General features: G+C 48.0%; 112 protein-coding genes, 1 tRNA gene, 1 pseudogene and 1 other annotated feature (2 of these 115 cut by a window edge). Of the genes and pseudogenes, 34 read left to right on the plus strand and 80 right to left on the minus strand.

Annotated elements, in window-relative coordinates:
* Both ACOZB4_RS26930 and ACOZB4_RS26935 read left to right on the plus strand, forming a co-directional pair.
* Window positions 1–64: the 3' end of a class I SAM-dependent methyltransferase gene (locus ACOZB4_RS26930; RefSeq protein ID WP_379411199.1), read on the plus strand. The gene continues 701 nt to the left of window position 1, outside the view; 64 of the gene's 765 nt are visible here — the last part of the coding sequence; its start codon lies beyond the left edge, outside the window; it ends in the stop codon at window positions 62–64.
* 58 nt (window positions 65–122) lie between these two features.
* Window positions 123–346 (plus strand) — a binding site (T-box leader).
* Between the two features lie 58 nt (window positions 347–404).
* Window positions 405–2,267 carry an arginine--tRNA ligase gene (locus ACOZB4_RS26935; RefSeq protein WP_379411201.1) on the plus strand — a complete coding sequence of 621 codons (1,863 nt, stop codon included), beginning with the start codon at window positions 405–407 and terminating at the stop codon, window positions 2,265–2,267.
* A gap of 86 nt (window positions 2,268–2,353) precedes the next feature.
* On the opposite strand, the gene ACOZB4_RS26940 is transcribed toward ACOZB4_RS26935, so the two are convergent.
* Window positions 2,354–2,794, minus strand: a complete 441-nt coding sequence (locus ACOZB4_RS26940) for a hypothetical protein (protein WP_379411203.1) — start codon at window positions 2,792–2,794, stop codon at window positions 2,354–2,356.
* A gap of 311 nt (window positions 2,795–3,105) precedes the next feature.
* A tRNA-Arg gene (locus tag ACOZB4_RS26945) sits at window positions 3,106–3,179 on the minus strand.
* 159 nt (window positions 3,180–3,338) lie between these two features.
* Here ACOZB4_RS26945 and ACOZB4_RS26950 point away from each other — a divergent pair.
* Window positions 3,339–3,635 (plus strand): DUF4870 domain-containing protein, encoded by a 297-nt coding sequence (locus ACOZB4_RS26950; protein WP_076323100.1) that lies wholly within the window; start codon window positions 3,339–3,341, stop codon window positions 3,633–3,635.
* Window positions 3,636–3,662: 27 nt separating this feature from the next.
* Here the strand turns inward: ACOZB4_RS26950 and ACOZB4_RS26955 are convergent, their stop codons facing one another.
* Genes ACOZB4_RS26955 through ACOZB4_RS26965 form a run of 3 tightly spaced genes read right to left on the minus strand, consistent with a single transcriptional unit; the run spans window position 3,663 to window position 4,594 of the window.
* Window positions 3,663–3,857, minus strand: a complete 195-nt coding sequence (locus ACOZB4_RS26955; protein ID WP_379411206.1) for a hypothetical protein — start codon at window positions 3,855–3,857, stop codon at window positions 3,663–3,665.
* 4 nt (window positions 3,858–3,861) lie between these two features.
* On the minus strand, window positions 3,862–4,227 hold the full coding sequence (locus tag ACOZB4_RS26960; protein ID WP_076323099.1) for a hypothetical protein: 366 nt from the start codon (window positions 4,225–4,227) through the stop codon (window positions 3,862–3,864).
* A gap of 52 nt (window positions 4,228–4,279) precedes the next feature.
* Entirely contained in the window at window positions 4,280–4,594 is a 315-nt protein-coding gene (locus ACOZB4_RS26965) for a hypothetical protein (protein ID WP_379411209.1), read from the minus strand.
* A 163-nt stretch (window positions 4,595–4,757) separates the two neighbouring features.
* Here ACOZB4_RS26965 and asnB point away from each other — a divergent pair, with 163 nt between their 5' ends.
* Entirely contained in the window at window positions 4,758–6,602 is a 1,845-nt protein-coding gene (asnB, locus tag ACOZB4_RS26970) for an asparagine synthase (glutamine-hydrolyzing) (RefSeq protein ID WP_379411213.1), read from the plus strand.
* Between the two features lie 79 nt (window positions 6,603–6,681).
* Here asnB and ACOZB4_RS26975 read toward each other — a convergent pair whose 3' ends face one another.
* From ACOZB4_RS26975 to ACOZB4_RS26985, 3 genes are all read right to left on the minus strand, one after another.
* Window positions 6,682–7,311: an XTP/dITP diphosphatase gene (locus tag ACOZB4_RS26975; protein ID WP_379411219.1), complete on the minus strand. Its 630-nt coding sequence runs from the start codon at window positions 7,309–7,311 to the stop codon at window positions 6,682–6,684.
* A gap of 4 nt (window positions 7,312–7,315) precedes the next feature.
* The gene (gene rph, locus ACOZB4_RS26980) at window positions 7,316–8,074 is read right to left on the minus strand and encodes a ribonuclease PH (RefSeq protein ID WP_076323095.1); all 759 of its coding nucleotides are present in this window, start codon (window positions 8,072–8,074) and stop codon (window positions 7,316–7,318) included.
* Between the two features lie 112 nt (window positions 8,075–8,186).
* Window positions 8,187–9,245 (minus strand): GerMN domain-containing protein, encoded by a 1,059-nt coding sequence (locus ACOZB4_RS26985; RefSeq protein ID WP_339271536.1) that lies wholly within the window; start codon window positions 9,243–9,245, stop codon window positions 8,187–8,189.
* Window positions 9,246–9,411: 166 nt separating this feature from the next.
* Between ACOZB4_RS26985 and ACOZB4_RS26990 the strand changes: the two genes are divergently transcribed.
* Window positions 9,412–9,975: a phosphatidylglycerophosphatase A family protein gene (locus ACOZB4_RS26990; protein WP_076323093.1), complete on the plus strand. Its 564-nt coding sequence runs from the start codon at window positions 9,412–9,414 to the stop codon at window positions 9,973–9,975.
* A gap of 391 nt (window positions 9,976–10,366) precedes the next feature.
* Here the strand turns inward: ACOZB4_RS26990 and ACOZB4_RS26995 are convergent, their stop codons facing one another.
* From ACOZB4_RS26995 to ACOZB4_RS27025, 7 genes are all read right to left on the minus strand, one after another.
* Window positions 10,367–12,811 (minus strand): glycogen/starch/alpha-glucan phosphorylase, encoded by a 2,445-nt coding sequence (locus ACOZB4_RS26995; RefSeq protein WP_379411229.1) that lies wholly within the window; start codon window positions 12,809–12,811, stop codon window positions 10,367–10,369.
* Window positions 12,812–12,849: 38 nt separating this feature from the next.
* Window positions 12,850–13,953 carry a glucose-1-phosphate adenylyltransferase subunit GlgD gene (gene glgD / locus ACOZB4_RS27000; protein ID WP_379411232.1) on the minus strand — a complete coding sequence of 368 codons (1,104 nt, stop codon included), beginning with the start codon at window positions 13,951–13,953 and terminating at the stop codon, window positions 12,850–12,852.
* A 14-nt stretch (window positions 13,954–13,967) separates the two neighbouring features.
* Complete coding sequence (locus tag ACOZB4_RS27005; RefSeq protein ID WP_379411235.1) at window positions 13,968–15,152, minus strand: glucose-1-phosphate adenylyltransferase; 1,185 nt, start codon at window positions 15,150–15,152, stop codon at window positions 13,968–13,970.
* 445 nt (window positions 15,153–15,597) lie between these two features.
* On the minus strand, window positions 15,598–16,620 hold the full coding sequence (locus tag ACOZB4_RS27010) for an MBL fold metallo-hydrolase (protein ID WP_379411238.1): 1,023 nt from the start codon (window positions 16,618–16,620) through the stop codon (window positions 15,598–15,600).
* 611 nt (window positions 16,621–17,231) lie between these two features.
* On the minus strand, window positions 17,232–18,956 hold the full coding sequence (locus ACOZB4_RS27015) for a proline--tRNA ligase (protein ID WP_379411241.1): 1,725 nt from the start codon (window positions 18,954–18,956) through the stop codon (window positions 17,232–17,234).
* Window positions 18,957–19,325: 369 nt separating this feature from the next.
* Window positions 19,326–19,631: an ArsR/SmtB family transcription factor gene (locus ACOZB4_RS27020; RefSeq protein WP_379411245.1), complete on the minus strand. Its 306-nt coding sequence runs from the start codon at window positions 19,629–19,631 to the stop codon at window positions 19,326–19,328.
* On the minus strand, window positions 19,612–20,679 hold the full coding sequence (locus ACOZB4_RS27025) for a flavin-containing monooxygenase (protein WP_379411556.1): 1,068 nt from the start codon (window positions 20,677–20,679) through the stop codon (window positions 19,612–19,614). Before ACOZB4_RS27025 ends, ACOZB4_RS27020 begins: the two co-directional genes overlap by 20 nt.
* Before the next feature lie 235 nt (window positions 20,680–20,914).
* Here ACOZB4_RS27025 and ACOZB4_RS27030 point away from each other — a divergent pair, with 235 nt between their 5' ends.
* The 3 genes from ACOZB4_RS27030 to ACOZB4_RS27040 are packed head-to-tail and all read left to right on the plus strand — an operon-like array spanning window position 20,915 to window position 23,245.
* Entirely contained in the window at window positions 20,915–21,166 is a 252-nt protein-coding gene (locus tag ACOZB4_RS27030; protein WP_379411248.1) for a FeoA family protein, read from the plus strand.
* Window positions 21,163–21,909: a FeoB small GTPase domain-containing protein gene (locus ACOZB4_RS27035; RefSeq protein WP_379411251.1), complete on the plus strand. Its 747-nt coding sequence runs from the start codon at window positions 21,163–21,165 to the stop codon at window positions 21,907–21,909. The genes ACOZB4_RS27030 and ACOZB4_RS27035 overlap by 4 nt, the downstream gene beginning before the upstream one ends.
* Entirely contained in the window at window positions 21,860–23,245 is a 1,386-nt protein-coding gene (locus tag ACOZB4_RS27040) for a nucleoside recognition domain-containing protein (protein ID WP_076323080.1), read from the plus strand. The genes ACOZB4_RS27035 and ACOZB4_RS27040 overlap by 50 nt, the downstream gene beginning before the upstream one ends.
* Before the next feature lie 209 nt (window positions 23,246–23,454).
* Here the strand turns inward: ACOZB4_RS27040 and ACOZB4_RS27045 are convergent, their stop codons facing one another.
* From ACOZB4_RS27045 to ACOZB4_RS27075, 7 genes are all read right to left on the minus strand, one after another.
* Window positions 23,455–24,339: a carbohydrate ABC transporter permease gene (locus ACOZB4_RS27045; RefSeq protein ID WP_076323079.1), complete on the minus strand. Its 885-nt coding sequence runs from the start codon at window positions 24,337–24,339 to the stop codon at window positions 23,455–23,457.
* A 13-nt stretch (window positions 24,340–24,352) separates the two neighbouring features.
* Complete coding sequence (locus ACOZB4_RS27050; protein ID WP_076323078.1) at window positions 24,353–25,234, minus strand: carbohydrate ABC transporter permease; 882 nt, start codon at window positions 25,232–25,234, stop codon at window positions 24,353–24,355.
* Window positions 25,235–25,333: 99 nt separating this feature from the next.
* On the minus strand, window positions 25,334–26,653 hold the full coding sequence (locus tag ACOZB4_RS27055; protein ID WP_379411259.1) for an extracellular solute-binding protein: 1,320 nt from the start codon (window positions 26,651–26,653) through the stop codon (window positions 25,334–25,336).
* Between the two features lie 115 nt (window positions 26,654–26,768).
* Window positions 26,769–27,554, minus strand: a complete 786-nt coding sequence (locus tag ACOZB4_RS27060; RefSeq protein ID WP_379411262.1) for a response regulator transcription factor — start codon at window positions 27,552–27,554, stop codon at window positions 26,769–26,771.
* A complete protein-coding gene (locus ACOZB4_RS27065) occupies window positions 27,529–29,322 on the minus strand; it encodes a cache domain-containing sensor histidine kinase (protein ID WP_379411266.1) in 1,794 nt (597 codons plus the stop codon). The genes ACOZB4_RS27060 and ACOZB4_RS27065 overlap by 26 nt, the downstream gene beginning before the upstream one ends.
* Window positions 29,323–29,358: 36 nt before the next feature.
* Window positions 29,359–29,631, minus strand: coding sequence for a hypothetical protein (locus tag ACOZB4_RS27070; protein ID WP_379411269.1), 273 nt, complete (start codon window positions 29,629–29,631; stop codon window positions 29,359–29,361).
* 275 nt (window positions 29,632–29,906) lie between these two features.
* Complete coding sequence (locus ACOZB4_RS27075) at window positions 29,907–30,131, minus strand: helix-turn-helix domain-containing protein (RefSeq protein ID WP_006208732.1); 225 nt, start codon at window positions 30,129–30,131, stop codon at window positions 29,907–29,909.
* A 290-nt stretch (window positions 30,132–30,421) separates the two neighbouring features.
* On the opposite strand from ACOZB4_RS27075, the gene ACOZB4_RS27080 reads away from it, so the two are divergent.
* The 3 genes from ACOZB4_RS27080 to nagA are packed head-to-tail and all read left to right on the plus strand — an operon-like array spanning window position 30,422 to window position 33,213.
* Window positions 30,422–31,297: a MurR/RpiR family transcriptional regulator gene (locus tag ACOZB4_RS27080; RefSeq protein ID WP_076323073.1), complete on the plus strand. Its 876-nt coding sequence runs from the start codon at window positions 30,422–30,424 to the stop codon at window positions 31,295–31,297.
* 3 nt (window positions 31,298–31,300) lie between these two features.
* Window positions 31,301–32,029 (plus strand): glucosamine-6-phosphate deaminase, encoded by a 729-nt coding sequence (gene nagB / locus ACOZB4_RS27085; RefSeq protein WP_379411273.1) that lies wholly within the window; start codon window positions 31,301–31,303, stop codon window positions 32,027–32,029.
* Window positions 32,026–33,213 carry an N-acetylglucosamine-6-phosphate deacetylase gene (nagA, locus tag ACOZB4_RS27090; protein ID WP_379411277.1) on the plus strand — a complete coding sequence of 396 codons (1,188 nt, stop codon included), beginning with the start codon at window positions 32,026–32,028 and terminating at the stop codon, window positions 33,211–33,213. The genes nagB and nagA overlap by 4 nt, the downstream gene beginning before the upstream one ends.
* A 96-nt stretch (window positions 33,214–33,309) precedes the next feature.
* Here the strand turns inward: nagA and ACOZB4_RS27095 are convergent, their stop codons facing one another.
* The 15 genes from ACOZB4_RS27095 to ACOZB4_RS27165 all read right to left on the minus strand — a co-directional run bounded on the left by ACOZB4_RS27095 (window position 33,310) and on the right by ACOZB4_RS27165 (window position 48,330).
* Window positions 33,310–34,461 carry a YhcN/YlaJ family sporulation lipoprotein gene (locus tag ACOZB4_RS27095; protein WP_379411279.1) on the minus strand — a complete coding sequence of 384 codons (1,152 nt, stop codon included), beginning with the start codon at window positions 34,459–34,461 and terminating at the stop codon, window positions 33,310–33,312.
* Between the two features lie 211 nt (window positions 34,462–34,672).
* Window positions 34,673–35,656, minus strand: coding sequence for a dTDP-glucose 4,6-dehydratase (gene rfbB / locus ACOZB4_RS27100; protein WP_379411282.1), 984 nt, complete (start codon window positions 35,654–35,656; stop codon window positions 34,673–34,675).
* 6 nt (window positions 35,657–35,662) lie between these two features.
* On the minus strand, window positions 35,663–36,220 hold the full coding sequence (gene rfbC / locus ACOZB4_RS27105) for a dTDP-4-dehydrorhamnose 3,5-epimerase (RefSeq protein WP_379411285.1): 558 nt from the start codon (window positions 36,218–36,220) through the stop codon (window positions 35,663–35,665).
* 170 nt (window positions 36,221–36,390) lie between these two features.
* The gene (locus ACOZB4_RS27110) at window positions 36,391–37,566 is read right to left on the minus strand and encodes an ATP-grasp domain-containing protein (protein WP_379411288.1); all 1,176 of its coding nucleotides are present in this window, start codon (window positions 37,564–37,566) and stop codon (window positions 36,391–36,393) included.
* Window positions 37,563–38,696, minus strand: coding sequence for a DegT/DnrJ/EryC1/StrS family aminotransferase (locus ACOZB4_RS27115; RefSeq protein WP_379411291.1), 1,134 nt, complete (start codon window positions 38,694–38,696; stop codon window positions 37,563–37,565). Before ACOZB4_RS27115 ends, ACOZB4_RS27110 begins: the two co-directional genes overlap by 4 nt.
* A gap of 26 nt (window positions 38,697–38,722) precedes the next feature.
* Window positions 38,723–39,751 (minus strand): glycosyltransferase family protein, encoded by a 1,029-nt coding sequence (locus ACOZB4_RS27120; RefSeq protein ID WP_379411294.1) that lies wholly within the window; start codon window positions 39,749–39,751, stop codon window positions 38,723–38,725.
* 22 nt (window positions 39,752–39,773) lie between these two features.
* The gene (locus tag ACOZB4_RS27125) at window positions 39,774–40,976 is read right to left on the minus strand and encodes a glycosyltransferase (protein WP_379411297.1); all 1,203 of its coding nucleotides are present in this window, start codon (window positions 40,974–40,976) and stop codon (window positions 39,774–39,776) included.
* Window position 40,977: 1 nt separating this feature from the next.
* Complete coding sequence (locus tag ACOZB4_RS27130) at window positions 40,978–41,247, minus strand: hypothetical protein (protein ID WP_379411300.1); 270 nt, start codon at window positions 41,245–41,247, stop codon at window positions 40,978–40,980.
* Between the two features lie 22 nt (window positions 41,248–41,269).
* Window positions 41,270–42,601 (minus strand): glycosyltransferase family 2 protein, encoded by a 1,332-nt coding sequence (locus tag ACOZB4_RS27135; RefSeq protein ID WP_379411304.1) that lies wholly within the window; start codon window positions 42,599–42,601, stop codon window positions 41,270–41,272.
* On the minus strand, window positions 42,598–43,617 hold the full coding sequence (locus tag ACOZB4_RS27140; protein ID WP_379411306.1) for a GT-D fold domain-containing glycosyltransferase: 1,020 nt from the start codon (window positions 43,615–43,617) through the stop codon (window positions 42,598–42,600). Before ACOZB4_RS27140 ends, ACOZB4_RS27135 begins: the two co-directional genes overlap by 4 nt.
* 93 nt (window positions 43,618–43,710) lie before the next feature.
* Window positions 43,711–44,838, minus strand: coding sequence for a glycosyltransferase family protein (locus tag ACOZB4_RS27145; protein WP_422759702.1), 1,128 nt, complete (start codon window positions 44,836–44,838; stop codon window positions 43,711–43,713).
* A gap of 43 nt (window positions 44,839–44,881) precedes the next feature.
* Entirely contained in the window at window positions 44,882–45,586 is a 705-nt protein-coding gene (locus ACOZB4_RS27150; protein ID WP_379411313.1) for a sugar phosphate nucleotidyltransferase, read from the minus strand.
* A 28-nt stretch (window positions 45,587–45,614) separates the two neighbouring features.
* Window positions 45,615–46,343 carry a glycosyltransferase family 2 protein gene (locus tag ACOZB4_RS27155; RefSeq protein ID WP_379411316.1) on the minus strand — a complete coding sequence of 243 codons (729 nt, stop codon included), beginning with the start codon at window positions 46,341–46,343 and terminating at the stop codon, window positions 45,615–45,617.
* 12 nt (window positions 46,344–46,355) lie between these two features.
* Window positions 46,356–47,393: a glycosyltransferase family 2 protein gene (locus tag ACOZB4_RS27160; protein WP_379411319.1), complete on the minus strand. Its 1,038-nt coding sequence runs from the start codon at window positions 47,391–47,393 to the stop codon at window positions 46,356–46,358.
* 130 nt (window positions 47,394–47,523) lie between these two features.
* Window positions 47,524–48,330 (minus strand): glycosyltransferase family 2 protein, encoded by an 807-nt coding sequence (locus tag ACOZB4_RS27165; RefSeq protein ID WP_379411321.1) that lies wholly within the window; start codon window positions 48,328–48,330, stop codon window positions 47,524–47,526.
* 756 nt (window positions 48,331–49,086) lie between these two features.
* Here ACOZB4_RS27165 and ACOZB4_RS27170 point away from each other — a divergent pair.
* The gene (locus tag ACOZB4_RS27170; protein ID WP_379411323.1) at window positions 49,087–50,139 is read left to right on the plus strand and encodes a hypothetical protein; all 1,053 of its coding nucleotides are present in this window, start codon (window positions 49,087–49,089) and stop codon (window positions 50,137–50,139) included.
* Between the two features lie 508 nt (window positions 50,140–50,647).
* Here the strand turns inward: ACOZB4_RS27170 and ACOZB4_RS27175 are convergent.
* Together ACOZB4_RS27175 and ACOZB4_RS27180 are read right to left on the minus strand one after the other, a co-directional pair.
* Window positions 50,648–52,150 (minus strand): glycosyltransferase, encoded by a 1,503-nt coding sequence (locus ACOZB4_RS27175; RefSeq protein ID WP_379411326.1) that lies wholly within the window; start codon window positions 52,148–52,150, stop codon window positions 50,648–50,650.
* Window positions 52,143–53,519 carry a nucleotide sugar dehydrogenase gene (locus tag ACOZB4_RS27180; RefSeq protein ID WP_379411329.1) on the minus strand — a complete coding sequence of 459 codons (1,377 nt, stop codon included), beginning with the start codon at window positions 53,517–53,519 and terminating at the stop codon, window positions 52,143–52,145. The genes ACOZB4_RS27175 and ACOZB4_RS27180 overlap by 8 nt, the downstream gene beginning before the upstream one ends.
* 270 nt (window positions 53,520–53,789) lie before the next feature.
* Between ACOZB4_RS27180 and ACOZB4_RS27185 the strand changes: the two genes are divergently transcribed.
* Window positions 53,790–54,071, plus strand: a complete 282-nt coding sequence (locus ACOZB4_RS27185) for a hypothetical protein (RefSeq protein WP_379411332.1) — start codon at window positions 53,790–53,792, stop codon at window positions 54,069–54,071.
* A gap of 163 nt (window positions 54,072–54,234) precedes the next feature.
* Here ACOZB4_RS27185 and ACOZB4_RS27190 read toward each other — a convergent pair whose 3' ends face one another.
* The 7 genes from ACOZB4_RS27190 to ACOZB4_RS27220 all read right to left on the minus strand — a co-directional run bounded on the left by ACOZB4_RS27190 (window position 54,235) and on the right by ACOZB4_RS27220 (window position 61,267).
* The gene (locus ACOZB4_RS27190; protein ID WP_379411335.1) at window positions 54,235–54,906 is read right to left on the minus strand and encodes an HAD family hydrolase; all 672 of its coding nucleotides are present in this window, start codon (window positions 54,904–54,906) and stop codon (window positions 54,235–54,237) included.
* Window positions 54,903–55,889 carry an ATP-grasp domain-containing protein gene (locus ACOZB4_RS27195; RefSeq protein WP_379411337.1) on the minus strand — a complete coding sequence of 329 codons (987 nt, stop codon included), beginning with the start codon at window positions 55,887–55,889 and terminating at the stop codon, window positions 54,903–54,905. Before ACOZB4_RS27195 ends, ACOZB4_RS27190 begins: the two co-directional genes overlap by 4 nt.
* Before the next feature lie 23 nt (window positions 55,890–55,912).
* A complete protein-coding gene (locus ACOZB4_RS27200; RefSeq protein ID WP_379411340.1) occupies window positions 55,913–56,887 on the minus strand; it encodes a glycosyltransferase in 975 nt (324 codons plus the stop codon).
* Window positions 56,884–57,870 (minus strand): glycosyltransferase, encoded by a 987-nt coding sequence (locus tag ACOZB4_RS27205; protein WP_379411342.1) that lies wholly within the window; start codon window positions 57,868–57,870, stop codon window positions 56,884–56,886. Before ACOZB4_RS27205 ends, ACOZB4_RS27200 begins: the two co-directional genes overlap by 4 nt.
* Window positions 57,871–57,968: 98 nt before the next feature.
* On the minus strand, window positions 57,969–59,126 hold the full coding sequence (locus tag ACOZB4_RS27210; protein WP_379411348.1) for a UDP-N-acetylglucosamine 4,6-dehydratase family protein: 1,158 nt from the start codon (window positions 59,124–59,126) through the stop codon (window positions 57,969–57,971).
* A 217-nt stretch (window positions 59,127–59,343) separates the two neighbouring features.
* On the minus strand, window positions 59,344–60,504 hold the full coding sequence (locus ACOZB4_RS27215; protein WP_379411559.1) for a DegT/DnrJ/EryC1/StrS family aminotransferase: 1,161 nt from the start codon (window positions 60,502–60,504) through the stop codon (window positions 59,344–59,346).
* Between the two features lie 64 nt (window positions 60,505–60,568).
* The gene (locus tag ACOZB4_RS27220; RefSeq protein WP_379411351.1) at window positions 60,569–61,267 is read right to left on the minus strand and encodes a glycosyltransferase; all 699 of its coding nucleotides are present in this window, start codon (window positions 61,265–61,267) and stop codon (window positions 60,569–60,571) included.
* 238 nt (window positions 61,268–61,505) lie between these two features.
* Between ACOZB4_RS27220 and ACOZB4_RS27225 the strand changes: the two genes are divergently transcribed.
* Entirely contained in the window at window positions 61,506–62,798 is a 1,293-nt protein-coding gene (locus tag ACOZB4_RS27225; RefSeq protein WP_379411354.1) for a UDP-glucose dehydrogenase family protein, read from the plus strand.
* A 364-nt stretch (window positions 62,799–63,162) separates the two neighbouring features.
* On the opposite strand, the gene ACOZB4_RS27230 is transcribed toward ACOZB4_RS27225, so the two are convergent.
* From ACOZB4_RS27230 to ACOZB4_RS27285, 12 genes are all read right to left on the minus strand, one after another.
* Entirely contained in the window at window positions 63,163–63,747 is a 585-nt protein-coding gene (locus ACOZB4_RS27230; RefSeq protein ID WP_076323052.1) for a GNAT family N-acetyltransferase, read from the minus strand.
* Window positions 63,744–63,977 (minus strand): acyl carrier protein, encoded by a 234-nt coding sequence (locus ACOZB4_RS27235; protein ID WP_379411359.1) that lies wholly within the window; start codon window positions 63,975–63,977, stop codon window positions 63,744–63,746. The genes ACOZB4_RS27230 and ACOZB4_RS27235 overlap by 4 nt, the downstream gene beginning before the upstream one ends.
* The gene (locus ACOZB4_RS27240) at window positions 63,974–65,686 is read right to left on the minus strand and encodes an HAD-IIIC family phosphatase (RefSeq protein ID WP_379411362.1); all 1,713 of its coding nucleotides are present in this window, start codon (window positions 65,684–65,686) and stop codon (window positions 63,974–63,976) included. Before ACOZB4_RS27240 ends, ACOZB4_RS27235 begins: the two co-directional genes overlap by 4 nt.
* Window positions 65,687–65,780: 94 nt before the next feature.
* Window positions 65,781–66,962 (minus strand): phosphotransferase, encoded by a 1,182-nt coding sequence (locus ACOZB4_RS27245; RefSeq protein WP_379411365.1) that lies wholly within the window; start codon window positions 66,960–66,962, stop codon window positions 65,781–65,783.
* A 248-nt stretch (window positions 66,963–67,210) separates the two neighbouring features.
* Complete coding sequence (locus ACOZB4_RS27250) at window positions 67,211–68,296, minus strand: phosphotransferase (protein WP_379411368.1); 1,086 nt, start codon at window positions 68,294–68,296, stop codon at window positions 67,211–67,213.
* 194 nt (window positions 68,297–68,490) lie between these two features.
* Window positions 68,491–68,784, minus strand: coding sequence for a hypothetical protein (locus tag ACOZB4_RS27255; protein WP_379411370.1), 294 nt, complete (start codon window positions 68,782–68,784; stop codon window positions 68,491–68,493).
* A 20-nt stretch (window positions 68,785–68,804) separates the two neighbouring features.
* On the minus strand, window positions 68,805–69,107 hold the full coding sequence (locus ACOZB4_RS27260; protein WP_326095284.1) for a hypothetical protein: 303 nt from the start codon (window positions 69,105–69,107) through the stop codon (window positions 68,805–68,807).
* Complete coding sequence (locus ACOZB4_RS27265) at window positions 69,104–69,418, minus strand: hypothetical protein (protein WP_379411373.1); 315 nt, start codon at window positions 69,416–69,418, stop codon at window positions 69,104–69,106. Before ACOZB4_RS27265 ends, ACOZB4_RS27260 begins: the two co-directional genes overlap by 4 nt.
* Before the next feature lie 35 nt (window positions 69,419–69,453).
* Window positions 69,454–69,795, minus strand: coding sequence for a nucleoside-diphosphate sugar epimerase (locus ACOZB4_RS27270; protein ID WP_083659676.1), 342 nt, complete (start codon window positions 69,793–69,795; stop codon window positions 69,454–69,456).
* Between the two features lie 84 nt (window positions 69,796–69,879).
* A complete protein-coding gene (locus ACOZB4_RS27275) occupies window positions 69,880–70,626 on the minus strand; it encodes a glycosyltransferase family 2 protein (protein WP_422759703.1) in 747 nt (248 codons plus the stop codon).
* A gap of 312 nt (window positions 70,627–70,938) precedes the next feature.
* Window positions 70,939–71,520, minus strand: a complete 582-nt coding sequence (locus ACOZB4_RS27280; RefSeq protein WP_422759704.1) for a WIAG-tail domain — start codon at window positions 71,518–71,520, stop codon at window positions 70,939–70,941.
* A 72-nt stretch (window positions 71,521–71,592) separates the two neighbouring features.
* Window positions 71,593–72,738: a glycosyltransferase family 4 protein gene (locus tag ACOZB4_RS27285; protein ID WP_076323042.1), complete on the minus strand. Its 1,146-nt coding sequence runs from the start codon at window positions 72,736–72,738 to the stop codon at window positions 71,593–71,595.
* A 290-nt stretch (window positions 72,739–73,028) separates the two neighbouring features.
* On the opposite strand from ACOZB4_RS27285, the gene ACOZB4_RS27290 reads away from it, so the two are divergent.
* Window positions 73,029–74,132, plus strand: a complete 1,104-nt coding sequence (locus tag ACOZB4_RS27290; RefSeq protein WP_379411412.1) for a YheC/YheD family protein — start codon at window positions 73,029–73,031, stop codon at window positions 74,130–74,132.
* Window positions 74,133–74,187: 55 nt separating this feature from the next.
* On the opposite strand, the gene ACOZB4_RS27295 is transcribed toward ACOZB4_RS27290, so the two are convergent.
* The 6 genes from ACOZB4_RS27295 to ACOZB4_RS27320 form a co-directional block, all read right to left on the minus strand.
* Complete coding sequence (locus tag ACOZB4_RS27295; RefSeq protein WP_422759705.1) at window positions 74,188–76,971, minus strand: DUF5704 domain-containing protein; 2,784 nt, start codon at window positions 76,969–76,971, stop codon at window positions 74,188–74,190.
* Between the two features lie 895 nt (window positions 76,972–77,866).
* Window positions 77,867–79,066 (minus strand): S-layer homology domain-containing protein, encoded by a 1,200-nt coding sequence (locus tag ACOZB4_RS27300; protein ID WP_379411418.1) that lies wholly within the window; start codon window positions 79,064–79,066, stop codon window positions 77,867–77,869.
* A gap of 325 nt (window positions 79,067–79,391) precedes the next feature.
* Window positions 79,392–79,790: a helix-turn-helix transcriptional regulator gene (locus tag ACOZB4_RS27305; protein WP_076323038.1), complete on the minus strand. Its 399-nt coding sequence runs from the start codon at window positions 79,788–79,790 to the stop codon at window positions 79,392–79,394.
* Window positions 79,791–79,904: 114 nt separating this feature from the next.
* Window positions 79,905–80,636: a hypothetical protein gene (locus ACOZB4_RS27310; protein WP_379411422.1), complete on the minus strand. Its 732-nt coding sequence runs from the start codon at window positions 80,634–80,636 to the stop codon at window positions 79,905–79,907.
* Window positions 80,637–80,821: 185 nt separating this feature from the next.
* Complete coding sequence (locus ACOZB4_RS27315; RefSeq protein ID WP_379411425.1) at window positions 80,822–81,556, minus strand: hypothetical protein; 735 nt, start codon at window positions 81,554–81,556, stop codon at window positions 80,822–80,824.
* A 197-nt stretch (window positions 81,557–81,753) separates the two neighbouring features.
* Window positions 81,754–81,912, minus strand: coding sequence for a hypothetical protein (locus tag ACOZB4_RS27320; protein ID WP_339271315.1), 159 nt, complete (start codon window positions 81,910–81,912; stop codon window positions 81,754–81,756).
* A 221-nt stretch (window positions 81,913–82,133) separates the two neighbouring features.
* On the opposite strand from ACOZB4_RS27320, the gene ACOZB4_RS27325 reads away from it, so the two are divergent.
* The 6 genes from ACOZB4_RS27325 (at window position 82,134) to queF (ending at window position 86,140) form a co-directional block, all read left to right on the plus strand.
* Window positions 82,134–82,586, plus strand: coding sequence for a hypothetical protein (locus ACOZB4_RS27325; protein ID WP_379411428.1), 453 nt, complete (start codon window positions 82,134–82,136; stop codon window positions 82,584–82,586).
* Window positions 82,587–82,641: 55 nt separating this feature from the next.
* The gene (locus ACOZB4_RS27330) at window positions 82,642–83,346 is read left to right on the plus strand and encodes an AIM24 family protein (RefSeq protein ID WP_379411432.1); all 705 of its coding nucleotides are present in this window, start codon (window positions 82,642–82,644) and stop codon (window positions 83,344–83,346) included.
* Window positions 83,347–83,623: 277 nt separating this feature from the next.
* The gene (gene queC, locus ACOZB4_RS27335; protein WP_339271309.1) at window positions 83,624–84,301 is read left to right on the plus strand and encodes a 7-cyano-7-deazaguanine synthase QueC; all 678 of its coding nucleotides are present in this window, start codon (window positions 83,624–83,626) and stop codon (window positions 84,299–84,301) included.
* Window positions 84,298–84,789, plus strand: a complete 492-nt coding sequence (gene queD / locus ACOZB4_RS27340) for a 6-carboxytetrahydropterin synthase QueD (protein ID WP_379411436.1) — start codon at window positions 84,298–84,300, stop codon at window positions 84,787–84,789. The genes queC and queD overlap by 4 nt, the downstream gene beginning before the upstream one ends.
* A gap of 73 nt (window positions 84,790–84,862) precedes the next feature.
* Window positions 84,863–85,573: a 7-carboxy-7-deazaguanine synthase QueE gene (gene queE, locus ACOZB4_RS27345; protein WP_256720566.1), complete on the plus strand. Its 711-nt coding sequence runs from the start codon at window positions 84,863–84,865 to the stop codon at window positions 85,571–85,573.
* 69 nt (window positions 85,574–85,642) lie between these two features.
* A complete protein-coding gene (queF, locus tag ACOZB4_RS27350; RefSeq protein ID WP_009591586.1) occupies window positions 85,643–86,140 on the plus strand; it encodes a preQ(1) synthase in 498 nt (165 codons plus the stop codon).
* A 114-nt stretch (window positions 86,141–86,254) separates the two neighbouring features.
* Here the strand turns inward: queF and ACOZB4_RS27355 are convergent, their stop codons facing one another.
* The 3 genes from ACOZB4_RS27355 to ACOZB4_RS27365 form a co-directional block, all read right to left on the minus strand.
* Window positions 86,255–87,163: an EcsC family protein gene (locus ACOZB4_RS27355; protein ID WP_379411439.1), complete on the minus strand. Its 909-nt coding sequence runs from the start codon at window positions 87,161–87,163 to the stop codon at window positions 86,255–86,257.
* 201 nt (window positions 87,164–87,364) lie between these two features.
* The gene (locus ACOZB4_RS27360) at window positions 87,365–87,838 is read right to left on the minus strand and encodes a Dps family protein (protein ID WP_379411442.1); all 474 of its coding nucleotides are present in this window, start codon (window positions 87,836–87,838) and stop codon (window positions 87,365–87,367) included.
* A 206-nt stretch (window positions 87,839–88,044) separates the two neighbouring features.
* Window positions 88,045–89,493, minus strand: a complete 1,449-nt coding sequence (locus tag ACOZB4_RS27365; RefSeq protein ID WP_379411444.1) for a potassium/proton antiporter — start codon at window positions 89,491–89,493, stop codon at window positions 88,045–88,047.
* A 191-nt stretch (window positions 89,494–89,684) separates the two neighbouring features.
* On the opposite strand from ACOZB4_RS27365, the gene ACOZB4_RS27370 reads away from it, so the two are divergent.
* Complete coding sequence (locus tag ACOZB4_RS27370; RefSeq protein WP_379411447.1) at window positions 89,685–90,794, plus strand: GNAT family N-acetyltransferase; 1,110 nt, start codon at window positions 89,685–89,687, stop codon at window positions 90,792–90,794.
* A 140-nt stretch (window positions 90,795–90,934) separates the two neighbouring features.
* Here the strand turns inward: ACOZB4_RS27370 and ACOZB4_RS27375 are convergent, their stop codons facing one another.
* A complete protein-coding gene (locus tag ACOZB4_RS27375) occupies window positions 90,935–91,246 on the minus strand; it encodes a hypothetical protein (protein ID WP_379411449.1) in 312 nt (103 codons plus the stop codon).
* A gap of 76 nt (window positions 91,247–91,322) precedes the next feature.
* Window positions 91,323–91,985, minus strand: coding sequence for a general stress protein (locus ACOZB4_RS27380; RefSeq protein WP_379411452.1), 663 nt, complete (start codon window positions 91,983–91,985; stop codon window positions 91,323–91,325).
* Window positions 91,986–92,221: 236 nt separating this feature from the next.
* On the opposite strand from ACOZB4_RS27380, the gene ACOZB4_RS27385 reads away from it, so the two are divergent.
* Both ACOZB4_RS27385 and ACOZB4_RS27390 read left to right on the plus strand, forming a co-directional pair.
* On the plus strand, window positions 92,222–93,175 hold the full coding sequence (locus ACOZB4_RS27385; protein ID WP_379411454.1) for a hypothetical protein: 954 nt from the start codon (window positions 92,222–92,224) through the stop codon (window positions 93,173–93,175).
* Between the two features lie 72 nt (window positions 93,176–93,247).
* A complete protein-coding gene (locus ACOZB4_RS27390; protein ID WP_098742453.1) occupies window positions 93,248–93,487 on the plus strand; it encodes an NHLP leader peptide family RiPP precursor in 240 nt (79 codons plus the stop codon).
* Between the two features lie 92 nt (window positions 93,488–93,579).
* Here ACOZB4_RS27390 and ACOZB4_RS27395 read toward each other — a convergent pair whose 3' ends face one another.
* The 4 genes and pseudogenes from ACOZB4_RS27395 to ACOZB4_RS27410 form a co-directional block, all read right to left on the minus strand.
* Window positions 93,580–95,469, minus strand: coding sequence for an ATP-binding protein (locus ACOZB4_RS27395; RefSeq protein WP_379411459.1), 1,890 nt, complete (start codon window positions 95,467–95,469; stop codon window positions 93,580–93,582).
* A gap of 149 nt (window positions 95,470–95,618) precedes the next feature.
* The gene (locus ACOZB4_RS27400; protein ID WP_379411462.1) at window positions 95,619–97,535 is read right to left on the minus strand and encodes an ATP-binding protein; all 1,917 of its coding nucleotides are present in this window, start codon (window positions 97,533–97,535) and stop codon (window positions 95,619–95,621) included.
* Between the two features lie 198 nt (window positions 97,536–97,733).
* Window positions 97,734–97,955, minus strand: a complete 222-nt coding sequence (locus tag ACOZB4_RS27405; protein ID WP_379411465.1) for an STAS domain-containing protein — start codon at window positions 97,953–97,955, stop codon at window positions 97,734–97,736.
* Window positions 97,956–97,971: 16 nt separating this feature from the next.
* Window positions 97,972–98,180 (minus strand): annotated as a pseudogene (locus tag ACOZB4_RS27410) (SulP family inorganic anion transporter); the annotation flags it as partial.
* Window positions 98,181–98,533: 353 nt separating this feature from the next.
* On the opposite strand from ACOZB4_RS27410, the gene ACOZB4_RS27415 reads away from it, so the two are divergent.
* The 3 genes from ACOZB4_RS27415 to ACOZB4_RS27425 all read left to right on the plus strand — a co-directional run bounded on the left by ACOZB4_RS27415 (window position 98,534) and on the right by ACOZB4_RS27425 (window position 101,019).
* Window positions 98,534–99,238: a hypothetical protein gene (locus ACOZB4_RS27415; RefSeq protein ID WP_379411468.1), complete on the plus strand. Its 705-nt coding sequence runs from the start codon at window positions 98,534–98,536 to the stop codon at window positions 99,236–99,238.
* 391 nt (window positions 99,239–99,629) lie between these two features.
* Complete coding sequence (locus tag ACOZB4_RS27420) at window positions 99,630–100,022, plus strand: hypothetical protein (protein ID WP_339292643.1); 393 nt, start codon at window positions 99,630–99,632, stop codon at window positions 100,020–100,022.
* 274 nt (window positions 100,023–100,296) lie between these two features.
* Complete coding sequence (locus ACOZB4_RS27425) at window positions 100,297–101,019, plus strand: peptidylprolyl isomerase (protein ID WP_379411563.1); 723 nt, start codon at window positions 100,297–100,299, stop codon at window positions 101,017–101,019.
* A gap of 166 nt (window positions 101,020–101,185) precedes the next feature.
* Here ACOZB4_RS27425 and ACOZB4_RS27430 read toward each other — a convergent pair whose 3' ends face one another.
* Window positions 101,186–103,318 (minus strand): class I SAM-dependent methyltransferase, encoded by a 2,133-nt coding sequence (locus ACOZB4_RS27430; RefSeq protein ID WP_379411471.1) that lies wholly within the window; start codon window positions 103,316–103,318, stop codon window positions 101,186–101,188.
* Window positions 103,319–103,489: 171 nt separating this feature from the next.
* Between ACOZB4_RS27430 and ACOZB4_RS27435 the strand changes: the two genes are divergently transcribed.
* The 3 genes from ACOZB4_RS27435 (at window position 103,490) to ACOZB4_RS27445 (ending at window position 106,594) form a co-directional block, all read left to right on the plus strand.
* Window positions 103,490–104,209, plus strand: coding sequence for a 3-ketoacyl-ACP reductase (locus ACOZB4_RS27435; protein WP_098742445.1), 720 nt, complete (start codon window positions 103,490–103,492; stop codon window positions 104,207–104,209).
* A 246-nt stretch (window positions 104,210–104,455) separates the two neighbouring features.
* Window positions 104,456–105,379 (plus strand): AEC family transporter, encoded by a 924-nt coding sequence (locus ACOZB4_RS27440; protein WP_076323014.1) that lies wholly within the window; start codon window positions 104,456–104,458, stop codon window positions 105,377–105,379.
* A 33-nt stretch (window positions 105,380–105,412) separates the two neighbouring features.
* A complete protein-coding gene (locus tag ACOZB4_RS27445; RefSeq protein WP_339271280.1) occupies window positions 105,413–106,594 on the plus strand; it encodes a PatB family C-S lyase in 1,182 nt (393 codons plus the stop codon).
* A 105-nt stretch (window positions 106,595–106,699) separates the two neighbouring features.
* On the opposite strand, the gene ACOZB4_RS27450 is transcribed toward ACOZB4_RS27445, so the two are convergent.
* From ACOZB4_RS27450 to ACOZB4_RS27465, 4 genes are all read right to left on the minus strand, one after another.
* Window positions 106,700–106,882, minus strand: a complete 183-nt coding sequence (locus ACOZB4_RS27450; RefSeq protein WP_379411477.1) for a hypothetical protein — start codon at window positions 106,880–106,882, stop codon at window positions 106,700–106,702.
* Window positions 106,879–107,826 (minus strand): ROK family protein, encoded by a 948-nt coding sequence (locus ACOZB4_RS27455; RefSeq protein ID WP_379411479.1) that lies wholly within the window; start codon window positions 107,824–107,826, stop codon window positions 106,879–106,881. Before ACOZB4_RS27455 ends, ACOZB4_RS27450 begins: the two co-directional genes overlap by 4 nt.
* Window positions 107,827–107,931: 105 nt before the next feature.
* Entirely contained in the window at window positions 107,932–108,801 is an 870-nt protein-coding gene (locus ACOZB4_RS27460; RefSeq protein ID WP_379411482.1) for a MurR/RpiR family transcriptional regulator, read from the minus strand.
* Between the two features lie 291 nt (window positions 108,802–109,092).
* Complete coding sequence (locus tag ACOZB4_RS27465) at window positions 109,093–109,620, minus strand: hypothetical protein (RefSeq protein WP_379411485.1); 528 nt, start codon at window positions 109,618–109,620, stop codon at window positions 109,093–109,095.
* A gap of 176 nt (window positions 109,621–109,796) precedes the next feature.
* On the opposite strand from ACOZB4_RS27465, the gene ACOZB4_RS27470 reads away from it, so the two are divergent.
* The 4 genes from ACOZB4_RS27470 (at window position 109,797) to ACOZB4_RS27485 (ending at window position 112,701) form a co-directional block, all read left to right on the plus strand.
* Window positions 109,797–110,384 carry a M15 family metallopeptidase gene (locus tag ACOZB4_RS27470; protein WP_379411488.1) on the plus strand — a complete coding sequence of 196 codons (588 nt, stop codon included), beginning with the start codon at window positions 109,797–109,799 and terminating at the stop codon, window positions 110,382–110,384.
* Between the two features lie 337 nt (window positions 110,385–110,721).
* Window positions 110,722–111,108 (plus strand): GntR family transcriptional regulator, encoded by a 387-nt coding sequence (locus ACOZB4_RS27475; RefSeq protein WP_339292639.1) that lies wholly within the window; start codon window positions 110,722–110,724, stop codon window positions 111,106–111,108.
* The gene (locus tag ACOZB4_RS27480; protein WP_379411492.1) at window positions 111,098–111,976 is read left to right on the plus strand and encodes an ATP-binding cassette domain-containing protein; all 879 of its coding nucleotides are present in this window, start codon (window positions 111,098–111,100) and stop codon (window positions 111,974–111,976) included. The genes ACOZB4_RS27475 and ACOZB4_RS27480 overlap by 11 nt, the downstream gene beginning before the upstream one ends.
* Entirely contained in the window at window positions 111,973–112,701 is a 729-nt protein-coding gene (locus ACOZB4_RS27485; RefSeq protein ID WP_379411494.1) for a Tat pathway signal protein, read from the plus strand. Before ACOZB4_RS27480 ends, ACOZB4_RS27485 begins: the two co-directional genes overlap by 4 nt.
* A gap of 84 nt (window positions 112,702–112,785) precedes the next feature.
* Here the strand turns inward: ACOZB4_RS27485 and mmsB are convergent, their stop codons facing one another.
* Both mmsB and mmsA read right to left on the minus strand, forming a co-directional pair.
* Window positions 112,786–113,952, minus strand: coding sequence for a multiple monosaccharide ABC transporter permease (gene mmsB, locus ACOZB4_RS27490; protein WP_379411497.1), 1,167 nt, complete (start codon window positions 113,950–113,952; stop codon window positions 112,786–112,788).
* Between the two features lie 2 nt (window positions 113,953–113,954).
* On the minus strand, window positions 113,955–115,343 hold the 3' portion of the coding sequence (mmsA, locus tag ACOZB4_RS27495; protein WP_379411499.1) for a multiple monosaccharide ABC transporter ATP-binding protein. Its footprint extends 144 nt past the window's final position; the window shows 1,389 of its 1,533 coding nt (coding positions 145–1,533); its start codon lies beyond the right edge, outside the window; it ends in the stop codon at window positions 113,955–113,957.

The raw sequence follows: 115,343 nt of genomic DNA on the forward strand, positions 1-115,343 counted from the left end.
CTGGCATGAGGATGCGTTTTATGGAGATTACAGGCGCCTGCGTGTCTTTGCAGAGAAGGTTTAGTCATTTTAGGGTTGATTTTCTAAATAGAATGGTTAATAATATGAAAAACTTGAACATGTGATTTTCGTTGATTGGGAGAGTAACTGCACTTGACTTTAGTCCAAGCGAGCCGGGAGGGTGGAAACCGGTACAAAGTCGGCCGTGAAGCGGACCCAGGAGATGGTCTTCCGAAGTGAAATACTGTAGGAAGCCCCGGCTTACACCGTTATCGTAAAAAAGGTGGTTAAACCCTTCGGTTTAACAACAAGAGTGGTACCGCGAGCACAAGTCCTCGTCTCTTTAGGAGATGAGGGCTTTTTTGATTTTTCTGACGTGTTTTTTTCAAAAAGGGGGATTTAATTTGTTAAGTCATTTGATTACTTCAAGCCTTCAACAAGCTGTAAACCAGGTGTGTGAAGCCCTGGGCTCCAAACTGCCGGATTCCACTCCAATCCGGATTGAGCAGCCTGCCAGCATGGAGCATGGGGATTATGCCACCAATATTGCGATGCAGCTTGCGAAGCTGCTTCGTAAGGCTCCGATGCACATTGCCGAGCTGATTCAAGCCGAGCTTGAGCAGGACGCGTCGTACAAACAGCTGGTCTATTCCACGGAGATTGTAGCCCCAGGCTTTATGAATCTGCGTATCGATTGGGAATATTGGGCCGGGCACCACTTTGAACTGCCTCCGGCAGCTAACGAGAAGATTGTCATTGAGCACACTTCCATTAATCCGAACAAATCCGCCCATATCGGCCATCTAAGAAACTCCTGTATCGGAGATACGCTGGTCAGGTTGATGAGGAAGCTTGGTTACGAGGTAGAGGTTCATAATTATATCGACGACCTTGGCAATCAACTGGCAGATACGGTGGTTGGGATGCTCCACACGCCGCTATCGAAGGAACATGCCCGGTTCGGCGATTACTGCTGGGACGTGTACTCAAGTACCAATAAAGCCTATGAAAGGGAGCCTGGGCTGGTTCAGCATCGGACTGAGGTTCTGCACGCACTGGAAGAGGGCAACCAGAATTTATCCTGGATCGGACTGCTCGTTGCCGAGAGAATCGTCAAAGAGCATCTTGAAGAAATGAAGCAGTTCGGCATTGACTATGATCTGCTTGTGTGGGAGAGCAGCATTGTCAGAGAGGGATTTTGGTCGTCCGCTTTCGAGCTGTTGAAGAATACGCCGCTCTTCCATCAGGAAACCGAGGGTAAACTTGCAGGCTGCTGGGTGCTCAAGCAAACAGGAACGGAAGCCGTGGACGATCCGGAGTCAGACCACAGTATGGATAAAGTGCTCGTCCGCTCCAATGGCATTCTGACTTACACGGCCAAAGACATCGCCTACCACTTGTGGAAGTACGGTGTGCTCTCCAATGATTTTGTATACAAAAAATTCACGGATGAGGTGTGGACGACGAGTACCCATGGCGAGCAGCTCTCTTTCGGCAAAGCAGACATGGTCATCAACGTCATCGATTACAGACAGCAGTACCCGCAGGCGATGGTGAAGCAGGCACTGGAAAGCTTGGGATTCCATAAAGAGGCCGACAAGCTCCGTCATGTCAGCTACGGCGTTGTTTCGTTAAGCCCTTCTGCGGCTGCGGACCTCGGAATCGATACTACCGACGGGAAAGCGTCCTATGCGATGTCCGGACGTCAGGGAATCGGAATTAAAATCACCGAGCTTATCCACCAAGTAGCCAAGGTCATCGAAGATACCCGTTCCGATAAAAACGGTTTGTCCAGTCATACGATCGCAGCCGCCTCCATCCGTTACTACCTGCTTCGCTTTGCACTGCAAACCGAGGTGGTGTTCGATCTGAAGCAGGCCACTGAAATATCAGGAAATACGGGGGTATACCTGCTCTATTCCTACGCGCGTGCACTCAGCGTGCTCAATAAAGCTCAAGAAGCCGGTGTTGCGCCGTCTGTGCCTGCTCGGTTCCCTGCTATGGAAAAAGCGGAGCATGCTCTGCTTCGCCATATCAGTACCTGGCATGATACCCTATACGTCGCCGGGCGGGATCTATCCCCAAGCGCCATCTGCAACTTTACTTATGAGCTGTGCTCTTTGTTCAACAATTTTTATTCGGCATGCCCTATTCTAAAATCGGCGGATGAAGTGCTCCAATTCCGTGTATGGCTCACTTCCTTATTCAAGAACACCCTTGGCGAAGCGCTGGAGGTGCTGGGACTGCCCACGCCAAGCCGGATGTAAATCTCCCTCTGAAGAAATTAACGAATCATGCTGTATTTAAAAAAAGCCACCGTCTTGTTGAACAAGTACGGTGGCTATCTTAGATATTATTGCAATCCTCTGACGGTCAGTCTGACCTGGATACCATCTGCAGCTGGCTCTTCCTGCAGGGTCCAGTTGACAGCCAGCGCTTCCTTCAAGCGTGCGACCTGCTCCTCCTGGAACTTCAGCCCTTCAATAATGCCTTCACCTACACTAAAATCGGATTCCGAGCTGATGCAAAAGGCTTCCTCCAGCCAGATTTTCAACCCGTTGCGGGTGTTAAACGTAATTTTGTATCCCTCGCTAACGGCCTTCTCCAAATCTTCCCCATGCTCTCCGGCATAAGAGAACAGTTCCTCGTAGTGAAAATGACCATTGTTCGCGACTTGGAATCTTTCTACCTCGCCAGAGCGCACAGCCTCCAGCAGTTGGGAGGAAGTCAGCCCCGATTTTCTGGCATGCTCCAATAAAATGGCGGTATTTTGTGATATTTTAGTAAGCTGCATGCTCGATGCCTCCTCGATATGGTTCGTAAAATACTTTTTCTTCTATTATAAGGCGAAACCGCTAGGATGTCAGACACTTCTCAAAACATACGCTATATTCGCTCCCGATGTATTCACCAATTGGTTCAATCTGGGCATACCCCAGCTTCTTATAAACTGAACGGCTTCCTTCTGCGGCTCGCCTGTTTCCAAGCGCGAATCAGGCCGACTGCGAAATGCCCTCCCGAAGCTTAGCCTCCGACGAACCCCTACCAAGGGTTCTCATCCTCATGGACGCAAAAACACCGCCCTTTAGAGGCGGTGCCTTTTTACGTCCCAGAAGGGATTCGAACCCCTGACCGACGGCTTAGAAGGCCGTTGCTCTATCCAGCTGAGCTACTGGGACATATATGTATGAAAATCTTTTAAACAGTAACGAAGTATATTATATCGCATCTTTTGTATTTTTCAAAGAACTTTTTTTCGGAATGGTTCAGAACCGAATCAGGAGCGGGCTTACTGGGTAATATGTATATCATGAAAATGACTTCAGGAGCGTGATATCATGAGACAGCTTTTATCCTCTTTATCGTATTTCAGCATCTTCTTTGCCCCCTTCCTCCTTCCTCTCCTCGTATGGATTTTCTCCCCGGACGCCTATGTTGCCAAGCACGCCCGTCGCGCCCTGTTCTCGCACGTATTTCCCGTCATAGCAGCGATACCGCTGATTTACATGGCCGTTACCTCAGGGTCCTTCGGTTCCATCATTGGATACCTTATCCTCTTCGGCATCCTCTACTTCGGGGCTTTTGTTTATAACGTGATCATGGGCATTCAAGTGCTGAGGGAGCATGCTTATTGAGCATCTTATCCTAAAAGGACCATGCGGTTAACCGTATGGTCTTTCTTGTGTTATTTTGTTGTAATCAGTCCATTTTCTCATTGCCGTCTTCACTTCATAGCCCAGCGTGGATGCCACAAAAACGGCAGCGGCACCATTGTGGTGCCTTTCACCATCCGCGGTGCCGAATCCATACAAAAAGAGATCTGCCCATAGTGCCGGACAGATCTCTTCATTCTTCAAGGCTCTAGAAATATTGGGGTCCTTCACTGAGCCTATGATTCAACTGCTCATATAGCTGGCCTGTAGAAAGCAGCTGCTGCTTGAAGGCATCCCGGTCTTCCTCCGCGGTGGATTGAACGTCGTTCTCGAACGCTTCGTCCGTGGCATCAACAAATGCATCATGCATGCTGTTGTCGAACCAATCCACATCCGTGCTGGCGTTGCTGCGGACGATTTTCACCAGCTCATAGCCTCCCAGCGGGGAAGATGGCGTCAGATAAGCCAGCAATGCACTTTCTCCTTCCACTGCTGGATAGACCTCAACCTCAGCGCAAGGGGCACCGTTTACTTCCGTAATGCGGCGGATTTTTGCATCTCTGATTGCATACATCATACATTCTCCTTCATCAAGATGTGCAGGGACTGCACAATCCTTATTATTGTCATGTCAAATCCGAGAGCAATCGCAGCTCTTCCATTTGCTGGCGTGTGGCCGGTGTACCCAATTGATAAATGGTTCGATACACCTTGTCCAGGGAGGATTGAAACAGGGCATTGGTGCTTTGTTGCGGCGTATCCGCCCAAGGAAACATGTATCCCATCGCTTCTTCGTCCTTCTCCTGCATCATGTCCAGCTCAATCCGAACTTGATCCGCCTCTTCCTGCGTTGCTTCAATCTCCCATTCATAAGGGCTCGCTCCCTGTTCAGTCAACACAGAGCGGCTCTGTACGGAAACGTAATAGGTCGACTTATTCATGGACGCATCTCTCCTTCTCTTTGAATATTCGTCCTCTTTCTTAGTTTTCGTAAAAGGACAGACATTTTATGCCTTCCTTCGGCATATATCTGTATCACTTTGGCGACGTAGGATTAAAAAGATGGGACAGCGTATGACAAAGATAAAGAGAGGATGAACCGTCATGTGCGGAATAACCGGTTTTATACAATGGAGCGGCGATTTGACGCAGGATTCGCAGCTGCTGGTAAAAATGACAGAAAGTTTGGCTCACCGCGGACCTGACGGATCCGGCACTTGGATTTCCAACCCGTGCGCATTCGGTCACCGAAGACTCAGCGTGATCGACCCCGAAAATGGCGCTCAGCCGATGATCATTCATCAGGAAGAGGAAGTCTATGCCATTATATATAACGGGGAATTATATAACGCTGCGGAGCTTAAAGACGAATTGGTACAACGTGGTCATCGTTTCAATACCAAATGCGACACGGAAGTTTTGTTAGTATCCTATATCGAATGGGGCCCCGATTGTTTGGAACGCCTCAATGGAATATTTGCATTCGCCATTTGGGACAGCGTACGGGAACAGGTATTTCTGGCACGGGACCGAGTTGGAGTAAAACCCCTGTTCTACAGTTACATTGACGGAACGCTCGTATTCGGATCGGAACCAAAAGCATTGCTTCAACATCCGAAAGTGGAGCCTGTGGTCGGGGCAGAGGGGCTTGCTGAAGTATTTATTATCGGTCCGGCCCGAACCCCGGGACACGGTGTCTACAAGGATATTGCAGAGCTTCGTCCTGGTATGGCCATGATCTTTAACCGGGAAGGATTGCGCAAATATACTTACTGGAAACTGGAAAGCAAGCCCCATGAAGATGATGTCAATCAGACGGCAAGCTTCTTGCGCGATCTGCTGCGCGACACCGTTGAACGTCAGCTGGTATCCGATGTACCGGTCTGCTCGCTGTTATCCGGCGGGCTCGATTCCAGCGCGCTTTCCTCGCTGGCTGTCGATTACTACAAGCGGACGGGCCAAGGACAAGTGCACACCTACTCCGTCGATTATGTGGACAACAACAAACATTTTAAATCCCATTCCTTCCAGCCGGGTGCGGATGCGCCATGGATTAAACGGATGCACGAGGAGCTCAGCACAAACCACCATTGGATCGAATTCGACACCCCCGAACTGGTCGAAGCGCTAGATGTCACTACGCAGAAGCGGGACCTCCCGGGAATGGCTGACGTTGACGCCTCCTTGCTCCTCTTCTGCCGTGAGATTAAAAAAGACGCAACCGTCGCCATATCCGGTGAAGCCGCTGATGAAATATTCGGCGGTTACCCTTGGTTTCACCGGGAAGAAATGCTGAATTCCGGTACTTTCCCATGGTCTGTTGCCCCAGATATGAGAGCGGGGCTGTTGTCTGCCGAGATCCGGGACTGGATCAAGCCGCTGGATTACCTTGGAGACCGCTATACCGATGCCGTAGCCGAAGTGCCGAAGCTGGCCGGGGAGACCGGGCAGCAGGCCAAAATGCGGGTCATGTCCTATCTCAATATCACCCGTTTCATGCCAACGCTCCTCGATCGTAAAGACCGGATGAGTATGGGCGTTGGACTGGAGGTCCGCGTACCTTACACAGATCATCGACTGATCGACTATGTGTGGAACATTCCTTGGAGCATCAAAACGACAGGCGATCGTGAAAAAGGCATTCTGCGCAAAGCCCTTGAAGGTGTGCTTCCGGAAGATGTCCTGTACCGCAAAAAAAGCCCATATCCCAAAACTCACAATCCGAACTATCTGGCAGCCGTCAAAGCGCAGGTGCTGTCCATTCTGGACGATCCTTCTTCGCCGCTGCTTCCGCTCGTCGATACGGCACGAATCCGGGAGCTGGCTTCTTCGCCGGATGCGTCCTCCAATCTCCCTTGGTTCGGTCAATTGATGTCCGGTCCGCAGCTGTTCGCCTACCTGGCCCAGGTGCATTACTGGCTCAAAGAGTATAACGTATCCATACGTTAAGTCCTTATTGTTCTAAAAAATCAAAGAAACCATACCAGCAGCAGGCCGGTATGGTTTCTTTTTATAGCACCTTATTCGGTTATCGCGCCTGCAGGTCCGCTACAAGCTTGCGCAGTGCTTTTCCCCGATGGCTGATCTCCTGTTTCTCTTCCAGGGAAAGCTCGGCCATCGTCTTCTCATGGCTTGGCAGGTAGAACAGCGGGTCATATCCAAATCCGCCCTTTCCGGACGGATCCGACGTGATCCAGCCTTCAACGCTCCCCTCAGCCTCGAGCTTTTCTCCCGAGACCGGATCATACAGCACCAGCACACAGACAAATCGGGCCGGACTTAGCAAGGGCTGCTCCGTATCCTCACCGAGCCTTAATCGTTCCAATTCCCCGAGCAGCTTCTCGTTATTGTCCTCGTCCGCGCCGTGTTCGCCGGCATACCTCGCGGAATAAACGCCTGGCGCGCCGTTCAGCGCATCCACGCATAATCCGGAATCATCAGCCAGGACAGGCAATCCCAGTGCGTCGCCAACCGCCTTGGCTTTTTTAAATGCATTGGCTGCGAACGTTGCTCCATCCTCAACGACATCCGGCAGATCAGGGTAATCGTACATGCTCTTGACCTCCGTACCGAAAGCAGCAAAAGCATGCGCAAATTCCTTGACTTTCCCCTGATTGCGGGTAGCTACAATTAGCGTGTCTCCAAGTGTTAATGTCATGGGACTATACTCCAGTACCCGCATTCACGGAACCGATTTTAGCTGCGATGGGGCCAAGTGCCTCCTGCTGACGCTCGATGAGCTCGCGGATTCCCTGTTCCCCAAGCTCCAGGATCTGATCCAGCTCCTCACGAGAAAACGGGCTCTCTTCGCCAGTCCCCTGAACCTCAACGAATTTGCCGCTTCCGGTCATGACCAGATTCATATCTACCTTCGCTTTGGAATCCTCTTCATAGTTCAGATCCAGCAGCGCCTGTCCGCCAGCAATGCCCACGCTAATGGAGGCCAGGTAGTCCGTTATCGGAAATACCGCTAGTTTATGTTGTTCTGCAATTTTATTTACCGCTATGGCTAAAGCTACAAATGCTCCTGTAATGGAGGTGGTCCGCGTTCCGCCATCCGCCTGGATTACATCGCAGTCCAGCGTAATTGTCCGCTCGCCAAGAGCATGCAGATTCACAACAGACCTAAGCGCTCTGCCGATCAGCCGCTGAATTTCCATCGTCCGGCCACTGAGTTTACCGCGATTGGCTTCCCGTTGGTTCCGGGATTGTGTTGCGCGCGGCAGCATTGAGTATTCAGCCGTCACCCAGCCCTTTCCTTGTCCTTTCAGAAACGGGGGAACCTTCTCATCCACGGTCGCCGTAATCAGCACCTTGGTGTCTCCCATCTCGATGTACACGGAGCCTTCCGCATATTTATTCACATGGGTCGATAAATTCATCGGTCGAAGCTCATCGCTCTTACGTCCGTTAGATCTCATGTTTTCTGCCTCCTACTTCTTATCGCAATCCTGATTAGCATTCCCTATTCTACCAAAGTGCAGGCACAAAAGCACCTTTTCCGGCGCATATTTCAAAGATAACGGTGAAGCGTCAAATCGAAATTTCGTTAATGAACTCCGGACGGCCGACAGGCTCGCTATAATTGCGGCTATCCGTTCCAACCACCTCAGAGAGATCATTCATCCGAATTTTCACCTTCGCATCATCCGAATTCTCGGCTACGGTTAGCACGACGGCCTGCAGCAATTCGGTTGGAACCTGCTCTCCCTGCTCAAACATGCTGTCCTGAAGCGATACGGTAACAGCGCCGTCCTCACCTTTTTCCACCGATGCAACGGTGGTATCGTCCGGGATGACCTCGACAAGCCCATCACCATAATGCGGTCCCCGGATCAGTTCATTCAAGGCAGCCTTAACCGCATCCTGTCCGGTTGGAACAAGTCTTGTAACAGGTACATAATACTGAATGCCGTCAGGCGTCACGGAAGAGAAATAAACGGTAACCGGCGAAGAGGAAGTATACAATGCGTCATCCGCCTTTTGAAGGTTGATACCCATCGCACGTGAAAGCGGACGGTCCAGCGGCGTGTGGTTGACTGGCATTTCCGTCAGTTTGACTCCGTCCACCCATACCTGCATCGACTCGATGCCTTCGTGTCCCGTCAGCGTCCACGTCAACGCCTCCAAGATTCTTCGTTCATCTGCCGCTTGATACTCCGTAAACGATTTATTGAATTCAACAACGGCCAATTTACTCTCCGGATCAACCGTCACATTATGGATCTGCGTACCGGCAGGCAATACCGCCTGGAAGCCCTGTGGAACATAGCCAGCATAGCGGCCTCCGTTCACAAGCACTTCAAGAGATTCTTTCACTGCGCTTGCACCTTCTACCTTCGGAATACCCAAGGTTACAGGTGCCAGCATTCCCCGCGCATCCGAAAGATAAACCGTTGTCTGCGTGCCAATGTCTCCTTGTGCCGCTGTGGATCCGGTCGTGTTCAGCATCTGCTTCTCCACTTGCGCAGGCGGCGGGTCAATCGCCTCCGATTGCTTCCCGGAAAACACGCCGCAGCCGGACAACACGATCGGAACAGCAAGCAGCCCGGCGGCGGAAAGCCTGCGAAGATTACGATTACTACGTTTCATGTATTGTTCCTCCCTAACATTTTTTTGTACAGGTTGTACTCCTATGTATACGAGCCCTTTCCAAAAAAATAACTCGCAGTTTTGTCCTTTCTGGACAAAGGAGGGTGGAAAAAGTACAATCGTCGTAAGCATCTTCATCAACCACGAAAATGAGGTGAGTTCCATCATGGCAGAAAACGATTCAAACATTCCATACAGTCTGAACAGCAAGAAGGTAGCGGAAGCGACACGGAGCCTGCTGCATAAGCGTGGAATCAAGTTGGAGGAAATCGCTGAACTAGTGATGATCCTTCAGAAAAAATACTACCCGAATTTGACTATGGAAGAATGCATGGAGAATGTGGATGCCGTACTTAGCAAACGCGAAGTCCAAAACGCGGTGTTAACCGGAATTCAATTAGATATTTTGGCGGAGGAAGGCAATCTCATATCCCCGCTTCAAGAAATGCTGGCCAATGACGAAGGGTTATACGGCGTGGATGAAATCCTGGCATTTTCCATCGTTAACGTATATGGAAGCATCGGCTTCACGAACTACGGGTATATTGACAAGCTCAAGCCCGGCATTCTCGAGCAATTGAATGATAAATCAAGCGGCCGTGTACATACCTTCCTCGACGATATCGTCGGCGCGGTTGCCGCGGCCGCCAGCAGCCGGATCGCCCATCGCAAGCAAGCGGAGCGGGAGATCGAGCTGTTCGGAACGACCGAAGAGCTTCCAAAAGAATAAACCACTCTCCCAAAAAAGGAGATTCTCACAGAATGCGAATCTCCTTTTTCCCTGCCTATCAGAAGGAAGGAACTCACCGAACCTATCCTATTCCAATCGTGAACTGGGTGATTTCAAAGAATGATAGACGATTGCAGTAGAAAGCATTTTAGCATTTCGGGCCGGAACGATGAGTTTCTTCTATAATAAGCAGGCCTCCGCTAACCAAGAAGAAGGCTCTTCTCACCTATGAAAAAACGGGCTGTCCAATCACGTAAATCGGTAAATCTATCTAGTCATTTTCCAAGCATTCATCATATGCTATGATGAAGAACATTCCAATAGAGCACCTATGGAAACCCCGCCAAACCTATGGCGGGGTTCTTTTTTTAGATTTTGTAATAGAGATAGATTATCTATTCACACCGACTTTAACAGGAGAAACATTCCAGATGTCGGATGCATAACGGTGAATCGTGTTATCACTGGAGAAATGTCCCGAGTGTGCGATATTTACAATTGACTTCTCGGTCCAGGATCCACTATTCAAATAAGCATCATCGATATTCGACTGGGTTGCCACATAACTGGCAAAGTCCGCTAATACAAAAAACTCATCGTTATGATCCAGCAGGGACTGAAGAATCTGACCAAACTCCAACTCATGACAGCAAAACGGTCCTGAGGATATCAACTGATTCAGCACGCGGGCGATTCTCGGATCCTGCTCATACCGTTCCCTGGATACATAAGCTCCCGTCCTGTAATACTCGAGCACTTCCTCCAGCTTCAAACCGAACAGGAACATATTCTCATTGCCGAGCAGCTCAAACATCTCCACGTTAGCCCCATCCAGCGTGCCGATGGTCAACGCACCGTTCATCATGAACTTCATGTTTCCCGTGCCGGATGCCTCCTTGCCAGCCGTGGAAATCTGCTCGCTCACATCGGCTGCGGGAATAATCTTCTCCGCCAGAGACACCGAATAATTTTCCAGAAACAGCACCTGGAGTTTGTCATTGACCTGCGGATCCTTATTGACGACTTCGGCAACGACATTAATGAGTTTGATGATGCTTTTGGCCAGATAGTAACCCGGCGCTGCCTTCGCTCCAAAAATGACGGTACGGGGAACGCGCTCCGCGCTTGGCTGATCCTTAATCTCATTATACACGTGCATCACTCGTAAAATATTCAACAATTGCCGCTTATAACCGTGCAGCCGCTTCACATGGACATCGAATATGGAATCGGGATTGATCACGATCCCTTGCTTATTCGCGATATATTCGGCAAGCCGTTCTTTATTACTCCGTTTGATCCGCTGAATCCCCTGCTGAAAGGCGGTGTCGGTCTTAAGTGACTTGAGCTGGATCAATTGATGAGGATCCGTGATCCATGAAGTGCCGATACCGTCGCAGACCAATTGACTCAGGCCGGGGTTGCTGTGCATCAGCCAGCGCCGGTGGGTAATCCCGTTGGTTTTATTACTGAATCGCTCCGGATACAGCTCATAATGAGGCTTCATCACCTGGGTCTTCAGCAGTTCCGTGTGCAGCGCAGCTACGCCGTTCACATGATAGCTACCCACAATCGCCAGATTGGCCATGCGGATCTGGTCGCTTTCGATGATGGCGAGCTGCGATATGCGCTCATGGTCCCCTGGATAGCGTTCCAGCAGCATGCCGCAGAAGCGTTTATTGATCTCTTCAATCATCATGTAAATGCGCGGCAGCAGCTCACGAACCATGCCGGCAGGCCATTTTTCCAACGCTTCGCTAAGCAAGGTGTGGTTCGTGTAGGATACGGTCCGGCTCGCGATGTCCCAGGCCTCATCCCAACCGAAGCCCTTGTCATCGATCAGAATCCGCATCAGCTCCGGAATCACCAGCGTCGGGTGGGTATCATTGATATGAATGGCAACATGCTCGGGAAGTTCATGATAGGTCCGTCCCAGCTTGTCGAACGTTCTAAGAATGCTTTGAACGCCTGCGGAACAGAGGAAGTACTGCTGTTTCAGCCGAAGGAGCTTGCCTTCGTATGCCGAATCATCCGGGTACAAAAACTCCGATATCGATTCGACCGAACGGTTATATTCCAAAAATTTATAATAGCTGTTATGATGATGGGCCGAACGGATTCTGGATATATCCGAAGCGGACTCGGCGCTCCACAGCCGCAGCGTATTTACCTGCCCCTCGCCATAACCGATCACCGGAACGTCGTACGGTACAGCCTGAACACGCTCATAATCCACCGTGTGAAATACGGTTCGCCCCTCCTGCACATCCACTTCCACGCGGCCCCAGAATTGGACTTCCACCGCCTTGTCAGCCCGCCGCTCTTCCCAGACGTTGCCCCGCTGGAGCCAATTGTCCGGCAGCTCGACTTGATGGCCGTCAATAATCTTCTGCTCAAACAATCCGTACTTATATCGGATGCCGCATCCATGGCCTGCATAGCTTAGCGACGCCAACGAATCGAGAAAACATGCCGCAAGGCGTCCGAGCCCCCCATTGCCGAGGCCTGCGTCCGGTTCCTGCTCCTCAATCTCTTCCAAATTCCATCCCAGGTCCAAAAGGCCGCTGCGGACCATATCCAGCACGCCCAGGTTCAGCAGATTGTTTCCCAGCAGCCGCCCGATCAAAAATTCGAGCGAGAAATAATACACCTGCTTCTGCCCGGTATCCCGGTATATCCGATTGGCAGCCGCCCATTCCCGTCCGACATACTCCCGGATCATGCCGCCGAGTATTTTGTATACATCCTCAGCCGTCGCTTCCTCAAGTCCCTTCCCCAACCGACTCACCAACTGCTCCGTAAAGACCTGCTTGAATGTTTCCTTGTTGTTAAACAAAAGAAAGTTCCTCCTGACGGATTCGTATTATTTTGCGATTAAATCGAGATGTCCTTGGCAATGACAAAAGGTTTGCGAAAATCGCCTTGAAGCTTATGATCCCGCGAGATCATCACATCTTTATCGAGTATGACGTTCTCCAGCCTCACGTTCTCGCCAATGACGCATTTTTGCATGATGATGGAGTTATGGATGCTTGCGCCTCGCTTTACCTGCACCCCGCGGAACAGGATGCTGTTCTTCACTTCCCCGTCGATCTGGCAACCGTTGGCGACCAGCGCGTTGCTCACATCGGCAGAATTCAAATATTTGGCGGGAACCTCATACTTGATCTTGGTGTGGACCGCCTGCTTGCGGAACAAGCTGTTGTATGCCTTCGGATTCAACAGATTCATGCTGGTTCGGTAATAGCTTTCGAGCGAGTTGATCACCGCGTGATACCCAAGGTATTCATATCCCGCAATGTTCAGCTTGTGTCGGTTATGCATAATCGCGTCCCGGAAGAAGTGATTGCCCCCATGTGCGATGCAATGATCGGCCATCTCAAGAAACCGCGATTTCTCCATCACGAACATCTCCATGTATACCGCATCTTGCTTGTGATCGTAATGAATATCCGTGACCATGCCGTCCTCATCGACATCGAGCCGGGTGCAGGAACGATGCTCTTCCCTCGGCGTATTTACCCTTGTATAAACAAGCGTCACGTCGGCGCCCTGCTCCAAATGGTATTCGTACACCTCGTTCAAATCGACCGTACTGATATGCTGGCTGCCGGAGTGCACGATATGCTTCGCAGCTCCCCGCTCAAAAAAATCGAGATTGTTATAAATATGCCGCAGCTCGCCGGCGGACACATCCGCTTCATCATTCCAATCCGGCGGAAGTATGAATAGGCCGCCCCGTTTGCGATGCATATCCCACGGCCTGCCTTCACCCAGATGATCCATCAGGGATCGGTATTTCCTGCGAACGAACAGCGCAATATCCTCAATGCCCGCATGCATCATATTGGACATTACAAAGTCGATCAGGCGATACCTTCCCGCGAATGGCACAGCAGCCCCGCACCGGTAATACGTCAATTCACTCAGCACATCCCGTTCATGCTCCAAATTAATGATACCCATGAGTTCTCTCATCTGCGAATCCCGTCCTAACCTTGATTATTATGGGACGAAGACGACGATTGAAGCAGCTTCAGGACGTCTTCATCTTGATCGCTTACAAGCACGATCCGGGATGGATCTTCCTCAGGCGGGCCGATGACGGCATAATCTTGAATAACCATGTCCTCGGTCACAATCGCCCGGTGTATTCGTACATGGCTGCCAATGCGCACCTTGGGCATGATGACGGAATCGGTAATGACGCTGCCTTCCCCCACCTCCACCCCATAAAAGAGGACCGAATGTTCGACCTCGCCGCATACGGTGCAGCCCTCGTTAATCATGCTGTTCCGGACGACGCCGGTTGGAGAAATATACTCTGCGGGCTGATTCGGGTTCCGGGTATAAATGCGCCACAGCGGATCGTTCAAGTCCAGCTTGGGCTGCTCGCAGAGCAGATCCATGTTAGCTTCCCATAGGCTCTCGATGGTGCCGACGTCCTTCCAGTACCCTTCAAACGGATAAGCGTACAGCGTTTTTCCGTCCTCCAGCATGCTCGGCAGAATGTCTTTGCCAAAATCATGGCTTGTATCCGGAAGCTCCGCATTCTGCAGTAAATAGGATCGCAGCAGCTTCCAGCGAAACAGATAAACGCCCATGGATGCCGTCGTACTCCTCGGGTGCGCAGGCTTCTCCTCGAACTCGAAAATCCGGTAGTTCTCATCCGTATTCACCATGCCGAACCGCTTCGCTTCATCCAGGCTCACCTCAATGACGGAGATGGTGCAATCGGCATCCTTCTCCTTGTGATAAGTCAGCATCCGGTCGTAATCCATCTTATAGATGTGATCTCCCGACAAAATCAAAACGTGGTCGGGATCGTACTGGTCAATAAACTTGAGGTTCCGATAAATCGCATCCGCCGTCCCGCGGTACCAGGTCGTCCCGTCCTCGCGTTCATGAGGCGGGAGCACGAATACGCCCCCATTCAACCGGTCCATATCCCAATCGCTTCCTACGCCAATGTAAGAATGCAGAACCAGTGGTTCATACTGGGTTAACACCCCGACCGTGTCGATTCCCGAATGGGAGCAGTTGCTCAGCGGAAAATCAATAATCCGGTATGTACCCCCAAAATAAACAGCCGGCTTGGCCAGCGTCTTCGTCAGACCTTTCAGCCGTTTGCCTTGACCTCCTGCGAGCAGCATGGCGACCACATCTTTTTTCTTCATGACAGATTCTCCTTTAAGGGGCTTTATAAGATACGAATCCTATAACATGAAAATTGCGGATTGAACCTTGGGAAAGCTTCGATACGAATATGGTGGAGTGGATCATGGTGATGAGTGATTTAGAAAAAAAGCTTGAGGGAATGCCCTGCTTAAACAGCAAGGTATATCAACTATATGCGGGGTGGAGAGAAACTCTGACTCTAATCAGGGGAACGTCCCCGTCTCAGGTATGAAGGCGCCTTCTCTTCTCTAGAGAAAAAGTGCCGTGGTTGCCGCTTACCAAGCATCCGGATTGCGGCGGTTATGCGGGTAACGATCTGGTCAATATCAGACAACGGATGCTCCACATTGTAACCTTCTAAATCTATTAAACAAAAAAACGCCCTTTCTACGCATGATGGAAGTCAACGTACAAGCAGACGGTTTTATTCATGTCTTGATTATATCAGGAATGCGGCTGTTTCCGTACAGAAAAATAGCACATTCGATCCTCGTTTTCGATCATCTTGGCTTCCCCGCGGCGGGCCAGCTCGGCGAGATGGGCCAGCGCTTCGCACATGGCGAAGCGCAGCTGGTGGATGCCGAGTTTATCGCCGAAGAGGGCGGTGCAGACCTCGAAGGCCGTTAGCCGTCCGGCAGCGCTCAGCATGCCGGCGATGGTAACCAGGCGCTCCTCGTGATGGAGGAGGAGCGCATCGATCCGTTCACGGAAATGCGTGAACGGGTGGCGGTGTCCGGGGTACGCCGTCCGGACATGCAGTTCGTGCAGGCGGCGGAGCCCTGCAAGGAAAAGCGCCAGCGGCTCGGCGTCGCTGCCGGGCAGCAGGCTCACGTTGGGCGAAATTTGCGGCAGCACGGCATCGCCGCATAACAGAACGCCGCTCTCCGCATGGAAGAACGACAGATGCCCCGGAGCATGGCCGGCCGTTTGCACCGGTACCCATATCCGGTTGCCCATCCGAAACGGCAGGTCCTCGCCGATAAACGATATGTCCGGCTGCGGCGTGACTTGGGGGAAGAAGCCGTTCAGATGCTCCGGCAGCAGGGAAAGCTTGGTTTCCGGCATGCCATGCTGCCGGAAGAACGCCGGGAGCTCGTGGTCCATCGTGGAATCTGTTCCCCACATGAGCATCGCTTCCCGATGCGCCCGCTCTGACATCCACACCTTGGCGCCCGACCGCTCCTGAAACCACCCGGCAAGCCCATAGTGGTCCGGGTGATGATGGGTCAGCACGATCGAGTTGATGTCGCTAAATCCGAACCCGAGCTGCTCCATCGCCGCAAGCCATTCCCGCTCCGAAGCAGCCGTACGCGGCCCCGGATCGATGACGGTCATACCGTCATCTCCGCGCAGCACATAGCTGTTCACCCATCTTAAGGGATTGGACAATGTAATCTTCACCTGACTGAGCTGATGTTCTTCTATATAATGAATGTCCGGGCTTGATCCCTTCTCTTCCTGATTCATTGTAGATGCAACCTCCATCCGCATTATGACTTCAAATTCGACTCTTTCATCATAAGCTTGTATTCAGGATAAGTATAGCAGGCTGGGATGGTTTGTTTCCTGACCGAAGTGTCGGTTTCACGGGAAGATAAGGCATCACAGTAGTGCAATGTTAGTGCAAGGATTTAAAGATTGAAGTGAGCAGCTAGTATGTTCCAATAAAGGACGCTTCACGTACGTATCGTTCCTCCAATCGCTGTTGCTTTTCCGGAATCGATTCGTCCGCTCCGCTGCTTCGTGCTCGTTCATAATCAAGCTAACCATTAAATAAGCAATCTTCATAAACAAAAAAGCATCCCCCAAAAGTCATACAGCCTTGGGGATGCCTTCTCCATTGACGAAATGGTAGGTCAAAGTCCTCTTGGGGACTTACAAGCTAGCTGCGTACGCTTCATTTTCAATCCTGTATGTCTTTCTTAGGAACTTGCAAGACGTTTGCGCTCTCTTTTCGATCCATAAAGTCCCTCTCGGTGAATTGCACGTTCTGCAACTTCATGATCCTCCAATTTCATTCCTTCTACTCATCTCCAGCTTAATGAATACCCAACTCATATTGAGAGGTTCCGTAGTATTCACTTCAGTTGGCGGGCTACCTCCTCGCGTGAGCGCTGGATGGCTTCCTCGACAGGCAGGTGGATCTTGATTCCGTCCTCGCCCATCCATTCGACCTCTCCGTTAGCTGCACCGCGGCCAACGATCAGACGCAGCGGAGCGCCGGCAAGGTCGGCATCCTTGAACTTGACGCCGGCCCGTTCGTCCCGGTCATCCAACAGCGGCTCCAGACCAGCCTTGTTCAGCTCGCTGTAGATATGTTCAGCCAGTTTCATTTGGGCCTCATCCTTAACCGCAACCGGGATAATGTGCACCTTGAACGGAGCGACGGACATCGGCCAGACCAATCGCTCATCCGAGATACGCTGCTCGGCGATGGCGGCCATGACGCGGGAGACGCCAATACCGTAGCAGCCCATGATCAGCGGTTTCTCCCGCCCGTCGGAATCCAGATACATACCGTTCATGGCGTCACTGTATTTCGTACCCAGCTTAAACACATGTCCAAGCTCAATCCCGCGATGAAATTCGAGCGGCGCTCCGCAGCGCGGGCAAGGTTCTCCTTCGATTACATTCCGAAAGTCGCCGGTATACTCCAGCGAAAAATCACGTCCTGGGCGGACCCCCTTTAAATGGAGATCCCCTTGGCTGCCACCGGTAATCCCCTCTGCCATCGCTGCTACTTCGTAATCGACCAATACTTTTAGGGAAAGGCCTACCGGTCCCGCAAACCCAACTGGGGCTCCCGTCGCCTGCATCACCTCTTCGGCACTCGCTAATTCTGCGAGTTCTGCTTCTAGGTAAGACTTCACTTTTGCCTCGTTCGCTTCACGGTCTCCCCGGACAAGGACCGCGACTCGTTCTCCGTCCACTTGGTAAATCAGTGTCTTGATCAATTGCTCCGAGCCGACTTGGAGGAAGTTAGTCAATTCCTGAATACTCTTCACATTTGGCGTCAATATCTGCTCTATGGCAGAATGACCGTCAGCGGCCGCGGACTTCCTATCAGCCTGCTCAGCCGGAGCCTTAGACTCCGCACGCTCCAGATTTGCTGCATAACTGCAATCGCTGCACGAAACAACGGTATCCTCGCCTATATCCGCCAGCGCCATAAACTCATGGGTTTCCCCTTGCCCACCAATGGCACCTGCATCAGCTTCCACCGCCCGGAACGTCAGACCGCAGCGCCTAAAGATTCGTTCATACGTTTCATACATGTTCCGGTAGGACACATCCAGGCCCTCCCAGTCCCGGTCAAAAGAATACGCATCCTTCATCAGGAATTCACGGCCCCGCAGCAGGCCGAAACGCGGACGCCGCTCATCCCGGTATTTGCTCTGAATTTGGTACAGGTTCACCGGCAGCTTCCGGTAGGAAGAAATCTCTTGGCGAACGATAGACGTAATCACTTCTTCATGGGTTGGCCCAAGCACGAACTCCCGGTCATGGCGGTCATGCAGCCTGATGAGTTCCGATCCGTAAATATCGTACCTGCCCGATTCCTTCCACAGCTCCGCGGGCTGAACAGCGGGCATGAGCATCTCCTGCCCGCCGGAGGCATCCATTTCGTTCCGAATAATCGCTTCAATCTTCCGCAAGACCCGCCATCCCAGCGGTAAATACGAATAGATTCCTGCCGCCGTTTGACGGATATAGCCGCCGCGGAGCATCCATTGATGGCTCAGTGCCTCCGCCTCGGAAGGCACATCACGCATCGTTGTCATCAATAATTGGCTTTGCCGCATCTTCCTCATACTCCTTCTTATCTCCATGAATGGACCTGCCTGAGCGCAAAAAAGAGCACATTCGCTCCTAGGGACGAATGTGCTCGTGGTACCACCCTGATTCCATCTTGTGAGGCGCAAAAGGTGCTCCATGCAAGATGCTTCATAAGGCGGTAACGGGCCGAACCGGCTCCGCTTGTTGACAGCGGGCAACTACAAGGTAGGAAGGACGCAGCCAAGCGGTGGAAGCCTTTCAGCCGGGGGCTTCTTTTCTGTCTCGCCGAATCATGCATCCTCATGTCCTTGATGATCGTTATTCACGGGAAATTCATTTTCCAATACATTACAGCCGGACGTTCAGAATGTCAAGCATGAAAAGGACAGGCATACTTAATGAGCGATATGATCCAGCACTTGCCGCAAGATCCCGATGACATGCTCATCTTCATACGTATAAAAATATGTATTCCCGTCCCTGCGGAATTTGACCAGTCTTAAACTGCGCAGATAGCCAAGCTGGTGGGATACCGCCGACTGACTCATGCCAAGCACCTCGGCAATATGGCCGACCGGGCATTCTTCTTGCGAGAGCAAATGAAGAATGCGAATCCGCGTCGGATCCGAAATGGCCTTCAGCAGTCGTGACGCTTCCATGGCCTCGTCTTCATGCAGCAGCTCATGGTGCTCTTTTTCCATAAACTAATCCCCTCTTCTCCATAATGGCTTGAACGATTTCGCGGGCATCCCGTGAAACTCCAGCCAAGAGTGCGGAGCCCCGATGCGTCTGCCAAGGCAAACCTACATAATAGAGCCCCTTCACCGGACTGATACCGCGTGTATGAATAACAGCCTTCTTATGATCCAGCGCTTGATCCACATGAAGCCAATCATAGCTGGAAACAAAGCCGGTTGCCCAGATGATATTCCGGACCTTAAGCTCCGTTCCATCCTCGAATCGCATGCCGGAAGCGCCGGCATCAACGGCTCTCTTTTTCAACACCACTTTACCGCACTTGACCGCTTGTTTCAATTCATATCCAAAAATCGGGTCTCCCCGACGCTTCAGCTTACGTCCCACCCAGGAGGAACCGCTGGCTGATAAAATGCCGAGTTTGTCCAACCACCAGAACATCCCCTTGCCCCCAACGGTCATGGGTAAATACCGCGGCTGCTGTCCAAGAGCCAAATACGTTTCCCGACCGCCAGACAGTTCGACCGCAATCTGCGCCCCGCTGTTCCCGCCGCCAACGACAAGAACGCCGCCCTCTTGAAGCTGGGAAGGTCGCCTGTAATCGGATGAATGCAGCTGGACAATATCCGCTGGAACCGATGCTGCAAACGCCGGAATGCGAGGCTGCCGGAACGGCCCGGTAGCGATAATCAGCGACTTCGCATGATATTCTCCCTCATGGGTTTCGATTATAAACCTGTCTTCTTCCTTATGGACACACTTCACATCCGTCTCAAATTGGATGGGCAGCTTAAACCGTTCTGCATAGGATTTCAGATAGGAAGCCATTTCATCTTTGTCCGGGAACCCGTCCGGATCCCCATCTATCCTCATTCCATGCAATGCACTGTGAGTTCTCGGTGTAAACAACTTCAGCGAATCATATCTCGTCTTCCATGCATCGCCTGCCTCCGATCCCCGATCCAACAACAGAAACTTCATCCCTGCCTGCCGCAACCAATAGCCGGTTGCCAATCCTGCCTGCCCCGCGCCGATAACGATTACATCCCACATCATATAGGTATCACTCCAATTATATGAATAATTGCTCATATATACATATTATATGTATCTTGTTCTCCCTTCAAGCATAAAATGGTGATTGCATCGTCAGACGCCGCATGAAACTCGAATAAATATCTGATGAATTCAGTTGACAACTCACGCATTCAGTCATACTATAGGCATAAAGTTGCTTCGAGGAAACATTATATGCTCGGCCCAATTTAGTAGGGAGAGGTTAAACTTTATGGATAAGACAAAGAATAGGCAGCATTTGCATCAGGCAGCGCTCGGCGAGCGGTTTCTGATTGAACAGGTGGATATCCGCGGGGAGCATAAACGGCGGCTTCTGGACCTCGGATTCGTTCCGGGTTCCGTTATCGAAGTGCTGAAAGCCAGCCCGCTCGGTGACCCCACCTCATATAGAGTAGCAGGTACCGTCATTGCATTAAGAAAAGAAGAAAGTCAGTTAATCTGGGGTAAGGTGATGTCATCATGAGAACTTTTACTGTCGCACTGGCTGGCAACCCGAACACGGGCAAAAGCACGCTTTTTAATGCCCTCACCGGCCTAAAGCAGCACACCGGCAACTGGTCCGGCAAAACGGTCAGTCTCGCAAGCGGCAATTACGATTACAAAGACACCCGCTTCCAATTTATCGATCTGCCCGGGACGTACTCCTTGTTCTCCAACTCGGCCGATGAAGAAGTGGCGCGCGATTATATTATTTTTGAGAAACCGGACGTTACCCTGCTGGTTCTGGATTCTACGGCACTGGAAAGAAGTCTTAACCTTGCGCTTCAAGTGTTGGAAATGACCGACCGGGTCATCGTCTGCCTGAATCTGATGGATGAAGCGAAGAAAAAAGGAATTAAGATTAACGCACGCAAGCTAACGAATCAGCTCGGTGTTCCCGTCATTCCGATATCAGCCAGAAATAACGATGGGCTGGATACCCTGTCCGAGCAGCTGCTTCTGATGTGCACAGGGCAGACTCCGACTACGCCGTACCGGATGAAATATAACGAACAGTTGGAATCGCAAATTTCCGGCCTGGAGTCTGAATTACGAGACATTTTCGGCGATGAATATCCAGCCAGATGGCTGGCCATCCGCTTTCTCGATGGAGACCGGAAGCTGATCGCGACGCTGAAAGACCGATTAAAGGCTTCGGATAAAGGGGGGATTTCACTTGGAACAGCTAAAGCGCTTGGAAGCTCTAACAGCCATCATTCCTGCTGAGCAGGTAGAGGATGTTCGGGAAGATATCGTGGGTGAGTTATTCAAAAAATCCCGCGAGCTGTGCAGTGAAGCCGTCACCGTGACCAACCGGGAGCTTCTGTACCGTTCCGAGCGTCTGGACCGCATCTTCACCTCCAAGCTGTGGGGATTTCCGATCATGCTGGCCATGCTCGGCGTTATTTTTTACTTAACGATCGCAGGCGCTAACGTGCCTTCCTCCATGCTGGCAAGTTTCTTTGGCTGGATCGAAGGATACCTGACGATGGCCTTTCAGGCCCTCCATGCTCCCGATTGGCTCTATGGTGTGCTGATACTCGGATTGTTCCGGGGTACCTCCTGGGTCGTCAGTGTCATGCTGCCTCCCATGGCCATCTTCTTTCCGGCCTTTGCGCTGCTTGAGAACTATGGCTATTTGCCTCGGGTAGCCTTTAACCTGGACCGCCTGTTCAAAAAAACGGGGGCGCACGGCAAGCAGTCCCTTACCATGGCGATGGGATTCGGCTGCAATGCGGCGGCCATTATGTCGACCCGGATTATCGAGTCGCCGCGGGAGCGAATGCTCGCCATTCTGACCAACAACTTCGTGCCCTGCAACGGCCGCTGGCCAACCCTGATCCTGCTGGCCTCCTTGTTCATGGCTGCAGGTTTTTCGGGAGGAGCCCAGACGCTCGTGACGGCTTCCGTTGTTATGGGCATGGTGCTGATCGGTGTCGTTGTCACGCTCGCGGTATCATGGGGATTATCTAAAACCGCCTTGAAAGGCATTCCTTCCCACTACACCTTGGAGCTGCCGCCATACCGTAAACCGAAGATTCTGAATACGATTCTCCGGTCAACCCTGGATAAAACCATCTATGTCCTGCGCAGAGCCATTATCGTAGCGGCGCCTGCAGGCGTGCTTACCTGGGTACTTGCCAACATCTATATTGGCGATTCCAGCATTCTGGTTCATTTCGTTGAATTCCTTGATCCGTTTGCGCGCGCGCTCGGACTCGACGGCTTCATTCTGATGGCCTTCATCATCGGACTGCCCGCAAATGAAATCGTGCTGCCAATCCTGCTGATGGGATATTTGGCTACGGGCTCCCTGACCGAGGTTACCGATATGTTTGCCCTTAAGCAAATCTTCCTGGATCAAGGCTGGACCTGGCTGACCGCGCTAAACATGATGCTGTTCTCGCTGCTCCACTATCCTTGCGGAACCACGCTCGTCAACATCTGGAAGGAAACCAAAAGCGCGAAGTGGACGTTCTTGTCCTTTGCCATCCCGACGGCTATCGCAATCGGCGTTACCTTCCTGGTTACTCAAGTGGCCCGGGCATTGGGATGGGTTTAACGTAACGATAGGGATGGAATCTGCATCAAACAAAGCAAAATCGTATATTCTATGAGGCATCCCAAAAGGTTGATCCAACCTTGGGATGCCTCTTCTTCTGATAGCCATGCTGCAAATAGAAACATATATAAAGCAAACGAGCCACCCCAAGAAGTCTCTTGAAGCGGCTCGATATTTTTTTATCCGGAAATGGATGAGTTCTATGAAACTTAACCTTTCACCGACCCTGCAGCGATGCCTTCCACGATACGATCACTGAGGAAAAGGAACATCAGCAGAATTGGCAAAATGCTGATCATCAAGGTTGCGCCAATAGCACCCCAATCGGTTGTATATTGTCCGATAAAGTTTTGCACGCCAACGGTGAGCGTCTTGAACATATCCGAGCTGATAAACGTATTCACGAAAATAAACTCGTTCCAGTTGTAGATCATGTTAATAATGGCTGTTGTCGCCAGCACCGAGCCCGTCATCGGAAGCACAATCCGGAAGAAGACCCGGTGAACCGAGCAGCCGTCCATGACCGCTGCTTCTTCCACTTCCTTTGGCAGTGTGTAATAAAACCCGAGCAGAATCATAATCGTAATCGGCATATTGAAAGCCACGTACGACAATATCAAAGAAACCGGATGATCGGTCAAGCCAACCTTGTTGAACATGCTGAACAGCGGGATCAAGGTAGAATGAACCGGTATCATCATGGCAACCATGAACAAACCGAGGACAAAGGAACTGCCCTTCCACTTCATTCTCGTAATCGCGAAGGTGACAAGACTCCCTAATATGACCGTTAGTGCTGTTGCTACGACGGTAATCCAGACGCTATTCAGAAAATAAACGCTGATGTTGCCGGCACTCCATACTTTCTCGTAATTCTCCCAGCGCGGATTCATCGGAAGGGACAGCGGAGGAAGATCGAATACTTCCTGATTGTTTTTTAATGAGAACAGCAGCAGCCATACGAGCGGAAACAGCTGAAATACGGCTACTCCGATCAGCACGATATACAGCAGCGTGTAACCCAGCTTACCTCCCACTCCGTTTCCGGACCGAGCGCGCCCGTCTTGGAGTTGTCCTGTGGCTCCGGATATCATGAAGTTTCCCTCCTTATGAATATTGGATCGTTTCTTTTGATGCCGTTAATTTCCGGATGACCCACGTTACGATCAGACAGATCACCAGCAGGAAGAACCCGATCGCGCTGCCGTAACCGAAATCATAAGCGCGGAAAGCCGTATGATACATATAGGAAGCCATCACTTCGCTCGCGCCGTTAGGCCCCCCGTCCGTCATGACAAAGATGAGGTCAAAATATTTCAAGGAACCTACCACCGCCAGCACGATCGTAACCTTAATCACTTCCATGATGAGTGGAAGTTTGATCCGGAACGCAATTTGCATGGAGGTGGCCCCGTCGATCTTGGCAGCTTCAACCAGCGATGCCGGGATGTTCTTCAGAGCTGCATAATAGATCAAAATATAAAAACCGGCATACTGCCACAGAATCGGAATAAACAAAGCAAACAAGACAAGCGACGACTCAGCAAGCCATGCCGGCGGGTTCGTGATCCCGATGGACTCCAGGAAGCTGTTCACAATCCCGTTCGTCGGGTGGTAAATGCGGAGCCACAGCTGCGCGATCGCAACGGAAGACAGCAGCATGGGTATGAGATAGATTTTGCGGAACAGGTTGGCGCCTTTGATCTTGGAGGCCAGCACCATCGCCACGGCCAGATAGATCATAAGGCTTGCAGCCGAGAATACGGCTAATAGCAGGGAGTGCCATGCACTATCCCAGAACTTGCCGTCCGAGAGCAGCGCCTGGTAATTATCGAGTCCGATAAAGGTCATTGCACCAATGCCGTTCCATTCGTTCAGTCCGTAATAGGCGGTCAATAGAATTGGAATATAAACGACGGCCATAATCACAAGCAGTGCAGGCAGCACGTACAGCGCGATGATTTTTTTGTTGGACATCACTTTATCCAAAGTGTCCGACTCCTTTCTCCATATGGTCTAGAGGAAAGATTTATCCGGCATCACTGCCGGATAAACCAGGGTCCCGTTTCTTTGTTGTCCTAAAGAGTCTTAGTTCCCTTTGGAGATCGCTGCATCATGCTCTTCGGAGAATTTGTCCGGCGTTACGGCTTTGCCGAAGAGCGCCTGGATCATGTTCAGATGCGTCTCGGCGGCATTCGCCTCCATCTGTACATCCGCGAACAAGGTGATACTGCTTGCTTGATTCATTTCATCAAACAGATCGATGTACAGCTGTGGAAGCTCAAGCGTTGAGGTATCCACCTTCGTTGCCGGGATGACACCAGCACCTGTAACTGACTGCTCGCCCCACTTGGTTACGAAATACTCAACGAACTTCTTGGATTCCTCTTTCACCTTGGAGTTCTCGCCAATAAACAAGCCAACACCCGGTCCGCCTACCCAGCTGTTAATATCGCCTTTGCCGCCTTCAACCGTCGGGAATTTGAAGAAACCGACGCTGTCGCGGAACTCTTGCGGGATCTCTTCATTGGTCGTAAAGTTAGGCAGTTCCCAGGTGCCCATCATGTACATGGCCGCTTTGCCGTTCAGGAATTCGGATTTCGCTTCCTCGTTGGATAAGCCGTTGAACCCTTTGACAAACGCATTGCCATCCACCAGCGATTGAACCTCTGCGGCTGCCTTTACAAGCGATTCATCCTTGAAGGAACCCGAACCGCTAATTGCACTGGCAAGCGTTTCTTGTCCGCCGATTCGATCTGCCAGGTACATGTACCAGAGCGAACCGGTCCAGCGGTCCTTGTTGCCTAGTGCGATAGGAGCAATCCCGTTATCGGACAGCGCCTTCACAACATTCTTGAATTCTTCGTAGGTTTGCGGCACTTCCAAGTTAAGCTGTTCGAATATCGTTTTGTTGTAATATACCGGCGCGATATTGAACTCGAGTGGAAGCGCATACGTTTTGCCGTCAATCGCATAAGCCTCGGTCGTGCCAGCTACGAATTTACCGTTAAGCTGACCCCCCAGCAAATCATCTACCGGCGCAAACAAGCTGCCTTCTACATAAGGCTTCAGGAATCCGGCTGCCCAGGTCACCCCTACGTCCGGAAGCTCGTTCGACGCGGAAAGCACTTTCAATTTATTTTTGTATTGCTCATTATCCAGAACTTCCTGTTTGATCGTCACGTTCGGATTCTCTTTTTGATATTCTTCGATGATCTGATTCACGATTTTGTTCTGTCCTGCAGAAACGCCTGCCGGCCATAAGTGCATGAAGTTCACCTTAACTTTCTCGCCTTCGCTGCCGCTGCTACCTGAATCCCCCGTGCTGCTGTTGCTCGATCCACAACCAGCCGCAACCAGAGCGAGACACAATGTTAAAAGCAGAACCGTCCATTTTTTGTTGAACACGTTTACAACCCCTTTTCTAGTATGCTGTTCGCGTATTGAAACCGCTTTAATCAAATTTTATCAGTGAGGGGATGATTGTATAAGGTCATAATGATTGGAACTAATTCCACTTTTATTAGATTTCCTCTCCGTTATCGGATACGCTCTGGCGGTATTGACTCGGGCTTACTTCCTCAAGATCACGGAACACCTTCACAAAATATTTTGCCGTTTGGTATCCTACCTTCTCTGCAATTTCCGCGACAGGCAGCGAGGTGCCCGCCAGCAGTTCCTTGGCCCGCTGCACCCTGCGGCGCGTCAGATATTCGCTGAAGGTGAGCCCCGTCTGCTCTTTGAATAACACGCTGAAATAACTGGAATTCAGATGAAGCACGTCTGCAACTTCCTTAAGCGATACCGACTCCTGAAGATGCTGATCCACGTGCTTCAGGGCTTCCTGTACCTGGATGCTGTAGCGCTTATCCTGCTGCGACGTCTCCAGCAGTTTGGGATCCACCAGCTTCTCCATCCGCTCGATCCGATCTATTTTTTCCCGGCGTTCCAGAGCCGATTCGACCGCAGCCACCAGCTTCCGCTTATCCAGCGGCTTCAGGAGGTAATCCACGACGCCATATTGCAGCGCTTTCCGGGCATAATCGAATACCGAATAACCGGATATGACAATAATGACCGGCGGATGCTCTAATTCATGCAATCTCTCTATGAGCTCGAGTCCCCCGATTTCCGGCATGCGGATGTCCGTCACCACCAGATGAGCCACCTGTCCCTGCAGCCACTCCAGCGCCTCTACGCCGCTTGATGCCGTCACGATTCTGCAGCGGCCAGACGACCATGCCTCCAGGGTCTTTCTTACCCCTTCCCTCGTTCTCGGTTCATCATCCACGATCAGTATCGTTTTCATGCTTCTCCCCCTTGACATCGTTAGCCTGAACATCATTCGGAATTTGAAATGAGACCGTCGTTCCCTGACCCACCACGCTGTGAATAAGCAGGCCGGCTTGTCCGGAAGCGTAATACAACCGGATTCGTTGCTCTACATTGGCAATGCCGACACCGCTTTTTTTAGAAGATTCCGTGTATCCTTTTTCCATGGAGGAATAAAGAGAGGCCACCGTCTCCTCGTCCATTCCGGGGCCGTCGTCGGTAACCGAAATGACCGTATATCCAGGGTGATCGGAGGCATTCGCCCGCACAATGACGGCGCCTGGCCCCAATCGCTGTTCAACCCCGTGCAGGATCGCATTTTCCACGATCGGCTGAATCAACAGCTTCGGAATCGGCACGCTTTTGCTAGCTTCATCGGCCTCAATTTTCCAGGATAACCGGTCCAGCATCCGCATTTTCATTATCATCAAATAACGTTCAGCATGATCCAGCTCGTCCCTGATTGTTACCCACTCATCCTCGTCTTTGCGGTTAATGACGTAACGGAATAAGCCGGACATCGCAACCACGATTTGGGCCAGCTCTTCTTCGCCTTGATCATCCAGCGCCCAATAAAACGCTTCCAATGTGTTAAAGAGAAAGTGCGGATTGATCTGTGCCTGCAGCGCTTTAAGTTCTGTCCGGCTCTGAATGATTTCCTTCTGATACACGACCTCGATTAATTCGTTCAGCGAATCTACCATCTGGTTGTATGAATTGTTAAGCTCGTTGATCTCCATCGTCTTCGAGGTGACGGCAATGGGCCTCAGCGTCCCCAGCCTCACGCCGCGCATGGCTTTGATCAGATTCAAAATCGGCCGGATGATCATCGTGGTCAGAATAAAACTTAAAATGAGAAACAGCAGCGCACCAACGCCCCCGGATACGATAATCGCGGTTCGCAGCACCGATATCCCCTCAGTCGTATAATCGACAGGTGTCAAGATGACCAAGTTCCAACCCGTGGCCTCAGACTGTTTCTGTACGGCAATGTAATTTTCATGACCGAGCGTAACCGTCTCCCCTTCGCGTTGCAAAACCTCCTTCGCATCCACCGGGGTAACAAAATCCGACGAGATTTCATTCCCAGCCTGATCAAACAATCCCATCGTTTCACGCGAATCGCTGCCCGTACCGCCAGCTGAATCCGCCAGCGCAAAATAGTCCTTCTCCAGCTTCACGAGCAAGTACCCGCCGTGGGCAAAGGAATGGTCAATCAGACGGATTCTCCGTACCGCTACCACCACATCCGGATCCCGGGGATCCTGACCGAACCATACCAGCTTCCCCATGCCCTGGTCTGCCGCAGCAATCCAATCGCCCCTAACCCGGCTGGTCAGACGGCCTTCATCCAGCGGAAACAGCCGCCGATAGTCCTTCGTATATAATTCCAGCGACCGGATGCCCGTAGCATAGGCTTCATATTTACGAACCTCCTGTTGAAGGGACTGCCGTTCTCCGAATGTAATCGACTTACCCGCAGTCTCCTGCGCCAGAAAACGCTGAACCGTTGCGTTCGTCGAGACTTGAGCCGTCAATGTATCCACCTGCTTGAGCAGCGCATCCAGCTTACCCGTGGCCTGCACGGCCGTCTGCTGAATATGCTTCTCCGCACTGTTGCGCAGCAAGGCCGAAACCTGATCATATACAAACACCCCGACCAATGCCAATACGATAACCATCACCAGCATAAATCCAAGGAAAATTTGATTCCGCAGTGTATTCAGCCTGCCAAACCTGTTCAAGTTCTGCACTCCCTTTCGATTGGGAACTGTTATTCACTATAGGGGATATAATTCCTGATGCCGTTCAAGCTCTCTTTTGCAATCGGTGCACAGCCCTCTTACAGCGCCGGAGTCATCCGCGCAAAAGATTAATTGGCGCTTGCGGCGGCATTTACTGCACGCTTGTCCATCCTGTCCGCTGCGGGTCCGCGTTTTTGTTTTCAAATGAATGACATTACGCTCACTTCCGCTGCTTTTCTTGCGCCTGAACCCTACAAATACAAGAAGAACAAGAACCACTCCGGCCATCATCCCGATCATCCATCCCATGTTTATTTCACCTCCGACATGTACAGGCTATTTGTACAAAATAGCTACCAAACGATTAGCAGATTCGCACCCCATGATCACGTATAAACGACGAATGCTACAACTAATACCAACTGCGAACATTTTAACATATCTCTATTTGTCATGGCGGTTCCTACCATTTCCAATCACAGAATATATTTTCCCGGAATGAAAACACAAAAAAGCCTTCTCACTCCCGTTGCTACGGGAAGGAAGGCTTTCGCTGTGCTTTCGTTCATGCAACCGGCATGGTGTCAGATCTTCAACTCACCGAGTTTTATCAACTCAACGACAGCTTGCGAACGGCCCTTGACGTTTAATTTTTGCATGACATTGGAGATGTGGTTACGCACCGTCTTTTCGCTAATAAACAACTGCCCGGCGATATCGCGAGTCGTTTTGTCCTGCACTAGCAATTCAAAAACTTCGCGTTCACGGTGGGTTAACAAGAACTTACTGTTGTGGTCGGTCCCCTTCAATGGTGTCACCCCTCCTTGCCCGGGTATGTGTGGTCTAACAAGGGTAAGGGATACAGTCAACTCATCTTATGTCAGATCAGGAGAGAAGGTGCGAATAAGGTGAACAATTTGGGCGATTGGTCCATAATGGCGATTTTTGTCCTTGCTTCCTCTCGTAAGTTGGTCTATGATGGGGGTGTAAAAATTATTTTCTTTATTTTTTCATATTTTTAAAAATTATTTTCAAAATGAGAATCCCATTCGTTATGCCCAGGCAATAAGCTCACCGGGAACCTTGAAGGAGGCTTTTGATGACACCAATCTTGCATATTATTTCTGTCGAAAAGGAAAGTCTGCCCCGTCAGGAACGACGACTCGCAGAGTTTATTTTGACAGCTCCATCCGAGATTGTGCATATGGGCATTAAAGATCTTGCAGAGCAGTGTGAGGTCAGCGCTGCCACTGTAACCCGTTTTTGTAAGAACTTTCAGTGTAAGGGGTATCCTGATTTTAAGCTCAAGCTTGCCGCCGAGATCGCTCATGCCGAGATGGCTTCGCGCACGGGAAATACGCGCTACCAGGATATCGTTGCCGGCAACCCGCTTGCCGGCATCGTTGAGGCGATTGAATCCAATCATCTGACTTCGATCCGGGATACGACAGAGCTGCTCGATCTGGGTCAGCTGGAGCGTGCCGTGGATGCCCTATGCCGCGCGAAGCGCATTGATCTGTACGGAGTGGCCACCTCTTCCATTGTAGCACAGGACTTCTACCAGAAGCTGATCCGGATCGGCAAAAACTGCACGGCTTTTGCAGATTCGCATATGCAGATCACATCAGCATCCACACTGACTTCAAGCGATGTTGCCGTGGCTGTTTCATACTCCGGCGAAACGCCGGAGACCATCGATGCGTTGAATTGTGCCAAAGACGCCGGCGCCTTCACGGTCAGCATCACGTCGTACCGAAGCAGTGCCATCTCCGCTCTGGCAGACATCACACTGTATTCATCTTCATTAGAGGAAGGAATGCGCCGGGGAGACATGGCTTCGCGTATCGCCCAGCTTCACATTATTGACATCCTGTTCATGGGTATGGCCAGTCGGGACTTCTCTACGTATGTTCCCCGTCTGGAGCAATCATATCTTAATGTTCAAAACTATCGCAAAAGCCGAGGAGGACAATAACCAATGAATATTTACACATTCAGCGATGAAGAACAATTTGTACAAACAGCCGCTAACCAGATCTCCAGCCTGCTCCACACCAATCCCCGCGCCACACTGGGACTGGCTACAGGAAGCACGCCGGTCGGGCTCTATAACAAGCTGATTGAAATGAATCGTCAAGGCCTGGTCAGCTTCGCCCAAACCACAACATATAATTTGGATGAATATGTAGGCCTTCCCGAGAATCATCCGGAGAGCTACCGCACCTTCATGAATGAGAAGTTCTTTAATCATGTGGACATCCAGATCGAACGGACCCATGTACCAAACGGCAATGCCACCAATCCGGAAGAAGAATGCTTGAATTACGATAAAATGCTGGAAGAATTCGGCCCGGTTGATCTCCAGCTTCTAGGCCTTGGACATAACGGACATATCGGTTTCAACGAACCTGGCGAATCCTTAAGCGGCGGTACGCATGTGGTTGAGCTGCAGGAGAAAACACGTCACGCCAACGCAAGGTTCTTCCCTACCCTGGATGATGTGCCAACCCATGCGATTACGATGGGTGTTGCTACGATCCTGAAAGCCCGTCAAATCCTTCTTCTCGTCCGCGGTGAGGATAAAGCGGAAATTGTTCACCGCGCATTGAAAGGACCGATTACCACAGAGTGTCCGGCATCGCTGCTTCAATGTCATCCGAACGTGGTTGTCCTTCTGGATCAAGGCGCAGGGAGACTCCTGGTATGAGTGGCGAACGAAAAGAATCTGTCCAACTGCTGTATGGTCAAGTCCTGACGCCAAACGGCATCTGCAAAGACGGCGTGCTGGCCATTCAAGGAGAGAGCATTTCATACGCCGGTGATACTTCCGGGCTCCCTGCTGATCTGAAGCAGGCAGCAGCGGAAGTGATCAATCAACCGGATGGTTACATTATTCCCGGTTTTATTGATATCCACGTACACGGGGGTAACGGTGAAGATTTCATGGATGCCACCAAGGATGTCCTGGATAAAATCACGTCGTTCCACAGCTCTCAGGGCACTACGGCCATGCTTGCTACCACAATGACGGCCCCTAAGGCAGCCATCGACCATGTATTGCAAGAAGTTAACGACTACCAGAGCCAAGATATGCCTTACACAAGACTGGTAGGCGTACATCTGGAAGGCCCTTTTATCAGTCCAAAATGGCCTGGCGCACAAAATCCGGAGCATATCGTCCATGCTAATATCGATTGGCTGGAAGAGTGGGTATCCACTTACCCTGACCTGGTTCGCCAGGTGACGCTGGCACCGGAGCGTGAGGGAGCGTTAGAGGCCATCTCTTGGCTGAACAACCACGGGATCGTAGCCGCTCTGGGGCATACGGATGCCACCTATGAGGAAGTCGAAGCCGCCGTGGAAGCAGGTCTTAGCCATGGCGTGCATACGTTTAATGCGATGACAGGATTGCATCACCGCAAGCCTGGCGTGGTGGGCGCAATGCTGAGTGATGATCGCTTAAGCTGCGAGATTATTGCCGATGGTATCCATGTTCACCCCGCTGCCATTCGGATTCTAGCCCGTATGAAGCAGGACGGAAATCTAATTCTGATTACCGATGCGATGTCCGCTACCGGTATGGCTGACGGCGAATATACGCTGGGTGACCTGCCGGTTGTTGTGGAGAACGGCATCGCCACGCTCAAGAGCAACAGGGACAGTCTGGCTGGCAGTACGCTGACGATGATCAAAGGCTTTCAGCTGTTGGTCCGAGAGGTTGGATTGAGCATCGAACAGGCTTCCCGCGTCGGAAGTCTGAATCCCGCCGCAAAAATCGGCATCGCTGATCTTACAGGCTCGCTTGAAGTCGGCAAGCTTGCTGACGTACTAGTCCTTTCAAGTGATCTAGAGCTTCAAGGCGTTTGGATTCAAGGACAACGCAAACATTAATCTGATTGATGATTGTCTATAGCAAGCAAAGCAAAGGAGCTGCCTTTTTAGGGATAATTTCATTCCTAAAGGGCAGCTCCTTTTGGTATTGAGGTTTTACCGGCTGTTACGATTACCGCCAAACCAACCGTCATCCGTATCATTCTTCATCAGGTTGCCGCGGGTATCGTTCATTCCGTCACGACCGCCAACATGAAGCGGGAATACGCGGTTAATCCATGTGCCGAAATCGCGCGAAAGCGTACCAACCGTTTTCGCTGCATGACCATCCGTTCCAAAACGACGGGCATGCTGATAAAATCCTTCATCTGTGGAAACATATACTTGACTGATATGTGGAGCGGTTTTGCGAATCTTGTTCGTTATTTCATTATGAACATGCTGAGGAACCTCTTCACGAGTGCTCATCATACCCATGTTGTTATTGTTGTAAGTTCCATAAGGAACGCCATTGATGCCTGTTCCCATATAAGTGTTATTAGTCGTTCCCCTAGTTCCTGTAAGGCTGTTGGTTCGTATACCGTCAGTACCCATAAGTCCATCAGTGCGTGTTCCCATAAGTCCGTCAGTGCGTGTTCCCATAATTCCATCAGTGCGTGTGCCGTTAGTACCCATAAGTCCATTCGTGCGTGTTCCGTTTAACGTATTATAATTGCTGCCGCCAAATCCGCCATGGGTGGTCGTTCCGTTTACACCGAAGCCGCGGTTATCAGCAGTGCGACCAAGGCCTGTTGTGTTTTCTACAGCACGTGTGGTTTTTCCCACGACACGTTCTGTACCCCTAGCCATGTTGTTCAGAAGGCCAACGCTGCCCGTGCTTGAAGTTCCGAACGTACGGTTCCTAACATTTGTTCTGTTCATGCCTGTCGTCGTCCGGCCGTCTGTATAACGGTTTGGAGTGCTCATACCCGTTACATGACCGTCAATGTTGTTGGTGTGCGCGCCATCCTTGGAAAGTGAAACGTAGGCGTTGTGGTTGGTCACAAATACATGTGCTGTACCAACGCCAAGATCAGACACCTTTTTGGACAACGTTTTGCTGTACTTCAGGTGCGTCAGGTCATGCTGTTGCGTGCTTCGCACGTGCAGGTTATTATTCCGCACGGATTTCACACCGACACGGCCACCGTCCACACTTTGGGTACGCGTCGTTTTGCCGTCAGTAGTGTTACCGCACCCTGCTACCGCAGCCATACTAAGCAGCAATGCTGTGGAGACGGTCAGGTTGAGGGCTTTGGACTTAATCATGATTCATCCTCCATCTCTATAGTGAGTGTGTTAACATCGTATAGGATGACCTTGCAGCAGAGCCGGTATGCTGAAAGGTTTTAACATGGAAGATAAATGCTGACTAGACCTTTTATGCACCGAAAACGCCGATTAAAGCATTCAGCATCGGTGTTTCATTACATTATAATGCCCTGGTTTATTCAGTTAAACGAAATCAGGGCAAGCCCTGTTAATCACCCTCTTCAAGCGGTGTTCGCACTTGTTCAAGCCAAGCTATGTTGTCCTGATACCATCGGATCGTCGCACGAATGCCGCTTTCATAATTATATTGGGGAGTCCAGCCAAGCTCCTTCCTTATCTTATCAGCATTAATCGCATAACGACGATCATGTCCTAAGCGATCTTCAATGTGCTGAATCAATGATTCAGGTTTGTTCAGTTCAGTCAGGATCGTTCGGATGACCTGCAAATTATTCCGTTCATTGTGTCCTCCAATATTATATATTTCTCCATCAACGCCTTGGCGCAAAACCAGATCGATTGCCCGGCAATGATCTTCTACGTACAGCCAATCGCGTACGTTCAAACCGTCCCCATACACCGGAAGGGGCTTGTTATGCAAAGCATTGTAGATGATAAGCGGTATTAGCTTTTCAGGATACTGATATGGGCCGTAATTATTTGAACAGCGAGTAATATTGATCGGTAATCCAAACGTCTCATAATAAGCTCGAACAAGCAAATCGGCGCCTGCTTTGCTTGCAGAATAAGGACTGTTGGGTTGAAGCGGTGATTCTTCGGTAAATAATCCATTGGCTCCAAGCGTTCCGTAAACTTCATCCGTAGAAACCTGAACAAACTTGCAGACACCATATTGCCTGGACAAATCGAGGAGCGTCTGAGTTCCAATCACATTCGTCATGACAAATAATTCAGGCTGCACTATGCTTCGATCGACATGAGACTCAGCTGCAAAATTTACTACCGCATCGACCCCCTCCTTAAAGAGGGGTTCTAAAGCTGCCCGGTCTCTGATATCCGCTTTCACAAAACGATATTTAGGATTCGTTCGCACTTCGCTCAGATTTCCTGAATTGCCGGCATACGTTAGTTTATCCACATTAATAAATTCGTCATGCGGATGTTGAGACAGCATATATCGTATAAAGTTACTGCCTATAAATCCCGCACCGCCTGTGACAACGATCTTCATGCCACCTCACCCCTCGTATATATAGTTATTTTCTGCCAAAGCCAATCGAGGATGCTTTGAATCTTTGTCTGAGAGAACAGGTTTGTTCACAGGCCAGTCGATATTAAGATTCGGATCGTTCCAGGCTATACCTCGATCATGCTCTGGCGAATAGTAGGCATCGACCTTGTATATGACCTCCGTATCGTGAACAAGGGTACAAAAACCATGGGCAAATCCTTTGGGAACGAGAAGTTGAAGGCAATTGGCTGCAGATAAGATAAAACCTTGCCATTGTCCATAGGTAGGAGAGCCCGACCGAATATCAACGACCACATCATAGATCGCCCCGCTTACAACGCGGATCAATTTCGTCTGTCCCTCGGGAGACAGTTGGTAATGCAGTCCTCTAATAACACCCGCCTCACGTGACATCGAGTGATTATCCTGAATAAAATGGTCGTTAATGCCGCATCCTTTAAGAACTCGATCATTGAAACTTTCCATAAAAAATCCCCGATGGTCTTGGTGAACGGCCGGTTCAATCCGTTTCACGCCTTGGAGCTTTGTATCCGTGATTTTCATCTGCTGCCTCCGGTACATGGATTAGAGAGAGCTTTACCGAAAACGTCGGTTGCCGCTCTCTCAATTATTTATATGTCTAATCCCAAATTAAGATATAGGCAATGCGCTCCCCCATGCAAAAATCCCGATCGCTGCTGCAGATCGAGATTTCGATATGATATATATGAGATCTATCCTAAGTCGATTCTTATCTTCTCTTTAACTTCTTCCAGCAGGCTTAGCACTTCTTCCAAACGGTCCCCTTTCACGATGATCTGGCCGATTCGGTCTGTGCCAACCCTGAATTTATTTACCTTCTCGCCTATATGATAATCAAATGATATTTGAATAATATTCTCATGCTGATCATTTCCGTTCTCAAGTCCAGTAATATCCCCATCTTTATCGGAGATCAGTAGTTCACACGCACAAGGCTGTGAAGTATGAGAGGGAAATGACGGATTCATACGAAGAGCAGCCTTGATGATCTGCTCATAGTAATCGTATCCATAGAAAGTGGACACCAGTTCGGGTAAGCATGTAGCTCCTGCTCTGCCTCCGATTTCAAGAACATACACATGCCCGTCTTTCAAAATAAAATCCGCATTGATTGCGCAATGATTTAATTCCAGCGCTTCGATACTTTGTTTCAACTGGAAAAACAGATCTTGCTGCACTTCTTCGGGCAATTCATATGGGACATAATGACCGATGGGAACACCAGTATCCCCATAAAAGACGAAATCCCCGTGCGGCATGATGAATTGAATTTGGTTATCGTAGACGAATGCCTGTGCGCCGAACTCGGTTCCTTCAATAAACTCTTCAACGATGAAAAAATCCAGTTTCGTATCCTTCCGCACGGTTTCAAATGCGTATTCCACATGGGCGATATCCGAAACCTTCACAATGCCCTTGCTTGCTCCCCCGTCCACTGCCTTAAAGATAAGCGGCGGCGACAATACTTCGAAAGCGCTGTAAGCTTCCTCTAAAGTTGTGACCTTTAGAAACCGGGCTGTTCTTACGCCATGTTTCATAAAGGCCTGTTTCATCTTCCATTTATTTGAGGAGAGTTGAGCGGACTCATAACTCAATCCGCTAACTCCCAATTCATCCACGACTTTGCCAACCGACTTGACGGCCACGTCCGTACCCGTTGTACAGATTCCATGAATTCCTTCATGCCGGGCGATTTCGACAATCTTATCCATATGGGTCGTATCCTCGTAGTAAACCTTGTCTGCCTTGGCAAACCCGGGATAGTTTCCTTGGCGGCTCACAACAATAACGTATAATCCCATTCTTTTCGCGGTTTCAATTAATGGGACCTGGGAGATTCCCGCACCTAGAACCAACAGTTTTCTCATGGCTTAAACTCCCTTATACGGGTTATGATCCGATCCAAGTCCTCCTCCGTAATGTTCGGATGAATAGGAAGGGTCAGAATTCTTTTCCAGATCTCTGAGGAGAGCGGCACGATCGCTTTTAGATGCAGGTAGCTCGGATGCAGATGGCACGGATAATAATGGACGCCCGTCGCGATATTGTGTTCCTGCAAGTGGTCAATCATACGGTCCCTCTGGCTTTCCTTGCTGAATTTAACCTGGAACAAATGCCAGGAGCTTTGAGCATACGGCTGTTCATGAGGAAGTTCCAGCCATTCCAAATCCTTCAGTTCGGATTGGTAACGAGCCGCTATTTCTTTTCGTCTTCCGTTCAATTGGCTCAGCTTATTTAACTGAACGAGCCCGATGGCAGCCTGCATGTCGTTCATATGATATTTGTATCCTACGTCATCAACGAAATACTGCCATGCATACACCTTCTCATGTGACGACCGTATCCACGTATCGCGTGAAATGCCAACCCACCTCTTCTCACGCAGCTTACGGTTCATCCACTCGGTATTGCAGGTGATTGCGCCGCCTTCACCACTCGTCAAATTTTTGACGGCGTGAAAACTGAAGCAGGTGATATCGCTGATGGAGCCAATCTTTTTGCCTTTATATTCCGCGCCGCACGCATGCGCAGCATCTTCCACTACCTTGATGCCTCTGGAATTCGCCAACTCATGGATCGTATCCATGTCGCAGGGATGCCCGCCCATGTGAACAACGATAATTGCCTTTGTTTTATCCGTAATCTTCCGTTCGATATCTGCCGGAGATATGTTCATCGTATCGGGTTCAATATCCGCAAAAACCGGCGTTGCTCCCACATAGCTAACCGCATGGACTGTGGATATGAACGTGATGGAAGGAACGATTACTTCGTCACCGGGCCCAATCCCTAAAATGTCCATGGCTAGATGGAGCGCAGCCGTACCGGAGTTAAGAGCAACCGCAAAACGACTGCCGACATACTTGGCAAATTCTTGCTCAAACTGTTCCGTTCTGGGGCCAAGACCAAGCCATCCGGACCGTAAAACATCCGACACAGCGTCAATTTCCTCTTGACCTATACTCGGTTGAAGAACAGGTATCAGCTTATGGTCCAAGTGAACCTCCCCTTTCGTTATCCTCGTTATTCCGACATTAGAATTTGTGAGCGCCATCGTTCGGCGCAAGCTTCCACTGAAAAATTTGCCCATGCTACTTGTTCGGCATGGTCTGCAATGTTCTGACGCAGTTCTGGCTGTTCTATCAGTTGGACCATAGCTTCATACCAATCATCACTAGTACCGGAAACAATCAGACCGTTTTCCTTCCCGGTTACCCATTCTTCGTACGCTGGAGAGGAAGTATAAATGCCCGGAATCCTACAGGCGGAATACTCACGGAATTTATTGTTGCTTTTGCAATCATGCAGCAGCGTTCGTTCCAACGGCGCCAACCCGATATCCCAGTTGGACCGGTAGAGACGCTTTAGAAAGTTTTTATAGTTCTCGTCATAGGATTCCGCAAAGACCTGTGGCTTCTCTCTGAGTTCATCAGGAACATACCCGCAGAACTCCATTTTGATTTTATCCCCATATTTCTCGATGATTTTAATCAATGCACTGGTAACCGGTTCAAAAGCCGCCTGTTTTTTTCCACCTTCATACCCGATCACAACTTTACCTTCTTCCTTGCGTTTCTTTCTCAATCCGGAGATAGCAGCGAAATCAACGCTTCCCGGAAAACAGACGATTTTCTGGGGACTAAAATGCGTATCAAGATGTTTGGCAAAAAAACCGGAAGCTACCTTTACGATTTGAGCGTTTTTCAGAAAATTAACATACGCCTTTCTTCGTGAGGAATCATGATAGTATCTTCCCATATCCGACCCCGGAGACATCGCGATAAAATGGTCGTCGATAACATACACCGTTTTTTTCCCCATCTCCCGGGCCATCTCCAGAAACTTATATGCTTCAGGCTGAACCGTTCGGAAGAAGAGCACGATATCCGCATCAGCCAGCCTTGATCTGTCCATCTCATTATCGGATCTGACGTCAAATTCGCAGACTCCCATCTTCTGCAGATGGCGAAGCGGCTGCTCAATACCGATTTTATAGGATGCGATTTTATCCGATCCGATGATGAGAACGTTTATATCCCCTCTTTTCCCCATGTTCCCGCTCTCTCCCCCGATTTTACGTTTTGAATATGAATTTCTTCCAGTTATCGATGCATGTCTGAAGCGCAAAATGCTGCCGAGCTGCCCTTTGCGCATTCTCCTTGATTCGCTGCCGCATCGCTGGATCTTCGATCATGGCCTTGATTCCCTCATACCAATGCTCCTCGTTATGCTCAACTAGGTAGCCTGTTTCCCCTTGCTCGACCCAATGCATATAAACAGGAGACTTCGAGTATATACCCGGAATACCGCAGGCGCCGTATTCACGGAATTTCGTATTCGTTTTGCCTTTGTTAAATGAATTGTTGGCGAGGGGCGCAATTCCGATGTTCCAGTTGCTTTGATTTAATTTCTTCATGAATTCCTTGTATTCCATCCCCCCGCCTTCATACTTAACGCTTGGATGTTCCGCCAATGAAGGCGGAAGGTAGCCAAAAAATTCCAAACTCACAAATCCCCCGTAATAATCCAGAATTTTGTTCAGAGCGGAAATGACGGGAACGAAATCTTCCTCTTTGTCCCCTCCTGCATAACCGATGACAACTTGCTCCTGACTCTTGTCTCCCCTGTCGTTCTGATCCAGCCACTCAAAATCAATGCTGGCAGGAAAATAAATGACATGTCTATTGTATCGCTCATGAATATAGGTGCCGAGATCAGGCGCATCTACTTTAATGATTTGCGTGTTTTTCAAAAACTTAATAAACGTCTCTCTTCGGATCGGATCGTTATAATATTCCCCCACTGAAGTCGTCGGCTGAATCTCCAAAAAATTATCATCAATAACATATACCGTCCTTTTTTTCAGCTGATGGGCCATCTCCAGTAATGCATAAGCCGCTGGCTCAACATTACGAACAAATACGATCGTGTTTGCGGCAGCAACCATTTCATGGGTCACATCGGTTTCCAATTTCACGTCGAATTGCAGATTTTCTTGTTTTTTCAGTGCATTAAGGGGCTGAATAACGCCGATTTCAAGCGAAGGTATCATGCCTGCCGCGATAACGAGAACATCCATCTTTGGCAGTTCCGACTCGATAACGGCCACAGCGTTATGAGACCTCTTCTGGGCTTCCGCGCGCCCTTGTGCAAAACCTTCCTTTTTTCCTCGCTGAAAACCATCCAAACTCCCTATTTGATATGCGCTAAGACGAACAGGTCGACGTTTTCCTTTTCCAACTCGCTTTCGAGGCCTTGTTTTTTTTCTTAAAGCCATCTTATCCTTCTCCTTTATAAGCTTCTTGATGACCGGCCTCCATACCCTCCGCATAACCAACGTTAAATCCTTCATTATACGCTTTATCAAACCCCGCATCATAGGATTGATTGTATTCGGCAGCCGTTTGACTCGGAGCTATTCTCCCGGTTCCCCTCCTTCTCTTTCCAGCAAAAGCTCTATCTGTTCCCTTACCTCGTAAACCTCTTCCACGGATACCTTTTCTTTTCAATCTGAGCGATACACCGCCATTTTTTCTCCGTGCTTTCATTCATCTCACCCTCTGCTCTTTATTAAATGTTATCCGCCTTAATTACCGGAGGAGAAATGATCGGAGCTTCCTCCTCATATTTCTGAACCTCTTGCTCGTTCACTAGCAATGGCTCGTAAGAATCAAGATGCCAAGCGGCCACTGCGAGTCGATTCATGAATCGGTGCAGTCTCTTCCCCTTGTACTGATATACACTGTCATTCTTAAGTTTGATCAGCCTGCCTTCTTGCTCCCATGAATCCGATGAGAAATATACAGTCTTCATACGCCCAATGGCGTCCTCCGCAGAAATACCATCTCCAAGCGGCCAGCAACGCAGATCAACCTGTGAAACTCGGACTGGCTGAATTCCGCTGGCACCATGAACCGGATACCTGATCCCGTTCTCTATCCAATACGTTTTCGAACTGGCGCCTCTCACGAAGATACATGTCGGATACAAATCAATGGTACACAGCTTTATCGTGCTGTTCATGTTTTGCTGCCACTTCAGGGACAACATATCATGGGGATCTCCCCATTTACTGGAGTAGAACGTAAGATTATTTGCATACACTTGTTCGAATTTGGAATTTAACGTCTTCATACTGACGCTGCCGTAATGATGAATAAACGTATCCTTTGCTATAACTAGCTGCATGCCAAGAAGCCGGGCACGCAGCCCAAAATCGTCGTCTTCACAGTTTCCAATCTCAAAACCTTCGTCAAAAAAACCCAATCGGTTAAAGTCATCTCGCCGAATCAACATGCAAAAACCCGTCAATCGTTCTGTTACGATCCAGCTGTTCGCATTAGATTGATTGTATGATTTGGAGAATTGCTGCATCTCAGCTATATCTTGGTAGCTTACATGGATCAGTTGATCTCCGCTGATATAATTTGTCACCGGTCCGACAATTCCGAACCGTGAGTCGCTTTGCAAACAGTTGAGCAAATTCGAGAGCCAGTTGGTCGTTACTACGGAATCATTATTTAAGATCATCAACGTTGTTCCTTTTGCCATCATAAGTCCCTGATTGACAGCACCTGCAAAGCCTAAATTTTCTTCATTAATTTGAAAGCGGAGTCCTTGGGAGGATTTGAGAAATTCTGCTGTACCGTCATCAGATGCATTATCAATAATAATGAGTTCATACGGCGCATCAGTATAGTGGAGGATACTTTCAATGCATTCTTTTAAATAGTCAAGCTGATTATAGGTCGGCACAATGATACTTGTACCTTCGAAGACATTTGTGAATTGGGTTATTCCCACATGCCGACCACGGGTGTATCCAGCCTTGTAGCCGGAATTGAATCCTTTGTTAGCTCCGTCGTTGTAACCGTTTCTTTTATGTTTGCTAATGTGGCTCATAAGGTTGATTCTCCACTGGACAAGGAATCAGCCAAATGCCCGAAATCCATAGCGACTTTCCCGAGCTCGGAAGCTATGCGCTCTGTAATCACGACAGCCGGAATGCCGGCACCCACAAGTGCGATGTCGAATGGACGACCTCGAATTTCATCCATTGTTCTGGGAATATCGTTCATTCCTTCAACGGGAGCAACCGTGCCAGTCACCTTGATTCCATGATCTAACAACACCCGTGAAAGACCAGGGGCAGAATTGCCCACAACGAGAACTCGACGTCCTGCTAGGATCCCAGGCAACAAACCTTCCAAATGTAATGCATAGTTGACTGTCGATAACGTTAGCTGTAACTTTCGATAATCAATGCCGTGAGCTCTAAACACGGAAAAGCACAGAGGTTGAAAGTTTGACAATCTTAATTTGGGAATTCCGACAATATCTGCATTTCTCACAGAGGCTGCCAGCATATCCCTTGCTTTTAGATCAGGTAAACTAACACCGGCATAGCTTAAAAAATGGCCTTCTTTTCGCACCTCATCCTCGTTCAAAACCATTTCTTGCGCAAGCGTAAGCAGTTCTCCATCCCCTAATCGGATTACAGACAGCGGGGAACTTGAATCTAAGGCTTCTTTAATCCTTTCCGCAACTTCCGCCGCGCTCATCAGACGATAATACTGAGAACTCAGTTGCTTCATCCCTTCTTCAATAACCTGGCGAACCGAAATTTCGGGGAGAACCTCGAGCTCCGGGAGAATCGAGTCCACAATCCCTTCTCCTCCATCATAGTATCCCTTAGCGTACCCCTCTCCCGAGCTTGGTTTGACCTTCGTTTCGGGTACGGAATGCTGCGACCGCATCATGGCTTCGTCATAACCGGTATCAAAGCCTTCATTAAAAGAAGCTGCAGCTTGCTCCAGCAATTTTTGGGTGCACTCGTTTTGTGCATGGACTTTTGTTCTTTGAAGAGTTAACTTCCGCTTAGGTCGCCTCTTTACCAACCTTTTTCTTTTTTTTTCCAAGTGCTGTCGTATGATAATCACCCCGTCTTACGCACAATATATTCTTTAGAATTCATTAGGAAACGGGTATAACAATCCATTTTGACCCGACAACTAGGGGAAAATAGTACGAAGCATCAAACCCAAACGTTTATGATAGGTATGATCCTTTCTTGTTCTCATCAAGCCGTTCAACGCAATTCGCTGTCTCTCTTCCTCATGACGCAAATAATAGTCGATTTTATCCATCAATTCACCATAAGAACCATAGGTCTCTATCTCCGATCCTGGGGAATATAACTGGCTCATATCATGGCGGATATCCGATAACTGAAGTGTGCCACAGCCGGATATTTCAAAAGTGCGGGGATTAACGGAAAGCGCCTGTACTTTTCTACTGTTGGCATTGATCGTATCATCATCGGATGAACGGTGCTGGTTGATCACAATTTTGGCACCATTATAATAGGTGGCCGTATCCTCTGACGTCATCCAATCTCCGAGTTTGATCTTGTCAGACAGCTGGGCGTAATGCTGCATCCGGTCCCACCACCATCCGGAGATAACCACTTTTTTATTTTTCAGAATCGGGGCGAGATGATCCATTAACTCCACTCTGTTCCAATACGCTGTTCCAATAAAACAGATATCGGTTTGATATGAGGTGGGTACATGCTTCGGGTAAAATACATTAGGATTGACTGCAAAAGGCAAATGATAGACGTGTTCACAACCTAAATCCCGATAAAAAGATACGCAGTTTGATTCAAGCGTAAAAATGTAATCGTAACGGGGAGCGATCGATACCGTCCAGTCCGTATAGTACGGGTCGTCAGTAAACCAAATGGCCGTTTTAAATCCGCTATCCCGCAGCTGCTTGAGCGTATCAGCTTCCAAAACAACTCCGTTTAACGCTAGTACTAGATCCGGCTGAAATTTCTTAGCCGAAAGAACGATATCATCTGAAGGATTTGCAACCGAAAGACTTCGAACCAATACCTTTAAAGCTTCAGTCACCGCTTGATCAAGCGCAGGATACGGAACGCCAATGCCTGTAGTGACATAGAGAATTCGGAGATCCCGGATCGGCTCCTCTTCCTTGGGTAAAGATTGTATAACTGCATCGGAAAAACCAATCCGGAACCCCTCTCTCCGCCCCTCTGTAAAACCGTTTCTGTATCCTTCCACGTGAGCCGATTGTTCCACTCCCTGAAGCAACAAATGATCATTCATTATTCTCATGCAGTCATGCCTCCGGACTTATTCATTCCAAAAATTGAGTTCTCTACAATCGGCCGCTGGCTTGGTATAAGGACTGGAAGGTTCCTGCATCCGTCCACCACCCCTCTAAAATGTCATAGGCAAGTTTCCCCTTCAACGCGTACACATTGTTAACGTCTGTTATTTCCAATTCACCTCGTGCCGATGGTTTAATGGCTCGGATCGTTTCAAACACAGTCGAATCATACATATAAATACCGGTTACACAATAATCAGATTGGGGTTCCTCCGGTTTCTCTTCAATCATTACTATTTTGTCTTTCTCCAAGACTGGAACCCCGTATCGCTTTGGATCATGAACTTTCTTCAGAAGTACACGCGCTCCATCGGCTTGTTTTTCAAAATCTTGAACATAAGTTGTTAGATGATCTTCAAACAGATTATCCCCAAGAAGTACAACGAACTTTTCGCCTGGTGTTACGAACGGTTCAGCTAGGTATAAAGCTTGGGCAATCCCCCCGGCTTCTTCCTGGATTTTAAACGTGGCATTTACTCCCCACTCTTTTCCACTGCCGATCAGGTCTATATATAAACCCGCAGATTGCTTGCCGATCACAATGAGAATATCTTCAATACCCGCTTTTTTGAATTTCTCTATTCCGTGACATATCATCGGTACTTTCCCGACAGGCAGCAGATGTTTATTTATGACTTTGGTCAATGGATAAAGACGGGTGCCCGTACCTCCTGCCAGAATGACGCCTTTCATATAACCCTTCCTTTCGCAAACTATATAATTATACATAGATCGTTGGATCGACGCCCCATTTATCAATAAATTTCTGTCTGTTTTTATCAACAAGATGCTTCACTTTACTCATGTCCTGCTTGGCAAAGCTGGCACTCCCATGATGAAAAACAAAGACATCCCCAGCTATCCTGAACGTATATCCCGCATTCCTAGCCCGGTGACAATAATCATCGTCCTCAAAATGACCCGGGGAATAACGTTCGTCCAGCAGTCCGATGCGGTCCATTAACTCCCGTTTAAACAGGAAGCACATTCCGACGATTCGTTCCACCTGTAGCCACTTTTTCGAATCCGGCTCATTCAGTTGGCTCGACATCTCTTCCAAACTGGTATAAGGCATATCGATCTGTTGCTTGCCGCTCGCATAGTTGGTAAGCGGTCCGACGATGCCGATATTCGTTTCGCTGTTCAAACAATTCAACATATTCTGTAACCAGTTGCGGGTGACAATGACATCATTATTCAGCAGAAGTATCGTATCGCCGGTTGCGATTTTTAATCCCTTGTTGCATGCTGCAGGAAAGCCAACGTTACTTGCCAATGAAATGAAGGTAATCCCCTCCTGACGGCAAATATCAACGGTACCGTCGGAGGAACCATTATCGACAACAATGATCTCATAGGGCTCTTTCGTATGAAGTTTAATGGAATAAATACAATCCTTTAGCAGATCCTTTCCATTGAAAGTTGGAATAATGATACTTGTTTTTTGCATAGCTTCCACCTTCTAAACCTTGGTTAGCTGCCTTTGTCTAATCTGATCCGAAAAAGATAGCCGTGATCCCTTTAAATCGAATGCTGTTTTTAGAGCTTCGATATGATCTCCAATGATCAAATCGGAAACCGCATTCTGTAGTCCGACATTTCTGGCACGAAGCCGATTTTTGGTGATTACGTCCACACTGGCCGGTGCATTTATTGTTAAGCCCTTTTCAAGGGCGATCACTTGCGCTTTCGGAGGGACGGATAAATGGGGGTACCCGATGATCTGCGCGGCTTCCTTCTTCATCGCGTGGGGCACCGCGGTAAGCGAATTGGCCTCAAGATCGGCTCGGCCCATGGACCGGTTAATAAACTCCTTGATTGTCGTTACATGGTCCCTTTCGGAAAACAACCCGATATATGGAGAAATATCGTTTAAAGCAATATCGCTGCCCTGTTCAATGGCATCGATGAAAGGCACAAGATGTTCGGCTAATACCGGAACATCCCCGTCAAGGAACAGCAGAATATCGGAGTCGGCCAGCTTCGCACCGACTGCTCTGCCGACATCGTGTCCCAACGCATGTTTGTAGTGCACAATGATGGCTTTCGATTGGTTTCGGATCATTTCAAAGCTTTCATCGGTAGATCCGTTCACCACAAATATGATTTCATGAAGCGGCAGCCGATGAAGCTGCTCCAGCAATTTTAAAATGGTATCTTTCTCGTTCATCACCAAGACGATCACCGCAACCCTTTTGTCGGTAGGCAGAAGCACGGCATTACCTAGATATTTTCCGGATTGCTTATGGTATCCTTCCACGAATTTGGCCGACGCCGCGTGGTAAACAGTCCATGGCAGCGGTTTGACCGAGCGGTACCAGCGATTCCACCCCTCATTCAATCGGATAAGAGGATCGACAATTTCATGCGCTGGATCTCGATTTGCAGACGTATCCGTCGTTGTTGAAGCTTCATGGACTGCTGTTTGATAGCCGCCGGAATATGCTCTCTCTTTCCAAGCGTCTAAGACTGCGTTTGGAGTCCGGCGATTCTTGTTCATGCGAACCCCCAACTGGTGACCGCTGCGTTTGTTGTTGGCCCTTGTTCTTTTGTTTCTTGGCCTCATAACTCTTCTAAAAAAAGTTGAGGCGCGCCTCCTGCCTCGTCTCTGCTTTCTTCGCACCATCTCATCACCACACGCTTTCTCTTTTTCGTGCGAGATCTGACCGATTTCCCCGCATGCCGGTTTTAGAGATTAACCAATCTATCGCCTCCAAATGATCCCCCACAATCAGCGTTTCAAGGGGATCGTTTCCTTTGGTTCTGCCCCTTCTGGGATTTCTTTTACCTACATCCACGTGATGGACCCCCCGTACCTTCAAGCCATTAAAAATAGCGATTGCTTGAGCTTTTGGAGGAACGGCTAAATTGTCGATGCCAATCAAATGTACCGCTTTCCGGTTCATTGCATGCGGTATGGTTGTTAGCGAAGCTCCTTTCAATTCGGGATTGGATACCAAAATGTTTAACGTATGCTTGGCGAGGATCACGCTGTGAACGTGATGCTTGGCGGTTGGACCCAGATACTTGTTCAATGCCACGTCCACTCCATCTTCCACGGCTTTCGTTAAAGGGATCATATCGCTTGCTCTAATGACGATGTCTGCATCGGTAAACAGCAGGATGTCTCCTCTAGCCGCTGCAGCGCCGATACTTCGTCCCACATCATGACCCAGCGGAAAGGGCAGATGTATCACTCTCGCTCCCAGACTTTGAGCAATTTCGGCTGTACCGTCCGTTGAGCCATTGGCAACAACGATAACCTCCGTGTCGGGATGGACTTGATTGGCTTGCCGAATGACGGCCGCAATGGTCTTTGCTTCGTTCATGGCAGGAATGATGACGGATACCTTCGGAAGCTCCGCATTGATGATCGGGGATGGGGATCTTCTCCCCTTTTTTCTGTTAACGGGACGCGCAGGACTTCGTTTCGACATGTTTCTCACCTGCCAGGTTTGAATTTTAGAACACTTCCTCCTCATTTTATGTATAGGTTGATTTACTGTAACGGCGTTCGTACCTTACAACGAAATAAAATTGGGTTGTACGGATGGACCAATCATACCGACTCTATCGAATTAGAATAAACTAGAACATCACAAAAGAAAGAATGCGAAGACCTGTGCATAAAACCTCTGGAACCAAATGGTTTGGCGAGTTTTCCTAGATAAGTGGGCTGAATCCATTCGATAGAAGGAGGTTAGAAGTGATGGCCATTATTTCAGTCTGCCCTTCACCCACAGGAACACCGATTGTCAATGCGGTGGCTGAGGCCGTGGCTGGTGACGTCGTCTTGGCCTACGATGGAACGTATCCAGAGCCGCGAGCTCCGGCAACTTTGAAAGCACCGCTACGGGAACCGGTTCACCGGCAATATAACCTGTGTATGCGTGGCGATTAACGATTCCTTCTTCTCGCTAAAACCGTTCTGTTCGCTCTAGCATGCCAAAATGTGCTTTTCATCTCATCCATCTGCCTTTACATAACTATCTTCTCATGCATTAACTGTTACTAGATTAAGTATACTTGTCATTACAGGCAATCCCGGGACTGGACAACAACCTGTTCTAAAGCTCTTTGTTCATATTTCTGCTTGCTCTCCTCTTTCGTGATGAGGGCAAGCACTTTTTTGCTAACACGATATCCATAGCATATCGCTTTTTCGCAAAGCAAAGCAGATTGGAGGTCACAGGGTGAGTAACATTCTTGTTATCGGCTCAGAGGGAACCGCATCATGCAAGATCATTCTTCTCCATCCTCTACGTTATTTGGAACGGCAAGGATATTGCAGCTTTGACATCCTGCCCCATAAACAGGTAACTCCTTCATTGGTTTCTTCCTACGATATAATTGTGTTTCTGAGAAGCATTGAGCCCGAAGCGCTCCTATGCTTGGAATGGGCACACCTTAACGGAAAGAAAACCGTGTACGTCATCGATGACCATTTTCTCGAAATCCCTTCGACGACTCGGCTTGGCCTGATATACTCGCAACCTGCTCATAAAGAAACCTATACTTGTTTTTTGAAGCACGTACACAGGGTTAAAGTCGAATCCCCTGTCATGCACCAACTGATTCAGAATCGATATAATCCGAATGCGATCTATTTCCCAAGCGGCATCGATTTTTCTTTTAAACAATGGTACAGAGAAAAGAAGAAGGAAGGTCGACTGGTAATCGGATACCAAGGCTCCAAGAAAGAGAGTTCTTTCCGACCCGTCATTCCCGCACTGAAGCGAGTATTGAAGGAATACGAAGATGTTCGACTGGAGTTCTTCGGGTACTGTCCCGAAGAATTGAAGGACCATCCCAGCGTCTCGCACAAGGAGTATAATGGGGATTTAGGCGAATTCATGCAGCAACTGTACCAGGCCAACTGGGATATCGGGCTTGCGCCTATGGAAGATGATCTGTTCTACCACTGCAAGAGCAACGTGAAATTCCGCGACTATGCTTCTTGCCGCATTCCCGGCATTTATTCCTTATCCCCTGCATACCGTGATTGCGTATTCCATAAAGAAACCGGGTATTTTGTTCCCCAAACCGAACGGGGTTGGTACTTCGGGATTCGAGAAATGATCGAAAATCCCCAGATCCGAAAAAAAATCGCACAAAAGGCAGGGAAGACCGCGAAAAAAAACTTTACGATCAAAAAGTGCGCGGAAAATTGGAAAGTTCTTCTCCAAGGATTGATTGACGAAACGCAAGACTGGGGCGATGTTGGCCTCCCATTAATGGAAAGGTGATCGCATGCCTACAATTCAAGATGCCGCGATCCCACGACCATAATTGACCGCACAAAAGCAATCGGGGATTTTTTCATCAACGGGCCAGATTGCCGAGCTCTCTACAAAGCTATCTCAGGAGAAATATGGTTCTTTGATTTGGAGCATACAATAGTTGACTCTCCCATCAAGGTTCTTTGCTGCCGAAGATCGTGCTGTCTTCGCAATATAAAGAATACTGAAGTCATTCGAAGAACTCTACGATATCGACGCGATTTTTCCTCACAGCCTCCACTCCTACCTTGGAGGATTAATCAGACAAAAGAAACTTCCGCTGGATATTTCCCGAGTACAAGAGGTTGCATAAAACGAGTTGAAGAAGAATGAAATGATAAGCAGGCGGTTAGACAGCGTTAAATGTTACATTGCACGACTCTCATGGCTTGCAGCAACATAATAAAGACATCAAAAGGGGCCCGTTGTACGTCAACAGACCCCCAAGGTCATATTTGCTAGTGCTTCATTTTTTTCATAGCTTATTCTGATGCTTGCTCCATTTAAAAAATTCGTTATTGCGGATATTGTCGTTTATCGAGGTAAACGGAACATTATTTTTCCATGCAACGTAATTAAAGCTGATTTGATCTCTTTTGCTGAACCTTATAACTTGCCTCCACCACGTCGTCATGGTCCTGGTTACGATTGGATCGTTATGGCGCCTTAAGATCACACCGGACTCAATCAGTCCGTTATTCATCGGATACCCCGCATTCTTATACAAGGCTGCTTGCTTGAGTATGATATCTTCCTGATCCTTCTTCAGGGCAATGCAGGCCTCGGCTTCTTTATAAATACAGTTCCGATGCGAATGTTTATAGAACACGAGCGGTGAGGTTCCGATGTGTTTTAAGATGAATCGGTCGATATCTCCGACAATTCGGATATTCCCATCCACCCAAACACTGTGTTCGTAGGTCGGGAATAATAAGTGCGGCATAATCTTCACCCATCTAGCTTGACGGGCCGTATCAGCAAAAATTTTGTCCAAGTAGATGATGTTCCAGGTTCGGGATATTAATTGCGGATTATCCGTAAAACAGTAGTAATCGCAATGCTTGCTTAATTGCACAGGGTCCTGCAGCTCATCGTAATTTCCGGTGATAGCCGTATAGATTACGTTTTTCCGTTGGTTTCTTGTCCCGATTTGTTTTCTGCACGCTAACAACCATTTTAATTTAGCCCTGGTTTCTTTGAGCGACTGATGTTCGACCATTTCTTGTACCGATTGCTTCACCGTTTTCTCACCGTGTTTGCGATATAGGGCAGCTTTCCCGTTCGAGGCTAATTCCTTCCTCCTATCGGATCCAAAGCTTGCCGATTTTTGATGATAAATGTAACAATGGGTGGCAACCTTTAATTTAAAGTCGGCAGCGCGGGCACGAAGGCAATAATCATCTTCTTCCCCGTAACCGACCGGAAAGTTTTTCTCATCGAAATAACCGATTCTTTCAATGACTTCCTTCCTGATCATTAAACAGAAGCCGTTCAATAACATAACTCTCGGAAATATCTTATCCGAGGCACGATTGACAAGCTCGGCCATTTGATCGATCGTCATGCCGGGCCAAAGTCCATTCTGGCTGCGATCCAGGTGAGGGATGGATTGCCAGCTGGCCGCATTCGACAGCGGGCCGACGATACCGTTCCTGCTATCGGATTCCATGGTTTCCGTCAGCCTCTCCAGCCACTGGTCGGTTACGACCGTGTCGCTGTTCAAAAGCACGCAGTATCGTGATGTCGACTGTTTTAATCCTTGATTCGCGGAAGCGGTATAACCCTGTGCTTTATCGTGTCTAATCAATTTGTAGTCAAATCGTCTTGCCCTCTGCTCCAAGTACTGCCTTGTGGGTTTGTCGCTCCCATCATCAATGATGATGGCATTTATTTCTTGCGTCGTTTTATCGTGTATCGACTCCAAGCATGCTTTTACCGTGTCCAAACCGTTATGAACACATATGACAACATCAATCAATCCCATCCCTCCCTTCCCCATCATCTTGTATCGACACTTCTTGAGTCAGCCTTGTATCGAATCTTCGATGTCCACCCAGTAATACGATATTGCCCTTAATCGATTGAGTCACGTTTTTTGTGTCATACAGCAAAGCGGCGTGCTCAGCAATGAACTGGTAATCGATCGTGCTATGATCCGTCGTGATCACGACCAGATCGGCGGAGGCAAGCAAATCCGGCAAAAGTTCGATGGAGGATATTCTTTGGCCATCGTTCATAAATGATGGAATGAGGGGGTCGTAGTAGGATACGGCAGCCCCCTTCTGCTGAAGAAGCATGAACACTTCGAGTGCAGGCGATTCGCGCATATCGTTGACGTCCTTTTTATAAGCCATTCCAATACAGATGATGTTTGCGTTTTTAAGCGGCTTTTCATGGTCGTTGAGGATATCCGTAATTTGCGATGTCACATATCGGGGCATATTGCTGTTAATATCGCTGGCCAGTTCAATAAATTTGTTATAGAATCCAAACTTCTTCGCTCTCCATGACAGATACGCCGGATCGATCGGGATGCAGTGCCCGCCGATACCCGGGCCAGGAAAAAAAGGAATATAACCAAACGGCTTGGTGGCAGCCGCGTCGATGACCTCCCAAATGTTAATTCCCATACGGTCGCACATAAGCGTCATCTCGTTCACGAGCGCAATGTTGACGCTCCGAAACGTGTTCTCCAACAATTTGACCATTTCGGCCGCGGCCGTTGAGCTTACCGGGATCACGTTATCCAAAAAAGAACGATAAAATTGAAGGCCGAGATGGGTACATTCCTCTGTGATTCCACCTAAGATTTTAGGTGTGTTTTTTACATTGAATTTATGGTTTCCAGGGTCCACTCTTTCCGGAGAATAACATACAAAAACATCCTTTCCCACTTCCCATTGCGTATTGGCTTCAATAACATTTTTAATTAATTCTTCGGTCGTTCCGGGATAGGTGGTGCTCTCCAGTATAATCAGCGTGTCCTGTGTTGCATACCGGATGATCGAATCAACGGCAGATCGAATCATGGAAACATCCGGGTCCCTGTTGATATTAAGCGGGGTAGGCAAGCAAATGACAATGATATCCGCTTCGGTCAGCACCGAAAACTCCGTAACGGCATACAGCTTTTGATGGATTAAAGATGCGATAACTTCATCCTTGATATCCGTAACATACGATTTTCCGCGTTGCAGCCGTTCGATTTTATTCTCATCTATGTCAATTCCGTACACCTTATAGTTGGCCCTTGACGCTTCCACTGCCACGGAGAGTCCGACGTAACCGAGTCCGATCACCACTACCGTCGCCGTCCTGCTTCTTATTTTTTGCAAGATTTCGCTCATCCTGGTTTGTCCATCCTTTCTTGAAGAATACGTCTTGTTATATATGAACCCATTAGCGGAAACTTTTTGTAATGAGCGGGTAAGATCAATACCTCCGTGATGAAATTACTGGTTGATCATGATTTTCCTTTTCCTGATAAAATATGAAAAATGCATTAGGAGAGAAACGGCGAATTCACCAGACGTACTACCCATGTCATTCCTTTTCGTTTCATCATAAGGTGGGCGTTGGGACTCCCTCACGACAGGACAGGCACGCAGATATTCAGTATGTCAGGCAGATCGCCACGAATTGAACGAGGGAGACAAGACCTCGCCGAACTCGGCGGGTCGTCCGCGCTAACCAGTAAAAATTGGAGATCGCTGGTACAGCAGTTGGAAGCAAAGAAACTGCAATCCCGGCGCCACATTCATGGATTCCGGCGATTTCTGCTTCGAGGCTTGCACAGAGTGAGCCTGGAGATAGGGCGGCTTTCGCTTGCCCATCATTTGCTCAAGAAGGCAGCCAATGATCAAAACAGAAGCCATAGCGGTTCGGGAAGAACATCCTGAGCACCGCTATGGCTTTATTTGACACACTTTCTGTTTATGAGAGCCGCACGTCATGCACTAAATCTGTCTTCACTGTAAAATTCATTGATAATCAAAGAGTTCTAGACACAAATTTAGATAACGCTAGAATGTTGCTTTACCCTTATCATTATGAACGACTGCCTCAAAGAAAGTTTATGTGTTTAAGCTCGTACAACGTTGAGATTTGATAATCTGCTAGATAATCAGAGCCTATAGCAACGCCGGAATATAGATCATCTGCTCGCTTTACGCATATCGTCGTCCAGCCTAAGCGCTTTGCCATAATAAAGTCTTTTTGAGGATTATCGCCAATATAGACGCATTGCTTAGGATCAATACCCATATTCATAGAGATTCTAATATAAGGAATCGGGCTAGGCTTCCAATATTCTCGACCCATCTCATCCGAGTACACGATGGATTTAAAACAGGAGCCTATGCCTAAAGCCTTCACCTTCTGACGTTGCGCTTCTAGGAAACCATCGGTTAACAGTCCTGTCACAGCTTTATCAAAGAAATATTGCAATGCCCACCGCGCATCCGGATATAGCTGTATATTGGGCAAATGTTCGCGATAAACCCTTATCATTTGCTGGACCTTCCCGTAGTCGATGTCTGTGTTCAATAATTCAAGCGCTTCATTGAAAATATGACCTCTATGTCCTTGATTAAAGAGCAGAATCGCCTTTTCAAAAAAACCTTGCACCTTGAAGTGCCTTCGTACCCAAAGATCCACTTCCTGAAAACCACTAATGACATACTCTTTTTCCATGTAAAGCGTATCATCCAAATCAAACACGACAGCCTTTATCACTTTATATCGCCTTGTTGTACAAAGAAAGCCTCATCGTATCGAAGCATGACTAAACCGTCACGCCATCCATCCATATCATTCCAGTCTACAGGCCGGTTTAATAGCCATTGTATAATAGTTTTGCAATAGTGGGCGCCAGCCGCTAAGGAAAGAGGGACCCCACCGCCAAATCGAGGATTGATCTCGATAAATACAATCTCTTTCAAGTCAGTGACAAAGCACTGTAAAGTTATGCATCCTACTGCTCCAGGAAGAGCCTCTGCGACTTTTTTTGCAGCGGTCATGATTTGTATATCCTTCACGGTCATCCCTTTACTGACTTCGCCCGATCTGGTTTCTATCCGCAAACGAGGCACCGCCGCACAAGCTTTTCCTTGAAAATCCATCAAGACGTCAACCGTATACTCTTGCCCTATCACAAATTCCTGAAGTATTGGATTTGGAATATTATTCATAAAAAATTTTAACTCTTCAACACTATTTACTTTATTCACGCCCATACTGCTGCTCCCGTTAAAAGGCTTCAGCATTAGGGGATAACAGGTATCAGTTTCTTGTAAGACTTCATAAGGATCCATAAGCTTAGGCGTCTTGATTCCAATACTTTCTAAAAACAAGGCTGTTTTTCTTTTATCGTTTCCGATCTGGATAACCTCGGGAGCACTAACAAGAACGAAAGCACCTATTTTTTCAAACTCAAAACGATGATCGGCAAGAACTTGCAGCTCCGTATCTATTAGTGGGATCACAAGCTTGATGGCATGCTTCTCGCAAATGTCCATTAATCTTGGAATATAGTCCAAATCCGTAACACGAGGCAGTATTTCATGAGCATCACTAACCCATGCTGCAGGAGCATTTCTCCGCATATCGGCAGTCACCATTAATCCTTCAATGCCCAACTCAAGCAAAGCCTCTTTAAAATATCGTATTAATGAGACCCTTCGACCTGCACTAGTAAACAAAATATTAAATTCCATCATTAGGTTTGATCACCTTCTCCCACTTAGGCTCTCGTCTTCCCAGTGAATTTCCAAAGCTCATCTACGAATTCTCTGACGCGAATTGCAGTTGTATGGCGATCACGGATTAATTGCATTCCATTCTCAGCAATCTGATTTCTTGTTTCTTTGTGCCTCAAATAATATTTTGCTTTATCAAGAAAGTCGTTTTTAGAAATTCTGATGAATGTCTTTTTATGGATGAAACCTAAATCCTCCAACTCAGGAAACTCGGTGGCTAATAATAAGGTTCCACACGCCGGAACTTCAAAATATTTTCCAACCGCAAGATTGTATTTGGAGCCGCAAGTTAGAAACATCTTTGCTCTGCATATTTCTTTTGCGTATTTATCATCAATAAATATGGTTTTCTTCTTTTTTTCCTCCGAGATCCATTTATAGCCTGGATGATCGTGGGAAACAAAACCTTTCATCTTTTGCATGCTATGGTACATTTTTTCACGAAGAGGATATAACTCATTGATTTTTCCCATCATCAAATAGTCTATTTTCTTTTCAACCTTATATTTGTGGAAAACTGGACTATAGGCATGATTCGGAAGCCATCTAAACCTGTCCTTAAGATCTGGGAAATATTTAATAAAGGCATCCCGGTAGTGGGCAAAAATCAAATCAATCTTATTCTCAATTGCATACTTTCTAAATGATCTATTAATCCGATAGACATCGTGAAACAGAATTCCCTTAGGTATGTTTACTTCATTCATTCCTGTCGGGAAACCATACACGCCTCGAATCGATTCAAAATCGTCAAAATAAATAAAGTCTGGAACAAAATCTAGGCCTTTAATGATGTCTGGAAGATGCCCTCCACTTTTCCCTTTTCTATCTCTAAATCCATACCTAAAATGAACTCGCACATCCGGCAGCTTGGCAAGTTCCAATTTAAAATAATGATCGGGTTTATACGTAAAGGTAGACCAATTGATTGTAAAATATAGAATATTGATTTTATTCAACTCTGTCCCCCCTTATCATAGATGCTCAAACTTCTTTCACTTGTTGTATTCCCAAGGAAATTCCAGAGCTCATTGACGAATTCTCTGACTCGAATATCGGTTAAATGCCGTGACTTTACTAGCTTATAGCCTTCTCGGCTTATTTTTTTTCTCTCATCTTCATGTTCAAGATAATATTTAGCTTTCTTTAAGAAGTTGTTTTTGTTGATACTAATAAAGTTCTTTTTATCTTTAAACCCCAAGTCAGTAAGCTCCGAAAAATTTGAAGCTAGAAGTAATGTTCCGCAAGCAGGTACCTCAAAGTATTTACTCACTGCAAAATCATACCTTGATCCACATGTCAGAAACATCTTGGCACGACAGATTTCCTCTGCATATTTTTCATCCAAGAATAAAGATTCCTTATCTTCGTTAGTGAAACTTTTGTACCCAGGATGCTCGTGGATGATTAACCCCTTCAACTTGCGACTTTTGCTTACAATTTCTTTCCGAAGCGGATAAAGTTTGTTAACTCTCCCCATCGTTAGATAATCAATCGTTTTTTTGACTTTATATTTATGAAAGATCGGTTTATATACATGATTCGGCATCCATCTTAATCTGTTACGCAATTCTGGGAAGTATTTATGAAATGCATCACGATAATGAACAAATATTAAATCTATGTCATTACTCAACAGATAGCTCCTAAAAGCATCTTTCCTCCTTTGGACATCATGCAGAAGTATACCTTTAGGAATATTGACTTCATTTAAACCAGTTGGGAGAGTATTTATTCGTCTGTTATGAGTAAAGTTATCAATATAAATAAAATCGGGTGTAAAATCGAGATTTCTAATAATCTCAGGTAGGTAACCACCTTGCTCTGTGAAATGTACATGCACATCCGGCTGAGTGGCTAAGATTTGTTTAAAGTAATGATCGGGTTTATACGTATATGCGGACCAATCAAAGGTGAAATATAAAATACGCAGTTTATGCAAGAGGATTCCTCCTCCTCCCTTTAGAAATCACCGGTTACTTAAAATGTCTCTAAAAACAAAAGAATAAGATCTTCACATTTTTATGCTCATCACCTCTGCTACTCTCTACTCGAATCCATATCTGAGGGCTGAGGCTGGTATAATTCTGGAAACAAAGTCCTTATCCTGGTAAAAATTTCGGCAACTGCAACCGAGTCATGCAAGGAAATAAAATTTTCGAACTCTCTTAAACTCACCTCCAGTTCTTCAGAAATTGCAGAAGGATCGCTTATATAAATATGATCATGGTAAGTAGCTCTCACTCTCTCTCTCTCTGTTAATATTTCTTCCACTAGCTTTTCGCCCGGACGCATCCCAGTAAATACAATTTGAATATCTTTACCGAGTTTAAGACCCGCTAAGGAGATCAGTTTATGAGCCAAATCAATGATTTTGACAGGATTGCCCATATCAAGAATAAAGATTTCCCCTCCCTTGGCCATTGCCCCAGCCTGTATGACCAGTTGAACTGCTTCCGGAATCGTCATAAAATAACGAACCATCTCAGGGTGGGTTACTGTGACTGGACCTCCCTTTATAATTTGCTCTTTAAATAAATGTAATACACTTCCCCTGCTTCCCAGTACATTACCAAAACGAACTGTAACAAAGCGGGTCCCGATGTCTTTCACCTTCGTTTGCAGCACTATTTCCGCCAACCTTTTGCTTGTTCCCATGATACTTGTTGAATTAACAGCTTTATCGGAGGAAATAAATATAAAACACTCTGCTTCATGCTTTTGGGCACAATCGGCCAGATTTTTAGTTCCCCATACGTTGTTTTTTATGGCTTCGGAGGGGTTTAGTTCCATTAACGGGACGTGCTTATGTGCTGCCGCATGGAAGATAATCTGGGGCCGATAGAAGGAAAAGATATCTTCGAGTCTTTTTTTATCTTGAATATCTGCAATAAGCGATCTCATTTTTAATAGTTTATTATGGTTACTTAATTCTTTTTCAATGTTGTACACACTATTTTCACCGTGCCCTAATAACAGAAGCAGGCGAGGCTCAAACCTAGAAATTTGCCGACAAAGCTCGGAACCGATTGAACCTCCCGCACCAGTTACAAGAATGACCTTATCTTTGATGTAACTACTTATTTTATCAATATTTACATCAATCGCCCTTCTCTCGAGCAATTCCCCCATACTTATATTCTCAAGAGCATTACGTATGATAAGCTCCCTTTTCTTTGCGTCTCTTCTCCTCTTCATAAGTTGAATTATTCAGCCTCCCGCAAAGCTTTTTATTCAGTATATTAATTAATATGTTCTTTGGTCATAAGCAAACGCCTTAATAAACCCATTCAAATCGGAAGTTGGGCGAAGCAATTCCAAACCAAACCAAACAAGCTGGCACCCGTTGAATACCGACGCCAGCTGCATTCTAAGTTTTTTCTATCTGTCTACAAAAAGGGGCTTGAGATAGGATTCATGATTTTCGGCCGTTTCTTAAAATCTTGTGAATACTCTCAATAACTCGTTCAAGATCTTCCTTTGATAGATTGGAACCGGACGGCAGACAAAGCCCTCGTTGAAATAATAAATCAGAAATGCTGTCTTCCTCGTCATGCTGGAAATATTTACATTCTCTATAAAGGGGCTGAAGATGCATTGGCTTCCAAACGGGCCGCGCTTCAATATTAAGCTCTGCTAGAGCTTCTATGATCCCTAATGCAGTTATTCCGGCACGTTCGGGATCGACTGTAAGTGCAGTGAGCCAACGGGTAGATCGGCCATATTCGGCCTCTGCCATAAACTCTATTCCATCCCATTTCGAAAGAGCTTGATGATACGACTCGAACACTTTACGGCGTTCGGATACCCGCTGGTCGAGTACTCCTAACTGCGCCCTCCCGATTGCCGCCAACACATTGCTCAACCGGTAATTATAACCCAGTTCACTGTGCTGATAATAAATCGCAGGATCCCGAGCTTGCGATGCCCATTTTCGAATGTTCGCTATGGCTACTTCATCATCCGAAACGATCATTCCACCCCCTGAGGTGGTAATGATCTTATTCCCGTTAAAAGAATAAATACCGATGTTCCCAAATGACCCGCTGGCTTTTCCTTGATATGAGGCTCCAAGGGACTCCGCTGCATCCTCAATAATGGAAACTCCGTACTGTTCACATACCTTTAATATCGCCTCCATGTCTGCACTTTGCCCGTATAAATTCACGACCACAACGGCTTTCGGTCGTTGTCCTTTTAATTTAAAATGTTCAAAAGCACGTTCTAACGCCAGGGAGGACATATTCCATGATTCCGGTTCTGAGTCGATAAATACAGGCGTTGCCCCTTGGTATATTATAGGATTTGCACTTGCAACAAAGGTAAGCGTTGAACAAAAAACAAGATCCCCGGGCCCTACACCTAAAGAAATCAGAGCCAAATGAAGGGCAGCTGTACCCGAACTTACAGCTACAGCCCCCATTACCCCCACATATTCAGCTATTTCCCGTTCGAAAGCTTCTACATGAGGACCTAATGTAGTAATCCAGTTAGTATGAAAAGCCTCTTGTATCAACTTCAATTCGTTATTGCTCAAATGCGGAGGAGATAAATATATCCTTTTATGAGCCAAGATAGCATCCCTCCCTTTTAGCAAGAATACTCCTGATTTCATTTTACTTACAGCCAAACAATCAAGCCTATAAATGGAAATTTTTAGTTATTATTGAGATGTAGTTATCAGTGTATGATATGAATTGGCACTTGGCCATATACTCTTCTGTACTTGTTTTTTGCGTATGGCTATCTATATTCTTTCTTCGGTTGCATACGTAATTGTATCTGGAAGAGGAGTATAATCGATTCCCACTTCTTTTGCATCGTCTCAGGAATTCGGCATCACTTGCGCGTTCCATCTCCTCATTGAATTTAATTTGGTCCCATACCGATCTCTTAAACAGAAGGGTCCCCCCCTTAAGATGCCTTCTGTACTTCTCCTCTCCTCCCTTTCTGAACAGCATCAGCGCTTTTTTTTCCTCAAAATACACAAACGAAGTATGTTTGCCAACAACGGAAGCCCCGGTTCGCTTAAGCGTGCTTACGCCTTCTTTCAGGTAATCGGATGCATAGTAATCATCGTCATCAAATTTTGCGATGAGATCATATGTTGACTGCCCGATTCCGTAATTTAAACATTTTCCTAATTTACTATTTTCAGAGATCTTATAAACGGATACATGTTTATGTTCCTTTGCTGCTTCCCTCCATTGGTCTATATCCATGTCGTCTCTGTTCAATACGATAATCAATTCTTTGTTTTCAAAATTTTGACGTTCATAATTACTAAATATGTTATTCATGAAAGAAGGTCTCATTGTACAGCAAATGATAGATACCAACGCGATCCCTCCCTTCTAATCTCATTGTCGCTAAGATCAACACCTCCGTGATGAAATTACCGGTTGATCATCATTTTCCTTTTCCTGATAAAATATGAAATATACATCAGAGGAGAAACGGCGAATTCACCAGACGTACTACCCATGTCATTCCTTTTCGTTTCATCATAAGGTGGAAGTAACAAGCTCACTCAGTCAAAGGCGGCCTTACTTTTCGAAAAGAGGTGTTAACCACATTGTGAATATACTGATAGCGGGTACTGGATATGTGGGAACGACAACCGCTCTGGTACTGGCAGAGTCGGACTGGAACGTAACGGGACTAGATACCGATCTGAACAAGGTGAAACAGCTTCAGCAAGGATCCATCCCCTTTCATGAAGAAGGGCTTGAGCATTTGTTAAAAAAGCATCTGCGGACCGGAAACATCAAATTCACTGCGGATACAGACTCAGCCATCCGGGATAATGATGTGATTTTTATATGCGTCGGAACCCCATCCGGGCAGGGCGGCCGAGCTGATATTCAGTATGTGAGGCAGATCGCTATGGATATCGGCCGCTGCATGAACGGATATAAGCTTATCGTCGTCAAGAGTACCGTTCCCGTCGGAACGCAAAGTTTGATCGTGCAGTGGATCCGCTCGGCACAAGCTCATGCTTCCCCGTTCGATGTCGCTTCGAATCCCGAGTTTTTACGTGAGGGAATGGCATTGTCGGATGCGCTGTCTCCGGATAGGATCATCATCGGAGCTGACAGTGATCTCGCGGTCAAGCTCCTCAAGGAGCTGTATCAATTTCTTTCTTGCCCGATGGTGATTACAACACCTGCAACGGCCGAGTTGATTAAATATGCTGCCAATGCTTATTTGGCCACGAAAATTTCATACATTAACGAATTAGCCAGACTATGCGACAAACTGGGGCTTAACGTTAAAGAAGTAGCACATGGGATCGGCCTTGATCCCAGAATAGGATTAAGCTTTCTACAAGCCGGGATCGGCTACGGCGGCTCCTGTTTTCCCAAAGATACCTCCGCCTTGGTCCAGTTGGCGGATGAGTTGGATTCCCCGTTAACCTTAGTAGAACAGGCCGTTTCCGTAAATCAGACCCAATATTTATATTTACTAGAAAAGGCTCGAATACGGCTGGGAGACTTACGAGGAAAAAAAATCTCCATATTGGGTCTCGCCTTTAAGCCGGATACGGATGACATCCGGGAAGCGCCCGCGATCCAGATGATCCGGAGTCTTCTTAACGAACAGGCTCATATTAAGGTACACGATCCAGTCGCAAAGCTTCCCCCGGAATTAGTCCAACCGTCAGTTACATCCTGCAACTCCCCTGATGAAGCGCTGGAAGGAGCAGATGCCGCATTCCTATGCACTGAATGGAAGATGTATAATAACATCGATTGGCAGCAAATGAAACAGAGTATGAAGCATCCGAACCTATTTGATGGTAGGAATCTACTGGACGCCGAACGAATGAAGACCTTGGGTTACTATTATCAAGGAATAGGATATCAATAGAGGTAGAAAAGTAAATAAACTCATGTAACTCATGAGTTTATTTACTTTTCCTAAAGATGAAAACCGTATATCGATGCGCTTATTTCTCCGCATATTCGTAACCAACTTCCATCCCTCTTTTTGCCGCCCATTTCCTGACGGTTTCGGGCATGTCAAATGACGAGTTTCCCGAAGCTGCGATTTATGTTTTCGTAATGCTTCTATATGAAACTCTCAAAATATGTTCTTGGACCTTTGTATAAGATCATGCAAATATCCGCCATCCGGATCTATTAAAGGATTGATATACAGCAAAAAGACAGCGAACGGTTTCGCTGTCGCAGTAAACAAGCCATATTGTCTTTCATCCCGAAATGCAAGTTAATTATTCTTCCGGATTCTCCCTCAGCAGACGCTCCGCCAATATTGCAGGCTTCTCTAATCTTTGTTGAATCATAGGCCAGTTCTCCTTCGTAGCCGTATGAATAACCATGTCATAGGATACGCCTCTAATGGTAAGGCCATTACGTTCAATTCCGGTCCGGGGCAAACCGCAGTTATCATGAAAAGAAACGACACTCGCATTATCAATAACCGTGTTGGAGAACACACTGGACAAACCCAGAATATCAAACGCAACGTGAAAAATAAGCCATACGCTGGCAGGAGCGGCAGGGATCGAATCGGAAATAATCCATCTTCCCCAATTCCCGGCTTGACCATCAATATCATAGATCGCTATGGTTCCGATAGGTACGCCCGAGAGAAGCTCAATGCAGAAGTAATAGTCGCCTTCTCTGTGAAAATATTGTTTCAACCATGATTCATGAGTAGAATAACGAGAGTCGATTTCTCCAATATACCTGGATAAATCAGGGGATCTTCTTAGTTTGAAAATAAAATCAGCGTCGTCCATCGTAATGGGTCTTAATCGAATCCCAAAGCGTTCAACTTTGATGTTGTGCTTCACGACTTCACCTCAATGATCTTGGCGATGTCATCCAAGCTTTGAATTCCCGCTACTTCCCTAATGGAGAAGCGAACATCAAATTGCTCTTCAAGACGAAGAATGAGTTCCATATGTTTTAAAGAATTCCAATTCGCCAGCTCTTCCCGCTTTGGATTATCATGAGGCGGTAATGCAGTGTTTAATACCTCGGATAAGATCGACCCAATTTGTTTGCGTAATTCTGTAGTCATCGATTTACCTCCACTCTAGCAGGATGACTTCCGCAAGCTGCTTTTACACGTGCATAAAGATCTTTAAGCGCCAGTTGTTCAGGCGAGCCTGTAACAAAACGCTTTATCCAGTCCAAGGCAGGAGCATTTCGCGGCCCCTGAGCCATTTCGATATTGATACGCTGCACCCCTCGATCCATTAATTTCTCCAAGATCCAGGCAAAGGCTACCGTTTCAATCTCACGGCCAAGCGCCCTGCAGCTAAAAAGCGTTTCGATTAAATGCGCTTGCTCACCATCCAACCGGCATATAAAAGCGCCGATAATTCCACTGTCTGACAGTATATCCGAGAGGCGAATCGTAATCGTAGCATATTTCGAGGCATTCATAACGTCATTCGCCTCCACTTCTGTCATCCGCCTTAACGCCAGGTTAAACTGATTTGTTTTATGACTTAATTCATGCAGCCGCGTGACATGGGAAGCTTCATTCTCATAGATGGTTACAACCATGTTCAAGCTGTCTAAATAGGAACGATAGTCCGATGCTGATTGTCTAATCTTCTCCCTTGTCTGATTGGCCTGAATATCGGTTGTTCTGGATACGGCCATGTTATCCTGGTGAAGTTGATATAATCCGGGAAAATGACATAATCCAAACATCGTTTCTTCACCGTTTTGCTTTGCTCGTAAAAGACGAACCTCTGGCAGTACAGCGGCCATCTTCACCAACTCTGCCGGATTGTCATCCACAAACACGAAAGCAGACGGGTCAATATTCAGTATTCGCGCCAAGCGATTCAGATTTTCTGCTTTTGTCTGCCAATTCGCGCAGACAGCGGCAAAATCGTCCCATCTCAGCGGGAAATCGCTCCGGGTATCAAACAGAGCCTTAACATCTTCTTCTTCATTACGGCTGCATAACGTGAGCAGCACTCCCGATTGTTTAAGTTTGAGCAGCAGCCTTTGCAACCGATGATGACCTTCCGTTAAAGTTACCCCTTCAGCCCCTTCCTCTCCCAATACCCCGTGATAAAGCGTATCATCAAGATCAAGAGCAATCGCTTTAAGTCTCGGAGCACAGGAAGCGGGTAAGAGATGTACACCAAGGTGACGGGAGATAATTATCGTTGCCTGATTGGAAAATGGATAGCTGCTGATTTCCTCGTTCCGATAATCATAGAAGGACTCGGTACCTTCATGGGCCAATTCGGCTAAATCGATCAGAACACATCCTGTGTTGTTCTCAACGGACTCCAACAAATATGAATTTAACTTCCGGAACCATCCACGGTCACTGGCACGGAAGCTGAGCACCCTATCGGCATCTTCCAAGGACTCCGGCCAGTTATTTATCCAGATCGGTTTATCCGTTACCATACGCAGTTTAACGATCCGTTCATTCAGCCAATGTGCAGCTTCCTGTGCGCTCATTGAGCTGGCGTAGATCCGCCAATCTAACCAGATGATATATACATCCGCCTGAGTTTCCCCTCCAATACCGGACAGAGCGCTATCATAATCAGAGTAATCAAAACAGACATCAGCCTCCCATAATCCGCAAAACGGAGGCATCAAATTGGCAACAAACTCAAAGGGCATCGTTCTGTCGACTCGTATTCGGAAGGTTCGATTGCATGGGAGCTTAGGGCTTCCTGCAATCCGAGCCCTGGAGGGAATGGAGCACAGCAGAGAATCCGCTAAATCTAGATAGGTTAACACATGATTCATTCCTATACCTCCCTCCTGTTGTTAGAGCATTGACCTGCCCATTCTTCCAATGATTCTGATACTCCTAGATCCTATCCCGCTAAAGTCATTGGCATTAATATAACCCGAGCTCCTTGCCCCACACATTGATTCTATCTAAATAATGATCCAATAAATAAACCGACTTCAGATCTTCCACTCCCCAAATAAGCTGCTGGAGCAAGCTGCGTTCCAAAACGCGCTGCAAATAAGCCATTTTGTATAACGTAACCGGGTCCGTATCGAACCGGATTCCATATTTGAGCATTTCTGCGGCATACAAAGGCGCACAGCGCTCAATCACGGCATTTTCGTCACCTCTCCAGTCCTTTCGGTATGCAAAAAACACACCCATTAAATTAAACATATCGAACCAGCATGGTGAGAAACGTGCTCCTTCCCAATCGATAAATTTAATATTCCAGGTCTCTTCAGCTACATTATGGCAGCCGATATTCGGAGTTTGAAGATCATTGTGAATGATACTTTTACCGGCCTGCAGGAGTTCGGGAAAATAAATAGGTCCCTTTTGTAACATGGTACGGACATTAGCATAGGTAGACTCCAATCTCTGCTTTAATTCAGGACGTTCCATGGCCTTATCCAGATATTCCAACGTTTTTTGATGATTCTTCTGGCGTTCTAGCGTTGTGGTTTCGGAATCGTAAAGCGGAAGCCATTCCTCGAATGTTTCCCAATGATTATAAAAATTGTCGTTATAAGTTAGTGCGTGAAGTTTCGCCAACGAAGGGATAATCCGGTCGAAATAATCGGGTGTAAAGATAACCTGACCCTTAACTTGAGGTACGAACTCCATGAATACCCATACATCCTCACCATTCATACCTTCCACGATCAAATATATGGTAGGTATCAAATCCGGTAAAATACTGGTTGCTTTTCGGTACATGTTTAACTCGATTAATTTCTGTTCGTTCACGGGTGCTTTGAATATCTTTAAAATAATCGGATAATTGTGTCCGTTTGCCGTAATTTCGAGTTTCCAGATTGCACTCTTGAATGTATCTTTCAAACATTCCATATTTCTGTCGTTTAAAACAACAGAAGATCCGAAATGGCTTGCAATCTGGTCAGCACATCGAAGCTCTCGCCATTTCAGACTGATATCATTAAGAGGCGGGTTTACCAATAAGGCTTGAGCATCCTCAAGCCCTTTATTGTATCCATCTTCTTTTCCCTTCCTAAATCCATCCGTACGACCTTGCTCGAATCCTTCCGAATTACCCATTTTTGTCATATCCGCGTTCCTCCACTCCGTATTCCTTTTATATCCTATGTGGAGGACCTCCGACATGACATTAAAAAAATGCGATTTAACATTCCACACACATGATTTAACATTACTCGAATAATTGGATAACGATTAGCCAACAATTTCTGCTGCGATTGTGAGATAGATTCATCAAAAACAATGCAAAACAACCCGCTGAGCACGCGGGTTATCCAAGTCGTACTCAACTTAATATCCATTGGATCGAATAAGCACTAATAAAGCTCCAATTTTTTTCCTAAAACTTTGATCTTTTCTAAATACACCGGCAGTAGCTTCGCCTCTTTTTTACCGGTAACAGCCCAATTCAGCTGAAGATACAGCCCCTTCTCAAGTATTCGTTTTAGGAATGCCATCTGATACAGTTTGAATGGATCGGTTTTAAAGATAACTCCATGCCTTCTCATCTCATTCGAATATAACTGAACACAACGGCGGGTTATAACCTCCTCCAGATCTTTCCACTCTCGGCGGTATGCCAAGAAAACCCCGATCAAATTGACGAGATCAAACCAGCACGGAGCATATTTTGCGCCTTCCCAATCAATAAATTTGATTTTCCACGATTTCTCCTTAACATTGTAGGCCGCTATGTTTGCAGTGTGAAGATCTCCGTGGATAATGCTGCAGCCTTCATGAACGACCTCCGGGAAATAATCTGGCCCTCTCTGCAGCAGGTCCTTCACGAGTGAGTAATATGGATTTATCATTTCTTTTAAATGGTTGTTTTTCATCGCTTCATCTAAATAATACAAGGTTAACTTATTTATGCTTTTTCTTTCTTCTCTCATAACATTAGAGCTAAATTGAGGTAGCCAATCACCGAATAGTCGCTCATGTTGTTTAAAGCGTTCATTCATCGTAGAGGAGTGAAGCTTCGCTAACGTAGGAATGATTTTGTCAAAGTGATCCGGATTATACTGCACCCGCCCTTTAAGAGGTTCGATATATTCCATGAATACCCACAAATCGCGTCCGTTTACATTTCTTTTGGTTTTATAAACTAGTGGCATGAACGGCTGAAGTACTTTTCTTCCTTTACGGTATATATTTTTCTCAACCGTGCTTTCCAGCCGGTCCTTTTCGAGCGGTTTCGAAATTTTAAGAATGATGGGAATGCGCTTTTTTTCATGTTTGATTTCAAGTTTCCATATGCTGCTTTTGTATGAGTCTTTTAAACATTCCATGGTTTGATGATCTAATCTCACTTCGGTGCCAAAGGACTTGAATGATTTGGAAAACTCCATCTTACGCCATGTTTTTTGAATGAATCGCTTGTCTATTCTGCTGGTTGGACTCATTAGTCCTCACTCCATTTTTCGCTTTTAAACCATTGTATGTCGAACATAGAGATGCGCATCCATTCATTTGCCTAACAAACGGAGGTGTGCTGTGCTCGTTCTCCAATTAGCCTCGGTAGATTGTTCAATAATTTTGATTCTATATAAGATGGAGCGTTCTTCAGCTCAAGTTACATAGAATGCCACCAGAGTCGTTATGCAGAGTCATCCGCCTGTCTCCCATCTTCATAACCTTTCGCAAATCCAGCTTTAAAGTCTTCCATGTAGGAATGATCATATCCATGGTCATGGACTTGAGATAAAGGCCGGGGTCTGCCGACCCCAAGCCTGGAGCTGTAACGGCCACCGGCTCGATGGCGCTTGCCTTTCTTGCCATGACGGCGTTTAGTACCTGATGACTTCAGGCTACGCAGCCCCTTTGCGAATGACTTCTTCCGTGCCATTTCTGAAGTCTTTCGATGATTCCTAACGGATAATGCCATGTTCATGCCGAATCCTCCTGCAAGGTTCAGTTCGTAGCTTCTAACCCGGCCTCGTTGTAAGATAGCTGGCACTCGGATGTTATCCAGGGCGATGCCGGACTGCCTAATTTGTACCGATTTAACGGAATGCCTGTCAACATTTCAGCCATCACGGATTGATAGCCGACAAGCAGCCGAATATTCTCCGCGAGAGTGCGCGCGGTTGTTTCAGAATGTGCCGTAACCTCTGCGATACTTTCCAAAATGCTTGCCAGCGCTTGCTGACTTCTAGCAATGGATGATACCATAGCAATCTTGGCTTCATGTTCCCGCTGTATGCGCGCGATCATGAGTCCGTGTCTCCGAAATCGAATGCATCAAATCCCATGGCGTCATCTTGTTCAGCTTCCGTTCCGAGGATAATTCGCAGATTCCGGCACAGACCGGAGCCTATTTTCGTCAAGCCCTCGATTTGCTCAACAATTTGCTCGTGAATGGATAACGAATCCTTCAACTCTCCCTTGGAACGAGGATATTGAGTCAGGACCCATTGACAAACCTTTTCGGCTTCTACCGCTTTCCCTTGAAGAATGAGATAGGTATTATATTGAATAGTAACGGATGCTTCGAGAATCCGCATGAACGATTCCTCTTTACTCACATACATTCCCCCTTAACCAGCGAAGTCGGATCCCATTATTCTTCACCTTGCTCGGTCGCTTTAAGCTCTTTCATTACGATTTCCAAACTGTCTGCCGATGTTTGTTGTAGGTCGGCCATGGCGTTCAAATAAGCAGTAATGCTGCTATTGACTTGTTCCACCTGGGATCCTGACGATCGGCTTCCTAATAATTGTCCCCCTAACGATGGTCCTTCTCGTGAATTTGGTTCTTCGGAGGTTTGGATTTCATGATTGGGTAATGAATGTATAATTTGAGCCATGCGGACTGCTGCATGACGTTGAGCTTCTAGAATGCGCGCTAACTGCCGCTGGGAGTGCGAAAGGTGTTCGACCATATCATCAATTTTTTTCTCCACGACATAACTCTCCTTCGCTCATCATATTTTTCAACATATGCTTCGACAAGCTTTCTGGTGCCATGAATAATGCCGTCTTTCGAATCAGGTGAATAGATCCTTAGCCTGCAGCATCGTTCTATATTGCTGTGGAACACGTCCTAACCATTCGCTTATGCTTTCCTGTAATGATGGACTCCCTTCATCTAGTCCTCCAACATCCGATAACAGCTCCGGGCGGAACAGAGCGCAGCACGCATTTAACCGATTATGAGTATCCACTTCATCCCTAGGCAGTATGGGGGTTCCTGACTGTGCAAAACTCACACAAACCGTTTTGATAGCGGGGGCATGTTCCAACTCATCCGTCAGACCGCCAATCCAGTTATCCATAACAGGTGTACAGCCATATAGAATAACTAACTTCTTCCCGTGTGCAGCACGAAGTGCCTTATTAAGAACAACCCCTATGCCTTGATCACTTCTCCCGACAATGTGTCGTATCGCTCCGATACGGCCGCGTACATATTGCCTTGTTCCTTCCGAGGATCCGGCATCAGCGATGAGCAGCTCATATGGATGCGGCGTTAAGGCTTCGATTCTTCTGATCTTGCCAGTGGCATCTTCATTTGGATCATGAATGGGGATAATGATGCTGATGCCGTCAAATGAGCAATCTCCGTTATTTTGTCCGTGTTGAACGCCATAAGAATAGCCAACGATAAATCCATCCTTCCGTCCTTCAACCGGATCAGCTTTGGGAAGAGTCGCCGATAAAGATGTCCGTAAGCGAGCGCCTCGTCTCCTCATCGTAAAAAGTCCTTCATATAAATTCCGCCTCCCGTTTCTCATCACTGCGTGAGGACCGAATAATCTTTTGGCAATTCATTTCTATTGTATGTTGACTTTCTCGCTCCGTGACGGCATCCGCAGGGACCATTCTATCCTCTAGACACATCATAATCTGTAATTATGTATACAACTTGATTGGAGCAGCATTACGCGAATACTGAGAGTAATACGGGGAACTCCTTAAAAATCACTTTCGCAGATGATTGGCACTTGAATCTCCGGAATGGCATCTTCAGCATGTTTACGATTTTGATCCTCCCTGCTTACTAAAAAGGATGGGTGGAATCTCGCTTCCCCCATCCTTCTACTCCCTTATGTTTCCATCCGGCCTATTGAAATCCAGTACAACCAGCCTTCTGAGATCAATGTACCTGCTGATCGTGTAATTCCGATGACTACCTCCTCATGCTGCCGTTTTCGTATACCAGCTTGAAACACCGGATCACTGCACGATGCCGCCACTACGTAATGTTCATCTTGATAAGAGGTCTGAAGCGGTACTGTAATCTCGATCGTTTCATGTTTATCAGTAAAGGTAAAGGGGATGGATCCAAACTGCTGAAGTAAAGGGATGTCAGGTATCCCATGAACCGGATTAAATGAAAGATGACTCGGTTGAACCGACTCAAGTGCTAGTTTGGAAGATATGATGGATTCGGATGACAAATGAATACTGTGTATGGCATAATCCTCAATCGCCTCACTTCTTACACTACGATGCTGCAGATGGGAAGCACCGATTACATCATCGGTCAACGCGTGATCCATCACATCCTTCTCTAAATCTGACCAGTTGGCGGAAGTTCCTCTGATGGCCATCTTCTTATAATAGCCATCGTACCGCCGAAAGGGCCTTCCCCTTCTTATCCTGGTGATCCTTCTGGCTTTGTTCACTGTCGGCTCTCTCCTCTGCTTCTAATCGTTACATTCATCCTATTCAAGAGATAGGGCTACTGCCACTGCCGGTTAGATGGTTTGCATCAGGTTAGCCCATCGTTCTGCCGTATGATCCCACCTGAAACGTTGACGTACCGTTTCACGACCGGCCATTCCGATTTGTGTACGCAGATTCTCGTCTTGAAGCAATCCGTTAATCCGTTCAGCGAGTCCGCCAGGAAAATCATCTCTTTGAACCAGATAACCCGTCACACCGTTCTCCACGATCTCCGGGATACCGCCTGCGTTCGCAGCGATGACAGGTACCCCAGCTGCCATTGCTTCAACATTTACGAGTCCAAAGGCCTCCCTCGGCGCTGAGGGGACAGCCACAATATCAGCAAGCGAGTACCAGTCTGCAATCGCTGGATAAGGGACAAAGGGTCGAAAGTATACCCAATGCAAATAAGGTCCGGCAGCTTTTTTCAGTTCCCGGACATAGGCGGTTTCCCGATCGGATCCGTAAGCCGCACTTCCGATAATAAGCAAAAGAACATCTGGATGCTTGTCAATAATATGTGGCAGTACGTCAATCAGATGGTGAACCCCTTTGTCAGGGATAAGCCGTCCCGCAAACAGGATAATACGGCGTCCACTCCATCCGTAATGAGCAAGCTTTGCCTCTTTTAGTGCCTTGGCAGCAGGGCTGAATGCCGGAGTAAAATGATCAAGACTAACACCAAGATGATTAATCGTGATCTTCTCCAAAAGCCAAGCATGTCTTGAAGTAATATCCTCCAGCAGAAAACGGCTGTTTACTACAATGCCGTCCATCCAGCGGGCAATGTTCCCAAAGCGCTGCTCGCTCATATATGGAGGCATAATAAATGTATTGGAATGAAGATTAAGTACGACTTTCACATCCGGCAGATGCATTTTGAGGCGCTGGGCCAGCAGCGGCCGATTGTGAACTTCAATAATATCCGGTCTCCACTTCTGAAGTCTCCGCAGCAAGGAAGGATAATAATTCGTACCAGATGGCAGGCGGTAGCACGGAACGCCGTTAATCGTGTCTTTTGAAGGGAGCCCTTTTCCCAGCACTCCGAATATGCGCACATCCATGGTACCCTGGGCCAATGGAATGGTCTGCTCCACTACCCGCTCGACGGAGCTGCTCCTCCCCGATGGAATAACAAACGATCCCGGCGTCACAACCGCCACCTTCCGCAAACCCATAACTCCACATCCTTCTCACATCTTATCTATATGAAAAACACCTGCTGATATATCAAAGGTATCAATCCCCTTGTACCAGTAGCGTTTCGTTGCCTTATTCAAAATAAACGCATACCTGTCATTTGTATGGTCTGATACCTTAACATATACCGGATCAGGGTCTATTGGTGACTATTATCCAGTAAAGAATAGGCCAACCACGGGCGACACCCGTCCATCCGGGACAATCTCTTGCATGCATACGATGTGGTACAAAGACTACATGATCTGTGGTAACAAGGAGGATGACCATGCATCTGGAATATGTCGGCATTCTACTCAACAACAATACGTATCGCAGAATTTCCAGCGGGAAAACCGGCACTGAATCACTGACCAATTATGAAGAAGCTGCTGCCGTGAACGGGTTGATTCCTTGTTTTTTTACCATTCATCATATTTCACTAGAGACTGGAAAGGTGACTGGTTATATTCCGGCTCCAGTTGGATATTCACGAGTGCATATCCCCCTCCCGCGTGTTGTTCATATGCGAGCTATTTATCATAAAAAACAGGAGCTGGCGCTGATTGATCAACTAATCAATCGCGGGATATTTATTTATAACGGGCGTACACGCTACGGTAAAAACGTCATACATCATATGCTGGAGCAGGACCAGGGGATATCACCATCCCTGCCTCATACGGTTAAAGCTACCCCCGCCTCGATTCACTCCATGCTTAGTCAGCACGGGGATCTCGTTTTAAAGCCATGCAATGGAAGCATCGGGGTTGGTATTATGCGATTGAAAGGTAACTCCCTACGCAGTCAATTCACTTACTCCCGCTCATTACCATCGGCCAAGGGGTGGAGAACGGTTACCCTGCCGCCCGGAAAGCTACATCCCCTGATCTATCAGCGGATCAGGAAAGCTCCATTCCTTGTACAGCAGCGCATTCCGCTTGCCGAATATGATGACCGCCCCTTTGATATCAGAGTTACCGTTCAGCGCGGGGGAAGCGGGCGCTGGGAGGTCGCCGGCATGTTTGCAAAAACATCGGCCCCACGAACGTTTGTCTCCAACATTGCTCAAGGCGGCTCAGCTTATCGGGTACCGGACATATTATCCCGCTGTTTGCCTGGTGTGCCTGTCGGGCCAACCATAGAAAGAATCGCTGAGTTTTCCCTCCACATCGCCAAAACGCTATCCTTGTTTATTCCGTTTGCCGCTGATTTTGGAATGGATATTGGCATTACCGAGGATGGAAAGCTCTATTTCATTGAATGCAATGGCTGCGATCAACGTTATGGTTTTTTGGAGGCTGGGATGGCTGATGCATGGAAATGCTCATACCACAATCCAATGGCCTTTGCCCGTTTTCTCTATGATAACGGTGTCTGGCCGCATTATTGAATTGCAAAAACCAGCTTCTCCCTAAAGATCAGGGGGAAGCTGGTTTTTCACGATTTTAATGAGGCACCTGGGATTTAAAATCTCCTTTACTGGATTTATCGGCATGATAAAATACGATGTCCCCGTCCATAAGAGAAAACCGCTTACCATACGGATCGTTATACGTGCGGCTGTACCCTTCAAGCTGCCATTGATTCATGAGCGGACCATGAATGTATTGCAGATGGGGTTTGGCCGTATTGCCCTCCCGGATCGTCTCGATGTTGAAATTGACCACGATATACCCTTTTTTGAGAAAAATCGAGGATTTCTCGTCCAGTCGGTTCGTCCGTCCATAAGCGGCCAGGTCGGTCCATTTCTTCACCACATACACATCGGCAGGAAGACTGTATTCACCATACCAGCGCTGTACAGCCGCGTTGGCCCGCTCCGTATCAACGGAGGCAGGCAATCCTGACTTCGGGCCAATCAGTGTGCGTATTTCGAATGGCAGCAGCATCCAATCGAGCCTCCCTACCCAGGTCTTACTCTTGCTGTTCTTCTCCAAGTATTGCTTCATATAGGTGGCCAGGGACATCCCCGCCGAGGCTCCGCCGCGGTTGTACAAATACGATGCGGTATCCTGCAGCTCGCCTTGCGGAACATTGCGCAGCCTGTCATTCAGAATGACATAACGCTTCTCCGTGTCCTGCGGAGAACCGATCCGAATGAACTTCCGATTTCCGCTGTGGTAATACAGATCAACGGGCTGCCGTCCGCTGCCGTCTGGATTAACGAAATAAAAACTCGGTGTAATTGAAATGCCGTCTTGTACACCAAACATATTGCCCTTCGTCTTTAAATCGAATTTGAAGTGGTAGCCTGTCTTTACGGCCGCATTCTTATACCCCTGTGCCGGATGTTTGCCCGGTGCGATGGGAAGCGTGTACGGAAGCGAGTTCCCGCGTGCTCCACCGTCAATATCCCGAAGTCCTGTCCAATAGGACGCACCACTTGGTGTTGCATTCCCTTTTTGTTTGCGGAAAACCGTCTCCCAGTTATAATCGGCAATATCCGTGATATGGAAATCATATACGCGCCCGATCACTTCAACTGGTTCAATATCCGTAGCCACATGGTGAGCCAAATCCAGGTTCGCGCTGGGCTGTGTCGTAAAGTCGGAAGGAGCGTTCTCCGCAATCGTACGGAAGTATACCTGATAATCGCCCTCATCCACCCATACCGGCAGGAAAAACTCCGTGTCCAGCTGAGATGTCGGGATTGTAATCCAGGTGTCTTTTGGATAAAAGGTGCTCCTGTCGCTGCTGAAGACATCGAACGGAAAATACACCTGCTTCGATCTTACATATTTCGCATAGTCTCGGTCTCCGTATCCCTGGATATTCCGATGCTGACCCGAGGTAGGAATACGTACCGTAAACGGCCGATCCAAGATGAATGCAGACCGGTCCGGGTTCGGGGTCGTCTTCTGATTGTGGGCCTGATCATCCGTCACCGACGAATAATTGACTACCGGCGTATGGACGGTGACGGTGTTAATGGCATTGACCGGAAATGATTGATTAGACCCGCCATTAATGTTGCCGGGTATGAGATCATATTCAATCGTTCCTGTGCTCGTCGTATTCGCTTTATTCAATAACGTATTGCTAATGAGATAGTTTCTGCCGTATAGGACGTCTCTTTGAATCGTCGCAGCCGGAGGAATGATCCCTGGTGTGGGTGCCGTCCCTTGCGCCCAGCTGTCACTCATTACGGTAGATCCGTTAAACAGGACTCTATCATTTTTCACTTGGTTTTGACCTACAGCCGACTCCGCTACGGATGTAAAATCCGTTGTCGGTACTGCTGGCCTGCTCGAACCGCCTGAAACGGTTTCCGTCCCTAAATCCACTTCTTCGCATGATGCAGGTTCCACATGATCTTCAACGTTCGCGCTATGATCGGATGTAAGGACAGGAGGAGTGTAACCGGCTGGAGTAAGGTTCACTGAACCACCCGGTAATGCATAATTGCTAACGGTTGTTTTGGCTAACTTATAGACCTCCAGGTTATCGATTTGCCAGTAGGAATACGGCCTCGTTATCGTAACTTGTTCTTCTACCTGAACCTCTTCTTCCATAGGTTCATCTGGCGTGCCGGGATCATCCGGACCCGAGCTTGGTTCACCCGGTATCGTCCAGGTGAGAATGTACGTCTTTTTGACGGGGACGGTGTAGGTGATTTCCCCCAACATGTTCGCCCATTGGTTCTTGTACAGATAATTGAGTCCAAACACATTGACGTATAAGGATTCCGAAGTCGGTATCCCGTCCAGAACATCAAACTTTTCAGCGTCTCGATCGTCCGCCTTAATTACGCCCGTTGCCACGGGGTCCATAACCGTATGCGATGTAACGGTTCCCTTTCTCGCAGTACCGATTTGGATCCCGCATGTGTTGGGTGGGCCACCTGGTCCTCCCGGATCTCCTCCACCGGTATTCCCGCAAGACGAGCCTGTCCCAACCTGAATCGAGGTATCGTCGGTTTCATCCAGTGCCTGGGCCGTATCCTTAAAATGAGCCGTAATCGTCGCTTGCCCTGTCGTTGCTACGGCTGTCACTACACCTGAAGCATTGATAGTCATGACACTGCTATCCGAGCTCCGCCAGGTCAACTTGTCGTGTCTTTGCAGATTGTATGTACTTCCGTCTACCTTCGTTAATTTCGCTGTGAGCTGAATGGTACCGGACGGTGGCACGCACGTCGCGCCTGTGATTTCTAAGCCTGATGTTCCATCTGCAAAGGTGGCTCGAAGGAGTTTGTCTTTGTACATATAAGTGTAAGAATCAAATGACACCCAAAACTTAGCAAAGTACCATACTTGCTTAGCTCCCGGATTTGCCCAGTATTTATTATAAGTGTCATTGTTAAAGGTTTGAGTATAATACATCCTTATACTATCAATTGAAGTAACATCTGCTATTTGACCTACTAAGGTGCTTGGATCAGTTGTCCCGGTAGATCCATGAACGTCAGGGACACGTGATGTGTTGTCAATTTTAGTATTTGAGGAACTGATATCATTTGTAGAAATAGCGTTATGTTTTATCCACGTTCCTTCCAGAGTATGCCCGGTTTCACTGATAAAAAAAGCAGTGGTGCGATTGATAGGTAAAGATAATTTATTATCTGTACAGCCAGGGTATTTGGGAAGTTGATGCCCTTGAATTGTTTCTTTTTCTACATATCCATTACAGTTTTTATTATCCATGATAGTACCATTGGTACTTGATGCCTTCCATAACTGACCAAAATCATGACCTGCATCTGTTACTGACCATCTATCCCAGTAATATACGCCACCATAATTGGTATTATCTATGGATGAAACCTTTAATCTTGTTCCACTAAGAGAATCCTTCCCAGCCCATGTCGTAGAACCAGCTGTGAATCCCTTGACTGATCTGATTGGGTTATTTGTACTTTTATTTATCCACTCTAGTTTTTTTATTATTTTTCCTGCAGGTGCGTTTACACTAATTCTTGTTGTCTCTAACTCCTTCTTTGATGAAAATAAAAGTCCGCTATATTCATAATCGTTAGAATTTGTTACAAAATCATACGTGATATTCTGAGTAGTTTCAGCAGCATCCACAGATTCAATTGGAGGAATGTAGATAGACACAATAGACAATAAAAGAAAAAAAACCGTTATTTTATTGATAGAGTTATTCTTAATCATGTTGAATTACCTATCGAATAAGCTTTGACTTAGATAGAGTACTCTGATAGATTGGAGCTCCCGCCGAGATTGTTTCTACCAAGACTCTTATGTTTCCATCTGTGCTGAATCCAGTTTTCGGGATGACTAGGCCATTAACATATCTTTTTAGATCTTTAGATTCAACAAGAGAAGCCATATTCAATAGCTCTCCAGTTGGTTGACCGTTATATCCCAAGATCGCTAGATTTAATTGATTAATTGGGTAGGACTTAGGTTTTTTATTTACCGGCAAATGTGACTTCAATACAATAACATAGGCTTGGAGATCATTGCTGAATACATTTTCTTTCGAACCAAACTTCCAAACCAGCTTCTCTTTACTCGGAAGAAGTTTACGATTTGGATCTTTAGGGTCGTTCCAATCAATAGCTATTAGTTCATCTACTTGCGCTACAACGGACCCATCCTGTGCTCCAAATCGTAACTTAGACATTTTCCATGAATCAATCCCGAAATTTTTATTATGATTATCCGGCCCATTAAAAATCTCTGGTGCCACCGAGAAAATATTTGTCTTATGCCAATACACTTCAGCCGCAGCTACGGCATATTTATCAACGGGGAGCTCCTTGCCGCTTTTTACCTGAAGCAAACGCTCTATAACCGCAATGGCTTGAGCCCTTGTCGTAGTGCCAGTAGGCGATATTACACCCGGCGCCGTCCCAGATATGATGCCATCCTTGGATGCAAGATACATCCACTGCTTGTCTTCCACATTCTTATATCCCAGCACTTTTACTGCTAGCTTAGCCATCTCTTCACGCGTCATTCGTTCCGTCAAGTTACTGTTTCCGAAATCGCCGGCCTTATAAATTCCTGCCGATTCTGCGGCAGCCACGTAAGGAGCATACCAGGAACCTGAACTTAAGGAAGCCACCTCAATATCCAAAGCTGAAACCGCCATTTTCATAAATTCCGCTCGAGTTACCTGTTTGTTAGGCAGGAATCTTTTATCCGGATAACCATCGACATAACCTCGTTGTATTGCATCTTGAATAGCCGTCTGGGCCCAGTGGCCTTGAATATCCGTAAAATGGCTCGTCTTCGTCTCACGAGACTCCGCCATTTTGTCTGCGTTGCTCTCTTGCGCTGCCTCCACCGTGTTCAGATAGAAGCTTCCGACAAACAGGGACAATGCCGTAAATACACTGATCGAGATCTTCTTCATGAATATCCTCCTATACAAGTTGTGGAATAAAACCTATGCCATTGCTCCATATCTCCTTCCTACGCCCTTGCTTAGGGACATCTACCGCCGTCTCTCATAATTAAACATCAATTACATTTTTGGATGAATGAGAGAAATTATAGTTATATTATCATATAATCATCTATTTTGGTATAATATTCCTATCCTGATTCTAATTCACTACTACATTCGCATCTCCGAATGACCGTGATTAATTCCTCATAAACTGATAAAAACCTCGACGATAGTCACATGAACATGTGTCCTTTCGTTCGAGGTTTAATTGTTACATGTAGTGGAACCGTTATAAACCGGTTGAGGATTCATCCCGGTCCCCGGCCTGAATTTCAGCTTTTTCCGCGCTTTGCTTATATACAGCAGCCAATACCTTCTCATAAGCGCTTTCAAATTCATCGGGCAGCATCGGCTTGATTTGTTCCAATATGGTTAACAGTTTAAATAGCGCCTGTACCTCCTCTTCCGTTAAACCAAGCGGGTACATTGCAAAATGCCCGATAAATGTGTAGCCTCGGCCTCGGCCTTGGTGTGTGATGGGAATATGCATGGCGCTGAGGGCATCCATATCCCGATAAATGGTTCTTTCGCTGGTTCCACAACGTTCGGCAAGCTCGCGAGCCAGTATACCTGGTCTTGCTTGTACAAGGGTAATGATTCTCATTAGTCGGATCAGTCGGTCTGTCATATGGCATTCTCCCTATCTTTCTAGTAAATTAGACATATTTTGTTTGACTGCTAAATAGTACATTCGACCCTGAAACCATTTTTCCTTTTTTATATACAGATTCTTCATTCCTAGTTAATTTTTAAGTCTAAAGTCCCTCTTACTATTCGCATTTTCAGAAGATAATTGCCGATATGTATCCAGATACAAACCAATTAGTTGATAAAGGGTCTCTGCCTCCTTCAAATAATCCGCGTCTCGAAATCGGATTGCGTATAAAAGCATCTCATCTGCCTGTCTACGAATCATTTCTTCCCCTTGAGCCAGCTTTCCCCGTTCCAGCTCTCCTCTAGCCTGCTCCAGAATGGAAGCATTCTGGTATAATTTCAGCACCTTCTCCACACGATAATCTGCCCTTCGGTATTTCAATGCCGTATGATTGCTGAATTGAAGCGGAATCGTTCGGGACGGCTGCAAAACCACCTTCCGCTTCTGTACATCCATATATGTCCATAGAGCGGTAATAATGGGATACACCCCCGATTGCCTAGCTCCGACACTTAGCTCAAGAACCAACTGTTTGAATCTCCCTTCCGACAAAGAGCCTAAAGACAACGAAATGTTACGATCATTCAATATCTCACCTTGGCATCCATACATACGCTCCACTTGAACGCGTTCCCCTAATTGTAGGTGTAGCTGGACATCTTCAGCCATGCACTGATTAAAGCCATGGAACTGCGTTTTTTGCTTTAACACACCAGCCCTCCACTCGATCAGCAGAAAGACCTGACTAGTGCCCCCAGCGAATACATGGCTGTGGCTCCATGTAAAATCCGAAAACAAGCCAGACTGCAATACATCCACCTCTTTCCTCTTCTTCTAATAATGTACCAATACAGATGGACATCTTACTGTCATGGAATATATGTTCCTATTATGAATTCGACAAAAAAAGACCACAGCCCTAGCAGCTGCGGTCTTTTAGATATGCAGATTTTTGTCAGATGTCGGCTAAGGAAGCCTTTTACTACCTTGAAATTGACTTATTCCTACAATAAAACGGTCTGTACAATCGCAAGGATTAAAACATAAATGCCTAAAGCAATCCCTATAAATTTAATCCATTGGCTTGATCCAATGCGGTACAATTCGATAACAGCTGCGCAGTTCGCTGCCAATCCCGTCATTAAAGCAAATACAAGGATGAGGGATGCCAGCTTTAAGGACATGAAACTGATCAATCCACTTACGATAAGCGCCGCTCCGAATGGCAGCTGAAAAGAGCCGATCTTCGCAATGAATTCCTTTATGTCAAGCTTCTGCTTCGTAACCATATTGCCCGTAAACCAGAAGGAACCCAATAAAATAACGGTTGAGAACAACCCCATTAAAAGCGCCCGGCTCCCCATGCCGAAATTACTTAACACGGCCGACATCATGCCCAAGCCGGAATAGATAAGCTGCTTAAAGCCAAGGCCGAACAACCAAAAGCCGATGATACTGGAAGCCATCCCGATGAGACTGTAGATTAAACCAGTCTGATCTCCCCGCATGTTCAAAGCACTCATCGGATTTTTCAATAAGTTCTTCAGGACCTGCCCATCGACTTGAATGGTTGAGGCAGTCTTGGCATCTGAAGCTCCAGATGATGAGGACGCTGTACGCTCTGGTCCCGGCTCTGCCGCTGACGCCGTGTATTTCATAGAATTCGCTGCGATGTCGTCAACGCATTGATGTGCGACGCCTTCCGTTAATTTCTTGCCGCAATGTGTACAAAATGCCATTTCTTCAAAACCCCTTCTCACCTATTATGGTTTATGTATATTGGTTATGTTACAACCTAGTATAAAGGAAAATTGTATGAATTTGTAATGAAATCTTCCATGAACCGTCATATTCAGACGAATTCTCTGTTTTTTAACGCAAAAAAACCGGAGGCGTTCTCCGGATTTTAGAGGCTATGTTTTCATATAAAAGTCTATTAACCTATTTCTGCTGCCGAAACGGGCTTAGTATTCCCCATATGTCTTGGTATGCCTTGAATGGGAGCGTACGTTACTTTATCAATTAATAATCCGTTGCCCACGGGTTTTCCATTCACTGTAATCATAATTTTCTTCACGTTGTTATCTTTCATCATGATCAAAATCTCCTTTTATCTACTGTTCAATTTATGATAATTCGCAGGGGATGGCTTGATAGGCGCTTACTTACATACATTACCCTTTACATGAGCAAGTTAAACAACTTGGCCTGCTAATAGATTCACTTCCACCGCAAATGTGGGTAATATATATTAATAGAAACCTGTCGGAATCTAATTCGTATTTACTATAAATAATCGAATGGTGGTGATCCCTCTTGCATAAGCCGACAAAATCCAAGCTAATTCAACTTTCTCTCATATTGCTGGTGGCAGGGATGGCGCTGCCGGCCGGTGGACGGACCGCCAGCGCCAATTACTTTAACAATATGTATGATGATATCCAGCAGTTCTCCGGACTGCCCGATGAAATAAACCAGCTCAAGAACAACTACAACCAAGCCCTGCAGGAACTTGATAAAGCCATGATCGCTTCCGAACGGCTGCAGCAGCAAAATCTAACCCTGGCGGAACAGAACTCCAATCTTGCGGAGCAGAACCAGCAATTAACCCAAATGGTAAGCCAGCTTCAGGAGGCTGAAGCCGCACGAAATCGCGGGGCGGAACGTTTAAAGACCGTGGCGATCACCGCCGTGGCATTGGCTGCCGGTTATTTTATGATCATTCGCTTCCTGCGATTCGGCATGCGCCGAACGAACCGATCCAAATAGGACAAGCTCTGATCCAAATCCCCACCATTCAACCCAGGCAAAAGGAGGCGCGGCCATGATTATTCGAATGGAAGATGCAGCCGGCAGCGGAACGGGACAAGCGGTCACGTTCTCCCTGACTGAGGACGACACGGCCCATGTCCTCCATCCTGAGCAAATCGTTGCCTATCGGGGTCCCTCCTCCGGACGCAGCGACCGTCTCATGAACGTAAAAGGCATATACCGTAAGAAAAAACTGATTCGTGCCGATATTACGGGGCCTAGTCAATTTACGGCTGCGCTCCCCCCAGGCTTCAATATGCATGAAATTCAGCTGGAAGGCGAACAGGACATGCTCTATGATTTTCGGCATGTTTTCTTTTATACTAAACATGTTACGATGCAGACACGAATCCTTAAGATCAAAAACATGCTGGTCACGCGAGACGCCATTAAGATGAAGTTTTCGGGAAACGGCAGTATCGGGATTTTGACCCAGGGTCCCGTATGTAAAGTCAAGCTGCATCCTACCGAGCCATTATATGTGGACGCCGGGAGTATCATCGCCTATCCCGAAGCGGCCAAGCTGGACCTGACCGTATATGGCAATCATCTCGCCAGCCAGCATATGAACTATCACTGGAAGCTGACCGGTGACGGTTATGTGTTGTTTCAAGCAGGACGCCAGAATCAGCGGCTCGTGGACGAATTAAATGACGAGGGCATCATCAAGCGTTTTCTGCGGGAAGCAATTCCCTTTGGCGGAGTGTTTATCAAATAATCGGGCCGTGTTATAATGGAGGGCGTAATCAGACTGTATGCTGGATCTAACACCCACTGCGGTCACAAGGACAAACAGAAGACAATCCATACGCCTGTCGCGGTGTGTGGGAGAGGTTCGTGAACTCCCTCTATAAAAAACTATCGTGTCTTATTCGGTGTTACACCCTAAGAATAAGGCTTGTTTTTTTACGGATTCAGTTCAATGAACTTCTCTTTCTTCTAGAGGTTCAGCCCTTTCGGCTGTTCTTAAATTATGAAGGATGAGAGGTTTTTTTATGCTTAAAAATGAAAAAGCGGTCGTTGTTTTCAGCGGTGGTCAAGACAGTACCACCTGCCTGTTCTGGGCGAAGGAACGCTTCGCCGAAGTCGAAACCGTCACCTTCGATTATGGCCAACGCCATAAGCTTGAAATAGAATGCGCGGCACAAATCGCCAAGGAACAAGGCGTGAAGCAAACAGTGCTTGATATGAGCCTGCTTAATCAGCTGGCACCGAATGCGTTAACGCGCAGCGATATCGAAATTGCCGAAGGCGACGGTTTGCCTACTACGTTTGTGGAGGGACGAAACCTGCTGTTCCTCAGCTTTGCTGCTGTACTGGCCAAGGGCATCGGCGCAAAACATCTGATCACGGGCGTATGCGAAACGGATTTCAGCGGTTATCCCGATTGCCGGGACAGCTTCATCAAATCGCTCAACGTTACGCTGAATCTGGCCATGGATTACCCGTTTGTCATTCACACACCGCTCATGTGGCTCGACAAGTCGGAAACCTGGGAGCTCGCCGACCAGATGAATGCACTCGAATACGTTCGCGACCATACGTTAACCTGCTACAACGGCATCAAGGGAGACGGCTGCGGGGAATGTCCTGCATGCAAGCTGAGAAAAGCGGGGCTCGACAACTATATGCAGCGACGTAACCGTGTAGCCGAAGGGGGGCGCCTGGTATGAGCCGCGAGCCCGGGGCTTTCCGCATTGTAGAGCAACTGCAGAAGCTTGGCGAAGACATCGATACCGGAAGCCTGCGTTACCACCGGAAACGGGTACTTGTCTCCAAAGAGTTTACCTTTGATGCTGCCCATCATCTGCATTGCTATGAGGGAAAATGCAAGAACCTCCACGGCCACACGTACAAAGTGGTCTTTGGTATCAGCGGTATTCCCAATGAAATCGGCATTACCGTGGATTTTGGCGACATTAAAGATTGCTGGAAAACGGAAATCGAACCTTATCTGGATCACCGTTACTTAAACGAGACCCTGCCGCCAATGAACACAACAGCGGAAAACATGGTGGTCTGGCTGTTTGAAAAAATGGAGGAAGCCCTCCGCAGCAAAGAGTCGCACGAGCGACAAGGCACACGAACCGAATTCGTTCGCCTGTTCGAGACGCCGACCAGCTACGCTGAGGTCAGACGGGAGTGGATGATCGATGAATAATGTGCGTGTAAAGCATGAGAACGATTCAAGTGCCTCCTCCCCTGTCATCGCGGTGGACCGTCCGATTCCCGTGATGGAGATTTTTGGTCCTACCGTTCAAGGTGAAGGCATGGTCGTTGGCCGCAAGACGATGTTCGTTCGTACGGCGGGCTGCGACTATCGCTGCTCCTGGTGCGATTCCGCATTTACGTGGGACGGGTCCGCCAAGGACACCATTTCGCGCATGAGTGCAGATGAGATTTGGCAAGAACTGTACCGGCTGGGCGGAGAACGCTTCGATCATGTCACCCTGTCCGGCGGCAATCCCGCTCTCCTCTCCCAGCTCGGCACGCTGGTGGATGAGCTGCACCGACACGGAATTACCGTTGCCGTGGAGACCCAAGGTTCACGCTGGCAGGATTGGCTGAATGATATCGATGAAGTCACCATCTCCCCCAAGCCACCAAGCTCAGGTATGGATACGGACTGGGGCAAGCTCGATGATATCGTCTCCCGGCTGTCCGCTCGGGCACCCGGTAGATCCTTCAGCCTCAAGGTTGTCGTGTTTGACGATAAGGACTTGAGCTATGCGGAAACAGTCCATGAACGATACCCGAATGTGCCGTTTTACTTGCAGACCGGTAATCCCGATGTAGGTACGGGTGATACCACTTCGCTGGTCTCCCATTTGCTGGATCGGTACGAGTTGCTTGTCGATGCCGTCATGCGATCCGATCGGTTGAACGATGTGCGTGTCTTGCCGCAATTGCACACGCTGGTCTGGGGCAATAAACGCGGAGTGTGACGGTTGTCCTAAAAATACGCTACACCTGATTGAGCATTTATTAATATATTTATAAAGGAGCTACACTATATGGCTGGAAGACAAAAAGAAGAAATGGAAGACGTCACCCTGCTTGGCAACCAAGGCACGAAATACACGTTTGAATATGATCCCGGCATTCTGGAGAGCTTTGACAACAAGCATCCCTACCGGGATTACTTCGTCAAATTCAACTGTCCCGAATTTACAAGCTTGTGTCCGATTACAGGCCAGCCGGACTTTGCGACCATTTACATCAGCTACATTCCGGACATTAAGATGGTGGAGAGCAAATCCTTGAAGCTGTACCTGTTCAGCTTCCGCAACCACGGGGATTTTCATGAGGACTGCGTCAATATCATCATGAATGACCTCATCAAACTGATGGATCCAAGATATATCGAAGTATGGGGCAAATTTACCCCGCGGGGCGGCATTTCCATCGATCCGTACTGCAATTACGGTCGTCCGGGAACCAAATACGAGGAGATCGCCGCGAACCGTCTGATGAACCATGACCTGTATCCGGAAAAGGTGGACAACCGCTAGGAAGCTGAAGCCTTTTTCCTGAATACGTCAGTCCCATTTTCCATAATGATGATAAAAAGGGTTGCCCGCATGGCGGATAACCCTTTTTATCATTTCAACAAGAGGAATAAACGATTACATAGGGTATTCCATATTCCTAAGTCGGTAATTTAGGCGCCGCTTCTTGTACAGCATTTTCCCCGCTGCAGCCACATCGCTGATCGTCCCCTTGTTACTGATCGAACCGAATACAATGCCGGCAATCGGAATCAGCTGAAACAGCTTCTTCATCCCGAAGTTATCGGTATACGACTGAACGACCTCACGCCAGCCCTGCAGCTGTGAGAATACCTGCTCCGTCACTTGTTCATCATCAAAACTGGCGAGCTCCTCAAGCACCGCTTTTTTCCCCACGATATCGGCGGATGCAAACTGCAAGCACTTCACGATAAACACCCGCTCCCGGGGATCGTTCGGATCATACCCGTAACAAAGCGCCATCTCCTGCAGCACCTTAAGCGATTGACCGAGCACCATCGGCAGATCGGCCGCAATCGTAAATATGCCCCCGATTCCCGTTGCTGCTCCTTGCGCTGCAGCGAATTTGACGCGTTTTACGGTTAGCGTATCCGCTGCGCTATCCATGACCTGGAGCGGCAGCTTCGCTGCAGATGCCAAAGTAAGCCCGGTAGTCGCTGCCACCCCTCCGTCCTCATCTTCCACTTCCATGTATTCCTCCTGAGCGGACTTGACGGAAGGGCCGGAAACCGGGTTTGGACCGTCCAATCCCGCTGTTTGCGCCAGAACCTTCATAACCGACTTCTCGCGAACCAGATGTTTCCCGCCGCTCTGAATAAATCCGCCTACCTCATTCAAGGCACTTCCGATTTTCTCTTGTACAGCCTTGGGCGTGAGGCGATCCAGCAGCATAAAAGGAATTCTTCCGAGCTTCTCCCAGAACATGACGTCCTTCTGCTCTTTCTCCCATTTCAAAATCTCTTGAAGCTGTGACTCCAGCTGTTGTCGTGATTCCATCTCGGTCATCCTCACTACTCCTATCCGCAATTAAAAAATAACTATAAACTGTATACGCACGGCATGGAAGAAAGACGCAATAAATTTCAAATTTAATCTTATAACATCACTCATAAGGTTAATAAAAAAAGAGATCAACCCCCATGAGGTCGATCTCTCTCTTTTATTTCCACAATCTGTCATGAGACGGCAAGCATACAGATGTGAGATTTATTTTCCCAAGAAGGCATTCAGCATCCAGGAATGCTTCTGTACATTGCTGACCATGCCGGTCAACAGATCGGATGTAGCGTCGTCCCCTTCTTGATCCGCGGCTTCGATGCCCGCCTTCAGTTCGTTGGCAAGCTGCTCGAAATCCGAAACCAGCTGTCCGACCATCTGTTCAGCCGTATTCTCATCGGAAACCTCCTGCAGCGTGGACAGCTTCAAATATTCCGCCATGCTGGCTGCCGGTTTACCGCCAATGGCCAGCATCCGCTCTGCCAGTTCATCCACATAACTCGCTGCTGTGTTGTACAGTTCCTCAAATTTCTCGTGCAGCACGTAGAACTGATGACCTTTTACATACCAGTGATAGTGGTGAAGCTTCACACCAAGCAAACTCCAGTTGGCTACCTGCGTGTTCAAAATTTGTAGAAGTTCATTGGTTGTTGTTCCTTGTGCTTGTTGGGTTAAGTTACTCATTTATATCGTCTCCTTTAATATTGTATTTAGACTTATTCTAAATCCTTGTATTAATCATAACAGATTCTTGTCTCTTTTGCAAAGGAAATCGAAACTCATCAGATGAAGATAGGATGAAGAAATTACCTCCTATTTATACCTATCCTAATTTATTTTTAAGATCAACTGCAATGACAGGCATCATATCTCTCCGGCCGTTAAGAACCCTAGGACAAGCCCAGGATCGTTTTCATTTCCTTCCGCTTTTGCTTTGGATTCATCACATAAATAGTGTCCCCTGCCTCAATGACCGTACTCCCCTTAGGCGTAATGATACGCTTCTCCCGAATAATAGCCGTAAAGAGGATATCATCTGGCAGATTCAGTTGCTGAATCTCCTTGCCGACAATGGGCAAATCTCCATCCACCAGAACGTGGTTGATCTCGGAATCCGCTTGTCCAAGAGCCATTAACTCTAATAAAGTCGGTGCTTTGGCTTTATCCTTCTCCACCAGCGAAAGCTTTTGCGTAAGCGGAGAGATCGTAGTGCCTTGGATCACCGCTGAGGTCAACACAACAAAGAACACGACATTAAAAAACAATTCTCCATGCCTGATGCCCGCCAGAACGGGATATGTAGCCAGGACGATCGGAACGGCCCCGCGAAGGCCCGCCCATGAAATTAATATTTTCTCCCGCATGGCAAATTTGGTGAACAACAGGCTGCTGAACACGCCGATCGGCCTAGCAATTAATATAAGAATCAAAGACAATAACAGTCCTTGCCATACGACCTCCGACAGCTCGTTCGGGAAAACAAGGAGCCCGAGCAGCACAAACATGACGATCTGCATCATCCATGCAAAACCTTGGTTAAATGCTTGAATTGTCTTGCGGTACGTCAGCTCGGTGTTGCCGAGCAGCAAAGCCATAACGTATACGGCCAGCAAACCGCTGGCACCAAGCCATGCGGCAGCGGCATAAGTCAGTACGGCGAATCCCAATGCCGTCACGGGATATAAACCCGAGGAATCGAAATTGATGCGATTGATCACATATACAGCCAGCATTCCAATAAGAACACCGACAATCAGGCCCAATCCCATCTCCTTCACGAAGGAAAAAATAAGACCGATCAAATGTAATTTCGGGTGTTCGATCCATTCGATTAAGGACACGGTTAGAAACACCGCCATCGGATCATTGCTTCCGGATTCAGCCTCCAGCGTCATTCGAATCCGTTTCTTCAGATTCGTTCCGCCGAGAACCGAGAAAACGGCCGCCGCGTCCGTTGAACCAACAATCGCACCAATTAAAAGCCCCTCTTGTAACGAAATATCCAGAATGAATGCGGCGCATATTCCGACAACAACCGTTGTCAACAAGACACCAATCGTGGCAAGTGAAATGGCCGTCCCCAAAACCGGCTTGATTTCTTTGAAATCCGTCTGCATCCCGCCTTGAAACAATATAACAATCAGCGCAAATATCCCGACCAGCTGGGTGAGCTCCGCATTATCGTAATAAATGAAGCGGCTGAGAATCATCCCGATGGCGATAAACAGTACCAGGGCGGGCATGCCGAAGCGAGAAGAAAACTTGGTGGTGAGTACGCCTGTCAGAAGCAAAGCGCCGCATAATAAAATCATGGAATCAACAAAACTTGGCAAGCTCATCCCTCCGGTGTCAGATTCGTAAGTTATATTACCCGAAAACTAGCCCTTCCTCGCACACAACAAGTGCTTCTTCAAGAACGGATTACAACGAAGCCGGACAAACAAAGAAGTTGCAAACGTTTACTGGAAATTCCACACCCAATGACTTTATACTGGTAACAAGCGACATACATAAGGGAGGCGTCAATCGAGTGAACATTTCTATTATGAAAAGCGATCAACTGCATCAAGCTGTTGAGCTGTCCAACCGTATTTTTCTGAAGCAGCCGGAACAGCCTTCTATGGGGGCATCCTTTCCTCCGATATTCTCGCCGGGAATCAGCCATTCCTACGGCGCCTGGGATCAAAACAAACTCGTCTCATTCATGGGATTCGTACCATTTACCATTCAAACTCGCGGTGCAAGGTTAAATGTCTATTCCATCGGCTCCGTCTGTACGGATCCGGATTACCGGGGTCAGCGACTCGCAGGCAGTCTCCTGGAACAGTGTATCCGTCATGGGGAAGCTTCCGGGGCATCCTTAATCCTCATTTCCGGCGGCAGATCCTTGTACACCCGGGCAGGCAGCCGTTTGTTCGGCCGTGCATTCCGGTTCCAACTTGACCAGGGCGCCATTGAGCCCTTGCGGACGGTGACGGGAAAACAAGTGCGCATTCGGGCGATGCAGCCGCAGGATCTATTCCACCTTCAAAGGCTAATGGAGCAGCGGGAAGCCGGTTATGTAACCACGGCTTCGGAGCTTAACAAGCTGCTAGATGCAAGCGCCTACTCCAACGTGATCCGCCTTGAGCAGCAGGTGCTTGTCGCCGAAGAAGACGGCGTGCTGACCGCATTTGCCATCATCGCGGTACCCGGAGTTGTGATGACTCCTTCGAGAGAGTCTACCCTTGTAGAATGGGGGGGAAGCCCTGAAGCGGCGGCACTGGTCATAGCCGAGGCGATCTCGTCCTTCAACCTTTCAGAGCTAACGGTTCCGCTGCCTTGGCAGGATAAAGAGCTGGCAGCATTAATCCAATCTACCGGCGTCATGCCTGAATATATTCAGAATGAGGGGACCGTTTATTTGGTTAGCGGCCCAGAACTGCTTCGCCAGTTGGCTCCTGTGCTGCCTGAGGGGCTGATTCAGGCAGATGGCGAACATGGTCCTTACCGTATAACCCTGAACCATGAAGTATTGGAACTGGATGATGAGGGGTTGCTCTCGCTCCTGTTTGATCCGGAATCATCTTATCGGGCAAACGGAAGTGTAACCTTTGATCCTATTCCTCTCCCGTACACAGCAGGTCTTCAGTATATTTGACTTTAGGTGGACACTAAAGGTGCATTTGATCCTTCCCCTTAGCGGAGAGGTCATTTGCACCTTTTTATTTGCTAGGTTTCAGCTCCGCTTTCACATAGGATGGGACTGATAGAAAGAGGTGCTTGGCTTGAGTCATCATCCTAAAAGAGGCCTTCAATCCCTAACAAGCCTTGGTATTCCAGGGTTCTTCCCTGGATACCCGTTTTATCCTTATCCATACTATCCACCTTACTATCCGTTCTATCCGTATCCTCCGTTTTATCCGGGATACCCCGGTGGCCACGGATTTCCTGGACACGGGCATGGACATGGCCCATGGCACCCTGGCAGACCGGGACACGGTCCGGGTTCGTGGTATCCCGGGGGTCCTGGTGGTCCTGGACACGGGCACGGACCTTGGGTCCCGGTTCGAGGGGAGCGCAGAGACAGCGCAATAAGCGGAAAACACACATTAACGGTGCATGAACAAACCGCCCGGTTCATCCCGGGCGGTTTGTTATTGTTAATCCATATTTTTATAAATAACCTTTATCGTCTCTTCGAAATTTCATTCCGATCCGGACTTATGGCACCGCCATTACCATCACCATAACCTTGATATAGGTTAGGGTCTGGAACTGCATCCTCGGTAGCAGCCGCTGCTTCAGAGCGTGAGTCTATCGGCGCACCGGTACCGCTATAAGTGCCTTCTTCACGGTAATGCTGTTCATTAATGGCGCTATTGCTGCGGAATATATCATATACCCGGCCACCATTCGTTTCATCTGCATCCACCATGACCAGAATATGGCCTTCATCCACATAGCCCCCATATTCTTCTGCTTGCTCTTCCGGAATTCCGAGGCCGATCAAACCACCTACCAATCCGCCCGCGCCGGCGCCTACGGCTGCTCCCGTAAGTGTTGCCGCGATCGGACCAGCCGCGATGATTGGACCAATGCCCGGAATGGCCAATGCACCTATACCGGCCAGCAATCCGGTTACACCGCCTAACACACCGCCTGTGGCCGCTCCGGATGCCAAGCCCTCAGGTGCCTTGGTGCCGGTCTCGTCCTGAATATGAGAAGATTCACCGCGATCTTTGGCAATAACCGAGATTTCATCGGCTCTGAAACCTTGCTGCTTTAGTTCCTCAATGGCCCGGGTTGCTTCCTGCTCCGTCCGAAAAGCTCCTACAATTTTCTGAGTCATATGAATTCCTCCTCGTGGTCATTTTCGGTTTATCGCTGTACACCCCTAACTTAAACGTCAGTCGCCATAATCAAACAAGAAAACCGATGTACCGCCTGCAAAAGTACCCGCCACAGCATCAAAAATCCCATAATACCCCATTCAATGCAGCTGGTAATATTTAACTTTATGATGATTCATGTTAATATAGCAAGTAAGCACTTGGTTCCTTAAAAATAGAATAGGTTGGTGATTCCATGAACTGGTTCAAGCCATTCGAGGACGATCTTGCTGCCGCATTCTCAGCCTGCGAAGCAAGGCTTTCCGAGCTCCCTGCTCCCTTGAATGAAATCGGTCTTTCATACTTGAGAAAGTTTGACGTGTTCGAGCAGGACAGTTCCAAAAATTACATTTGTTATCTGCTTCCCTTCTGGATGAAAGAACTGACCTCACTCCCCGCCGATGTATACCGTCACCTCTCAGCGGCCAACATTATCGGCATGTTGTACTACTTCATTCAAGACGACATCATGGACTCGCCTTATGACAGTCAGTCTCCCATAGATCCTAAACACCATCTCGCACTTGCCAACCTGCTGTATTACGAGTTTCTCACATCCTATCAGCCCTACTTTCCAGCGAATTCCGACTTCTGGTCTTATTTCAAAAACTACACGCATGAATGGTCTGAAGGCGTCCTCCACGAAACCCGGGACGATTACTTTAAGCACAACAGGGCCATGATTGCAAAAAAGGCAGCTCCCGTAAAGCTGGGAAGCACTGCCGCACTGCTGTTATCTGATCAAGCAAGCCTCATTCCACGAACGAATGATGTGATGAACCAGGTTCTGCTGACCTTGCAGATGATGGACGATTGGACCGATTGGAAGCAGGATCTTGCGGATGGCAGCTACAACTGCCTGCTGTCTCTCATTAAATCGGAATTGGGACGACCACATGGCGCGAATCTGACGCTGCCCGAAGTTCAAGAAGCCATCTATATCAACAACATAATGAAGCCCTATGCAGACATTGCCGCAGCGACCCATACTCATCTCTTATCGATAGATATAGATGCCCCCCATCTCATCTCCTTTCATCAAACGTTGGTGGATGAGCTTCAAACCGAAGCGAATCATATCGAAAACAGCAAAGAAACGCTTTCTTATGGCGGGTTAAACTATTATTTGTCTATTCTAAGCAAAAAATAATAGATTTTATATTTGTTCCATGGTATTCTTTAAGAGTAAAAAATAACCAATTTATTTGAAAGGGTGATTCTTATGACGACAGAAGCCATCTTTCAAACACAATTGATTCAGAAAGCTTGGGAGGATCCTAGCTTTAAGGCAAAATTGCTCAGCGATCCGAAATCCGCCATCAAGGAAGTTCTTGGGGTACGGATTCCCGACCACATCGAGATTCGAACGCTTGAAGAGAACCCTAACGAGCTGTATCTGGTCATTCCTCCGAATCCATCAGGCGTGATCAAGTCAGAAGCCAAAGAAAGAGCCATCTGGTAAAGACTACATAACAGCGTGGACATTTCATAAATAGAAGTAATCGGTACAAAGAGTGGGGACGATAACCGTCATCGCTGCCGCAGCTTAGCGAATTATTCGCCAGCTGCGGGAAGCGTAATGACGGCATCCGTCCCCACTCCTTTTTTACTCGTAAAATAAATGTCTCCATCCATCGCCTCGATAATGCGGAAGGTCACCATCAGGCCAAGCCCCGTCCCCTTCGTTTTGTTGGAGAAATAAGGCTCTCCCAGCCGTGCCAACACATCGGGCCCCATCCCTTCGCCATTATCCACAACATGAATATATACCTGGTCTTGCTGGCGATAGCAGCGGATATGGACCAATCCCTCTTCGCCCAGCGCCTCGATGCTATTCTTAACAATGTTGATAAAAGCCTGCTTGAATTTCGAGGAATTCCCCCGAATCGTAATATCCTCCGGAATATCTACGGTGATCTTGCCTCCTTGGAGGTGTGCAAGCGGGCTTAGTATGCCTTCAATATGCTTAAACTCCTCCGAAACTCGAAGCACGGTGTCTTTGCCGAATTCCGGTTTGGCAAAGGTTAAGAAATCCGTAATAATGCCGGAAGCACGGTCCAGCTCCACCAGAGCCAAATCTAAATATTCGCGTTCAGCAGCTTGGGCTTTTCCGGTTAGAAGCTGCAGGAAACCCCGCGTTACTTGCAGCGGGTTACGAACCTCGTGCGCAACCGATGCTGCTAGCTCACTGATAATCTCCATTTTCTCCGAACGCTGCAGTTCATTGTTGAACATCTCAAGCTCCTTGGAGTATTGAAGAATCCGTTCGTGATTTTTGGCAAAATGCCGTCCGAGAATGACAATCAGGGCGATAATAAAGCTGACAATCCCCCATTTCCAAAGGAAGAGATTATAGCTGCCCCGAGTAAGGAAAAATTGCAGCAGCTCACTTAAGCCCACAACAGCGAATACCGCAAAGCCTGCATTAAAAATAACAGCGTCCTTATTTCCCTTAACGGCATAATACATGGAGCTTCCGACCAGCAATACAAATTGAACGATCATCACAACACCCAGGACATGAACGGAGAAGAAATAATACAGGTCGAACCATTGATTTGAACCCCATTGATTAGCAATCAGAAACAGCCCGCAAAACAGCGAGTAGACGATCTGGAACTTGCGGAGTTTACGCAGCGAACCCTTCCAGCCGGGCCCGAAGATTTTTTCAAAAAAGAGACTGAACGAAGGAAGTAAGATAAATAATGAGATGTCATATAAGTGAGTGTACATATTGCCATATTGATTAAAAATCGTATAAAGAAACGGGGAGTATGTAAACACCAGGATGCCTACAGATAAAATAATTAAAGATAAGGATAATACAGCGATCAAATATTTTCTGTTCAGAAAAATAGCGCAGATCAACATCACCAATGCGATAAATATGAAGGCGCTCCCGAGAATGATGTCCATCAAATTCGACTTAACAAACCGATTAAACATGTCTTGATAATCGCCGACGAGGATTTTCCCTTCAATTGTCACATGATCCCTAGCGGTCTCCAGCCAGATGTGAAGATCCTTGCCGAGCATATCCTGATGCAGAGGAAGCAAAATGTAATTAAGCTCATAATTGTACGTTCGGGTAGATTCGTAAATCTTCTCATGGTCCACATAAACCGCAACCTTCTGCCCGTGGAGCTTATCAATCAAAATGCCAGGGGATGTAGAGGCGATCTCGGGAATCCTCATATAAATCCACGCGGATGCCTTGGTATGGGGCTTAAAAGGCTTCGAATCACCGACCGAAGTTTCCATCCAGTCATTGATGTGGACGGGCACGCTCTCCGGAATCCCTCGGGATTCCGACCAGAGGATTCTCCACTCCTTAATCGCTGCACGAGCTGCCGTTTCTTCGGTGGCAAAGACAAGCCTGGGAAACCCCTGGCTTAAAGTAAAAACGATGATCAGGAACACAGCGATTATCCATCCAGACCTCATTGACGCACCTCAAACATTATAATGAGTGAAACTCTTACTGTGTTATTCGATGCAACAAAACCTTCCACCTTCTAATATTCGGAAAAATGATAAAATTTTCTATTAAAGATATAACAAAGAGAGATACCGTTACGGCATCCCTCTTAAAATTATACTTCCCCCTCCTGCAAAGCAGGTACGGCCGGAAAGCGGATAATAGCCTCTGTCCCGTTTCCTTTTTCACTAACAAAATGAATGGTGCCCTGCATTGCTTCGATGATTCGAAAGGTGACCATCAAGCCGAGCCCCGTCCCTTTGGACTTATTGGAGAAGTACGCCTCACCCAGTCTCTCAAGATCCGCAGCATCCATTCCGATGCCGTCATCTTTGATGTGAATGACCACTTCTTCACCCTTGGCATAGGCCCATATGCGAATAACCCCTTCTCCATCCAGTGCCTCTATACTGTTCTTGACGATATTAATCATTGCTTGTTTAAGTTTGGAAGAATTACCGGTCATGTATAATTCCTTCGCAACATCCAGCTCGATTGTGCCCCCGCTAAGATTGGCCAGCGGCAGCAGGATGCCTTTCACATGCTTCAGCTCCTCATACACATTCAGCTTGACCTCATTCTCCAATTCAGGCTTAGCAAACGTGAGGAAATCCGTGATGATCCCCGAAGCCCGATCCAGCTCCTTCAGCGCCAGTCCAAAATACTCCTTCTCCGCCTGCTTGGAGTTCTGTGCCAGAAGCTGCATGAAGCCGCGCGTCACTTGCAGCGGATTGCGAACCTCGTGTGCAACCGAGGCGGCCAGCTCGCTGATAATCTCCATTTTCTCCGATCGCTGAAGTTCATTATTAAACATCTCTAGCTTCCTGGAATACTGCAGCACTTGCTCATGGCTGCGGACGAATTTACGCCCCAGCATGACGATCAGAGAGACAATCAGTCCGATGATGCCCCATTTCCATAGAAAGAAATGATATTGTCCATCATGGTAATAAAAGGCCAGCAGATCTCCGAGCGCTGCTAACGCCATCATCCCGAAACCAACAGAAAAGATATAAGCGTCCTTATTCCGCTTGGAAGCATACAGAATTGTGGTGCCGACAAGCAGCAGCATCTGCAGGATAATCAGAATGCCCAAGATCTTCACCGAAACAAGATAGTAAATCTCGTGAAATGAATGGTCGCTGACCACCTGGGCAACTAGAAATATCAGGCACATTATGGAGTAGGCTATTTGAAATCTTCGGCAGTAGCGAATGACTCGATAGGGCCCGGAACCATATATTTTCTCAAAATAGTAATACAGTGCCGGCAGCACGGCAAAGAGTGAAATATCAAACACCGCGACCCACACGTTGCCCAGGTCTCCATAGAAGGTGTATAGGAACGGCGAATACGTAATAAGCATAGCCCCGCTTGCCAGAATAATCACACTAAGCGACAGCCAACTGGATACCGTATGCTTCGGAAGGAACAAGCAGCAGAAAAACATGACCACCGCAATAAACAGAAACGAGCTGCCCAATATGAAATCTTCCAGGTCATTCTTAATAAAGCTTCCGCGCAGATGCTCATATTCGCCAAGTATAATATCGCCATCGATGCCTAACGTCATATCCCTGACGCCGTTTGTCCATATATAAACGGTCTTGCCAGCATCATTCGGATGGATCGGAAGCAGAAGAGAATGACTCGTATACATATAGTCTCGCTTGGCTTCATACACCTGTTCATTATCCAAAAAAGCCAAAACATCCTGTCCCTTAATGCGGTCAATCATGATGGCCGAATGCTTCCAAGGGAGAGCGGGCAAAGTAAAACGATTCCATGCTGAATACACCCCATCTGACTTTGGGGGTCCCGTCTTGTCTGGTATTCCCGCCAACCAACTTCTTCCCTGCAGGTTGACTGGCGAAACAACATCCTGTTGTTCGTCATCCCACATAAACTGCCAATCGGGTATCACGGTTTGAGCATTCTTTGCTTCCGATTTTCCCGGTGATATGATCGATATAAGCAGCAGCAGCGGCACTACCAGCAGAAGCAGGAATATGTATTTGGGCATATCCTTCATCTAGTCAGCACCTCTAACCGTCTATAGTCAATAAAAGTCCGCATCTTCACCGTCCGGCTGATTCGACAAACTTCGTGTTCATTTACAATCAATATAACATGAAACGTCTGTTCCGTTTGTAAAATTTTTATTACATAAAGGCAAAATAAAAAGGGATCGCTCTTAACCCTAAGGCTAAAAAGCAATCCCTTTTCGTTTCTAGTGTGTGGAGCTTGAAGCAAGGCCGACTTTATCAACCATCCGCTGACTTTCATCGTTCAACCCCACGAGCGTAATGGCTTTACCCGCTTCCTTGTACTTATTCAATACCTTGGAAATGGCATTCGTGGCTGACTGATCCCATACATGGGATTTGGAAAAATCAATCACGACATGCTCAGGGTCCTCATTCACGTCAAACAGGTTTATAAAATACATCATCGTGCCGAAAAATAACGGCTGCGGAGATCATACCGGGAAGTCCGCCGAAGAATGAAATACTGACAGCAATCACGAAAGAAGCATAGAGTCCGACCATGGGATCGACACCCGCCATGATAGAGAATGCGATTGCTTCCGGTATGAGAGCGAACGCTTACCGTCAAATCCTGACAAAATATCTCTGCGTGAGTTGCCAAAGAAGCCTTGTTTAATCCATTGAAACAAAGTCCTAATCACTTCCTGTCCTATTGTAGTTGATTGACAATCCTCTCTCAGGATTGTCCCGGTCCGATAGTCACTTTTTCGATTATAACGGGATCATTTCAAAATTTCATTATCTATTTAGCGGACCTATTCCACGAAATCATACATTTTCTCCCTTTTGTTTTGAATTTCGTCCATTTTTCCTGTTTTAAAATTTTCATAATGCTGCAAATGACAGGGAAAGATAGAACTTGTATGGTTCATCATCGCCTGAACGTACCCCGGATTCATTCTTGCTTCAGCGGGTAAAGTCGAAGTATAGAAACCTGTTGTATTTTGAAATGTATTTGAAATCATAGAAGGAGATGGGCAATATGCGAGACGAAAACAATCGGAATACGCTGGCAGACATGACATATTTGGAATTCGAGGCCAAACGGAGAGTTGAGGATACGGAGATGATTCCGCAAGATGATCTGAGAGACGTCAACACCTACACGGAGCAAAGCCTAAGCAGCGAAAACGCGGACCATATCGCGTACGATCAGAATGAAGCGGCACCTGCGGATGCAAAACCGGAAGAACGTATGAACCCGGATCACAGCGCCATCGATGCATGGGAAGCTACCGGTGCCGATCCCGAGCAGTGGACCATTGCCGACGAGAGAACCTTTTCCTCTTCACCCTCAGAGCAGGCAGAAGCAGACCGGATAGATGGGGATCGACCAGTCGATGAAACCTACATTCGCGATGTCGCAGATGATGTAACGGTTCGGGAATGGCGGGCCGTCGAAGGCGAACCCCCTTCTCGTCCCGGAGACGAAATTATCGGCCAATACTCCGGCGATACGGAGCGGCGGCTTGCAGCAGACGCATCATTAACCGGCAGCGGGACCGCGTTTTTAAACCAGGACATTTTTAAAGATTACCCGTCCGGAGAAGATGAATACCAGCCGCTGGAGGATGTACCGGATGCGGACGCTATTGCGGCCAATAGCCCGGTGGACCCCGCTGCCCCGCCGACGGAGCAGATGCACGGTATCGATCTACTAAACGGCAGCCATGGCGGAGACGACTAAACCTGCAAAACCCGCCTCTCCAATAGGAAGGCGGGTCTTATACTAGTATGGGTACGATCGTCTATTTTCCGAATATGATATCCAGCCAGCCAAGAAATGACATCCACAGCAAGATGCCGATCAAGGTACCCCATATGAGTGCTGTTAATATGTTTCCCTTTCTTTCCATGCCTATGCCTCCCATACAACATCTTTATAGTAAAACAGTATGGGTCGAGCTATCAGTTCTTATACTAGCCAACCATTTCAAAGACTAGATTCACTAGGAGGAACCGCGGAAACTCTTCATCTTCCTGATCCTTCACGCCGGAAATGTGAACCTCTACGTTCACCCATGTCATACCTTCCAACATACACTACACTATACGACCCTGGAAGGATGATGCTGAATATGAAAGGATTGCCGCTCCATCCCTGCGGACATAAAATCACGCTCCAGCAGCGACTGGCCACTTTAACCGGTCATCTGGTTGAAGTCAACGCACCGAACACCGGTTTAGAACCCGGACGTTTACAGCGGGTATTTCCGAAAAATTTCATCAAGGTAAATGGCGAGCTCTTTATACCGTCCAGTCTCAACTCGGTTCGGGTATTTGATGTCAAGCCGCCGGGCAAAACGATGCTGGTAGGTGTGCGGACCACCTTCCCTACGCGTGGTGCCTTTAACCGGATCCGTCTGGTCAGAATCGGAGCCGATTTTATTGAATTGCTTGCCAAGGATAAGAACCGTTCCCGGATTCTGCTCCCTCTAAACAAAGTGGAGGGCATATTTCCGGCGAAGTAGAGACAGTTCAAAGTTTTCCTTCCCTTAAGCTTCCAGACTTGCTACAAGTCCGGAGGCTTATTTTTTGAAAATAGAACGAGAAGCTGAACCGACTCGATCATCGCAAGGAAAACATCCTCTATACGCGGTCTATCTTCTGTGAGATTACTTCGATAGAAGCTTTAGATATGTATACTCATCTTTTTCGATTTTCAGTACTTGTCCAACCTGTGATAAAATATGATACAGATTAAAACTTAAGGCTTGATAAGGAATAACACAGGAGGAATCAATGATGTTGAAACGCAGAACACGCTGGATGCCCGCCCTATTTGTCATCATTGGGCTGCTGCTTGTGATGACGGCATGCGGTCAGAATGACAAGGGATCCGAAAGCGGCTCAGGCGGCGGAACAGGTTCGACAAATGGGGCAACAGCACCCGAAACGGAACCCCCGAAGGAGCCCGAGGTTAAGCAGAATGTGCCGGACCCGAACGCCAGCCATCCTATTGTCACAATTGAGATGGAGAACGGCAAAACGATAAAGCTGGAGCTTTATCCAGAGGTTGCGCCGAATACCGTGAACAATTTCATCTCCCTGGTGGAACAAGGATTCTATGACGGGACAGGCTTTCACCGCGTCATCCCCGGCTTCATGATTCAGGGAGGCGACCCTGACGGTAACGGAACGGGGGGACCTGGCTACGCTATTCCCGGCGAATTTACGTCCAACGGCTTTCAGAATGACCTAAAGCATACGACAGGCGTATTATCGATGGCCCGCGCACAGGATCCAAACTCCGCCGGATCGCAATTCTTTATCATGGTTGCGGATGCTCCTTCCCTGGATGAACAGTACGCATCCTTCGGTAAGGTGATCGAGGGGATGGAAACGGCTGAGGAGATCGTGGGCTTGGAGCGGGATCAGATGGACAAGCCGCTTGAGGTGCCCGTCATGAAGAAAGTGACGGTTGATACGCTCGGCAAGGATTATCCGGACCCCAAGAAGCAGGAATAGCATCTCTTCGGATTAGGACTACGTCGCAAATTCTAGCAATGCTACACATGCCGGACCACTTGTGTACACAGTGACCATGGCAGATTAAACGACAACCAACGAACAAGGACCCGTACGCTATTACGAGCGTACGGGTCCTTTTAGTTACAACCTGTCATTGTCTCTTCTAGCTATGGGCCTGCTTCTCGATGACGTACAAGCAAGTGCTGTCAGGCAGCGTCACCGGCTTCCCATCTTCATCCATGAATTCGATGCGATCAGCCAATGCCTCGGCATATCCTTCCTGCAAATAATGCTGCTGCACGCGGATGATCGCCTCGGGACCTAGCGTCCCGCGTATGCATTCCGCATACTGCGTAGGCGTAAAGTAGCCGAACTGTTCCTGCACCTCATGAACATAAGCCTCGGCCCCCCAAGTATAGGTATACAGGAACTCCATTGCATCGTTTATAGGCATGCGCACTTCCGTCTCGGACAGCTGCTCGTATGTTATGTCCCGGCCCTTGAAATCGGAGGCATACCGGGTCAGCCATTCCAGCCCATCCGCCTTCAGGAAGCGAATCCTTCTCCAGGTGTCCCCGGGCTCAGTCATAATCCCGTCACGGATAATGATGCGGCCGCCGGGTGCGAGTACTTCGTAGGCACTGGTCAGCGCGGCCTCCACAGTGGCCGTATTGAAGTGGGATCCGTCCATCTCGATATAAGAATACAACTCATGCAAGATCGAGGAGAAGATGACCGTATCGACACTTCCCGGCTCCACGTAGTCCCTGAGATTCAGCGCATCCCCCTTCATCACTTCCCATGCTTTGTGCTCCAAACGTTTGCGTTTCTCCAGCGCTTCAATCACGTTCGAGGAGATATCAATCCCAACCGGACGCACATGCGGCAGCCGTTCCTCGATCAGGTCAAGCAGGACGCCGCCCCCGGGACCGATATCCAGCACCGCCGTTCCCGTAATATAATCCAGAATCACTTTTTTGTAATCTCCCGTGCTGTTCATATCACTCAAATAACTCTCTTCGTTATGAAACCTGTCGTAGGCGTCCCGGCGCAGGCCGAACAGGTCAAACAGGAGCAGGACCGCTTTCTCATAGAGCGGCGACTTCTCCGCTTCGATGCAAAATTCAATTAATTTCTCGGCCGCTTGCGAGAATTCGAAGGTAAAGAATACCGTATCCGGAAGCTCCGGCTTCCGTTCGATCCGATGGCTCAGATGCGGGTTGGCCATCACCGGCCCGTGAAGGCAAGCCGTCCAATCATTTTGGCGCAAATATTGCTCAATCATTCTCTTCTTATATACGTTCAGCTTCTTGACGCCTTTATAATCGTAATACATATCATTCATCAGCGGCTCAAAGCTTAAGTGACTCACCGAATCCGGTAGCAGCTGATCTCGCTGTCCCTCCGCAACTTGCTGAGCCGGGCTCTGCTTTTCCGAATGGAGAGCAAGCAAAAGAACCTTCATGAACTCCTCCAACGAGAAATCCTGCAGGGCAGCCTCCACATACCAGAGCGTCATATCCTGAAATCCATGCAGGGCAGCTGACAGATCACACTGCTCACGAATCCCTTGAAGCTGCTTATCGAAGTCTTCTCCCCGGGCAATCGAAACGGACCGGAGACGGCGCAGCCTCTCCTCATAAGTCCATCGATCCGGTACGGTCCCTTCGGCAAGATTGCGAATAAGCTGCGTTATTTCTTCCTGAACGGAATGCCAAAGCTCTTCCGATACACCACCGATGATGCAGTGATTCAAAGGGATTAGCAGCCGGATCAACTCATCTGCGGTCAGCCGTCCTTCCTCCGTAAGCTTATGCAGCGGCAAATTTTCCTCGAAAGCGACTTCCCCCCGAATGTGTTGCCCAAGCAGTCCATGGGTAAGTATGAGTGTGTGTACCATCTCTTCATGCGGAGGCAGGATTCCATTACCGTCCCGAATATGTCTCTCGTATAGCTGGGCGGACCCGATATTATGAAGGAACAAGTTGATGCCCGACTGCTGCCAGCGGAGGCGTTCCCGCATGGTTCCGCCCTTGGCTGTTTCCGCCCATACCAGTACTTCTTCCAGCAATTCTTTGATCCAATAGGAGACAGGGAGCGAATCCAGTATCTTCAAGGTGCGTTCTACATAATCCAGCACGGGGTTGGCATGGGCTAATTGGCCGATGGACGTAATCCGTTCCAGATTCACGATTCGTTCTTCGGCCGATACCAGTTTCATTAACCATGGATGCCTCTTGGCAGCCGCTTCATCCCCCTGCCGAAAAGCGGTTATGATGTCCAGCGCGTGCAGCATAGGTTGTTCCTCCACTTCCTGAAATAATAATGAACACGGTTATGTTTTTTCGCTGCTACGATTATAACAAATTCCTGTCGATGGATCGCAAGCATTTGGTAATGCCGATGCTACAGGGTATACTGGTCAACGAAACCATATTTTTTTATTGATGTGAAGGAGTGAGTGTACATGAGCCTGAAAAATAAAACAGCCCTCATCACGGGTGCAGGTAAAGGGATTGGACGCGCCCTGGCGATCGCGCTTGCCAAGGAAGGTGTGCACGTCGGGCTTGTCGCCCGTACGGCAGCTGATCTGGAACCGCTGAGCGCCCTGGTTGCTGAACAATATGGCGTCAGAGCCGTGGCCGCAGTTGCCGACGTTTCCGTACAGAGCGAGGCAGAGGCTGCTTTTGCAGCGGTAAACATGGAGCTGGGCTCGGTGGACATTCTAATCAACAATGCGGGCATTGCCCAATTCGGCAATCTGCTGGAGATGGAACCTGAAGCCTGGAAACGTATCGTCGACGTGAACCTGATGGGAACGTACTACATGACGCGCGCGGCACTGCCGGGCATGATCGAGCATAACAAGGGTGATATCATCAACATCTCTTCAACGGCCGGAGAGCGTGGATTCGCCACAGGCTCTGCCTATAACGCTTCTAAATTTGCCGTTATGGGACTGACCGAAGCCGTGCTGCAGGAGGTTCGCAAACACAACATTCGCGTAACCGCTCTGACCCCAAGCACCGTTAACACGGATCTTGCCGTCAATGCCGGCCTGAAGATCGGGGACGAGGACCGGATGCTGCAGCCGGAAGACGTAGCTGAGCTTGTGCTCGCTGCACTGAAGCTGCCGCAGCGTGTATTTGTCAAAACCGCCGGAATTTGGACAACCAACCCGCAATAATGATGCGTCAACAGACACTACTATTGCTATAACCATCCAAGGGTGTTCCCTGGGCGTCGGCCAAGGGAACACCCTTTTTGCGTGCAGCCCAGGTGTAAAGCGATTGGTTTTGACCAGCGACAATTGTTCTTTTTTCCATACGGAATCAAGTGTCAACTATCCTTTGTCATGATATAATGACATGGCGTCATACGACAGCCAGATATTTACCTTAAGCTACACTCATGGAAAGAAGATGACAACAGCATGATCGCCGACATTTTACTTGAAGTGGTACTTCCCATCTTTGTCCTGATAGGCTTTGGCATTATTATGCAATATGCCTTTAAACTCGATTTGTACACACTCGCTAAAATTAACTTTTACTACATTACGCCTGCAGCCGTATTTATGAGTATGTACGAGTCCAAAATGTCACCGCAGCTGCTGGGCATGGTGGCCTTATTCTATGCGCTCTATATCGGCGTCCTCTACCTGATCAGCATGCTGGTTGCCAAGCAGCGCAAGTTCAATCGGGGGATGAGAGCAGCTTTTACCAACAGCCTTCTGCTCGATAATTCGGGAAACTACGGCCTTCCGATCAATGATCTCGCCTTCAAGGGTGATCCGATGGCCGGCTCGGTGCAAGCGCTCATCATGTCTTTTCAGAGCCTCCTTACGTTCACGTACGGAGTTATTTCCATTCAAGGGGCCAAGACAGAAGGATTATACAAACAGGCCATCATCGGATTCCTGAAAATGCCCGTTCCCTATGCCCTCGTCATCGGCATAGTGCTGCATGCCCTGGCGTTGCCGCTTCCGGTCTTTATCTCACAGCCGCTGATGTATGCGGATCAGTCCATGGTGGCGATCGCCCTGCTGACGCTCGGCGCACAGATCATCAAATATCCGCTCCGCCTGCGTCGGCTCGATGTCTACCTCAGCGTGCTGCTGCGTCTCCTGGTCGCGCCAGCCATCGGCATTCTGATCGTGCTGCTGCTCGGCTTAAAGGGCATCCCGGCTCAAGCACTCATCATTGCTTCAGGCATGCCGGTTGGCGTAAATTCATCGATCTTGGCGGAAGAATATCAGAATGAGCCAGATTTTGCTGCACAAACTGTCCTTATATCGACCATACTAAACGTAATTACGATTACCGGCTTAATCACATTAGCTAAATTTGTAGCTTAGCGCTAACTCATCTCTACTAGGAGGAATTTACATATGAATTTTGATCTTGCGATAGACCGAACCTGTACCGACTGTCAGAAGTGGGACAATGTTCCCACCATCTTCGGCGTGCCCGACGCGCTTCCGATGTGGGTGGCTGACATGGATTTTGCCGCTCCACCCGCCGTTGTAAAGGCGCTTCATCAACGGGTGGAGCATGGTGTATTCGGATATACGTTCCCGTCCGACTCTTACCGTGAAGCGATTTGCGACTGGATGAAGAAACGCCACAACTGGAGTATCCAGCAGGAGTGGATTCAATTCTGTCCGGGTGTCGTTCCGGCACTCAGCCTTATTGTGGATGCGTTCACCGAGCCGGGCGATCAAGTTGTCATCCAGACGCCGGTCTATCCGCCATTCTATAGCGTCGTTCAGGATCATGGTCGTGAGCTCGTTCATAATCCGCTGCTTCGAAGTGAGGACGGAGATTACTCGATGGATTTCGAGGATTTGGAGAAGAGTTTTTCTACCGGCAACGTCAAAATGATCATTCTGTGCAGTCCGCACAACCCGGTAGGCCGAGTGTGGACTAGAACGGAATTGGATCGTCTGGCCTCCCTCTGTCAGCAATACGATGTGCTTGTTGTATCCGATGAAATCCATGCAGATCTGGTGTTTGAATCTGGTGCGCATACGCCATTCGCCGCTCTGTCCGAGGATGCTGCCGAGCGTTCCATCATCTGCACCGCACCAAGCAAGACGTTTAATATCGCCGGTCTGAATACGGCGAACATCATCATCTCGAATGCGCAGCTGCGCAGCAAGTTCCGCAAAATACTGAACCGTTACGCCATTGGCTCCATTACACCGATGGGTGCCGCCGCCACCGAGGCCGCTTACCGTGAAGGCGGACCATGGCTGGATGAACTTCTGGTTTATATCCGCGAGAACATGGAGCTGGTTTCGAATTTCGCCCAGGAGCATCTGCCCGAGCTTAAGGTGGTTATCCCGGAAGCCACTTACCTGCTGTGGATTGATTTCCGCGGGATGGGCATGTCCCACGAGGAGTTAAACCGCTTCCTGGTTCATGAGGCGAAGCTTGGTTTAAACAGCGGAGCAGCCTTTGGCAAGGAAGGCGAAGGTTTCATGCGCATGAACTTGGCCTGCACACGCGCCACCGTTCAGGAGGCGTTGTCTCGCCTACATAAAGCGATCGAGGAATGGCGGAAAGCATAAGTAACAAACTCAATTAATAAAAGGAGCCGGGCTAAACGCGCGGCTCCTTTTATTGCTTTTTTAAGACGATGCAAAACCGCCTTAGTTGACACCCTCGTTCGCCCACTACCTCTTCAGTAGTTTCCCATCCCGTCTCGGTCTCCGTGTCCCGTCCATAGCTACAGTGTCAGCGCCGGCCTCATGAACGGCAAAGGCATCCTCAAGGGTCGGGGTAATATAAACGGGATAATCCTCGATTTGCCGTTTGAGCAGTCCGATGACCGGATCGTTCACGGCAGCTTTAATCACCGCAATATCTCACCGTAATGCCACACTTGAGCAGCTGCGCCTATGACACCTGCATCACTGCCAAAGTTAGCAGGCATAATCCTGCAGCAGCTTCTCATATACGAAGAAGTCCGGACATCGACCTCCTGATCGAGCGCCTGCAAAAAACGAGGACCCGATTCCGCCACTCCCCCGCCAATCACCACTACCTCCGGATTAAATGCATGAATATAACCGGCAACAGCCGCTCCCAGTGCTCGGATAACAACCCGCATCACCTCCGTGGCCGACGGATCATCCCGGTGCCAGGCCTTAACAATATCCCGGGCGTTAGGTTCCCAATCATATGAAGCGCTTTCACTGTTCTGCATCTCAAGCCCTAATCTGGCAATGCCGCTGCCTGAAGCATACAGCTCAATACAGCCGTTATTTCCGCAGCTGCAGCGAGGACCGTTGATGTCAATACTGACATGGCCAAGCTCCGCTGCCCCGCCAAAGACCCCTCGAAGAAGACGCCCCGATTCGATAACGGCACCGCCAATCCCCGTACCAAGAGCAAGGCACACAAAGTTATCACAATCCTTGCCAACGCCGTACATTTTCTCGGCAATGGCTATAACATTAACATCATTGTCAACATGCACCCGGGTATCGTAACGTTCGGATACCTTTCGTTTAATCTCCATCCCCGTCCAACCTGGCAACGTATCTCCTGCGTATAGAACGGTCCCTTCCCGAAAATCAATTTGGCCTGCGCTGCCGATACCGATACCTTGCACTTCTTCCTCTGAACCGGCGGATTCCATCATCATGTCGATGCCAAGCAGGACTTTGTCCATAAGCTGCTCCGGCCCTTTGTTCGCCTCGGTAGGCATCAGATGCCGGTTTATGATCTTTCCTTCTCGATCAATGACTGCAAACTGGACTTTCGTCCCCCCAATATCAACACCGATCGCGTAACTCATAGTATGTAAACACTCCCTTCGTAATCAATAAAATGGAAGATCGATTCATCCCGTGCCCCCGCCCGAAGATGAACAGAAGTGTATCGATTCCCAAGGATCGATTCACTAATACAGCTTATCCACAACGGACCTCGCGGTTTTCTCCAACGACTTCGAGGCATCCTCTTTTTTCATCGTTAAGAGCGTTGTAAGAATGTTCAACATATACGTCTGCATGAACTTTGTTGCCAGGGCTCCTCCCTCTGTCGGCATTTCCCTGGAAGATACAGGAAGAACCGTATCCGCGTATGTAACAATCGGGGAACGGAGATGTCCGGTCAAACAGATGACGTCCGCTCCATTCTGCTTCGCTTCCTTCACCGGATCCACCAGGTCACGCGTGCTGCCGGAAGTGGAAATGGCGAATACAAGATCGCCCTTCTTGACCAAGGAAGCGGACATGGCAATAATATGCGAATCCCGGTGCGCTTCCACATTAAGCCCCAGTCTCATCAGCTGATAATGCAAATCCAGTGCGGTTATGCCTGAAGAACCCACGCCATAGACATACACTTTGTTTGCGGCCAGCAGCTTATCCACCGCCATCTTTAGATTGTCGGCGTTAACCAGATCCAGCGTATTCTTAAGTAAAATTTCATGCTGCATCGTCAGCTTGCGGGCCACCGTCATCATGTCATCCTGCTCATCGATAGCGGTATCCACTACGGATGGAGGACGATCCACCAAATCCTGTGCAACAGACAGCTTGAATTCATGAAATCCCCGAAACCCCAGCTTGCGGCAGAATCGAATGACGGATGTCTCTCCGACCCCTGCCCTCTCAGACAAATCCGTTACGGTAGCGAGCACGGTTTCCTCAGGGTAGCTTTTCACGTAATCAGCCACTTTTTTCTCCGTCTTGGTCAGGGAAGAATAAATGCTCGATATCATCAGCAGCGTGTTAGATTGATTCAGTCTTGGGCCAACTCTTGCCATTCCACATCCCTCGTTTCCTCTAACAGGCGCAAAAAGAATATTTTCTCCTTAATTATATATTAAAAAGGATTTTTCTTTCAATCACTAAAAAAACGGATATTGACGCAGTTTCTCTAAGGACAGACTTCATACTAGCAGAAGGTTTTCGTGCTAGATAAGGAAGGTATGCACTAGTATTTATACGTTCATATCTCTTAAAAAAAGAAGCTGTCAGCATCCTGTGAATCGGATCTGCAGCTTCGATTATTGTAGTTAACTGTTATCCTGTTTCGATCCTCCGATCGAGCAGTCTTACATCATGCTTCCGGTTTCGTCTGTACCAGAAGTCAGCCCCTCGATCGTTACCGCTCCATTCAGACTGTCGCCGGTCACCTGTCCCCGCTCCATCTGATAACCTGCATCCAGCATCGAACCATCCAGCTGATGAAGCTGCTGGCTGACTTGGTCCATCTGCTGGAACAGCAGACGAGATTGATAGGCTTCGGCGTACTCACTCTGCTGCGCAGTCTCGTCCATTTGTTCGAATGCCGTTTTGCTCTCGCCCAGCACTTGGCGGTACTGCTCCGCCGTAGCGGTTCGGATATCCTGCACCGTATTCATCATCCCATGCAAAACCATCCGGCAATTCACCAGTTCCTGACGGACAGCAGCAGAAGTTTCAGGCGAAACTGCAGCCTGGGCGCTTTGAAGTTCAGCTTGGATCTGGCTGAGCTGGCTCACGATCACCCCAACTTCGTTCATTCCCCCGTTTTGCGCTGCCGTAGTCAATTCGCTTGATAGCTGGTTGAGCCTCATCGACATATTTTGAATATTGCTCATTGCAATCCCCCCTTTTTTTCGGATAGCGACCATTTTAATGAATAGGATGCGATAAACCATGGATTGCTATTCATGTCGATATCTGGTCAGGAAGTCCCCTCTGTTGGAATCCGAGGCGGGATGCCGATATAATAGAGTAAGCCATTATATGAAAGTAGGTAGATTAAAGAGTTCGCATGATCAAACGCAAAAAAACGACACTTTTCTTAATTGCTGCCTTATTACTCGCCATATTTTATATGCAGCTGCAAACCTCCATACCGGGATTCATCAACGATCTTGATTTTAATAGTAAAGAAGCCCCTAAAGTCTCCCAGCTCCACCCGTATGTATTGCAGCAAAAGAACGAGCTTGTCCGTCTCACCAAGAAAAAAGGAATCTCGATCATCATAACGGACGGTTACCGCAGTCATGAAGAGCAGACCCGCATCTACAATCAGGGTCGCAGCACCGAGGGCGACATCGTGACGAATGCCAAGGCAGGAGAATCCCTTCACAACTATGGACTTGCGATTGATTTTGCGCTAAGACTAAAGGATGGAAGCATCATCTGGGATATGGAATATGACGGGAACGGAAACGGCAAGGCCGACTGGATGGAAGTTGTGGAAATTGCCAAAGATTTAGGCTTCCAGTGGGGCGGTGATTGGGCCAACTTCCCGGATTATCCGCATCTACAGATCGATTTCGGACTGACGATCCGTGATTTGAAACGTGGAAAACTCCCTCCCATGGACGCTTCCGAGACTTTGGAAGCAAAGTGAACGGCTATAGCAATTTGTAAATATAGTTTACCTCCGCTTTTAACCGTAAATAAGAGCTCCCCTGTCTGTTACGGTGAGAAGAGAGTCTGTTTTTAACGAAATAACGTATTCTGAGTCCGTAAAAATTACTGGAATTTTGGTATTACGCATCAGCGTTTAGATCAAGGTCGACCAGATCCTTCTGGTCGGCCTTTTTGACGTTGTTTTTTGGAAATGCGTGTTAATGAATTTGCGACATCCAACCAAATGCTTGACAATCGATTCACCTTTTGGTTATATAGTTATATATATGAGTATATAACCTTAACAAGACATGAAGGTAAGGCGGTGATTCTTATTGAGCGGTACCGTGCATCCAGATAATAAGCCCCTGTTCATCCAGATCAAGGAGAAGATCGAGGACCAGATCGTGAATGATCTACTGCTTGAAGGTGAACAGGTTCCTTCCACGACGCAGCTCTCCCAATTTTACAAAATCAATCACATCACGGTGTTAAAGGGCATCAACCTGCTGGTTGATTCCGGACTCATCTATAAAAAGCGAGGTGTCGGCATGTTTGTTGCAGAAGGGGCCAAGGAAATGCTGCTCCAGACCCGAAAGAGTGCATTTGCGGAACATTATGTGGTGCCTATGGTACAGGAAGCAGACAAACTCGGTTTGTCCACGAATGAGCTTTTTCAAATCATAACCCAGTTAAAAGGAAGTGACCTCCATGAATCTTGATGTTCAGTTTGACCGCGTATCGGTGGTATACGGTGACCTCGAAGCCGTCCGAAATGTTTCGCTTCATCTCCCAGCAGGCAAAATTTATGGTCTCCTGGGGCGCAACGGAGCAGGCAAAACCTCACTACTGTCTGTTCTTGCTTCATTTCGTGAACCCTCATCGGGATCGGTTACGATTGGCGGCGAGCAGCCGTTCGAAAATGCGAAGATCATGAGGGAAGTCTCCTTCATCTATGATGTAGACTACAAAGACGAGACGGACAAGGTCAAGGTAGCGATTGATTCCATAGCCAGACACCGGCCCCATTTTGATACCATGTACGCCCTTGAGCTCGCACGCAAATTCAATTTGCCCTTGGATAAACAGCTGAAGCAGCTTTCCAAAGGGATGCAATCCGCTTTTAACGTATGCATCGGACTTGCCAGCCGCTCGCCAGTTACCATACTGGATGAAGTTTATCTCGGCATGGATGCACCGTCACGCGAAATTTTTTACCGGGAACTGCTGAAAGACCAGGAGCACCATCCCCGTACATTCATTCTCTCCACCCACCTGGTTTCGGAGATGGATTATCTGTTTGAAGAAGTCATTATCATTCACAAAGGCCAGTTCGTGCTGCAAGACGATTATGAAAGCCTCACGTCCCGGGGCGTTTCCATTACGGGCCCGGCGGCAAAGGTAGATGAATTCATCCAGGGCTTGAAGGTGCTCAACGTACAGCAGCTCGGTTCTACCAAGGCCGTCATGGTCTATGGGGAATTAAACGAGGCATCCCAGCTAGCCGCACATCGGGCAGGACTTGAGATCGGGCCGATCTCGCTCCAGGACTTATTTATCCATCTGACGGGGGAGGAATATTCCGCATGAAAAAAACGTCATCAGCCGTAACCAGAGTATCGACAGACATGTTTATTCAGCAAGGCAGCTGGGCCTTGGGATTTCTATTTATTGTGCTGCTGATCTATATTGGAGTCGGCATCGGTACCAGCGTTGGTGTCAATGTTCGCGAAGGAATCGCAGAGGAGGACTTCTTCTCTATCACTTACCGCTCAACCAAGGGCTTCATGCTGGTAATCGGTATTATTTCTGCTTATGGCTTCCTTAGCTACTATGTAAGACATGGAGTAACCCGTAAGGATTTCTTCAATGGAGCCGCTGTGGCTGCCGTCTATCTGTCATTGGCCTTCCCAGTCGTGGTGGGTCTAGGCAATTGGATCATCGGGATGGTTACATCCCATGATGCAGGCAGCACCCCGCTGATGCAGGAGTTTGATAACAGCTGGCTGCTGATGCTTGCCTCCTACGGCATCCAAATCTTTATCTATTATCTGATGGGGTGGATGATCGGATCCGGATTTTACCGGTTTGGCTGGATTCGCGGCTTGGGGTGGATCGCCGTAGCCCTCGTGTTAATCGGCTTCATGGATGCATTGTGGCAATTTGAGCTGGCTTCCATATGGGAACAGTGGCTGCCAGTCACGACAGCCTTTTCCGTCACGCTGCCGGTTTCTCTTGCAGGGTCCGTGGCCGTCATCCTGATTACACTTATTCTGATTCGACTGATAACCCGAAGAGTTACGATTAAAATGTAATATATACGCAAAATAAATGGCTGATCCAAGGGAAGCAATAGATCTACCCCGGAGTCAGCCATTTATCATTTACATCGTTTTAAATTAAGCAGCACTGCTCTTCTTTTTATTGTAAATATCGAAGGCTACCGCTGCGAGCAGAACCAGACCTTTGATTCCTTGCTGCCAGTCGATGCCAAGACCTACAAGCGACATCCCGTTATTGAGCACGCCCATGACGAGACCGCCGATGATGGCACCAAAGACCGTACCGATCCCGCCGGTAGCCGAAGCGCCGCCAATGAAGCTCGCCGCGATGGCATCCAGCTCAAAGTTCGTGCCAGCTCTTGGCGTCGCCGCGTTCAAGCGGGCGGCAAAGATCAACCCGGAGATCGCTGCCATCACACCCATGTTGACGAATACCCAGAAGGTGACCTTCTTGGTTTTCACGCCGGACAGAGCCGCCGCTTTCTCGTTGCCGCCAAGCGCATAAATATGACGGCCCATCACGGTTTTGTTCATCACGAAGGAATAGATGATGATCAACACCAATAGTAGAATCAGAATGTTCGGCAGGCCGGCATAACTGGCCAGCATGAACGTAAAGGCATTGATCACCGCCGCGATAAGTATAAGCTTCAAAAGGAACAAGCCGTTTGGCAATACTTCGAAGTTGTATTTTTTATGCGATTTTCGCTCGCGAAGCTCATTGATCAGGAAAATAACCGTAAAGACGATCCCAGCCAGAATCGCGATTAGATTGGTGCCGGTGTTACCGAAATCCGGAATAAAGCCGGAGCTCAGTTTCTGGAAGCCTGAAGGAAAAGGCGCAATCGATTGACCTTCCAGCACAATCATGGTTAGACCACGGAACAACAGCATTCCCGCAAGCGTTACGATAAAGGCCGGTATCCTTACATAAGACACCCAGAATCCCTGCCAAGCACCGATCAGGCCCCCGACGATCAGAGACACGATCACCGCAATGACCGGATGCAGCTGCATATCCACCATCATAATCGCGGCCACTGCACCGACGAAAGCAGCTACCGAACCGACCGACAAATCAATATGGCCCGTAATAATGACAAGCACCATGCCGATAGCAAGTACGAGGATATAGCTGTTCTGGAGAATCAGGTTTGTGATGTTGATCGGCTCCAGCAGCAGCCCGCCCGTAATGATCTGGAAAAATATCATAATGACAACAAGGGCGATGATCATCCCGTATTGGCGGATGTTGTTTTTGAACATTTTTTTGAGTGTTTCCATGCTTAAGCCCCTCCGTTCTTGGTCATGTATCTCATCAGGGTTTCCTGCGAAGCCTGCTCTCTGCTAACCTCACCGGTTATCCGTCCCGCGCTCATGACATAAATCCGGTCGCAGATCCCTATAATCTCCGGCAGCTCCGAGGAAATGACAAGCACTCCCTTCCCCTCATCCGCCAGCTGGTTAATGATCGCGTATATCTCGTATTTGGCCCCAACGTCAATCCCCCGCGTCGGCTCATCCAGAATCAGAATATCCGGCTCGGCATAAATCCATTTACTTAGGACGACCTTCTGCTGATTCCCCCCGCTGAGGTTTCCCGCCTTCTGGAGAATGTTCGGCGTTTTGATCTTGAGCTTCTTCCGCATGTCCTCCGCCACGAGTATTTCTTCCTTATCATCAATGACCATGTTCCTCGCAAGCTTGGACAGTCCGGTAAGCGAGATGTTGCGCTTGATATCGTCCATGAGGATCAACCCGTATTCCTTACGGTCCTCGGTCACGTAAGCTAAGCCGTTATCAATGGCTTCGGTAATGGATTGATTCCGGATTTCCTTCCCGTCTTTGCGCAGCGTTCCGGTAATATTCCGGCCGTAAGCCTTACCGAAAATACTCATCGCAAGCTCAGTCCGGCCGGAACCCATTAGCCCGGCAATGCCCACGACTTCCCCCCGGCGTATATCCATGCTCACGTTGTCAATCACTTTGCGGCCTGCTTGCAGCTCGTGATATACCGTCCAATCCTTAATCTCCAGAATGACTTCCCTGATCTTCGGTGTCCGCTCCGGATAGCGGTTCGTCAAATCCCGGCCAACCATGCCGCGGATGATCCGGTCCTCGTTCACCTCGCCGCCTCTCATATCCAGCGTTTCGATGGTTTGACCGTCACGAAGAATCGTAATGGAATCCGATACCTTCGAGACCTCGTTCAATTTATGGGAGATTAGGATGCAGGAGATTCCCTGTTTCTTGAATTCCAGCATCAGCTCCAGCAAATTCTCGCTATCGTCCTCATTGAGCGCCGCCGTCGGTTCGTCCAAAATAAGCAGCTTCACCTTCTTGGATAAGGCCTTTGCAATTTCGACCAGCTGCTGCTTGCCGACGCCGATGCTGCCGACCTGTGTGTTCGGATTCTCGCTGAGTCCCACCTTATCCAGCAGCGCTTTGGCACCCATCATCGTCTCATTCCAGTTCATAATGCCCTTCTCGGCACGCTCGTTCCCCAAGTAAATGTTCTCGGCAATCGACAGATAAGGGATCAACGCAAGCTCCTGATGGATGATGACGATGCCCAGATCTTCGCTTTGCTTGATATTTTTAAATTCGCAGACGCTGCCTTTGAACAAAATATCTCCCTCATAGGAGCCGTGTGGATACACGCCGCTCAGCACTTT

The sequence above is a fragment of the Paenibacillus sp. NPDC058898 genome (genome assembly GCF_049316025.1).
Lineage (GTDB): Bacteria > Bacillota > Bacilli > Paenibacillales > Paenibacillaceae > Paenibacillus_AQ.

What these genes read in the sequence shown, in the direction of transcription:
- glgD (WP_379411232.1), bottom strand. Translation starts at nt 13,953, where the DNA reads ATGAGAGAACTCATGGGTATCATTAATTTGGAGCATGAACGGGATGTG.
- ACOZB4_RS27455 (WP_379411479.1), bottom strand. Translation starts at nt 107,826, where the DNA reads ATGAGTTACGCGATCGGTGTTGATATTGGGGGGACGAAAGTCCAGTTT.
- ACOZB4_RS27195 (WP_379411337.1), bottom strand. Translation starts at nt 55,889, where the DNA reads ATGATGGAATTTAATATTTTGTTTACTAGTGCAGGTCGAAGGGTCTCA.
- ACOZB4_RS26985 (WP_339271536.1), bottom strand. Translation starts at nt 9,245, where the DNA reads ATGAAACGTAGTAATCGTAATCTTCGCAGGCTTTCCGCCGCCGGGCTG.
- mmsB (WP_379411497.1), bottom strand. Translation starts at nt 113,952, where the DNA reads ATGGAAACACTCAAAAAAATGTTCAAAAACAACATCCGCCAATACGGG.
- ACOZB4_RS27300 (WP_379411418.1), bottom strand. Translation starts at nt 79,066, where the DNA reads ATGAAGAAGATCTCGATCAGTGTATTTACGGCATTGTCCCTGTTTGTC.
- ACOZB4_RS27305 (WP_076323038.1), bottom strand. Translation starts at nt 79,790, where the DNA reads ATGACAGACCGACTGATCCGACTAATGAGAATCATTACCCTTGTACAA.
- ACOZB4_RS27285 (WP_076323042.1), bottom strand. Translation starts at nt 72,738, where the DNA reads ATGGGTTTGCGGAAGGTGGCGGTTGTGACGCCGGGATCGTTTGTTATT.
- ACOZB4_RS27020 (WP_379411245.1), bottom strand. Translation starts at nt 19,631, where the DNA reads ATGGAAAAAGAGCACCATGAGCTGCTGCATGAAGACGAGGCCATGGAA.
- ACOZB4_RS27130 (WP_379411300.1), bottom strand. Translation starts at nt 41,247, where the DNA reads ATGAAAGCACGGAGAAAAAATGGCGGTGTATCGCTCAGATTGAAAAGA.
- ACOZB4_RS27415 (WP_379411468.1), top strand. Translation starts at nt 98,534, where the DNA reads ATGCGAGACGAAAACAATCGGAATACGCTGGCAGACATGACATATTTG.
- ACOZB4_RS27360 (WP_379411442.1), bottom strand. Translation starts at nt 87,838, where the DNA reads ATGAGTAACTTAACCCAACAAGCACAAGGAACAACAACCAATGAACTT.
- ACOZB4_RS27380 (WP_379411452.1), bottom strand. Translation starts at nt 91,985, where the DNA reads ATGACTCAGAAAATTGTAGGAGCTTTTCGGACGGAGCAGGAAGCAACC.
- ACOZB4_RS27025 (WP_379411556.1), bottom strand. Translation starts at nt 20,679, where the DNA reads ATGTGGGATGTAATCGTTATCGGCGCGGGGCAGGCAGGATTGGCAACC.
- ACOZB4_RS27275 (WP_422759703.1), bottom strand. Translation starts at nt 70,626, where the DNA reads ATGAGAAACGGGAGGCGGAATTTATATGAAGGACTTTTTACGATGAGG.
- ACOZB4_RS27150 (WP_379411313.1), bottom strand. Translation starts at nt 45,586, where the DNA reads ATGAAAGGCGTCATTCTGGCAGGAGGTACGGGCACCCGTCTTTATCCA.
- ACOZB4_RS27080 (WP_076323073.1), top strand. Translation starts at nt 30,422, where the DNA reads ATGACACCAATCTTGCATATTATTTCTGTCGAAAAGGAAAGTCTGCCC.
- ACOZB4_RS27395 (WP_379411459.1), bottom strand. Translation starts at nt 95,469, where the DNA reads ATGAGGTCTGGATGGATAATCGCTGTGTTCCTGATCATCGTTTTTACT.
- ACOZB4_RS27110 (WP_379411288.1), bottom strand. Translation starts at nt 37,566, where the DNA reads ATGAGAAAACTGTTGGTTCTAGGTGCGGGAATCTCCCAGGTCCCATTA.
- queF (WP_009591586.1), top strand. Translation starts at nt 85,643, where the DNA reads ATGGCTGGAAGACAAAAAGAAGAAATGGAAGACGTCACCCTGCTTGGC.
- ACOZB4_RS27400 (WP_379411462.1), bottom strand. Translation starts at nt 97,535, where the DNA reads ATGAAGGATATGCCCAAATACATATTCCTGCTTCTGCTGGTAGTGCCG.
- rfbC (WP_379411285.1), bottom strand. Translation starts at nt 36,220, where the DNA reads ATGAAAATCACGGATACAAAGCTCCAAGGCGTGAAACGGATTGAACCG.
- ACOZB4_RS27425 (WP_379411563.1), top strand. Translation starts at nt 100,297, where the DNA reads ATGTTGAAACGCAGAACACGCTGGATGCCCGCCCTATTTGTCATCATT.
- queC (WP_339271309.1), top strand. Translation starts at nt 83,624, where the DNA reads ATGCTTAAAAATGAAAAAGCGGTCGTTGTTTTCAGCGGTGGTCAAGAC.
- ACOZB4_RS26960 (WP_076323099.1), bottom strand. Translation starts at nt 4,227, where the DNA reads ATGTATGCAATCAGAGATGCAAAAATCCGCCGCATTACGGAAGTAAAC.
- queE (WP_256720566.1), top strand. Translation starts at nt 84,863, where the DNA reads ATGGAGATTTTTGGTCCTACCGTTCAAGGTGAAGGCATGGTCGTTGGC.
- ACOZB4_RS27375 (WP_379411449.1), bottom strand. Translation starts at nt 91,246, where the DNA reads ATGTGTGTTTTCCGCTTATTGCGCTGTCTCTGCGCTCCCCTCGAACCG.
- ACOZB4_RS27385 (WP_379411454.1), top strand. Translation starts at nt 92,222, where the DNA reads ATGAACTGGTTCAAGCCATTCGAGGACGATCTTGCTGCCGCATTCTCA.
- ACOZB4_RS27095 (WP_379411279.1), bottom strand. Translation starts at nt 34,461, where the DNA reads ATGATTAAGTCCAAAGCCCTCAACCTGACCGTCTCCACAGCATTGCTG.
- ACOZB4_RS26990 (WP_076323093.1), top strand. Translation starts at nt 9,412, where the DNA reads ATGGCAGAAAACGATTCAAACATTCCATACAGTCTGAACAGCAAGAAG.
- ACOZB4_RS27250 (WP_379411368.1), bottom strand. Translation starts at nt 68,296, where the DNA reads ATGAGTCCAACCAGCAGAATAGACAAGCGATTCATTCAAAAAACATGG.
- ACOZB4_RS27430 (WP_379411471.1), bottom strand. Translation starts at nt 103,318, where the DNA reads ATGCTGCACGCGCTGGACATCATAACCGCTTTTCGGCAGGGGGATGAA.
- ACOZB4_RS27390 (WP_098742453.1), top strand. Translation starts at nt 93,248, where the DNA reads ATGACGACAGAAGCCATCTTTCAAACACAATTGATTCAGAAAGCTTGG.
- ACOZB4_RS27010 (WP_379411238.1), bottom strand. Translation starts at nt 16,620, where the DNA reads ATGAATCAGGAAGAGAAGGGATCAAGCCCGGACATTCATTATATAGAA.
- ACOZB4_RS27405 (WP_379411465.1), bottom strand. Translation starts at nt 97,955, where the DNA reads ATGATGTATTTTATAAACCTGTTTGACGTGAATGAGGACCCTGAGCAT.
- ACOZB4_RS26965 (WP_379411209.1), bottom strand. Translation starts at nt 4,594, where the DNA reads ATGAATAAGTCGACCTATTACGTTTCCGTACAGAGCCGCTCTGTGTTG.
- ACOZB4_RS27470 (WP_379411488.1), top strand. Translation starts at nt 109,797, where the DNA reads ATGATCAAACGCAAAAAAACGACACTTTTCTTAATTGCTGCCTTATTA.
- ACOZB4_RS27255 (WP_379411370.1), bottom strand. Translation starts at nt 68,784, where the DNA reads ATGAACATGGCATTATCCGTTAGGAATCATCGAAAGACTTCAGAAATG.
- ACOZB4_RS27165 (WP_379411321.1), bottom strand. Translation starts at nt 48,330, where the DNA reads ATGTCGAAACGAAGTCCTGCGCGTCCCGTTAACAGAAAAAAGGGGAGA.
- ACOZB4_RS27180 (WP_379411329.1), bottom strand. Translation starts at nt 53,519, where the DNA reads ATGAGCGAAATCTTGCAAAAAATAAGAAGCAGGACGGCGACGGTAGTG.
- ACOZB4_RS27120 (WP_379411294.1), bottom strand. Translation starts at nt 39,751, where the DNA reads ATGGGGAAAAGAGGGGATATAAACGTTCTCATCATCGGATCGGATAAA.
- ACOZB4_RS27235 (WP_379411359.1), bottom strand. Translation starts at nt 63,977, where the DNA reads ATGACTACAGAATTACGCAAACAAATTGGGTCGATCTTATCCGAGGTA.
- ACOZB4_RS27060 (WP_379411262.1), bottom strand. Translation starts at nt 27,554, where the DNA reads ATGAAAACGATACTGATCGTGGATGATGAACCGAGAACGAGGGAAGGG.
- ACOZB4_RS27245 (WP_379411365.1), bottom strand. Translation starts at nt 66,962, where the DNA reads ATGACAAAAATGGGTAATTCGGAAGGATTCGAGCAAGGTCGTACGGAT.
- nagA (WP_379411277.1), top strand. Translation starts at nt 32,026, where the DNA reads ATGAGTGGCGAACGAAAAGAATCTGTCCAACTGCTGTATGGTCAAGTC.
- ACOZB4_RS26975 (WP_379411219.1), bottom strand. Translation starts at nt 7,311, where the DNA reads ATGACATTAACACTTGGAGACACGCTAATTGTAGCTACCCGCAATCAG.
- ACOZB4_RS27480 (WP_379411492.1), top strand. Translation starts at nt 111,098, where the DNA reads ATGAATCTTGATGTTCAGTTTGACCGCGTATCGGTGGTATACGGTGAC.
- ACOZB4_RS27035 (WP_379411251.1), top strand. Translation starts at nt 21,163, where the DNA reads ATGAGAACTTTTACTGTCGCACTGGCTGGCAACCCGAACACGGGCAAA.
- ACOZB4_RS27485 (WP_379411494.1), top strand. Translation starts at nt 111,973, where the DNA reads ATGAAAAAAACGTCATCAGCCGTAACCAGAGTATCGACAGACATGTTT.
- ACOZB4_RS27460 (WP_379411482.1), bottom strand. Translation starts at nt 108,801, where the DNA reads ATGGCAAGAGTTGGCCCAAGACTGAATCAATCTAACACGCTGCTGATG.
- nagB (WP_379411273.1), top strand. Translation starts at nt 31,301, where the DNA reads ATGAATATTTACACATTCAGCGATGAAGAACAATTTGTACAAACAGCC.
- ACOZB4_RS26940 (WP_379411203.1), bottom strand. Translation starts at nt 2,794, where the DNA reads ATGCAGCTTACTAAAATATCACAAAATACCGCCATTTTATTGGAGCAT.
- ACOZB4_RS27420 (WP_339292643.1), top strand. Translation starts at nt 99,630, where the DNA reads ATGAAAGGATTGCCGCTCCATCCCTGCGGACATAAAATCACGCTCCAG.
- queD (WP_379411436.1), top strand. Translation starts at nt 84,298, where the DNA reads ATGAGCCGCGAGCCCGGGGCTTTCCGCATTGTAGAGCAACTGCAGAAG.
- asnB (WP_379411213.1), top strand. Translation starts at nt 4,758, where the DNA reads ATGTGCGGAATAACCGGTTTTATACAATGGAGCGGCGATTTGACGCAG.
- ACOZB4_RS27320 (WP_339271315.1), bottom strand. Translation starts at nt 81,912, where the DNA reads ATGATGAAAGATAACAACGTGAAGAAAATTATGATTACAGTGAATGGA.
- ACOZB4_RS27240 (WP_379411362.1), bottom strand. Translation starts at nt 65,686, where the DNA reads ATGAATCATGTGTTAACCTATCTAGATTTAGCGGATTCTCTGCTGTGC.
- ACOZB4_RS27070 (WP_379411269.1), bottom strand. Translation starts at nt 29,631, where the DNA reads ATGGGATGGATGATCGGGATGATGGCCGGAGTGGTTCTTGTTCTTCTT.
- ACOZB4_RS27210 (WP_379411348.1), bottom strand. Translation starts at nt 59,126, where the DNA reads ATGAAGAGGAGAAGAGACGCAAAGAAAAGGGAGCTTATCATACGTAAT.
- ACOZB4_RS27330 (WP_379411432.1), top strand. Translation starts at nt 82,642, where the DNA reads ATGATTATTCGAATGGAAGATGCAGCCGGCAGCGGAACGGGACAAGCG.
- ACOZB4_RS27155 (WP_379411316.1), bottom strand. Translation starts at nt 46,343, where the DNA reads ATGCAAAAAACAAGTATCATTATTCCAACTTTCAATGGAAAGGATCTG.
- ACOZB4_RS27160 (WP_379411319.1), bottom strand. Translation starts at nt 47,393, where the DNA reads ATGAACAAGAATCGCCGGACTCCAAACGCAGTCTTAGACGCTTGGAAA.
- rfbB (WP_379411282.1), bottom strand. Translation starts at nt 35,656, where the DNA reads ATGAAGATCGTTGTCACAGGCGGTGCGGGATTTATAGGCAGTAACTTT.
- ACOZB4_RS27465 (WP_379411485.1), bottom strand. Translation starts at nt 109,620, where the DNA reads ATGAGCAATATTCAAAATATGTCGATGAGGCTCAACCAGCTATCAAGC.
- ACOZB4_RS27015 (WP_379411241.1), bottom strand. Translation starts at nt 18,956, where the DNA reads ATGCGGCAAAGCCAATTATTGATGACAACGATGCGTGATGTGCCTTCC.
- rph (WP_076323095.1), bottom strand. Translation starts at nt 8,074, where the DNA reads ATGAGATCTAACGGACGTAAGAGCGATGAGCTTCGACCGATGAATTTA.
- ACOZB4_RS27315 (WP_379411425.1), bottom strand. Translation starts at nt 81,556, where the DNA reads ATGGCATTTTGTACACATTGCGGCAAGAAATTAACGGAAGGCGTCGCA.
- ACOZB4_RS27145 (WP_422759702.1), bottom strand. Translation starts at nt 44,838, where the DNA reads ATGAGAATAATGAATGATCATTTGTTGCTTCAGGGAGTGGAACAATCG.
- ACOZB4_RS27445 (WP_339271280.1), top strand. Translation starts at nt 105,413, where the DNA reads ATGAATTTTGATCTTGCGATAGACCGAACCTGTACCGACTGTCAGAAG.
- ACOZB4_RS27005 (WP_379411235.1), bottom strand. Translation starts at nt 15,152, where the DNA reads ATGAAGAAAAAAGATGTGGTCGCCATGCTGCTCGCAGGAGGTCAAGGC.
- ACOZB4_RS26950 (WP_076323100.1), top strand. Translation starts at nt 3,339, where the DNA reads ATGAGACAGCTTTTATCCTCTTTATCGTATTTCAGCATCTTCTTTGCC.
- ACOZB4_RS27260 (WP_326095284.1), bottom strand. Translation starts at nt 69,107, where the DNA reads ATGATCGCGCGCATACAGCGGGAACATGAAGCCAAGATTGCTATGGTA.
- ACOZB4_RS27290 (WP_379411412.1), top strand. Translation starts at nt 73,029, where the DNA reads ATGCATCTGGAATATGTCGGCATTCTACTCAACAACAATACGTATCGC.
- ACOZB4_RS27125 (WP_379411297.1), bottom strand. Translation starts at nt 40,976, where the DNA reads ATGGCTTTAAGAAAAAAAACAAGGCCTCGAAAGCGAGTTGGAAAAGGA.
- ACOZB4_RS27030 (WP_379411248.1), top strand. Translation starts at nt 20,915, where the DNA reads ATGGATAAGACAAAGAATAGGCAGCATTTGCATCAGGCAGCGCTCGGC.
- ACOZB4_RS27435 (WP_098742445.1), top strand. Translation starts at nt 103,490, where the DNA reads ATGAGCCTGAAAAATAAAACAGCCCTCATCACGGGTGCAGGTAAAGGG.
- ACOZB4_RS27440 (WP_076323014.1), top strand. Translation starts at nt 104,456, where the DNA reads ATGATCGCCGACATTTTACTTGAAGTGGTACTTCCCATCTTTGTCCTG.
- ACOZB4_RS27365 (WP_379411444.1), bottom strand. Translation starts at nt 89,493, where the DNA reads ATGAGCTTGCCAAGTTTTGTTGATTCCATGATTTTATTATGCGGCGCT.
- ACOZB4_RS27045 (WP_076323079.1), bottom strand. Translation starts at nt 24,339, where the DNA reads ATGATATCCGGAGCCACAGGACAACTCCAAGACGGGCGCGCTCGGTCC.
- ACOZB4_RS27135 (WP_379411304.1), bottom strand. Translation starts at nt 42,601, where the DNA reads ATGAGCCACATTAGCAAACATAAAAGAAACGGTTACAACGACGGAGCT.
- ACOZB4_RS27355 (WP_379411439.1), bottom strand. Translation starts at nt 87,163, where the DNA reads ATGACCGAGATGGAATCACGACAACAGCTGGAGTCACAGCTTCAAGAG.
- ACOZB4_RS27185 (WP_379411332.1), top strand. Translation starts at nt 53,790, where the DNA reads ATGTCAGGCAGATCGCCACGAATTGAACGAGGGAGACAAGACCTCGCC.